Source organism: Enterococcus alcedinis (assembly GCF_014635985.1).
In the GTDB taxonomy this organism is placed as follows: Bacteria; Bacillota; Bacilli; order Lactobacillales; family Enterococcaceae; genus Enterococcus_I; species Enterococcus_I alcedinis.
Genome location: NZ_BMDT01000011.1, coordinates 1 through 109258 on the forward strand (window position 1 = coordinate 1; position 109258 = coordinate 109258).

A 109258-nucleotide genomic window follows, 5' to 3' on the forward strand; every position below is an offset into this window, starting at 1 on the left:
TGTTCAGTTTTCAAAGGTCTACGTTGTTGCTTCGTTAGCAACTCTTATATCTTATCAGGTTAACAAGTCATTGTCAACACTTTTTAAAACTTTATTTTAAGTTTATGATAAGAGTGTTTGCTGTAATGACAGCGACTTGAACATCTTACCAAACAAACGTTATGTTTGTCAATCGTTTTTTTAAAAATAAATTTAAAAAGTTTGTTGAGATAAATAACTGTTTTCGTAATCCCAATACATAACAATATACCAACTTTAAAGCGCCACGTCAACTAAAAAAAGGCTATTATATCAACGTTTTGATTTAAACCCCTTCTATCACTAGCTTACAGTATTTTTACCCCTTCACATAACTTAAAAACGGATTATATCATTTATATCTGTCTAAACGTTCGCCTAAAAACCATTAGCTATCGTTTAAACAACAAGTGATTTATCAATTTTCCTAAAGATTAGAGATTAATTTATCTATTTTTTGATTTTTTTGATAATATATAGAGAGATAAACTACTAGGAGGGTACACCATGAAAATTTTAGTTGCCGATGACGATAAAGAAATTGTTGAGTTACTAAGTATCTATCTTCAAAATGAAGGTTATGAACCTGTCAAAGTCTATGACGGTCAGGAGGCATTAAACGCTGTTCGATCAACCCCTGAATTGGGATTGCTTATTTTAGACATTATGATGCCTGAATTAGATGGAATGCAAGTCGTCAAAACTTTACGCAAAGAAGAGTCACAAATTCCAATCATTATGTTGACTGCTAAGACAACTGATATGGATAAAATTAAAGGATTAGTAGCTGGAGCTGATGATTATGTTACAAAACCATTCAACCCATTGGAAGTTATGGCACGGGTCAAATCTTTATTGCGCCGAACAAAAATGTCCTCTGACCAAAATCAAACCGAAATCTTAGAAGTCGGTTCATTAATTATTAATCGTGATTCACACGAAGTCACAACGATTGATGGTGTTGCTATTCAATTAACCGCTCTTGAATTTGGCATTTTATACTTACTCGCTTCACATACTAATCGTGTCTTTAGTGCAGATGAGATTTTTGAGCGTGTTTGGAAACAAGAAAGTGTTGTTTCTGCTAAAACAGTAATGGTTCATGTGAGCCATTTACGCGATAAGATTGAAGAAGCAACTGGTGGGGAAAAAATCATTCAAACAGTTTGGGGAGTTGGATACAAAATCGATGCCAAATAACAGCTTTGAAAATAAAAAACGAATTACACTTACCTCAAGAGAAATCAGTGAACTTTTCGCAGAGGCAATCGTTACAATTATTTTGCTACTATTAATTAACGTTTCAATCCTTGTCTTGTTTTCTTCTATTATAAACAATTCACCGTCGTTAAATGATGCCATCTTTGAATCACGCAATATTTTTGTTAAAAACTTTAACTCAACTATTTTTTTGAGCGGTAAAAATATCTTATTGCCTGTGTTTCTACTATTAGATGCCTTCATCCTCTCTTGGAGAATTATTCGACGCTATCGGCAAATGCAATTACGACATATTATTTCTGAACTGCATTATATTGCTGAAGGAAATTATGATCATCGAATCCCTTTTGAACTCCGTGGAGATTTAAACCGAATTATCACGAGTATTAACGGACTAGTGGATAGTACAGTTGCTGCGATTGAAGAAGAACGGCGCATTGAACAATCGAAGGATGAATTGATTACAAATGTCAGTCATGATATTCGAACACCACTTACTTCGATTATTGGTTATCTCGGTTTAATTGAAGATCGACAGTTCCATTCGAAAGAAGATTTATTGAAATATACCCATATTGCCTATATTAAAGCCAAACAGATGAAGTCCTTAGTGGAAGATCTCTTTGAATACACTAAAGTACGTCAACCAGATGCACCGATTAGTACAATAACCTTTGACATGGTCCAGCTCTTAGAACAATTAGCGATTGATTTTGAACTAGAAGCTTCTCGTAAAGATGTGGAGATTCAAATTCAATCAGAGGTCCCTCAAATTTTGATGACTGGTGATACAGATAAATTGGTGCGCGTTTTTAACAATTTAATTACCAATGCCCTGAAATATGGGAAAAACGCGACACTCATTGTAATTTCGATTGAAAAAATCGGAACGGAAGTCGTGATTGCTGTTAAAAATAACGGCAAGATGATTCCAAAACACTCGCTTGATGCACTTTTTAATCGTTTCTATCGAGTAGAAGAGTCTCGTTCTCAAGAAACTGGTGGATCCGGTTTAGGTTTAGCGATTGCCCAAAGTATTATTGCCCTACACGGCGGCTATATTTATGCGAAATCAAATCCTCAATGGACCTCTTTTATTATCCATTTACCACTTGGGGTCAAACAAGAGCGTAAAATTGCTGATAAATAGTTGACGAAAGAGTGCTTTTCCGCTATGCTAAAGCAAATTATATCTATTACGCAGAGAATCTAGTACATGTTTCTTCTATAGTAGAGAGCTGATGGTTGGTGAAAATCAGTATAGTCAAACATGGAATCCAATTCTTCGATTGCTTCTTTTGAAAGAAAGACCTACTCTTTGGTTACAAGAGATACAAGGGCGACAGTTTGTCGAACTTGGGTGGTACCGCGAATAATCTATTTCGTCCCAAGCAATTAGCGTGGGATGGAATAGTTTTTTTATTTTATTTACTATATATAGGAGGGTATAACATGTTAGATATGAAGATGATTCGTCAAAACTTTGATTTTGTCCAACAGAAATTACAGTCACGTGGTGTAAAGGCAGATGTTTTAGCGAAATTTGTTGAATTGGATGAACAACGTCGTGCGTTACTTGTTCAAACGGAAGAACAAAAAAAATACCGTAACGATGTTTCTGGTGAAATCGCACAGTTAAAGCGTGAAAAATTAGATGCGACAGAAAAAATTAATGAAATGAAAATGGTTGGCGAGAAGATCAAATCGATTGACCAACAAATTTTGGCAATTGACGAGCAACTAAAAGAAATTGCAACGACTTTACCAAATTTACCACATGATAGCGTACCACTAGGTGCCGATGAAGAGGATAACATTGAAGTCCGTCGTTGGAGCACACCAAAAACATTCGACTTTGAACCAAAACCACATTGGGAAGTAGCCGAAGACTTAGGTATTTTAGACTTCGAACGTGGCGCAAAAGTTTCAGGCAGTCGTTTTGTTTTCTATAAAGGTGCCGGTGCACGCTTAGAACGTGCGCTTTACAACTTCATGCTTGACCAACACGTTGATGAACATGGCTACACAGAAATGCTAACGCCTTATACGGTTAATAGTCAGTCAATGTTTGGAACTGGTCAATTCCCGAAATTTAAAGAAGATGTCTTCCAATTGGCAGATAGCGATTTAACACTCATTCCAACGGCTGAAGTGCCATTAACGAACTACCACAGTCAAGAAATTTTAGATGAGAAGGACTTACCTATTTACTTTACAGCACTAAGTCCAGCCTTTCGTTCAGAAGCAGGAAGTGCCGGTCGTGATACTCGTGGCTTAATTCGTTTACATCAATTCAACAAAGTAGAAATGGTTAAATTGAGCACAAGCGAAAATTCTTACGATGAATTAGAGAAAATGACCGCTGATGCTGAGAGCATTTTACAAAAACTCGATTTACCTTACCGTGTATTAACACTTTCAACAGGCGATATGGGATTCTCAGCTGCTAAAACGTATGATTTAGAAGTTTGGATTCCAGCACAAGATACTTACCGTGAAATCAGCTCTTGTTCAAACTGTGAAGATTTCCAAGCCCGTCGTGCAATGATTCGTTACCGTGACGCGGATGGAAAAATTCACTATGCCCACACATTAAACGGTTCTGGTCTTGCAGTCGGCCGTACAGTTGCTGCAATTTTAGAAAATTATCAAAATGCAGATGGCAGTATCACGATTCCTGAAGTGCTTGTTCCTTATATGGGTGGCATGACAAAAATCGAGAAATAATTAAGCTCTTCTTTTTTGAAACTTCTTTCAGATTAAAAATGAAAGAAGTTTTTTTGCTATTAATTGAGTTAATCACTTATAAATGTTAAGTTATTGACAACGAATTAAAAAATAGAGGTGTTAGAATGAATGATCAAGAACCAATTCAATTAAGAAGTGAACTTCGAGAACGACGAAAAAAAGAACAGAAACATTTTAAACTCTTAAAATGGGGGATTCCTCTTGTTTTACTATCCGTTTTATTGATTGGGGGTTTTTCAATTAAACAATTTTTTGACCAACGAGCATTGGATGCTCAAATCAAAGTTGAAAAACAAATAATTATTGAAAATAGTCAAAAAGCTCAGAAACAAAGCGGTTTTGAAACGATTAAAAATGTAAAAGAACGACGTAATATTACACAAATCATTTATTCTCCGAAAGAAAAAGATACGTTCCCTATTGCTGATTTTTCTGAAAAAAGCAAAAAAATGATGGATGACATTATGAAAAAACAAAAAACGAAAGAACCAATCGTTTTAGTCGCCGGTTTGGGAACCACAAGCTACACCGAACACCTAGGTGCCTATCATATTCAAGTCGACACCTATCAATGGCAAATCAACAAGAATAATTTTGAAAAAATTGCAACAAAAACAGACTCTCCTCTCTATATCAATCAAAAGACGGGAAAGCCAGTTACTAGTAAAGAGTTAATTGCGGAAGATGCCAACTTATTAGGAATTCATCAAGTTATCCAACAGCAAATTTTGGACGAAGCAGAAGATCCTAAAAAAATTATTGATGCTGTGTTAGACTTACCTGTACTCAACTGGGAGTCAAAAATAACCTATGCACCAGAAGAGCTAAAAATAACATTGCAAAAAAATGATACAGGTGTTTCAAAAATTTCTCTACCTTATCAAAAAATCCGACCTTTTATTCAGCAAAATTTAGTAAATCCGGCTGTTTTCACTGAGGATGTTCAAGCGCTGGATCCAAACAAAAAATATATTGCACTGACTTTTGATGATGGACCAAGTGCCGCAACCACTCCAAAAGTTCTTAAAGTACTTGCTGAGAAAAAGGTTAAATCGACCTTCTTCTTACTCGGTCAAAATGCAAAAGAATATCCTGAACTCGTCCAACAAATTCAAAAAGATGGACATGAAATTGCAAGCCACTCGTACTCACACCCGCAATTAACTGCGCTAACAGCGGACCAAGTCACGAAAGAAGTACGCGAAACAGATAAAGCAATTTTTAACGCGACTGGGATCTTACCTCGAACGTTTCGCCCACCTTATGGTGCCGTTAATCCTGAAGTCGCAAAAGCAATCGGCAAACCTGTGATTCAATGGGACATCGACTCTTTAGATTGGCAATCAAAAAATACTCACTCTGTCATCGAAGTTGTGAAACAAACGTCTCATCCTGGTGGTATTGTGTTAATGCACGACATTCAGCAATCGACTGCCGATGGGATTGCAACGATTATTGATAATTTAAAGAGTCACGGTTATGAATTTTTGACAATTGAAGAAATGTTCCAATTAAATGAACGCCCACTATATCAATATTTTGGTTTGGAAAATTACCGCAAAATTTAACTAAATGATAGCATCACGAACCGTAGGAACTACGGATATCACTTGGTTAGTAATAGTATTCACTTTGAGTAAAGAAGTATGCCCTATCCCTCGAAGCGTCCACTTAATTAATACTTTGAACTTACGAATCGCTTTTTAATAGCCGATTCGTAAGTTTTTTTCTTATCTATAGTTTTAAACTATAGCTAGTAGTTATTAATATGTATAAGCTCTTTTCGATTTTATTTGATATGCTATTCCTATCAATTTATTTCAGACATGGAGGCTATTTATATGACAGCAGAACGTTTTCAACTTGTAGGTTCTTTACTACGCCCAACTAACTTACTTGACTATAAGAATAAAATCGAAGCACGGGATGACATTCAATACCCTTTCTACAATGATTTTACGGGGTATCAAGAAACGGAAACCAATGAGATTCAAAAAGTGATTGAAAAACAAATCGACGCAAAGATCCCTGTCATTACAGACGGTGAATACTCTCGTTCGATGTGGCATCTTGATTTTGTTTGGGGTTTCGACGGAATTGAACGTTTTATTGCCGATAATGGGTACACCTTCCAAGATTTCGATGGTGGGGTTTATGAGACACGAAAAGATATTGGTATTCGTATTACAAAACCACTCTCTGGAAAAAATCATCACTTTATTACGTTGTACAAGCAATTAAGAGAACAAGCCGGTGATCATCCTGCCAAAATTACGGTTTGGGGAGCAGCCCACGCCTTTACTGAACTTGCTGTCATGAATCAAATTTATGGCGAAGATCAAGTTTATCCGACACAAGAGGCTTTAAAAGAAGGCTTAATTCAAGCCTATAAAGAATTTTTAGTCGAATACAAAGCCGCTGGTGGTGAAATTATTCAATTTGATGACTGCTTATGGGAATTGTTTTCTGAGGACAATGAACAAAGTTTCTTCACTGCTGGCAACAATGGTTTAGAAGATTTAGCAGATGCCTTTATCGCAATCAACAACAATGTGGCCGATTATGCCCATGAATTAGGTTTAAAGGTTTGGACACACAACTGCCGTGGAAATTATGAAAGTCGCCATGCCGCTGGTGGAAGTTACGAATCAATCGCTGAAAAATTCTTGCGTGATCAACGTTATGATCGCTTTTTCCTGGAATGGGACGATGAACGTGCGGGCGAGCTTTCCGCACTTGAAGTATTAAAGGAGCGTCCAAATGTTGATGTTGTACTTGGATTACTTTCGAGTAAAACATCTCATCTAGATGATGAAGAACGTGTTTATCAATTACTTGAAAAAGCCAGTGACATTTTACCAAAAGAACGATTATTCTTATCACACCAATGTGGCTTTGCTTCTTGTGATGGTGGAAATGAATTATCAATTGACCAACAATGGGCTAAGATTAACCAAGGACAAGCAATCGCAGAGAAATTCTGGAAATAAGAAAAAAGCATCCACCAAGACAAAGTATTCTTGGTGGATGCTTTTTTATGAATTATTTTTTGTGGTGTCGAGTAGACTGGAGCGGTGGAGCTAAGTTGGCTTAACTCTCATGCCTGAACGCTTAAAAAATAACCTCTTAGTGAAAAGGGCCGTTCTGGAAAAAAGTGAAGAACGCACTTTCTTTCCAGAAGCTTGCTTATTTTTCGCAGCTGAACGATTTATTTATAGCCTCTTATTGTACGGAGTAGTTTGGTGCTTCTTTTGTAATTTGGACGTCATGTGGATGTGATTCTTTTAGTCCATTGCCACTCATTTGGATGAATTGGGCATCGTCACGTAATTGTTGTAAGTTGGCTGCACCAACGTAACCCATACCTGATTTTAAGCCACCAATCATTTGGAATAAAATGTCTGCGGCACTACCTTTGTAAGCCACACGGCCTTCAATTCCTTCTGGAACTAATTTATTGGCTTCGTTTACGCCACCTTGGAAGTATCGATCACTTGAACCTTTTTCCATTGCGCCTAGAGAACCCATGCCACGGTAAGTTTTGAAACGACGGCCTTGATAAATTTCAAATTCACCTGGAGACTCATCGGTTCCAGCTAACATACTACCTAGCATTACGGCAAAGCCACCAGCCGCTAACGCTTTAACAATATCACCTGAGTATTTGATTCCGCCATCAGCGATAATTGTTTTTCCGTACTGACGAGCAACGGATCCAGCATCATAAATCGCTGTTAATTGAGGAACTCCGACTCCTGCAACAACACGTGTTGTACAAATGGAACCAGGACCAATTCCGACCTTAACCACATCAACACCTGCATCATAGAGTGCTTTTGTTCCTTCTGCTGTAGCGACGTTTCCGGCAATTAGAGTCGCATCTGGGAAAGCTGCACGAATTTCTTCAATTTTACGTAATACACCGGCACTATGACCATGTGCTGTATCAATAATAATCGCATCCGCACCAGCCTCTAATAATGCTCCAGCACGTTCAAAAGTATCACTTGTGACACCAACTGCTGCTGCAACGAGTAAACGACCATGCTCGTCTTTTGCTGCATTCGGGAATTCAATCACTTTTTCAATATCTTTAATCGTAATTAAACCACTTAAGCGACCTTCTTCGTCAACGATTGGTAATTTTTCGATTTTGTGTTTTTGCAATGTTTTTTCCGCATCTTTTAAAGACGTACCAATTGGTGCAGTGACTAAATTGTCTTTGGTCATCACTTCATTAATTTCAATATTGTAATCTGTCACAAAGCGGACATCACGGTTTGTAATGATTCCAACTAATTTACGATTTTCTAATGTATCGACAATTGGCACACCGCTAATTCGGTAAGTAGACATTAATTTTTCTGCATCTGCCACTAAATGAGTAGGGGTTAAGAAAAACGGATCAATAATAACGCCACTTTCTGAACGTTTTACTTTCAAGACTTCTTCGGCTTGTTGCTGGATATTCATGTTTTTATGAATAACACCTAGACCACCTTGGCGCGCCATTGCAATCGCCATTTTACTATCAGTTACGGTATCCATACTGGCACTAATGATTGGAATATTTAATTTGATATTTTTTGCTAATTGCACACTCATATCAACATCGTTTGGCAATACGTGACTTTCTGCTGGAATTAATAAGACATCATCAAACGTTAACCCTTTTTTTGCAAATTTCGTTTCCCAGTTGGACATTGCTGTAACCACTCCTCAAGTTTTGTTTTTTTGTATTGTTATTGAAAATAGCAAAAATCTAGTAGTCTGTCAACTATCCTTTTCCAAATATTAAAAAACCCTCATTCTATTCCTTCTTTTTCAGAGACAAAGACGAAGATTCAAAAAACAACCCGAACGATAGAACGAATATATATTTATTCGTTCGGTTATCATCCGAGTTGCGCTATTCTTTATTTTTTGGGTGCTTCGCCTCTAGGTAAAGCTAAACTTCCAACAATGTTGTATTTTTTCTTTAAGTAGTAACGGACACCAAAGGCTGCGGCACCAATTACGAGTAAACCAGCTGGCGGTAAAATCACGTTAATCGCTGCTGGAATGAGTGCAGAGAAACCAATTAAGGTAATCCATGCTAAGAAGGCTCCAGCTAAAATTAAAATAATTTTCCACATTTTCAGGCGTTCGCTTTTATCTGCCCCTGGTTTTTCAAAGCGGTACACGTATTTATACATTAAGTAAAATACCCAACCACCAATCCCAGCCATTAAGAAGAGCGTAATCACACCGTAAACTTGGACTGCGTCTTTCATAATTAAGCCCATTGAACCTAACATTAAGCCAAAGACGGCTAAAATTAGCAAGGCGTTATCAAGCCACATGAAGAATGGTGTTGTTTCTTTCTTTTCTTCTGGTTTATTTAAGATGGCATCGGTACGTTCTGAAACGGTCCCAAATAAGTGACGAGCCGTCTTTCCACTTTTTTGTTCTTGAACAAGTGTTGGTAAAATATCATGTAAAGCAACGGCCTTTTCTTCTTCAGACAAGTTCGCGGCATCTAATGATTTCTTTAAATCAAAAATATACTGTTGGTTTTTGTTCGTTAATTGTTTTTCTAATTCGCGGTTTTCTGAAACATAATTTCGAATTGTTTCTGTTTCCATCTTGCGATAGTCCCCCTTTTTAAATGACGTCCCTTGATAATAAAATAAGGAACGGTTTTACACGTTAAAACGAAACAGCATAACATCGCCATCTTGTACGATGTATTCTTTTCCTTCTAAACGAACACGACCAGCTTCTTTGGCTGCTTGCATCGAACCGTATTGGCTTAAATCATCATATGACACCGTTTCGGCACGAATAAAACCACGTTCAAAGTCGGTATGAATGATTCCTGCTGCTTGTGGCGCTTTAATCCCTTGTTTAAAGGTCCAAGCACGTACTTCTTGCTCACCGGCTGTAAAGTAGGTTGCTAAACCTAATAAATGATACGCTCGACGAATTAACTGATCCAGACCAGACTCTTCAATCCCCAATGCTTCTAAGAATTCTGCTTTGTCTTCTTCATCCAACTCCGCAATTTCTTCTTCAGCACGTGCGCTAACAATCACAACTTCCGCATGTTCACTGGCTGCAAACTCACGAACAAGTTTAACATATTCATTATTTTCCGCATCAGAAACTTCATCTTCACTCACGTTCGCGATATAAAGGACTGGTTTTGTCGTTAATAAGAACAGTGAACGGACAATTTTTTCTTCTTCTTCAGTGAACTCGATTGAACGAGCAGAAAGGCCTTCTTCTAAAACTGGCTTAATTTTATCTAACACCGCTAATTCTGCTACGGCTTCTTTATCTTTTGTACGAGCCATCTTAAAGACGCGTTGATGACGCTTTACAACCGAGTCTAAGTCGGCTAAAACAAGCTCTAAGTTAATTGTATCAATATCAGCTAACGGGTCAACGCGGCCTTCTACGTGAGTAATGTTATCGTCATCAAAACAACGAACCACGTGACAAATCGCATCCACTTGGCGAATGTGACTTAAGAATTGGTTTCCTAGTCCTTCCCCTTGGCTTGCACCTTTCACGATTCCTGCAATATCAGTAAATTCAAAAGTGGTTGGAACAGTTTTCTTTGGTTTAACAAGTTCTGTTAAACGTTGTAGACGATCGTCTGGTACTTCAACCATCCCTACGTTTGGATCGATTGTTGCGAATGGATAGTTTGCCGCTTCGACACCGGCTTTTGTAATTGCATTGAATAACGTTGATTTTCCAACGTTAGGCAATCCAACGATTCCTGCTGTTAATGCCATTTTTTATTCCTCTTTCTATACTTGATCATTTTTTTCTAAAATCTTTTTCATTTTTTTCTCAAATTCGCGTCGTGGCATCATCACCATTTGACCACAAGCCTCGCATTTGATTTTGATATCAGCACCCATTCGGATAATTTCCCAACGATTGGTTTGACAGGCATGGGGCTTTTTCATCTCAACAATATCTTTTAAATCATACATTGTAGTCCGCTCCTTTGGCTATTATGCTTCATCAAATGAAATATTTAATAAATCTAAAATACGGGTTAAATCACTTTGCGACAAATATTCAATCTCGATCTTCCCTTTACCTTTTTTCTCATGAATCTCAACGCTCGTACCGAACTTATCCATTAAACGGTCTTCACTTTCACGTAAGTAATAAGGCTTTTCTTGAATAATTCGCGAAACTTTTTTCTTCGTTTTGTCTTCATTCATCTCGGAAACCAGTTGCTCTAACTGACGCACGGTTAAATTCTCTTTGACACAACGGTTAGCTAATTTTAACATTTCTTCTTTGTTTTTCAAACCAAGTAATGTCCGTGCTTGTCCCATTGACAGACGCTCGTCTTGGAGCATTTCTTTGGCTAATTGCGGCAAAGTCAACAATCTTAAATAGTTTGCAATGTATGGACGACTTTTACCTAAGCGAGTCGCAACTTCTACCTGAGTTAATTTCAAATTATCCATTAACATTTTATAGGCTTCTGCTTCTTCTAATGGATTTAAATCTTCACGCTGCAAGTTCTCTAAAACAGCGACTTGCATCATCGCTTCTTCATCAAAATCGCGAATAATGGCTGGGATGGTTTCTTTTTTAGCTAATTTAGACGCTCGAAAACGACGCTCACCGGCAATAATTTCATAGCCTTTGACTGCTGATTTACGAACGATAATCGGTTGGAAAACACCTGAGTGCGCAATCGAACTTGCTAGTTCTTTTAATGATGTTTCATCAAAGGTTTTTCGTGGTTGATACGGATTTGGGCGCAATTCATTCAATGAAATATCAACGAGTGTTTCCGTTTTAACATCCACTTCTTCTAAACTGGCTAAATCTTGAAACAACGCATCAATGCCTTTACCTAAAATTTTTCCTTTATTTTTCACGCGCTAACACTTCCTTTGCTAGTGCTTGATACACTTCTGCTCCTTTTGAACGAATATCATAGTCGATAATCGACATGCCATGACTCGGTGCTTCTGATAAGCGTACATTACGCGGAATAATCGTTTCGTAGACTTTCTCTTGGAAATAACGACGAACTTCTTCAACAACTTCAGCCCCTAGATTCGTACGCGCATCATACATTGTTAGTAATACGCCTTCGATTTCTAGCTCTGGATTAAAGTGTTTTTGAACAAGACGCACGGTATTTAACAACTGGCTTAACCCCTCTAATGCATAGTACTCACATTGCACTGGAATTAAAATCGAATCACTGGCTGTGAAGGCATTAATCGTCAAATGTCCTAGTGACGGTGGGCAATCAATTAAAATATAGTCGTATTGATCTTTGACTTCATTTAGGGCTAATTTCAATCGTGATTCACGCGCCATCATTGAGGTCAATTCAATTTCTGCTCCAGCTAATTGTAACGTCGCAGGTACGATATCCAAGCCTTCTCTTGAACTTGGAACAATCGCATCTTGAATTGGTACTTCATTGACTAAAACATCATAAATATCTTGCGTGACATCTGGCTTACGAATCCCCATGCCACTTGTGGCATTGCCTTGTGCATCGATATCAACCAATAAAATCTTTTTTCCCATAAACGCTAAACTAGATCCTAAGTTAACGGTCGTAGTCGTCTTACCTACGCCACCTTTTTGATTTGCAACTGAAATAATGCGGGCCATGAATTGTCCTCCTATACTATCGGTTGTTTATTTGGTAACCCTGGTTTTCTCGGGTATTTTTTCGGTGTCTCTTTTTTCTTCTCAATGACTAATACATGACGTTCATCGCCAGTAATCGGTAAGAAGCTGACTTTGTCTTCAATAAATTTACCGCCTAGTAATCGAATCGCTGGTTGCGCTTCTTGTAACTCTTCATCACTTTTCGCCGCTTTCAAAGCTAAAAATGCGCCATTTTTCTTTACTAATGGTAAACACAACTCAGTTAAGACGTTCAAACGAGCCACTGCACGAGCCGTTACATAGTCATAACTTTCACGATGGTCTTTTGATTGCGCAAACGTTTCTGCACGATCATGGAACAATGAGACACCTTCTAGACCTAATTCTTTTACTAAATTTGTCAAGAAAGTAATGCGCTTGTTTAGTGAGTCAACAATTGAGACTTTTAACGTTGGGTAAATGATTTTCAGTGGGATACTCGGAAAACCCGCACCCGAACCAACATCACATAAAGAAGCATCTGGTTTCAAATCGACCACTAACGCCAACATAATCGAATCGTAAAAATGTTTTAAATAAACCTCACGTTTTTCAGTGATTGCGGTTAAGTTCATTTTCTCATTCCACGACACTAATAATTCAAAATATTTTTCGAATTGATCAAGCTGTTTTTCACTCAAATTAATGCCTTTTTCTTGTAATTTTTCTTTGAATTCTTCAGGTAACATCGCTTATTTCCTTTCTTCTACGTGAAACAGAAAAATGTTTCACAGATCCGTTATTACTGTAACGTAAATTCCACAATCATGCAAGGAAAAGTGGCTTTTTTCTAGAGAAATACAGAGAAAAATACATGTTTCACGTGAAACAATAAGAGGCTATTTCTGAAGCGTTTAATGACGAGTGAGAAGCAAAGAAGTGTTTGAAAGTGTTTTTTACTTTCAAACAGATTCTGGCTTATCATTGAGTCATTGCTTCAGAAATGCCGTTTTAGATAAGAGGCTATAAATAAATCGTTCTGCTGTGAAAAATAAGCAAGCTTCTGGAAAGAAAGTGCGTTCTTCACTTTTTCCAGAACGGCTTATTTCTGAGCAGTTGATTTAGTTATGCCGTTTGCAATAAGAGGTCATTTTTAAAGCGTTTAGGCATGAGAGGTACGAAGACTTTCGAAAAAATGGTTCTTTCATTTTTATCGAAAAGACAGCTTACCTCCGAATGCCTGCTTTAAAAATACCGTTTCAGATAAGAGGCTATAAATAAATCGTTCTGCTGTGAAAAATAAGCAAGCTTCTGGAAAGAAAGTGCGTTCTTCACTTTTTCCAGAACGGCTTATTTCTGAGCAGTTGATTTAGTTATGCCGTTTGCAATAAGATGTCTTAAAGTAGACGTCCTGAAGCAAAAGATAATCGAGCACTCCTGGAGTGTCTAATGACACGCACAAAAAGATTCAAAATATAAAAAGCGATGACTAACAACGTCATCGCCTACTTCTAAATTAATGTAATGTCGTTTCAACTAAATCGAAAATCGGTGCTTTTGTGAAACTGATAGTCTCACTGTGTACCCCTTCTGTTTCAAAGATAACGACTTCATTCGCTCCTTTGTTTAAGAAGCCTTTTGGAATATAAAGCGATTGGGTTGCACCTTTATTCCAAAATCTGCCAATATGATTGCCATTGACTAAGACAATCCCTTTACCAAAGGCTTGCAGATTAATAAATGTATCTTCTAATTGCTCAATCTCAAATTCAAATTGATAGAAAGCAGGTTGTCCTTCATGCCAATCTTTTGAGTAATCCATCGTTAATGGTTGGTCAAATGGCAATGAGTACTGCTCCCAATCCAGAATGAAATGTAAGTCGGTCATCACACCTTGGCGAATGCCTTTTCGTTGGGTATCGGCTAATAACTTGTGTCCGTAGTTCACACGTCCCATATTCTCAATCAAAATATCCATTTGATTGATGGCTTCTTTTGGCTCAAAGTAGATGCTCTCGCCAATTTTTTCTTGGTACTGTGTCGCAATCAGTTCACCGTTTATGTACATTTTGGCACGGTCACGTGCATCAATGATTCGGTAATGCTCTTTTTCAGCTTCACGACGAATCTTCGTCCGATAAAATAGATAGCCATAATTTTGCCCCACTTTTTCCATTGGTTGCGGGTATTTTGTGACTAATTTTTCACTAATATCATCTAAAACTTCGACCAAGCTCACTTTATTGGCTAATGGTACGTCCAATATTTCCATCGTCTCTTTGACAATTGGATCCATTTGCACCAAGTCTGGGAATAATTCATGCACCATTTCTTTGATAGCGTAATATTTTTCAGTTGGATTGCCTTGTTCATCTAGTGGCGCCCCGTAATCATATGAAGTAATTTGTGGTAAATCGAGTGTGCCGCGCGCTGAAGAGCCATTCATGAAGCCAAAGTTGGTCCCTCCATGGAACATGTATAAATTGACACTGCCTAACTCTAACACTTCACGTAAGGCGTCAACTAACTCATCGGTTTCGCGCGTAACAATTGGCTCTGCCCAACGGTTAAACCAACCATCCCAAAACTCCATACACATTAACGGCCATTTTTTACCATAAGATTGATGGAAATCTTTTAAAGCAGCAAAATTTTCTTTGCCACGTGAACCAAAATTGCCCGTTGGTAACACGCCTTCTTCTACCATACTACCGGCTGCTAGCGTGGCTAACCAAGAACCATCCGAAGTAAATAGGGGCACATCTACACCTAATTCTTCCATTAATTCCTTGATTGAGCGTAAATAATCTTTGTCTTCCCCATAGGATCCGTATTCATTTTCGATTTGCATCATAATGATTGGTCCACCGTTCGTAATTTGTAATGGCGTGACTTGCGCCATTAACACTTCATAATATTTACGTACATAGGCTAAAAACTTCGGATCGCTTGAACGAATACGCATGTCTTTATTTAATAACCAAGCTGGTAAGCCACCAAATTCCCATTCGGCACAAATATACGGTGTTGGACGTAAAATCACGTATAAACCGATTTTTTCGGCTTCTCTCATAAAGGAAACAAGATCACGAATACCATCGAAACGAAATTCTCCTTCGTTGGCTTCATGAATATTCCAAGGGACATACGTTTCAACCGTATTAAATCCGAGTGCTTTTAAATTGTGCAATGAGTGCGACCAATCCGACGGGTGCACACGGAAATAGTGAATCGCACCAGATAAAATCTTAAAAGGTTCACCATTTAACATAAATTCTTCTTTTATTTCAAAAGTAGCCATTTTATTTCTCCTTTTTAAGAAAATAAGGTGTGACAAAAGTCGTTTAGTCAAAAACGTTCATGTATGTCACACCTCTTTTTATTATACAAACATTTGATCGATAATCGGGTTAGATGACTTCCATCTTATCATGCCATGAGCTCGCTGTTTCAGCCACGACACGGTTCAAGGACTCAATATTCTCTTTTCCTTCGGTTTGTAACCACTCACGAGCGGCAGCTTCACCCGATTCAATAAATGGTGCAACACCGTTTTTCCAAGTGGCACGTCCACATAAGACACCGTTAAATGTTGAACCTGCTTCTTTGGCAAAAACTAACGTATCTTGGAACATTTGTGCTGAAACGCCGGCACTTAAAAAGATAAATGGTAAGTGTGTCGCTTCACTTTGTTCTTTGAAGAATTGTAATGCTTCTGCGCGTGTATGAACGACTTCACCATCTGTAAATCCTTCAACAAAGTTCATGTTAACTGGCACTTCAACTTTTAAGACGTCAACTTTGTATTTAGCTTTCGAAAATTCTTTCATCATTTCGTTGACCTTACGTGGTTTTACTTTGGCAAATTCCGCTGATGCATTGTCGGCATTCGTTGCATCATAAGATAACAACTCTAAGTAAAAGGGTAGGTCTTCTCCAATACACTCGCTACCAAGGCGTTCGATAAAGATGTGTTTCTTATGATTAATTGCAGGATCTTCATCGACATCATAGTAAAGCAAGAATTTAATGGCGTCTGCCCCTTGCTCTTTTAAAGCTAAAACAGACCATTCTTCTAATAAATCAGGCATGCGTCCAGGTGTTGAAGCGTCATATCCTGTTTTTTCATATGCTAAAAGTAAGCCAGCATCTGCATCGCGAACGTTTGCAGCGGGTAGGCCATATTCCGGATCTAATAAAATCGAAGAAGAAAAAGGGGTCAACTCTTCGGAAACAAGTGATTTAAACTCTTCAATTTGTGTTGCTGTCGCATCCACACCTAAAGCGGTCATCATTTTTTTCATTGCTCCACGTTGGTCAATCGCTAAGGCACCGATAATTCCATCTTTCGTTGATAAACGATCCATTGCTGCTTTTTTCCCTGCTGTTAGTTGTAACATGTTTGTCTCTCCTTTTCTTTTCTCAATTCAATCTTTTATTTTAATATTCGTGAATAATTACGCCTTTAACAACACGGTTAACCGTGCCTGTTGGTGATGGTGTATCAGGTGTATTTCCGACTTTAATCGAAGCGAGTAGGGAAATCGTTTGAGCAAAAATTCCCCCTGCTAATGCTAGATAACCATCTGGTAATAAGTTCGTGTCTTGTTTTAGAACAAAATTTTCACCTGAGAAATTAACTTCTCCTACTTGACCAATACCAATCACACCAGCTGCAATTTGATCGCCGTTGACTTCTTCTAAAATATCGACATCGTATTGACGCGTATAAGGATTGTTACTGATGAAATCAAATAACAATGTGCGCTCGTTAACGAACGATTTTGGCCCGTGACGGAAACCGAGTGACGAATCAAAAACAGTCGTTACTTTTCCGGCCGTCAATTCGAGCACTTTTAATTGTGCCTCACGGGTTAAACCAGATAAGCTACCTGAACCTAAGTAAACGATACGATCAAAGTCGCGGTCGATAATCGCTTGAATTTCAGCTTCACGACTTAAGACATCTTCTCCTAGTGCAATTAATGTTTGAACAATTGTTGCTTTGTTCTCCGTTTGATTGCTTGTATCAAAGACAAGTAAACCAGTCAATGTCATACAAGAAAAACTTCCTGTCATCGCAAATCCTACGTCATTCGAACGTTCTGGCATTAATAAGAGTAAATTACGCTCATCGCCATGTGCGGCTTTTGCTAATGCCCCTTCTTTGGCGCAAGTAATCGTCATATGGAATACATTTTTGATAATTTTATTTGCTAAATCAACGGTTGCCACACTCTCTGGACTATTCCCACTACGAGCAAAAGAAACCACAATCGTTGTTTCATCCGCTGAGAAATATTGTTCCGGCGATGCAACGATATCCGTTGTACCAACGCTTTGGAAAATAAATTGTTTATCACTGCATTGACTTAAATAAGGGACTAAAATATCGCCGACATATTGTGACGTGCCTGCACCGGTAAAAATAATCCGAATGCGTTCCGTTGTGCTAGCTTTAACGGTGGCCAAAAAGGCGGTAATTCTTTCTTCGGCACCTTGATAATTTTCAAAGGCTTCTGCCCATAATTCTGGTTGTTGGCGAATTTCACGGGTTGTGATTTCAGCGCCCATTTTTACAAGTTCTTCTACTGCTAATTGATACATCTTCTCTCCTCCATTTTCAATTGGGTTGATCAAATCTCAACCTCGCTAACTGGTTACTACCACGAACTAAGTCTACTATTAAAAAATCCAGTAGTCAACACAAAACACTGATTATTTAAGACTTTGTCAAATTTAAGCCAAGTTGAACAAGTATTAAAATAAAGAACCACTTAACAAAAGAAAACGCTTTTTGTCAAGTGGCTGTTTATTAATATTTACTCATCTTCATCGTCGTCAACTGCGGCTAAAAGGTCATTAATAAATGTAATGCCCTCTCTTGCATCAGCTACAAGATTTGCTTTTGAACCAATCATTTCACCGTTAATAAAACTAATGACCATTGGCATATTCATTCCTGAATACAACTCAAAAGATGCGCCTGTCATTAACATTTTTGCCGCCACATTACTTGGCGTGCCGCCTGCTAAATCACACAAGACAACATAATCATCGAGATTATCCAGCACTGCTTGGAGTTTCGTTTGAAACTCCGCAGGGCCTTCTTCTGGTAATAATGCAACCGTATGGATCGTTTCTTGCGGTCCCATAATCATTTCGGTACTTTGTTTTAAATGTTCGCAAAATGTTCCATGACTAATTAATACTAAATGACTCATTTAAGGTACGCTCCCTTATTATTTTGAAATAACGCCTAGTGCAGATAAGGCAATCGATACGATTAATACGATGAAAATCGCACGTGTTGATGTGATATTTTTCTTACCTAATAACCAGTACACAATACCAACGATTAATGCTGGGAATAAACGTGGTAAGATCATGTCTAAGTTATTTTGTAAGCTTAAAGTAACATCTCCAATTGCTGGTGCCCAAGCGATTTTAACGTTAACCATTGTTGCAACTAAGGCTCCAACCATGAATACTCCCATCAACGTTGCCGCATCGGTTAAGGCCGTTAAACGATGTTGCATCGTAGTAACTAAACTAACTCCTTCTTTATAGGAGAACTCTAGTTGTTTCCAACGTAGAACCATGACAGCAACTTGAGCCGCAATCCATAAGAAGACACCTACTGGGTTACCTTGGATCGCCATGTTTGCTGAAATTGCACCAAAGATTGTCGGAATTAAGGCTCCAAAAATGGAGTCACCAATCGCTGCGAATGGTCCCATCAAACCTGTCTTAATACCTGAAACCGTATTAATTCCGTCAATTCCTTCTTTTTCTTCAATCGCTAAATCAATCCCTGTTACGATTGTATTTAAAAAGTTCGACGTATTAAAGAATTGTACGTGGGCGGTCATTGCTGTCTTTAGCTCATCCGTATCATCACCATACATTTTACGTAATTGCGGTAAAATGGTGTATAAGTAACTTGAACCTTGCATACGCTCATAGTTCCAACCTAATTGGAACGTAAGAAGGTTTCTACGGTTAATTTGTTTAAAATCTTCTTTCGTTAATTTATAATTAGATTTCGTCATCGTCAATTTCCCCCTCCGCAGAAGCATTTGAAGTTCCTTGTGTTACTGGTACTGATTGGCTATTTTTGTAGCTAATGGCTGCTAAGGCAAAACCAATTACAGCGATTGCTAACATCGGTAAGCCATTTAAGACTGCTGAATATTCTTCCACAACACTTGCTACGTTGGCACCTAATAGTTGAATGTTGCCAAAAATTGTAGTAAATAGGGCTGTAATTACGAAGCCTAATAATAGATAAGGGAAGTGTTTTTTTACTGGTAAGTAACGTAATAGAATTGCAAAACCGACTGCTGGTAATACCGCTCCGGCAACTGATAATCCATCGCCTAACCATTTTAAGTCGCCATTTAAGATTGCGACAACGCTTTCAACCAATTCGCCACCAAATGCTAGCGCTAAGAAAACTGGAAGCATACGAGACAATGCCCACGGAATCGCTCCTGCTAAATAGCTACGTTCAATTGCTTTGTAGTTAAATGCTTCAATATGAGAATCGATACGATGTGCAAAGAACGTATTTGCAAAACGTCCTAAAATATCCATTTGAATCATTAATGCCGCTACTGGTACTGCGATTGTTGCAATCGCTTGTTCCGGATCCCAACCAAGTGCAATTGAGAATGCCGTTGCTAAAACCGTTCCTGAGTTGGCATCAATTCTTGAAGCCCCACCAAATGTTCCTACACCTAACACTGTTAATTGCATCGAACCACCGATTAGTAAACCTGTTTTAATATCTCCCATTACTAATCCTGCGAATAGCCCCGCAAAAACCGCCGAACTCATTGAAGAGTAAAGTGTTAATTCATCTAAAATTTGGTAACCTGCATATAAGGATAATAGTAATATTTGCCACCATTGAATTGCCATAAGTATTCCCTCCTATTTGTTTAATAAATTCATAAAGTCGTCTGCTCGATCACTTGGAACCATTTGTGAAACAAGACGAATGCCCTGTGCTTTTAACTCTTTAAAAGCTTCTACATCTGCGTCTACCACATTAATAGACTTTGTAATCGAACGTGTTTCTGGTGTTTGTGACATGTTTCCAACGTTAATTTCTTCTAGTTTTACTCCTGCTTGAACGAGTCTTAATAGACGGTCTGGGCGGCGCGCAACAATGAGTAGACGCTGAGAATCATACTTTCCGGCTAAAATGTTTGCAGCTGCTTTTTCAACAGGTAAAACGCTTAACTTCACGCCAGAAGGGGTTGCTAATTTCAAACCACTCTTTTCAATTGCGTTTTCTGCTACCTCATCATCCACGACCATGATTCGACTAATATTTAATTTTGTCGTCCATAGATTCGCTACTTGACCATGTATCAACCTTCCGTCAATTCGCACTCCAATAATACTCATTACTGTTTCCTCCTCAATGACTCCTTTCTTATAAGGAAGCCAACTATTTTAGGCATTACTCTCAAAAATGAAAGATAGCGTTTACAAACAATTGAGCTGTAACTAGAAAGAAGATAACAATAAAATAGATAATAACTTTCTTCTTTTTTCTTTCTAGTAATGAGTCACTCATTATTTATTCAAACCACATTTCAATCTGGTAGTAACCACAACATCAGTATAAATTATCTCATAAAATTGTCAAGTTCAAAATGATAAAAAAAACAGCAGGATAACGATGATCCGCTGTTTTTTTAGCTATTTACGTTCATGAAAACACTTTCATGTCGCTGTTTTCTGACGATTAAAAGTGTTTTTTTACTTTTTCATTATTTTAAAAAATAATTTTCATTTACTTTCTTGCAAACTGGTACTACTTTAAACTCCTGCTCGTTGATCCAACGATGTCAGCCAATTTTGATAAAATAATTGAGCATATGGCTCCCAGTTGTTTACGATTGGTTGATTGACATCATCTTTTTCAAAATAATTTTCAGGTAATTTAGGTGCCAACTTTCGGGCCACATCACGTTCGTATTCTCTTTTTAATGTATTCGTATCGTACTCTAAATGGCCTAAAACATAAATATTTTGATTGCTATTAGAGGTTAAAATCGTTGGTCCAAGGATTGGACTTTGTGCAATCACCTCAAAGTCTTTGCTATTTATTTTTGTTAAATCGATTCCCGTATGACGGGATTGCGGATACGAAAATGTTGCTGGAAAATCGGTCATGAGTGGATGCGTTACTTTTGCTGATTGTAAAAAGAGACCGGATAGTTTTTCTTGGTACAAAATTTTTTCAATCCCATGATGCACATAAAGTGCTGCTTGTGCTCCCCAACAAATATTCAATGTTGAAGTATCCGTTGCTTGACTCCAACGCATTACATCCGTCAACTCTTCCCAATAACTGACTTCCTCAAAAGGAATGGTTTCAATCGGTGCACCTGTAATAATCAAGCCATCGAAAGACTCATCTTTGATTTCAGACAAGGTATGATAATATTTTTCTAAATGAACTTTATCAGTGGTCGTGCTTTGGTAAGTCGCCATCTTTATCAATTTGACTTCAACAGGGTGACCACTACTTGATAATAGGCGGAAAAACTGTTCTTCTGTGACTTCTTTTTGTGGCATCAAATTAATTAATCCTATTTTTAATGATCGGGCTGACTCTTGTTGGTTAAATAAAATCGATTTTCCTAAGATTTGCTGCTTTTCAATCGCAAATCGGTTAATTTCATCACACAAACGCTACTCTCCTCCTATTTTCATTATAAATTCATTTTTCTAATCAATTTATAACAATAGTAGCGAATTGTCAACTTTTTAGCTAGTTATACAGGGATTCTTTTCATTAGTGAGAGATTTTGTTAGCGTTTCACGTGAAACATTTGATTCCTGCTTCACAATCAATGCCCGTTCCCAGTAAAATTAAAACAAAAAAAGAGCTGCAACAAAAGTTACAACTCCTAGATTTCATAGCTAAACGGGTTTTAAAGTCTGTACTTTCAAAAAAACATCAAACCGCTCGCTTATGATTTACTCTTTTACCTTCGCAATCTTACCTTGTTCGATGTAAACCATCAAAATACTAATATCAGCTGGATTGACACCGCTAATTCGGCTAGCTTGGGCGATTGTTTCGGGTTGGATTTTTTGTAATTTTTGGCGTGCTTCAGTTGCTAAGCCATTAATTGCCTCATAGTCAATTCGTTCTGGAATGCGTTTTGATTCCATGCGTTTTAACTTATCAACTTTTTCCATCGCTTTTTTGATGTAGCCTTCGTATTTAATTTGAATTTCAATTTGTTCAATTTCCTTATTGGTTAAGGCTTCACCCGGTTTTTCAGGTATGAAAGGGACAAGGTGAGCATAAGAAATCTCTGGTCGACGTAAAATTTCATAGGCTAAGATGCCATCTTTCAGTGTTGCTGAGTTGATCGACTCTAAGAAAGCTTGGAGCTCTGCGGTTGGTTTCAATCGAATGCCTTTCAAGCGCTCAATCTCTTCAGCAACAGCGGCTTTTTTCTTCTTATATGCGTTGTATTGCTCGTCTTTTACAAGTCCGATATCATAGCCCATTTGTGTTAGACGTAAATCAGCATTATCATGACGTAAAATTAAACGATATTCGGCGCGAGACGTTAGTAAACGATAGGGCTCTGTTGTCCCTTTTGTGACTAAATCATCAATCATTACACCGATATAACCATCACTGCGTTTTAAGACGAGTGGTTCTTTTCCTTGGATTTTTAAAGCCGCATTAATACCGGCAATTAGTCCTTGGCTAGCTGCTTCTTCATAGCCACTTGTCCCGTTTGTTTGACCTGCTGTATAGAGGTTTTCAATGTTTTTGGTTTCGAGTGTTGGACGTAATTGATGAGGGACGACCACATCATATTCAATCGCATAACCAGTACGCATCATTTGCGCGTTTTCTAATCCTACGACTGAATGTAACACGTCCATTTGAACATCTTCGGGTAAAGAAGAAGACAAACCTTGAACATAGACTTCTTCAGTATTTAAGCCTTCTGGTTCTAAGAAAATCTGATGGCGTTCTTTATCGGCAAAACGGACAATTTTATCTTCGATTGATGGGCAATAGCGCGCGCCAACCCCTTCAACAATTCCGGTAAACATTGGAGCACGGTGTAAATTATTTTGAATAATTTGATGGGTAGTTGGGTTAGTATAAGTTAACCAACATGGTACTTGATCTTGCAAATACTTACTATCTGGCGTTGCAAAACTGAAATGATTTGGCGTCTCATCCCCTGGTTGAATTTCTGTCACAGAGTAATCAATACTGCTCGCTTTGATTCGTGGTGGTGTTCCAGTTTTAAAGCGTTCAATTTCCAATCCTAGTTCTTTTAAGTTATCGGCTAGTGCAACTGCTGGTAATGAATTATTCGGACCGGAAGAATATTTTAACTCACCGATAATAATTTCACCACGTAAAGCCGTTCCCGCAGTAATCACAACCGCTTTGGCATAATGTTTTGTCCCAGCTGATGTAATTACTCCACGACAAACACCGTCTTCTACAATAATTTGATCCACGATACCTTGACGTAACGATAACAAATCTTCTTGTTCAATGACATGCTTCATTTCTGCTGCATAGGCTTGTTTATCTGCTTGTGCACGTAAAGCGCGAACAGCAGGACCTTTTCCTGTATTTAACATCCGCATTTGGATATAGGTTTTATCAATATTTTTCCCCATCTCGCCACCAAGGGCATCGATTTCGCGGACAACAACCCCTTTTGCGGGGCCTCCAACTGAGGGGTTACATGGCATAAATGCGACCATATCTAAATTTAATGTAATGAGCATTGTTTTTAAGCCCATGCGACTGCTTGCTAATGCTGCTTCTGAGCCGGCATGTCCGCCGCCGACAACGATAACATCAAATGATTCGCCTTCATAATATTGCATGAATTGTTCTTCCTTCCTTATTTCCCTAAACAAAATTGACTAAATAACTGTGTAATTAATTCATCTTGTACACTATCGCCGACCACTTCGCCTAAATAATCCCAACAACGCGTCATATCCATTTGCACTAAATCAACTGGCATGCCGATTTCAATGCCATGTAAGACTTCATCTAGCGCTTGAACAGCTTGTTCTAATAAACCAATATGGCGTGTATTTGAAAGGTAAGAGGCATCTTTTTCGCCCGTTTTCCCACCAAAGAATAGGTTTGCAATCGCTGTTTCTAATGAGTCAAATCCATCGTTTTCTAAGACTGAAATTGCATAAATCGGTGTCTCTCCTACCAATTTACGTAACATTTCTTGATCTAAACGAGGCGTTAAATCGGTTTTATTCAATAGGATAATTCGTTTGCTATCTTTCGTTGCTTCAATTAATTGCTGATCTTCGGCTGTCAGTTCTTCGTTTTGATTTAAAACGAGTAATACTAAGTCCGCTTCTGTTAATGCTTTGCGACTACGTTCCACACCAATTCGTTCAACGACATCCTCTGTCTCACGAATTCCTGCGGTATCGATGAGTTTCAATGGAACGCCCCGTAAATTGACGTATTCTTCAATCACATCACGCGTTGTTCCTGCAATATTGGTAACAATCGCTTTTTCTTCTTGTAAAAGATGATTCAGCAAGCTTGATTTTCCAACGTTTGGTCGACCAATAATTGCGGTACTTAAGCCTTCACGTAAGATTTTTCCTTGCTGTGCAGTTTGTAGCAATGCTTGAATTTGTGCTTTGACTTGATGGGCTTTTTCAACGAGTAATTGTGTCGTTAATTCTTCGACATCATCATATTCTGGATAATCAATATTAACTTCTACTTGAGCCAGTGTCATTAGGATTTCTTGGCGTAACGCACGAATTAACGTCGATAAGTTACCATCTAATTGGTTCAAGGCTAAATGCATCGCACGATCGGTCTTGGCGCGGATCAAATCCATCACGGCTTCAGCCTGTGATAAGTCCATACGACCATTTAAAAAGGCACGCTTGGTAAATTCTCCTGGTTCAGCTAAACGAGCACCCTGACGTAATAAGAGCTGTAAAATTTGATTAACGACAACAATCCCACCATGGCAATTGATCTCAACAATATCTTCACGCGTAAACGTCTTAGGTCCTTTCATAACAGAAACCATGACTTCATCAATTAATTGTTCATTTGCTGGATCATATAGGTGACCATAGTTAATCGTGTGACTTGCGACTTCTTGTAATTTTTTTGAACCGTTACGATAAATGCGATCCGCAATTTTAAAGGCGTCATCGCCACTCAAACGAACAATACTAATCGCACCTTCACCCGGTGGCGTTGAGATTGCTGCAATGGTATCGAACTCTTGCGTAAACTTTGCCAATGAAATTCCTCCTAATTTTTGACACAAAAAAAGCGCACACTCCACCCTTAGACGTTAAACGTTCGGGTAGACTTTGCACTTTGACTGCTTTGGTCTGATTGAATTCTTGTCATAGAGTAGCATATTTTTTTAAAGCTGACAAGTCTGACTCCTTTTAAGTTTTGCTTAAGTCACTAAAAAGGATTAATATAAAGAAGAAAGAGCGTTTTATTATTCGACTCCAGAAAGGATGCGTCAAATGAAGCAAGTTGATCCGCAACAAAGCATCGACAAAATCATGCTCGCTACAGGAAATATCAGTCGTCCCTACATTGTTCGGGACATCGTTTTTGCGATGAATACCATTGATTTTCCGACTTTTAACACAACAAAAGATCCAAATGACCTTTTTACTATCGTCATTCAACAATTAAAAGAAAAAGCACTCGAGTACAGCGCCGATGCCATTATTAATTGCCACTTTTCTTATGCACATGAACAAATGAATCCTGAAGAACCGATTGTCCGTATTTCAGCTTATGGGACGATTGTCCAATTTCGTAATTCAACAATTGGCGGTTAACAAAAAAAATCGACCAACACCTTCTCAATCATGGTGTTGGTCGATTTTTTAATAATATTTTTTTGCCGGTTCAACGACTAAGTAACGATACGGTTCTTCACCTTCAGAGTGCGTTTTTACGTAATCCTTCTTACTTAACGCTGCATGAATTTGTTTGCGTTCAAAAGCAGGCATCGGTTCTAAGAAGATTGGACGCCCGGTACGATCGACTTTTTCTGCCGTACGTTCCGCTAGGCGTTGTAGAATCGCTTGGCGTTTTTCACGATAGTTACCAACGTTGATTACAATTGAAATTTTATTTTGTGCTAGGCGATGAATAAAGACTTGCGATAGATATTGCAAAGCATTTAAGACTTTTCCGTGTTTCCCAATCAAAATCCCTTGTTTCTCTGTCTCTAGTTGGAAAACATATAAATGATCTTCACGTGTCATCTTAACAAGAGCAGGAGCATTCAGTGCTTTTGAAATATCGGTTAAATAAATCGCTAGCTGGGTCAATGCTTCTTCATCCGTAACACCTTCAGAAGTAGCGGACTTTTTGGCTTTTGGTGTTGCACTCACTGGTTTTTCGATGATTGCTGCGTTAACTGGTGATTCTTTAATCAGTTTTTCGGTACTGGAGCTTTTTTCCACTTCTTTTGAAACAATTGGTTCCACTGAAATTCGGAAATTTTTCTTACCAATCCCTAAAAAGCCTTTTTTTCCTTCTTCAACAATTCCAATTGATACTTGATCTCTTTCTAGATCAAGTGCCTTTAGTCCTTGAGCAATCGCCTCTTCAATCGTTGCTGCTTCAAAAATTGACATCTGTATAACTCCCCTCTATTCTTCTATGCTTTTCGTTTTTATTATTTCTTACGTTTTTTCTTTGGATTTTGTGCCTTTTGTAATGCTTTGATACGATCGCGTTCCGCTTTTGCAACGGCCTCACGTTCTTTAATAATCTTAAATGGATTGTTAATCAATAATGTTTGTCCCACTTGGAAGGCATTTGAAATCACCCAATATAGAGATAACGCACTTGGTAAGTTAATCGCCATCACTAAAATCATAATCGGCATCACATAATTCATCACTTTTAAGCTCGCATTGGCTTCAACTTGGCTCATACTTGATAAGTACGTACTACCAAAAGTAAAGATTGCCGCTAAAATTGGTAAAATAAAGTACGGATCAGGCTCGCCTAATACTTTAATCCATAAGAAACTTCCTTCTCTTAGTTCTGGTACTCGAGAAATCGCTTGGTAAACAGCCATTAAGATTGGCATTTGGACTAGTAATGGTAAACAGCCTGCATAAGGGTTAACACCATGTTCTGCGTAAAGCTTTTGTGTTTCCTCACGTAATTTTTGTTGTGTTTCAATATCTTTTGATGCATATTTTTTTTGTAATTGTTTGACTTTAGGTTGTACATCTTGCGTTTTACGCATGCTTTTTGTTTGGAAGTGCATTAATGGTAACAAGATGATTCGAGTTAAGATTGTAAATAAAATAATTCCTAAACCACGACTGCCTCCTATTGATAACCATTTGATAGCACGTGCAAAATTGTAAACAATGACTTCCCAAACACCTGTACTCGATGCTGAAATCTCACCTGTTCCACAAGCGGATAAAACAACAACAAAGACAAGCATCGTCATTAATAATCGTAGACGATTTCTTTTTTTCACTAGACTAATTCCTTCCTTCATTCAATTGAATTACTTTTTAATTACTTTCGCAAGTTTTAAGACATGCTGTAAATTTGAGTTTATTTCTTGAAAAGATAAAAGTGCGACAGAAGGTCTTGCAATGATTATAAAATCAACATCTGGCGATAACTGCTCCCTTAGTTCTTGCAGACTAGCGCGAATTTTGCGCTTAACCGCATTTCTTCGTACCGCATTCCCGACTTTTTTACCAACCGAGATTCCCACACGAAAATGATTTTGATCTTTCTTCGGTAAAACATACACGACGAAATTTCGATTAGCCGACGATTTCCCCGATACAAAAACCTTTTGAAATTCTTTCTCTTTCTTGACACGATAGGACTTTCTCATGCTTTTACATCATTTCCTTCTACTTATATTACTGCATTACTACTAATCAATCATACCATAATTAGCCGAAAAGGTATCACCCTTTCGGCTAAAAAAGTATAAAAAAAAACCACTGATTTGCAGTGGCTTATGCAGAAAGAACCTTTCTGCCTTTACGACGACGGCTAGCGATTACGCGGCGACCGTTTTTAGTACTCATACGTTTGCGGAAACCGTGAACTTTTGAATGTTTACGTTTACTTGGTTGATATGTTCTTTTCATTCTTTTCACCTCCAAAAAAGGAATTGCTATCGATACTTTTCGACATACCTTGATATTATAACGAATGGACTCCACTTTTGTCAATCAAAAAATGGATATTTTCTTTTATGCGTTGCTTCAAATCAAAACCAAGTTATCCACAAAATACTTTTTTTCACTAAAACTACCTGTGAATTCTTTACAATTTCAAAAAAACTGTCCCAAAGCTTGTCCCCGACTTTTCCACACATTCACAAGGCAATATAAGTTATGCACAACCCGGCTTTTTCCTGTGCACAACTTTACATAAACCCTTTTAAATCAATGTGTTTTATCCATAGTTGTCTGTGCATAACTTTTTAATAAACAAGTTATCAACAAGGGAGTTGTCTTTGTGGATAACTTTATTTTAGCCTTGTGGATTTCTTTTTTTACTCCTTGTTGAAACTGTGGATGAATTTCTTTTTTTTTATATTTTTCAGTGTTTCTGTGGAAAACTTTTTGATTTCATGCTAAATTGGTAATATCTATCTTTATCTATTCTTACAGGAGGATGAATTATGCCATCTCTTGAAACTATATGGAGAGAATTGCAGGACAGTTATCGTAAAGAAATGAATCCAGTTAGCTATAATACGTGGATTGAACCTGCAAAACCTCTATCCTTTCAAAATAAGCAATTAATTATTGAAGTACCAACAATGATTCAAAAGAATTATTGGGAAAAAAATCTAGCAAGTAAAATTTTAGAAACCTTTTATATGATGAGTGGCGAAGAAATCTTACCGATCTTTGTAACACCAGATGAGGCTGAAAGCCTGATCCAACAAGTAAGCGAACAAAAAAAAGAAGCATTTGAAGATACAAACAAGAGCAAGGCCCTTTTAAATTCGAAATATACATTCGACACTTTCGTTATTGGTAAAGGAAACCAAATGGCCCATGCAGCAGCCTTAGTTGTTGCTGAAGATCCTGGATCAATTTATAATCCACTATTTTTCTATGGTGGCGTTGGTCTTGGTAAAACCCATTTAATGCATGCTATTGGTCATCAAATGTTACTCAAGCGCCCACATGCTAAAATTAAATATGTCAGCAGTGAAAATTTTACGAATGATTTTATTACGTCGATTCAAAAAAATCGCATGGAAGAATTTCGTAATGAATATCGAACAGTTGATTTATTGCTCGTCGATGATATTCAGTTTTTAGTCAACAAAGAGGGGACACAAGAAGAGTTTTTCAACACATTTGAAGAACTTTATCGGAATAATAAGCAAATTGTTTTAACAAGTGATCGTTTGCCAAATGAAATTCCAACTTTACCGCAACGACTTGTTTCGCGCTTCGCCTGGGGCTTATCAGTTGATATTACTCCCCCAGATTTAGAAACTCGAACAGCGATTTTACGTAAGAAAGCAGAAGCTGAGAACCTTGAAATTCCAGATGATACCCTAAGTTATATTGCCGGCCAAATTGACTCAAACATTCGTGAATTAGAAGGCGCGCTTGTCCGAGTTCAAGCCTTTGCTGCGATTCAAAGTGCAGATATCACAACGAGTTTAGCAGCTGAAGCACTCAAAGCGTTAAAAGCTAGCCATCATTTAACTCAAGTTTCGATTCTACAAATTCAAGAAGAAGTCGCAAAGTACTATCATTTACAAATTAAAGATTTAAAAGGGAAAAAACGTGTCAAAAATATCGTTGTTCCTCGTCAAATCGCTATGTATTTATCAAGAGAATTAACTGATAACTCACTACCCAAAATTGGTGCCGAATTTGGTGGGAAAGATCATACAACTGTCATTCATGCGCATGAAAAAATTCAACAACTACTAAAACATGATGCAATTATTCAAAATGAGATTAAAGAAATTAAAGAAATCATTTATAACTAGTTGTGTATAAGTCTTTAAAAAATCATAAAGTTTTCCACAAGTTATTCACAGGTGGAAAACTTTATTTATCGAGGTTTATTAGTAGTTATCCACATTACTAACAGGCCTACTACTTCTACTACTTTTTTTTATTAATAATCAATCTAAAAGGAGCTGCCATTATGAAACTAACTTTAAATCGTAATGCTTTTATTCAAGAACTACAAAAAGTTCAAAGAGCCATAGCCACAAAAACAACAATCAATATTCTTACAGGGGTAAAAATTGACTTAACAAATCAAGGATTAACCCTTACAGGAAGTAACGCAGAAATCTCAATTGAATCTTTTTTAAGTGTTGAAGATGAAAATGCACAAATGAACATTGAAAGAACAGGATCCGTTGTTTTACAAGCCCGTTTCTTTAGTGAAATCATTCGTCGTTTGCCAGAAGAACATTTTACACTAGAAGTTTTAGAACAAAACCAAGTTAAGATTACTTCAGGGAAAGCTTATTTTACCGTTAATGGCTTGGATTCAGACAATTATCCACATTTACCAATTATCGACACACCAAATCAAATTCAAATACCGATTCAAGTTTTAAATAAACTCATTAGCGAAACAGTCTTTTCTGTTTCTCAACACGAAAGTCGTCCAATTTTGACAGGGGTCCATTTTGTTTTATCAAACGAAGTTTTACTCGCAGTTGCAACGGATTCCCATCGTTTAAGTCAACGTAAAATTCCATTAGCCGATACAGCTGAACAATTTGATATTGTGATTCCTGGGAAAAGCTTAATTGAATTATCGCGTTCATTATCAGATGAAGAAGGCGATGTTAGCATTCGCATGATGGATAACCAAGTGCTATTTGAAATCGAAGGCATGAAGTTTTACTCTCGTTTACTCGAAGGGGCGTATCCTGATACGAACCGTTTAATTCCAACAAGCTTCAATACAACGATTGAATTTGAAGGAAAAGCCTTTTTAGCAGCGATTGATCGTGCATCATTGTTATCACATGAAGGGCGCAATAATATTGTCCGCTTGCATATTGCCGATGATGGCGTGATTTTATATGGAAATTCACCAGAAATCGGAAAAGTAGAAGAAAGCCTTAATTACAATCAAGTTTCTGGCGAACCGTTAGATATTTCCTTTAATCCTGATTACATGAAAGCTGCTTTACGTGCTTTTGGCGATACGACGATTAAAATTCAATTTATTTCGGCAATTCGTCCATTTATTTTAGAACCGTCAGAAGGTCAAGGCGAATTTGTGCAATTAATTACTCCGGTTCGTACGAATTAATTATCCTTTTTCATTTATTTTTGAAAATAATGAAACTTCAAACAGAAAATAAGAAAAACGCCCTAAAATGACTTTTAAGGCGTTTTTTGCTTTTTTAAGGAAAATAACTAAAAGGCATCAACGTTGCTAAAATCCAAGAATAACTGGATAAATTTGTTTTTTTGCCCATAAAAGGGTATAATATTATGAGTGTACTCTTGATAGAATTGAGGGATAAAATGAAAACAACGATTTATTTACAAACTGAATATATGACGCTAACGCAAATGTTAAAAGAAGCCAATATTATTGGTAGCGGTGGTCAAGCAAAATGGTATTTAGCAGATAATACCGTTTTTGTCGACGGTGAACCTGAAAACCGTCGCGGTCGAAAATTGTATGCTGGCATGATGATTGAGATACCCGGGGAGGGTACTTTCTTTATGAAATCACAGGATCAATTAAATGAGACTGAATGAGCTTCAAATCAAGAATTTTCGTAATTATGACGAAGCCCATTTAACATTTGATAAAAATTTAGTTATTTTTTTAGGTGAAAATGCTCAGGGTAAAACGAATTTACTCGAAAGCATTTTTGTTTTATCTATGACTCGAAGCCATCGAACGGCGCAAGAACAAGAATTAATCGGCTGGGAACAAGAAAATGCTTATATCAAAGGCGTCATTCAAAAAAAACATGCGACTGTTCCTTTAGAAATTTTGCTAACCAAAAAAGGACGCAAAACGAAAGTGAATCATATCGAACAAAAAAAGTTAAGTAGCTATGTTGGACAAATGAATGTGATTTTATTTGCGCCGGAAGATCTTTCATTAGTCAAAGGCAGTCCGCAATTACGTCGTCGCTTCTTAGATATGGAAATTGGTCAAATCAATCCAATTTATTTGTATGATTTAGTCCAATACCAAAAAATCTTAAAGCAACGCAATCAATATTTAAAACAATTGTTTGAAAAAAAACAAACCGATGAACTTTATTTAGATGTTTTAACGGAGCAATTGGTTGAATTTGGCAGTAAAATTTTCTTGGCACGACAGTTTTTTGTTCGACGCTTAGAACACTGGGCCAATCAATTGCATCATCAAATTAGTCAAGGAAAAGAACAATTAGCCATCGAATATGTCGCGAGTTTGCCATTGGCGGATCACACGGATTTAGCAACGATTAAAACCGATTTTTTAGCGGCATTAACTAAAAATCGTGACAAAGAACGTTACCGTCAAATGACAACCGTCGGCCCGCACCGCGATGATTTAATTTTTTTGATTAATCAAAAAAATGTGCAGACGTTCGGCTCACAAGGACAGCAACGAACAACTGCGCTAAGTGTCCGCCTAGCTGAAATTGATTTAATTCAGGAAGAAACGGGTGAATACCCGATATTACTACTCGATGATGTGATGAGTGAATTGGATGACTCTCGTCAACTCCATTTACTAAAAACAATTGAAAATAAAGTACAAACATTTTTAACAACAACGACATTGGAACATTTGAAAAATAAAATGACCGTTGAACCAGAAATTTACTATGTTCAACAAGGATTAATTAAAGGAGAGAACGCACAGTGACCGAAGAAAAAAAAAATATAGCTGAATTAGCAAAAGAATATGATGCGAGTCAGATACAAGTTTTAGAAGGTTTAGAAGCGGTTAGAAAACGACCAGGTATGTATATTGGTTCGACAAGTTCTGAAGGCTTACACCACTTAGTTTGGGAAATTGTCGATAACTCAATCGATGAAGCGCTCGCTGGTTTTGCAACAACGATTGAAGTCATTATTGAAAAAGACAATAGTATTACCGTTGTTGATGATGGTCGAGGCATTCCAATTGGAATTCAAGCCAAAACAGGCCGTCCGGCAGTTGAAACCGTCTTTACCGTGCTTCATGCAGGTGGCAAATTTGGTGGCGGTGGATACAAAGTTTCTGGTGGTTTACATGGTGTTGGTTCTTCCGTTGTTAATGCTTTGTCTGAAAAATTAGATGTAAAAGTCTATAAAGATGGCCAAATCCATTATCAAGAATTTTTCCGAGGAAAAGTAGGTTCAGACTTAAAAGTTATTGGTGAAACCGATCGTCACGGAACAGAAGTCCACTTTATTCCCGACAGTGAAATTTTTACGGAAACAACCGAATTTGATTTTGAAAAATTAGGCAAGCGTGTCCGCGAATTGGCCTTTTTAAACCGTGGTTTGAATATCTCGATTGAAGATCGTCGTCCAGAAGAGCCGATTTTAAATAAATATTACTATGAGGGTGGAATTAAGAGTTACGTTGAGCATTTAAATGCCAATAAAACCGTTCTGTTCCCTGAACCGATTTTCCTTGAAGGTGAACAACAAGATATTATTGTTGAAGTATCGATGCAATACACGGATGGCTACCACACAAACTTATTAAGTTTTGCCAATAACATCCACACGTATGAAGGTGGGACGCATGAATCAGGTTTTAAAACAGCCTTAACACGTGTCATTAATGACTATGCTCGCCGTCAAAAAATTATGAAAGACAACGATGAAAACTTAACAGGTGAAGATGTACGTGAAGGCTTAACCGTTGTTATTTCGATTAAACATCCTGATCCGCAATTTGAGGGTCAAACAAAAACCAAATTAGGAAACTCTGAAGTCCGCACCGTAACGGATCGTCTTTTCTCGGAGCATTTCTTGAAATTCTTAATGGAAAATCCGACAGTTAGTCGTCAAATTGTTGAAAAAGGTTTGCTCGCTTCGCGTGCGCGTTTAGCAGCAAAGAGAGCGCGTGAAGTCACTCGTCGTAAAGGCGCGTTAGAAATTAGTAACTTGCCAGGTAAATTAGCCGATTGCTCTAGTCGTGATCCAGAAAAAACAGAATTGTTTATCGTCGAGGGAGACTCGGCCGGAGGTTCTGCGAAACAAGGACGTAGCCGTGAATTCCAAGCAATTTTACCGATTCGAGGAAAGATTTTAAACGTTGAAAAAGCATCAATGGATAAAATTTTAGCGAACGAAGAGATCCGTGCACTGTTTACCGCAATGGGAACCGGTTTTGGTTCAGATTTTGATGTGTCAAAAGCACGTTACCATAAATTAGTCATCATGACCGATGCCGATGTCGATGGTGCTCATATCCGTACGTTGTTATTAACACTGTTTTATCGTTATATGCGTCCAATTGTTGAAGCCGGTTATGTCTATATCGCGCAACCGCCATTGTATGGGGTAAAACAAGGGAAGAAAATCATTTATGTTCAACCTGGAAAAGAGGCTGAAACGCGTTTACAAGAAGTGATTGATTCGTTACCAGCAACACCAAAACCAAGTATTCAACGTTATAAAGGTTTAGGGGAGATGGATGACCATCAATTATGGGAAACGACGATGGACCCCGAGAATCGTTTAATGCTACAAGTGACGGTCGAAGATGCTGTTGAAGCGGATCAAGTTTTTGAAATGTTAATGGGTGATAAAGTCGAGCCGCGTCGTGCTTTTATTGAAGAAAATGCGCACTACGTGAAAAATTTAGATATTTAATTCGAAGAAGGAGGAAAAATTTTTGGAAGAGCAAAAAAAGAACGTTCAAGAGATTAATTTAATCAACGAAATGAAAGATTCCTTTATCGATTATGCGATGAGTGTGATTGTTTCCCGTGCGCTACCGGACGTTCGTGATGGTTTAAAGCCAGTTCACCGCCGTATTTTATATGGGATGCATGAACTAGGAGTCACGCCGGATAAAGCCCATAAAAAATCCGCTCGTATTGTTGGAGACGTGATGGGTAAATATCACCCCCATGGTGATAGTGCGATTTATGAATCAATGGTTCGGATGGCACAACCGTTTAGTTACCGCTACATGCTCGTTGACGGGCATGGAAACTTTGGTTCTGTCGATGGTGATGGGGCCGCTGCGATGCGTTATACCGAAGCGCGTATGAGTAAATTAGCTTTAGAAATGCTACGTGATATTAACAAAAAAACCGTTGATTTCAAGAGTAACTACGATGATTCAGAATCGGAACCGGTTGTGTTACCGGCCCGTTTCCCGAATCTTTTAGTCAACGGAACGACTGGTATTGCGGTTGGGATGGCAACAAATATTCCACCACATAATCTAAACGAAGTGATTGCAGCCATTGACGTTTTAATGGATAATCCTGATGCGACAACGGCTGATTTAATGGAAGTACTACCTGGACCTGATTTTCCAACAGGTGGCCTTGTGATGGGTAAATCTGGTATTCGTCGTGCGTATGAAACAGGACGCGGATCGATTATTATTCGAGCAAAAGTTGAAATTGTCGAAAAATCAAATGGTCGTGAACGAATTTTAGTTACAGAATTGCCTTATATGGTAAATAAAGCGAAATTAATTGAACGCATTTCAGAATTGCATCGTGATAAACGGATTGAAGGAATTACTGATTTACGTGATGAATCGTCACGTGAAGGCATGCGTATTGTCATTGATGTGCGTCGTGATGTCAGTGCATCCGTTATTTTAAATAACTTATACAAAATGACCTCTCTTCAAACATCCTTTGGTTTTAACATGTTAGCGATTGAAAATGGTGTGCCAAAAGTCTTAAGTGTGAAACGCATTTTAGAAAACTATATTGAGCACCAAAAAGAAGTCATCGTTCGTCGTACGCAATTTGATAAAAAGCGTGCAGAAGACAAAGCTCACATTTTAGAAGGATTACGAATTGCATTAGATCATATTGACGAGATTATTGCGATTATTCGTGGATCGAATAATGATGCAGCAGCGAAAGAAGCATTGATTACTCGTTTTGAATTTTCCGATCGTCAAGCACAAGCGATTTTAGACATGCGTTTGCGCCGTTTAACAGGCTTAGAACGTGATAAAATTGAAAATGAATACCAAGAGTTGCTTGTTTTAATTGCTGACTTGGCGGATATTTTAGCCAAACCAGAGCGCGTTCTTGAAATTATTCAAACGGAATTACATGAGATTGGACAACGCTTTGGCGATGCCCGTCGAACAGAACTACTGATTGGTGAAGTCTTAAACTTAGAAGACGAAGATTTGATTGAAGAAGAAGAAATCGTGATTACCTTAACGAATAATGGTTATATTAAACGTGTTGCAAACTCAGAATTTAGAGCGCAACGTCGTGGTGGACGAGGCGTTCAAGGAATGGGCGTTCATGATGAAGATTATGTGCAGACATTGATTTCATGTTCGACACATGACACGTTATTGTTCTTTACGAATGTCGGAAAAGTCTACCGTGCCAAAGGCTATGAGATTCCAGAATACGGACGAACAGCCAAAGGGATTCCGGTGATTAACTTACTAGGCGTCGATTCGAATGAGCAAATTCAAACGATTGTTTCTGTGAGTAACGAAGAAATTACAAGTAACGGTTACCTCTTCTTTACAACACGTTTAGGTGTTGTTAAACGGACTTCAGTGACGGCATTTGCGAATATTCGCAGCAATGGTCTGATTGCGATTGGCTTAAAAGAAGGCGATGAATTAGTCAATGTCTTGAAGACAACTGGTGAAGACGTAATGATTATCGGAACGCATAATGGTTACTCAGTGACTTTCTTAGAAGAAGCTGTTCGTGACATGGGACGTACTGCGGCTGGTGTACGTGGTGTTCGTTTACGAGAGGGCGATTACGTAATCGGAGCTTCGATTATTCGTGGCGAAGATGAAGTCTTAATTATTACTGAAAATGGTTATGGTAAACGAACAAAAGGTTCAGAATACCCAATTAAAGGCCGTGGCGGTAAAGGGATTAAGACAGCCAATGTAACAGCGAAAAATGGACCGTTAGCCGGCTTAACGACCGTTTCTGGCGAAGAAGATTTGTTATTAATTACGAACAAAGGCGTAATGATTCGCTTCCATACAGCGGATGTTTCACAAACGGGACGTGCGACACTTGGTGTTCGTTTAATCAAGATGGAAGAAGATGCAAAAGTTGTGACTATGACGACTGTTGAACCTGAAGAAATCGAAGAAGAAACAACCGAACAAGAATAATTTTACAGCAAAAGTTTTTCTGAAATTCAGAAAAACTTTTTGTTTTTAATGCGTAAATAACTGATAATGACAAGATTATGGGTAATATCGGGCAAAACACTTGCCAAAGGAGTTAGAAGTGTGTATAATTATTTTCCGTGAGTAGTCATTTATGACCACTTTCTCTGCTCCTTTATAAAGTAGGGGAGCCTAAGACCATAGGGAGGTGAAAAATCAATGGAAAATGCGAAATATGAAGTTTTATACATCATTCGTCCTAACATTGATGAAGAAGCAAAAACTGCTTTAGTCGAACGTTTCGATACAATCTTAAAAGATAACGGTGCAGAAGTCATCGAGTCTAAAGTTTGGGAAAAACGCCGTCTAGCGTATGAAATCAACGGATTCCGTGAGGGTATCTATCACATCGTTAAGATTTCTGCTCCTTCAGATGCAAATGCGATCAATGAATTTGACCGTTTAGCAAAAATCAATGACGATATTGTCCGTCATATGATTGTTAGAGAAGAAGCATAAATTGTTTCACGTGAAACAAAACGATGAGAGGATGATTTATTTTGATTAACAATGTTGTATTAGTAGGTCGATTAACAAAAGATCCTGATTTGCGTTATACTTCAAGTGGTACAGCAGTAGCAACTTTTACGCTAGCAGTAAATCGTAACTTTACAACCCAAAGCGGTGAACGAGAAGCGGATTTCATTAACTGTGTCATCTGGCGCAAGTCAGCAGAGACGTTAGCAAACTATGCGAAAAAGGGGTCACTAATTGGAGTGACAGGCCGTATTCAAACGAGAAATTATGACAATCAACAAGGTCAACGCGTTTATGTGACGGAAGTAGTAGCAGAAAACTTCCAATTACTTGAATCACGTACAGCAAATGAACAACGTCGTTCAGCGCCGAGTGATGATTTTAATTCGAATCAACCAAGCTTTGGTAACAACAATAACTTCAATCAAAACCAAAATCAATCTTCTCCAACAAACGGAATGCCTAATTTTGATCGAGACACATCGGATCCATTCGGTGGTTCATCAATTGACATTTCAGACGATGATTTACCATTCTAAGAAATTGATAGGAGGGAAATAGGATGGCACAACAAAGAAGAGGCGGACGCAAACGTCGTAAAGTAGACTATCTTGCAGCAAACCATATCGAACATGTCGATTATAAAGACATTGAACTTTTAAAAAGATTTATCTCAGAACGTGGAAAAATTTTGCCACGTCGTGTAACTGGTACAGGAGCGAAAAACCAACGCAAATTAACTGTAGCAATTAAACGTGCGCGTATCATGGGATTACTTCCATTCGTAGGCGAAGAGGGTTAATAATTAAGGATCTCACTTAGGTGAGGTCCTTTTTATTTTTAGGCAACGAAAAGTGTCAAACTATGCTAAAATAGAAGATAGAATCAAGCGACTTAGGGAAAACTTGAAAAGAAATAAAAAATAGTTTTTAATAAGAAGCACAAGAGTAGAAATTAAAGGAGCGATTATATGCGAGTTATTTTTTTAGAAGACGTTAAAGGTAAAGGTAAAAAAGGCGAGGTTAAAGAAGTACCATCTGGCTACGCGCAAAATTACTTAATCAAAAACAAATTAGCTAAAGAAGCAACGAAAGAAAGCCTAGCAGAAGTTGCTGGTAAGAAAAAAGCGAAGGCGAAACAAGATGCTGAAATCTTACAAGAATCCAAAGAACTAAAAGCACAGATTGAAGCAGAAGAAACCGTAGTTGAAATTAAAGCCAAAGCGGGTGAAGACGGTCGTCTATTTGGCTCAATTCCTTCAAAACAAATTACCGATGCTTTAGAAAAACAATACAAAATTAAAGTCGATAAACGTAAATTGGATTTAAAACAACCGATTCGTGGATTAGGAACGGTAGAAGTTTCTGCTAAACTTCATCAAGAAGTAACAGCAAAAATCAAAGTTAAAGTCGTTCAAGGGTAATTTTATAAAAGTAAGTGGATGTGACTGGTGTCACATCCCTATTTTTTAGATGGCCTGTTTTTACTTCGAGGTCTAATAGAATTAAGTGAGAGCTTAGGTTAGTCATTTGTTTAGAAGAAAAAATAAATGATTGTAGATGAACACTTTTTAAATACTTGCTTTTTTTATTCATCGGCGTTACCATAAAAGGGAAGAATTGGGTTGTTAGCTCAGTTGGTAGAGCAGATGACTCTTAATCATCGGGTCGCGGGTTCGAGCCCCTCACAGCCCATTCAAGCACACTAAAAGGGTAACGAGACGTTTGTTGCGTAGGCAGTCGACGTTTTGTTATCTTTTTTGATGGTAAGTTGTCAGCCAATTAGACTTAAGTAAATCTTATGCGCTTGTCAATTGTTGTTTACACGGATTTTTAGTAGAATGAGAAGAATGAATTGATTAGGAGCGAAAAGCATGAATGAAGTTTGGCAAGATAAGATACCGCCACAAGACATAGAAGCAGAACAGGCCGTATTAGGTGCGATTTTTCTTGATAGTGATACCTTAATTGATGCGATGGAAATTATTGAAGCGCGATCGTTTTATCGTCGATCTCATCAGATTATCTTTCAAAGTATGGTCCAATTGAATGACCGTAGTGAAGCAATCGATGTCATCACGCTAAAAGCTGAAATTGAGCGTAATAATTCGTTAGAAGATGTCGGTGGTATTAGTTATTTAACCGAATTGAGTCAGGCGACCCCTTCTTCTGCCAGCGTCGGTTATTATGCAAAAATTGTCGATGATAAGTTTGTTTTACGTCAGTTAATTCAAACGGCCAATCAAATTGTGACAAAAAGTTTTGAACAAGGCGATGATGTACAAAATATTGTCGATGAAGCAGAAAAAAGCATTTTAGAAGTATCGGAAAAACGCAATAGTACGGGTTTCCAATCGATTGCAGATGTCTTAAATAATACGATTGAAACGATCGATCGTTTAGCTCAAAATAATGAAGAAATTACCGGATTGCCGACTGGTTATCAAGCACTTGATAAAATGACAGCCGGATTACAAAAAGAAGAACTGATTATTTTAGCGGCGCGACCAGCCGTAGGTAAGACCGCATTTGCCTTAAATATCGCACAAAATGTTGGAACTAAAACCGATCAATCAGTGGCCATTTTTAGTCTAGAGATGGGTGCCGAATCCCTTGTAAACCGAATGCTGTGTGCGGAAGGTTCGATTGAGGCAAGTCATTTAAGAACGGGACAGCTGAACGAAGAAGAGTGGCGCAATTTAATTGTTGCGATGGGCAGTTTGTCGCGTGCGAATATTTTTATTGATGATACTGCCGGAATTAAAATTTCCGAAATTCGTGCACGATGTCGTAAATTGGCGCAAGAACGTGGTGGTTTAGGTCTGATTTTAATTGATTATTTACAATTAATCGAAGGAACTGGACGCGAAAACCGTCAACAAGAAGTTTCTGAAATTTCTCGTCAACTAAAAAAATTAGCCAAAGAATTAAAAGTTCCAGTAATCGCCTTATCACAGCTGTCACGTGGAGTGGAACAACGTCAAGATAAGCGACCAGTCCTAAGTGATATTCGTGAATCCGGTTCGATCGAGCAAGATGCCGATATCGTAGCTTTCTTGTATCGTGATGATTATTACGAACGTGAAGGTGGCGAAGATGGTGAGCAACGGGAAGAACCACAAAATGATAACGTGATTGAAGTCATCATTGAAAAAAACCGTAGTGGTGCCCGTGGAACCGTGGAATTATTATTTATCAAAGAATACAATAAATTTTCTTCACTTTCACCAAGAGAAGAATTTGGCTAAAAGAGGTTATAATAATGAACGTTCAGGTGCAAGAGATAAGAGGACATTAGAAAAAATCGTTTTTTGATTTTATTCTAGTGGACACTTATCTCCGCAGCACCTGTTCATTTTATACCGTTTAAAAGCGATCCAACGGCAAGGTATGAGTGGACAGTCAATCGTTCTTAGGGTGTTTTTCTCAAGTAGTTTTAAAATAAATACGAAAAAACGTTAGCCTGTAAAATAGGCTAACGTTTTTTTATATGAAATTATTTTGCGTACAATGCAGCAACACGTGCTTGTACGTCTTTATTTTCTAAGAATTCATCATAAGTTGTATCGGCACGGTCAACTACGCCATTATCTGAAACGGTAATGATGCGGTTAGCGATCGTTTGGATAAACTGGTGGTCATGTGAAGCGAACAGTAAGACACCGTTAAAGGCAATTAGCCCGTCGTTTAACGCGGTGATTGATTCTAAGTCTAAGTGGTTTGTAGGATCGTCTAAAACAAGGACATTCGCTTTTGAAAGCATGTTTTTAGAAAGCATACAACGAACTTTTTCTCCACCGGATAAGACTTTGACTTTTTTCATTACTTCATCGCCAGAAAATAACATGCGACCTAAGAAGCTACGTAAAAAAGTATTATCATTTTCTTCTTTGTCTGCGTATTGACGTAACCAATCAACAATCGTTAAGTCGTTATCAAACTCAGCGCTAGGGTCAATCGGCAAGTAAGATTGACTGGTTGTAACACCCCAACGTACCGTTCCTTCATCAGGTGTAATCTCACCCATAATCACTTTAAATAACGTTGTTGTAGTAATATCGTCGTTTGCTAAGAAGGCAACTTTATCTTCACGACCTAAAGTAAATGAAATCTTATCTAAGATTTTTTTACCATCGATTGTCACGCTTACGTTCTCAACTTGTAAGACATCATTTCCGATTTCACGTTCTGGTTTGAAACCAACGAATGGATAACGACGAGATGAAGGTTTAATATCATCCAATGTAATTTTATCTAACATTTTCTTACGAGACGTTGCTTGTTTGGATTTTGAAGCATTCGCACTGAAACGCGCGATAAAATCTTGTAACTCTTTAATTTGTTCTTCTTTTTTCGAGTTTTGTTGTGACTGTAGACGCGTAGCTAATTGACTTGATTCCAACCAGAAGTCGTAGTTTCCAACAAATAATTGAATTTTACCAAAATCTAAATCGGCCATATGTGTACATACTTTGTTTAAGAAGTGGCGGTCATGGGAAACCACGATAACCGTGTTTTCAAAGTTAATTAAAAACTCTTCTAACCAAGCGATCGATTGGATATCCAATCCGTTTGTCGGCTCATCAAGTAATAGAACGTCAGGTTTGCCAAACAATGCTTGAGCAAGTAAAACTTTGACTTTTTGACCTGCATTTAAATCACTCATTTGTAAGTCATGCAATTCATCAGGTAAGTTTAAACCTTGTAATAGCATTGCCGCTTGAGATTCTGCTTCCCAACCGTCTAACTCAGCGAATTCGCCTTCTAGTTCTGCTGCACGAATCCCATCTTCATCACTGAAGTCTTCTTTCATGTAGATGGCATCTTTTTGTTTCATAACGTCATATAGACGTTTGTGTCCCATCATAACTGTTTCAAGTACACCAAATTCTTCGAAATCAAAATGGTTTTGTTTTAAAATAGCTAAACGCTCATCTGGTCCTAAGGTTATATTTCCTGTTGAAGGCGAAATTTCACCAGATAGAATTTTCAAGAAAGTTGATTTACCAGCTCCATTTGCACCGATCAAACCATAACAATTTCCAGGGGTAAATTTAATATTTACATCATCAAAAAGTTTGCGATCTGAAAAATGCAAACTAACATCACTTACTGTAATCAAGTCTTTTCCTCACTTTAATTTTTATTGACAAAGGTCTCTATGCATTATAGTAGGAATATGTGAAATTTTCAAGTAAATCACTGTAAGACTACTTTTTTCATGAGAATTCGGCTTGCCTAAAAAAAATATACTATAACTAAAAAATGTGATATGCTACAAGTATTAAATACTGATTTTTTTTATTTAGGGAGGGAAGAAATCCAATGATCGATTGGTTCATGACGTTAGCTCCATGGCAACAGGCATTATTAGGAACAACTTTTACTTACTTGATGACCGCACTTGGTGCAGGATTAGTTTTTTTCTTTAAAAATATTAATCGAAATGTACTAAGCTTGATGTTAGGTTTTGCTTCAGGTGTGATGATTGCGGCCAGTTTTTGGTCATTACTTGATCCGGCGATTGCGCAAGCAGAAGAAAATGGGCATATTGCATGGCTGGTTGTCAGCATTGGCTTTGGATTAGGCGGACTATTCCTTTACGCAGCAGATAAAATTTTACCGCACATTCATTTTGGTGCGAATAAAAAAGAAGAAGGTATTCCAAGTCATTTAAAACGAACGGTCTTATTAGTTTTTTCAATTACGTTACACAATATTCCAGAAGGCTTAGCCGTTGGAGTGGCATTTGGAGCCGCAGCCAGCGCTGATGATCCACGTGCTGCAGTATTGGGTGCCTTATCGCTAGCCATTGGTATTGGAATTCAAAATTTTCCAGAAGGGGCGGCTGTTTCGATTCCGCTACAACAAGAAGGTCTCAGCCGATTTAAATCCTTTTTCCATGGACAAGCTTCGGGGTTAGTTGAACCGATTGCGGGTGTCGCGGGCGCTCTACTTGTCGTTAAGATGACGCCGATTTTACCTTATGCCTTAGCGTTTGCTGCCGGAGCGATGATTTATGTCGTAGTTGAAGAGCTGATTCCTGAAGCTCGAATTTCAACAGAAGGTCATCGCCACTTTGGTGTTTTTGGAACGATGCTTGGCTTTATTATTATGATGATACTAGACGTAGCTTTAGGGTAACAAAAAAAATCAGAGACAACCATCCTCTTCAGGATGATGTCTCTGATTTTTTATTTTTCTTTTTTTGTTCACTATTTAAGAAGAATATCAAAGTGAAAGCAAGTAAAATCAAAGTTGTAGGGGGATCAACTGTTTTAATCTGTTGTATTTGCGCCAAAATGCTAAGTATCGTAGTGCTTAAATAAAGCAAACTAAAATACAAATAGCGCGTATTAACTGGAATCGCCCGTATTTTACAAAAGAAAAACAAGGCAATACTTGCCGGGAAAATCACGGCACCTAAATTGACATTTTCTGATCCAGATAAGACAGCAAAAATCCCAAAAATCGCTAAGAATGCAAAGAATCGACTGAGATAAGAAAGGCTTTTGTTTATTTTAAACCACTCCTAACTAGAAAATTTATTTCCGAACTTGTCCGTTTCCGTAAACAATGTATTTCGTAGAAGTTAATTCCATTAATCCCATCGGGCCACGCGCATGGAGTTTTTGCGTTGAGATCCCAATTTCAGCACCAAAACCAAACATAAATCCATCGGTAAATCGCGTAGAGGCATTTACGTAAACTGCGGCAGCGTCAACTTCGTTCAAGAAGCGCTGAGTTGAAAAATAATTATTTGAAACGATCGCTTCAGAGTGACCGGTTCCATAATGATTAATGTGAGTCATCGCTTCGTCTAACGAATGAACGACTTTAATTGCTAGCATTAAATCTAAGTATTCTGTTTCCCAATCGTGCTCAGTTGCCAATTCAGCAGTTTGTAAGTAGGCTTTGGCTTGTTTATCAGCAAAAAGTTTTACGCCAGCTGGAGCGAGTAATTTTTCGAGTTCAGATAAGAAGACCGGTGCTACGGATTCATGGACTAAAATGGTTTCAATCGCATTACAAACGGAAGGACGTTGCACTTTGGCGTTGAATGTGATGTCTAATGCCATTTGTAGATCAATGTCTTCATCGATGTAAATATGGTTATTTCCCGTTCCTGTTTCAATGACTGGTACGGTTGCAGATTCTTTCACACGACGAATTAAACCAGCGCCACCACGTGGAATAAGCACGTCCAAATATTGATTTAGACGCATAAATTCATTTGCGACTTCATACGATTGATCGGTAATCAGTTGAATCGCATGGGGAGTGACATGATTAGCAATCAGTGTGTCTTGTAAAATCGTGACTAATTGTTGATTTGAATGACTGGCTTCTCTGCCACCACGTAAAATCACTGCATTCCCAGTTTTAAAACAAAGACTCGCTGCATCGACGGTCACATTTGGACGAGATTCATAAATAATCCCAATCACACCAAGAGGGACACGTTGGCGTCCAATCATTAACCCATCTTCGTTTTTGATCATTTTTTCAATTTCACCGATTGGATCTGTCAGCATAGCGACTTGACGTACCCCTTCTGCGATTTGTAAGATTCGTTCTTTGGTTAAACGTAAACGATCAAGCATCGTTTCTGCCATGCCATTTTCTTTGGCCAAAACTAGATCTTTCTCATTAGCGGATAAAATAAGTGCGATATTTTCTTCAAGGGCGGTCGCCATTTTTTCTAGTAATTGGTTTTTGTGGTTCGTATCTAAAAGGGCCAATTTTTGGCTCGCTGCTTTTGCTTGTTGTCCAAATAAAGTTAAATCCGTCATTTATTTTCCTCCTTTTTTAAAAAGCGTGCCAATTTCAGCACCATTTAAAATATCAAAAATAATTTTTGGTTGTTTCCCATTGGCTAAGACCATACTGCTATCAATTTCAAAAACGCGTTGAGCAGCTTTTAATTTGCTACTCATGCCGCCAGTTCCAAACGTACTGCCTGGACCGGTTGCTTGAGCCATCGTTTCTTCGGTAATTTCTTGAATATGGTTGTATAAAAGAGCTTCTGGATTATTCGCAGGGTTTTCCGAATAGAAACCATCAATATCTGACAACATAATCAATAATTCGGCCTTTGTCAGTTGTGCCACAATCGCTGAAAGTTGGTCATTGTCACCAAATTTGGTTGAATGTTCGAGTTCGTCAATGGCCACGGTGTCATTTTCATTGATAATCGGAATAATGCCCATATCAAGTAGTTGTTCTAACGTATTAATGACATTTTTACGGCTTTCAGGGTATTCGATGACATCACGAGTCAATAAGATTTGAGCGGTTTGTTGGCTGTAACTCATAAAACGTTGGGCATAAATATTCATCAAAGCAGCTTGACCAACAGCTGCGACAGCTTGTTGTTCGGGAATTGAGGTGGGTCGTTTCGTTAAATTCAACTGGTGCATACCAACACCAATGGCACCTGATGAAACTAAAATCACTTCTTTTCCTTTGTTTTTTAAATCAGTTAAAACAAAAGACAGTTCATCAATAGCCGATAAATTAATGGTCCCATTTGAATGGATAAGTGAGCTTGTTCCGACTTTGATAACTAAACGTTGTGTATTCTTTAACGATTGACGCATTTCTTCACCTCATAATAGTAGTAGATTTAAAGACTTTGTCCTATTGTACTAGTAAATTATGATTTCGTCATGTTTTATTCGTTTGTTGTTTGAATTATCTAAAAATTCATAAAGAATGCGACAATTTTAATTCAGATTCTAACTTTTAGGGAAGTTATGTTAAAATGGGAATAGCATTTTATTGGAGGATGAACATGAAAATACGTGGATTTGAAGTAGTAACAAGTTATGAAGGACAAGGAATTAATCTTCCGCAAAGAGCAACCCATCAAGCAGCAGGCTATGATTTTGAAGCAGCCGCAGATGTCACGATTCCAAGTATTTGGAAACAATGGTTCAGTCGCCGAGTTGGTGATGAAACACAATTACAAAAGAAAATTAAACCAGTACTCGTTCCTACGGGGATTAAGTCATATATGGGCGAAGATGAGTTTTTACAATTAGCGAATCGTTCAAGTAACCCACTGAAACGTTTCTTAGTGTTATCAAATGGTATCGGTGTAATTGATAGTGATTATTACAATAATCCAGGGAATGAAGGACACATTATGTTCCAATTTACGAACTTTGGGTTAACTGATTTAACAATTAAAAAAGGCGAGAAAATTGGACAAGGCATCTTTTTACCTTTCCTAAAAGCTGATCAAGATCAAAGTCTGAGTCAACGAACAGGTGGCTTTGGCTCGTCGGATGCTGTTTAAAAAGTAGGAGGAATACATTGGCAAAAAAAGCAAAAACACATTTTGAATGTCAACACTGTGGTTATATTTCGCCACGTTATTTGGGAAAATGCCCGAATTGTAATAGCTGGAATTCATTAGTGGAAGAAAAAATACAAGATACATCTGATCGCAGAAGTCGTACGACCTTAACAGGTAAGAAAATGCAGCCGATGCGTTTAAACGAGGTCGTTGCACGGAAAGAACCGCGTGTGAAAACCGACTTAGAGGAATTAAACCGCGTGTTAGGTGGAGGTGTTGTTCCAGGATCGATGGTGTTACTTGGAGGCGATCCGGGAATTGGAAAATCAACACTCTTATTACAAGTTTCGCAGCAATTAGCGGCAACTGGTGGTAAGGTGCTGTACGTTTCTGGTGAGGAAAGTGCTGAACAAATCAAGATGCGTGCGGAGCGTTTAGGAGCAACGCGTGATGAGTTTTATTTATACGCAGAAACCGATATGACTGACGTTCGTAAAGCGATTGAAACGTTAGAACCAAGCTATGTGATTATCGATTCGATACAAACGATGACGCAACCAGATATTAGTAGTGTTGCTGGGAGTGTGAGTCAAGTTCGTGAGACGACCGCAGAATTACTGAAAATCGCCAAAACAAATGGCATTGCAATTTTTATTGTCGGTCACGTGACGAAAGAAGGCTCGATTGCCGGGCCGCGTATGTTAGAGCACATGGTGGATACCGTTTTGTATTTTGAAGGCGAGCAACATCAAAGCTTCCGAATCTTACGAGCGGTCAAAAACCGTTTTGGTTCAACAAATGAAATTGGTATTTTTGAAATGCGTGAGGGTGGCTTGTATGAAGTCGCTAACCCCTCACAAGTCTTTTTAGAAGAACGTTTAGCAGGCGCGACAGGATCATCCATTGTCGTTGCGATGGAGGGAACTCGCCCGCTCTTAGTTGAAATCCAAGCATTAATTACACCAACCATGTTCGGTAATGCCAAACGAACAACGACAGGGCTTGATTTTAATCGAGTATCATTAATTATGGCCGTTTTAGAAAAACGAGCAGGATTACTCTTACAAAACCAAGATGCCTATTTAAAAGCCGCAGGTGGTGTAAAACTCAACGAACCGGCGATTGATTTGGCACTAGCCATCAGTATCGCATCTAGTTACAACGAAAAAGGGACGAGTCCTACGGAGTGTTTTATCGGTGAAATTGGTCTAACCGGTGAAATTCGTCGCGTTACATCAATTGAACAACGGGTTAAAGAAGTCCAAAAACTAGGATTCACGAAAGTCTATGTTCCGAAAAACAACCTAGTCAACTGGACCCCACCCAAGAATATCGAAGTCGTTCCAGTCGCAACACTAGAAGAAGCCCTAAGAAAAGTTTTTAAGTAAAAGAGGCTATTTTTGAAGCGTTTAGGGGGTGAGTAATAAGCAAGAAATCGTTTGAAAGTGCTCTTTACTTTCAAAAATATTTTGGCTTATTACCGAACCCCTACATCAAAAATGCCGTTTCAAATAAGAGGCTATAAAATGAGCGCTTAGCGACAAGAGATAGGAGGGCGTTAGAAAAAATCGTTCTTTGATTTTATTCTAGTGACCACCTATCTCCGCAGTCGCTGCACATTTTATGCCGTTTCAAAATAGAGGCTATTACTTGGGCGCTTTGGCTCGATAAATAAGTACAGCTTACGAAAAAATCGCTTTTTGATTTTATTCGAAAGCAGTCTTATTTCTGAGAGTCAGCCCAAGAAATGCCGTTTCAGTTAGAGGTTATTTTTAAAGCGTTTAGGCACGAAAGATAAGCAAACTCTCCGAAAAAATGGCACTTTCATTTTTATCGGAGAAGGCTTATCTCTGAGTGACTGCTTAAAAAATACCGTTTTAATCAGAGGCAACAAATGAAGCATTTAGTGTCGAGTCGTAAGGCAAGAATGATTTGAAAGTGTTCTTTACTTTCAAAAACATTCTAACTTATGACCGAGACACTGCCTCATTTATGCCGTTTCAAATCAGAGGCTATTATTTGGACGTTTTGGCTCGATAAATAAGTTTTGTTTTACAAAAAATAAAAATCAAATAGGAGGTTAAGTTATGCAAAAAAGAATTATTCGCGCACTATTAGTTTTAGCGGGTGCGAGTTTAGGGATTTCATTATTACCAACAACGTGGAAAGCATTAGGTTATGGAACAAACGATTGGCTGAACAATCCAGTAACAAACAGTTTATTAGGTGCACTTATTTTCTTCTTACTTTCATTATTAATTGTGAATTATCTTTCAGCTGGTCTTAAAAAACTTGAAAAAGCGATGAGTGAACTTAGTTTATCGTATATTTTATTCGGTTCCATCGGTTCGATTATTGGTTTATTAATCGGTGTGATTATTTCCATCCCATTTTTTGCTTGGAATTTACCATTTGTAAATAGCGTGGTGCCTGTCGTACTAATGTTATTATTTGGTTATCTTGGCTTCCAAATGGGCACGACTCGTGTGGAAGAATGGATGAAGGTGTTTAGCTCAAAAAATAAAAAACTAGAGCAACAAAACGAGCAGCAAGTTCTTGATCGCAAAGTCGATGACTATTTTCATAAATATAAAATATTGGATACGAGCGTTATTATTGATGGTCGCATTTATGACATCGCGAAAACCGGATTTTTAGAAGGAACGATTTTAATTCCGAATTTTGTCCTCTATGAATTACAATACATTGCCGATTCAGGCGATAATTTAAAACGAGTTCGTGGTCGTCGTGGCTTAGATATTTTAAATGCACTGCAAAAAGAAGAAGGCATTTCGGTTGAGATGTATGAAGGGGACTTTGAGGATATTGCCGAAGTCGATAGTAAGTTATTAAAATTAGCAAAATTATTAGATGGCGTGGTCGTGACAAATGACTATAATTTAAACAAAGTCGCTGAATTTCAAAATGTCCCTGTGCTAAACATCAATGCGTTAGCGAATGCCGTGAAGCCAGTCGTTATTCCTGGTGAAACAATGGAAGTGGTGGTTGTTAAAGCTGGAACCGAACGCCAACAAGGGGTCGCTTACTTAGATGATGGCACGATGATTGTGGTCGAAGATGGTCAACACTATATGAATGAAAAACTAACCGTCGTTGTCACAAGTGCGCTACAAACAGCTGCCGGTCGAATGATATTTGCCAGACCATCCCATTCAAGACGTGGCATTACAAAGGCTGAAGAAGAACTAAAAGGGAAATAAAACGATTTATGTAGGCCAGCCTTTACTAATCTTCTTATAAAATGTACAATTCTAGACAAGTGGTTGTCTGAAGTGATAGACGACTAAAATAGCCTATAAAAAAGGATGAACATTATGACAAAAATTCGTGTGCGTTATGCGCCAAGTCCAACAGGGCACCTACACATCGGGAATGCTCGAACTGCTTTATTTAATTATTTATTTGCTCGTCACCATGGCGGCGAGTTTATTATTCGAATTGAAGACACGGACCAAAAACGTAATATTGACCACGGTGAAGAGAGCCAATTAGAAAACCTTGCATGGTTAGGGATTGAGTGGGATGAATCGCCAGAAAAACCAGGCGCTTATGGTCCTTACCGTCAATCAGAAAGAAAAGAAATCTATTTACCATTAATCGATCAATTATTAGCGAGCAACCGTGCCTATAAGTGTTATTGTACGGAAGAAGAATTAGAAACTGAAAGAGAAGCGCAGCGTAGCCGTGGCGAAATTCCACGTTACAACGGTAAATGTGCCAACTTATCGGTGGAAGAACAAGCAGCAAAAGAAGCAACAGGCATCGAGCCAGTCGTTCGTTTCCGTGTACCACGTAATACAGAATACCGTTTTGACGACCTTGTAAAAGGCGAAATTGTCTTTGAATCAGACAATGTCGGTGGCGATTTTGTTATTTTAAAACGTGATGGTATGCCAACATACAACTTTGCAGTAACCGTTGATGACCATGAAATGAAAATTACCCACGTTTTACGAGGGGATGATCATATTGCGAATACACCAAAACAAATGATGATTTATGAAGCATTTGGTTGGAAATATCCAGCATTTGGTCACATGACATTAATTATTAACCCTGAAACAAGCAAAAAACTAAGCAAGCGCGATGAATCGATTTTACAATTTATCGAACAATACCGTGACTTAGGCTACTTACCAGAAGCGATGTTTAACTTCATTTCATTACTCGGTTGGTCACCAGTTGGCGAAGATGAAATTTTCTCTCAAGAAGAATTCATTAAAATGTTTGATACGGCTCGTTTGAGTAAATCACCGGCAGCTTTTGATACGAAAAAATTAGAGTGGATTAACAACCATTACATTAAACAAATGGACTTAGATGCGTTAACACAAATGTGTTTACCGTTTATCGTTAAAGCTGGTTTGTTAGAAGCAGAATTAACACCAGAAAAACAAGCCTGGTTTACACGTATCGTTGGTTTATATCAACCACAAATGAGTTTTGCAGCTGAAATTACGGAATTATCAAGTTTATTCTTCACCGAGCATCCTGTACTAGATGACGCAGCGAAAGAAGTTTTAGCTGGTGAGACCGTGCCGACAGTTCTAGCCACTTTTAAAGCAGAACTTGAAGCAATGGATGTCGTTGAAGCAGCAACGGTTAAAGCAGCGATTAAAGCTGTTCAAAAAGAAACAGGCGTGAAAGGCAAGAATTTATTCATGCCAATCCGTGTCGCTGTTTCTGGCCAAACACATGGTCCAGAATTACCAGAGACGGTTGAATTATTAGGCAAAGAAAAAGCATTAGCGCATTTAAATCAAGTTTTATAAAATAAACACGTTGAACAGACGAAGTACTGATTTCTTTTTTTTCAGAAAGGTTGCGGTCGCTGAGAGCAATCAAAAAGAAACAGGAAATGCACCTGGGAGTGGCTTTAGTGAAAACTAAAGACGAAAAAGCACGTTACGCGTTAAGGCAGAAGCATTTTTCTGTAAAAAAAAGTGGAACCACGCCAAACACGCGTCTTTTGAATAAGGGAACTTATTTAAAAGGCGCTTTTTCGTTGCAAATGAAATGAAAGGGGAATACAAATGATTCAAATTTATAACACCTTAACCCGTCAAAAAGAAGTATTTAAACCGATAGAAGCAGGCAAAGTCCGGATGTATGTTTGTGGACCAACTGTTTACAATTATATTCATATCGGAAATGGTCGTAGTGTCGTGGCGTTCGATACCGTTCGCCGTTACCTAGAGTATCGTGGCTACGAAGTGAATTACGTTTTAAACTTTACTGACGTCGATGATAAAATTATTCGAACAGCCAAAGAAGTTGGAAAAACAGCACCCGAAATTGCCCAAAAATTTATTGAAGCTTTCAATCAAGATACGCAATCTTTAGAGGTTAAGCCAGCTTGCTTAAATCCTAAAGTGATGGACCATATTCCAGATATTATTGCTTTTATTGAAGCGTTAATTGCCAAAGACTATGCTTATGTTGCACAAGGCGATGTTTATTACCGCACACGTAAATTCGAAAAATATGGTCAATTAAGCGATCAATCGATTGATGAGTTAGAAACAGGAGCGAGTCAAAGAACCGGTCAGGAGCAACAGATCAAAGAAGACCCACTCGATTTTGCTTTATGGAAGAGCGCCAAAGAAGACGAGATTTCATGGGAAGCGCCATGGGGAGCGGGACGTCCGGGTTGGCATATTGAGTGTTCCGTGATGGCTACGAAACACTTGGGCGAGACGATTGATATTCATGGTGGCGGACAAGATTTAGAGTTTCCGCATCACGAAAATGAAATCGCCCAAAGCGAAGCCAAAACTGGAAAAACATTTGCGAACTACTGGATGCACAATGGTTTTGTGACGATTGGTGAAGACGAAGAAAAAATGAGTAAGTCTCTAGGAAACTTTGTCACGGTTCATGAGATGGTCAAAGAAATCGATCCGCAAGTTTTACGCTTTTTCTTAGCAACGACGCATTACCGTCGCCCGCTACGTTATAGTGAAACGACCTTTAAAGAAGCAGAAACCAATTTGAATCGTTTACGAATTGCCTACGAAAATCTTGATTTCCGCTTAAAAGACAGTCAAAAGACAAGGGAACAAGATGCTGAACGACTTTCGCAGTGGACTCAATTAATGACACAATTTACGAAAGAAATGGACGACGACTTTAACGCAGCCAATGGTGTCACAGTCTTATACGAAATGGCGAAATGGTTAAATATTTATGCACAAGAAACGATTGTTTCGAGTGATGTGATTGCAAAAGTCCTTGAAGATTTCCGTGAATTACTCAGTATTTTTGGGATTTATTTCCAACAAGACTTAATTGATGATGAAGTCGAAGCGCTGATTGCGGAAAGAAACCAGGCTCGCGTCGATCGCAATTTTGCCCGCAGTGATGAAATTCGTGATTTATTTAAAGAACAGGGGATTATTTTGGAAGATACGCCACAAGGTACCCGTTGGAGAAGAGAAAAATGAAAGATTACCGTCAATTAAATGGTTTAGCTTTAGCTTACGTTGGCGATGCGATTTATGAAATTTATATTCGCCAACATTTAGTTGCAATTGGTCAAACACGACCGAATCAATTGCACCGTTTAGCAACCCATTATGTTTCAGCCAAAGCACAAGCGAGTTTTATTGAAAAAATGCTTGAGGAATCCATCTTAACAACTGAAGAAGAAGACTTTTATCGTCGTGGTCGTAACAGTAAAAGCCAAACCAGTGCCAAAAATACCGATATTAAGACGTACCGCATGTCGACAGGCTTTGAATCGCTGATGGGATACTTACACCTAACCGAACAAAAGGAACGCTTAGAAGAGCTAATAGACTGGTGTATTCAACAAGTCGATATTTAGCGAGAAAGGAAAGAGAACAATGAAAAAACAGACACCGAAATACGAGGGTAAAAAACATTCTTTTGACAAGAAAGAATCGTTTAATCGTAAAAATAAAAGCCGTGATTCCTATCAAGGGAATGATACAAAACATGAGAAAACAGCGGAAGAAATTGCCGAAAACTTTGTTTTTGGTCACCATGCTGTCGCGGAAGCAATCAAAGAAGGTCGCGGAAATAAATTATTTATTTTAGAAGATGCACGAGGCGACAAGATTAACGATTTAAAAGAATTGGCTCAAACCGCCGCAGTCCCAGTGAAATGGGTACCAAAACAAAAATTGGATAGCCTCTCACAAGATGCCGTGCATCAAGGCGTTGTTTTAGCGATTACGCCTTATGATTATTTATCATTATCCGAACTCCTAGCTCAGAAAAAAGAAAATCCTTTTTATCTAATCTTAGATCGATTATCCGATCCACACAACTTTGGTTCGATTTTGCGAACAGCAGATGCAAGTGGTGTCGATGGTATTATTATTCCGAAACACCGATCAGTTGGGATTACACCAGTTGTTGTGAAGACTTCAACGGGCGCTGTAGAACACGTGCCCGTTGCGCGTGTCACCAACTTAAGTCAAACAATCAAAGAATTAAAAGAGCAAGGTTTCTGGATTTTTGGGACAGACATGGAAGGAACTTCTTATAACAAGTGGAATGCCCAAGGTTCGATTGCCTTAATTATTGGTAATGAAGGCAGCGGCATGAGTGAAGGCTTGAAAAAAGAAGTCGATGAGATGTTAACCATTCCGATGACTGGTCACGTTCAAAGTTTAAATGCGTCTGTTGCAGCGAGTCTACTAATGTATGAGGTATTCCGTCAGAGAAATTTCGGTGACTTATGAAACAAGATTTATTAATCGTGGATGGTTACAATATGATTGGCTTTTGGCCAGAACTCGTTCGATTAAAAAATCAAGATCGTTTAGAAGAAGCACGTGAGCAACTATTAAAGCGATTATCAAGTTACGGAAAATATGAGGGCATTGAAATTATTGTTGTGTTCGATGCCCAACTCGTTCCAGGAATTACACAAAGTTATCGTCAACACCAACTAGAAGTCATTTTTACCGAAGAGGGCGTGACAGCGGATAGTTATATCGAAAAGTTAGCTGGTGAGCGCAACAATATTGTCACCCAAGTCAGCGTAGCAACCAGCGATTTAGCTGAACAATGGGTGATCTTTTCGCAAGGTGCCTTGCGGATATCTGCCCGTGAGTTGTATAAACTCGTTGAAAAAAATGATCAAAATATTGAGGTTCACCGAAAAGAAATCCACTTTAGTCATTTTCGTCGCAATTCGCCTTGGAATACAGAACAGTTGGAACGTTTAAGTGGAAAACTAAATGAATTAAGTCATAAGAAAAGAAAATGACAAAAAGTGACCCATTGAATGAGAATATTTAAGTGAATAAGATGATACGCTCCTTTTAGTAAAATGAAAAGGGGCGTTTTTGATGCAGAAAAAATTAATTTTGACAGCGAAACAAGGAGATGAACAAGCATTAGAGGAGCTATACCATCAGTATCGACCACTTGTTTATGCCTTACGTAAGAAATATTATTTACGCGATTTAGACGAACAAGATTGGTTACAAGAAGGCTTTATTGTTTTCTACGATTGTTTGTGTGCCTTTGAATCAAGTCATGGTGCCTCACTTGGTTCGTTTTTTAAACGGGCGTTTGAAAATCGTGTCCGTAGCTTGATCCGTCGGGAGTTTGCTTACAAACGTCAATCGAATATCGGGGCGGTTTCCTTTGAACAAACAATTACGGATGGTTTTGAGGATTTATGCGAATATACGAATGATTTTCAAGATCCTTTACAACAAATTTTAGTGCAGGAAGCGTTTGAAGAAAGTAAAGCAAGCCTCTCAAATCTAGAATTGGAAGCGTTATCTTTGTGTTTGGAAAAACCAATAGAAACACTCGATCCGAGTCTGTTTAGTGCTTATAATCGCTCAAGACGAAAAATTATTGCTTCTTTTAACGATAAATAAGAGAAAAATGAAGAAAATGAGCGAATTCTAATTGTAATCGAAATTAGTTTGTGATAAACTTGTAATTTTCTATAAAATATGTTATGATAACACCCGTGAGGTGAACGCAATGCCAACAACGTTAGCAACGATTAAGAAAGATTTAGAAGGACGTATTGGGAGCGAGATTATGTTAGTTGCCCAGACCGGACGTAAACGTCAGACTGAGCGTCGAGGAATTTTAACCGAGACTTACCCGTCTGTCTTCGTGGTGGATTTAGATCCAAATGAAAACTCTTTTGAACGTGTTTCTTATAGTTACTCGGATGTTTTAACAAAAACAGTTGAGATTGAGTTTTTCGGTAAAGAAGTACTGTAAATAATAAAAATGGAAGCAAAGGATATCCTTTGGCTTCTTTTTTTATTATCTTAAAACTGTTAAAGCATGCTTTCAGGTGTTAAAATAAATAGCAATAGAAAAGACGCAAACAGATAGCGTTTTTGAAGCAGGAGCGAATCAAATGACGAAAAAAAAGGTGACAATTAAAGATGTAGCCAAACAATCAGGTGTCTCGATTGCAACGGTTTCACAAATTTTAAATAATAACCAAGATAAATTTAGTCCAAAAACGGTCGAAAAAGTTTTGGAAGCGAAAGCGTCACTTAATTATGAACCGGATTATTTTGCGAGACGGATGATTATGAAAAAAAGTAAGACGATTGGCGTTTTGGTACCCGATATTACGAATCCTTTTTTTGGTACGTTGTTAAGTGGGATTGAAAATGTTTTGTATCGCGAAAAATTTATTCCGATGTTGTGTAATGCCGATTTAGATGAAATAAAAGAAAGTCAGCACTTAGAAGAATTGAGTCGTCGAGGCGTGGATGGTTTTATTATTGCCAGTTCAGCGATTTCAAATCAAGCAATCAATGAAACACTACGTAAGAAAAATCTACCCTTTATTGTCCTTGATCAAAAGAAGGCGGAAGGGTTTAGTGATGCGATTTTAACGGAAGATTATCGTGGAGGGCAGTTAGCCGCGGAGCATTTGTTTGCTCTAGGTCACCGAAAAGTTGCAGTCGTGATGCCGGAGAATGCCTCAGCAAATATTCGCACGAGATTGGCGGGGTTTCAATCGATTTACCCAGAGGCTCAAATGATCCATAGTGAATTGTCAAAAGCTGCTGGACGCAAAGCGGCTGTTGAAATTAGCCAATCTGAATTAACGGGATTGTTTGCGATAAATGACGAGATTGCTTTTGGTCTTTATTTAGGTTTAAAAGAAGCAGGGAAAAAAATTCCTGAAGATTACAGCGTTGTTGGTTATGATAACGTTGAAATGAGTGAGTTTGTGACGCCACAGTTAACGACAATCGCTCAACCAATCTTTGAATTGGGGCAACAATCGGCGGAACTCTTACTCGATCGAATTAAACATCCAGAAAAAGAATGGGAAGAAAAAACCTTAGCTGTTGAGCTGATTCAACGATTTTCAACGGCACCCTTGAAATAGCTTTCAAGGTGTGCTATATTTTTGTCACAGAATTAAAACGTTTTAATAAAACGTTTTAAAAAATAATTATACAAGAATAAAAAAATCAAGAGAAGGTAGCGTGAATGAAATGAATACGATTACAATCGTTGGCAGTATTAATCTTGATCGGACAATCCGAGTGGAAAAAATGCCTAAACCAGGCGAGACGATGCATACAAAAGAAATATTTTCATCAGGTGGAGGAAAAGGCGCCAATCAAGCAGTCGCAGCGAAACGTTCAGAAGCCAAAACGCAATTTATTGGAGCAATCGGACAAGATGATGCCGGACAAGTCATGTTTGAATTATTAACGCAAGAAGGGATTGATTTGACTGGTGTGGTAACGCTTGAAAATCAAGCAACCGGACAAGCGTACATCACCGTCGACAGTCAAGGTGAAAATAGTATCATGATTCATGCAGGAGCCAACAATGCCTTCACACCCGCTCACGTGCGAGCGCACCAACAGACAATTGAGCAAAGCGATTTTTTAATTGCCCAATTTGAAAGTACTCTAGCAAGCACAATCGAAGCGTTCACGATTGCCAGAGCAGCCGATGTAGTGACAATTTTAAATCCTGCGCCCGCTTTTACTAAAGTACCAGAAGCATTATTAAAAGTGACAGACATGATTGTACCAAATGAAACAGAGACAGAGATTTTAACAGGGATTAAAATCACAGATGAAGCGAGTATGCAGGAAGCAGCAACCGTATTACATGATTGGGGAATCCAAGCGGTGATTATTACGGTAGGTAGTAAAGGTGCTTTTTATAGCGTAGATGGACGCAGCGGTATGGTTCCGGCGTTCAAAGTCGAAGCGGTTGATACAACTGCCGCTGGAGATACGTTTATCGGTAGTTTAAGCAGTGTCTTGAAAAAAGATTTTAGTAATTTAGAAGAAGCGATTCGTTATGGCAACAAGGCGTCTTCACTAACGGTCCAACGTTTTGGCGCACAGCCTTCGATTCCTTATAAAAATGAATTAAGCGAGGAGATTTAACCAATGAAAAAAAGTCTAGTTATCAATTCAGATATTTCAAGAGTGATTGCTCAAATGGGGCACTTCGATAAACTAAGTATTGGAGATGCGGGGATGCCTGTGCCAGCAACAACGGAAAAAATCGATTTAGCTGTCACCAATGGTGTACCAAGTTTTATGGCTGTTTTAAATAATATCTTAGAAGAATTAGCAGTTCAACGTATTTTTTTGGCAGAAGAAATTAAAACGGAAAATCCGCAAATTTTAAAAGAAATTCAACAACGTCTTGGCGATACGCCAATTACGTTTATTCCACATAGTGAGATGAAACAAGAATTAAACAATTGTCATGCCTTTATTCGTACAGGGGAAATGACACCTTATGCCAATATTTTATTAGAAAGTGGCGTTGTTTTTTAAAGAACGGGAGGATTTTTTAAATGAATACGATGGCATTATTAATTGGACTGGGTCCATTACTCGGTTGGGGGCTGTTCCCAACCGTTGCTTCAAAAATTGGTGGCCGTCCGGTCAATCAAATTGTCGGGACAACACTTGGAACATTTATTTTTGCATTGGTTTTTGCCATGGTTAAAGGGATCGGATTACCAGGCGGAATGGATTTACTCTTTTCAATCTTGTCGGGTGTGGGATGGGCAAGTGCTCAAATTATTACGTTTAAATCCTTTGCCTTGGTTGGTTCTTCAAGAGCGATGCCAATTACAACCGCTTTTCAACTATTGGGCGCGTCTTTATGGGGCGTTTTAGCCTTAGGAAATTGGCCAGGAACGACCGCAAGAATCTTCGGTAGTCTCGCTTTACTCTTAATTATATTGGGTGCTTGGATGACCGTTTGGACGGAGAAAAAGACACAGGAAAGCAGTCAATTACTACGAAAAGCGGTATTGATGCTAGCAGTTGGTGAAATTGGTTATTGGGCTTATTCAGCCGCACCACAAGCAACTTCAATTGATGGCATGCAATCCTTTTTACCTCAATCAATCGGCATGCTTCTTGTGGCTGTGATTTACGCTGTCGTTTTACGTGTCAAAGACAAAGAACCTTTGGCTTTGTTAGAAGTCGTTTCCTATCAGCAAATTTTATCTGGTTTCTTCTTTGCTTTTGCCGCATTAACGTATTTAATTTCGGCACAACCGAATATGAATGGTTTAGCAACTGGTTTTATTTTATCGCAAACGTCGGTGGTATTAGCGACATTGACGGGAATCTTTGTTTTAAAACAAAAGAAAACCAAAAAAGAAATGATAGTAACCATGGTTGGTTTAGGGTTAATTTTACTTGCAGCCACGATGACGATTATGATTTAATCAAAAAAAAGAACGGTAACTTTCGCTAATTTAGGAAAGTTATCGTTCTTTTTAATGTTATTTATTTTTATCAGCGTTGGCTTGTAATAAATCGCGAATTTCTTTTAAGTAATCTTCGCTTGTATAAGTGATTTCTTCTTCTTCCTCTACTTTTTTGGCGGTCAAAGCTTTCGCATGGTTCACAGATTTGACTACAAGGAATAAGACAAAGCCGGTAATCAGGAATGTAATAATTGCACTAACAATGACACTAAATTCGAACTTCACGCCATTTACGCTAAACGTTAACACGCTTAAAGCATCATTCATGTCGCCTTTGATAAACAATGAAATAAATAATTCAATCAATGGCGTAATTAAATTATCAACAATGGCAGTCACAATTCCCGTGAATGCTGCTCCAATAACAACCCCAATCGCAAGATTCAATGCATCGCCTTTAATAATAAATTCTTTAAACTCGCTTCCTAACTTTTTCATTATAAAACCCCTTTCGTATAGAATAAATTAAGTATAAACTTCTTTAAAAAAAATTACCAACAAGAAGGCGTATCTTTAGCGCTTTTAAGACCAAGTTGAATTTTTCCTGTGCTATAATATTATAGAATAACTTTATTAGGAAAAGGAGCTTTTTAATGACGATTCAAATCCAACCAGGTGTTACTTTAACAGTCATTCCAACTGAAAAATATAAAACGATTCGTTTATTTGCACGCTTCTCAGCTAAGCATACGCAAAAAGATGCCGCAAGCCGGACGTTACTAACAAGTATTTTAGAAACAAATAGTTTAAACTATCCAACCCAAACAGCTCTTAGCGCTAAATTAGCCGATTTATATGGTGCCAGCTTTGGCTTAAATGTTGGCAAACGTGGTAATTTGCATCAAGTTAATCTTTCAATGACGGTAGTAAATGGAAAATACATTGAGCAAGCGAGTGTCTTTTCGGAAGCCGTTGCTTTTTTGAAAGAAATTTTATTTTACCCAAATATCCAAGACGGCCAGTTTGAGCAACAAACATTTGATTTAGAAAAAAACAACTTGATTGCTTATATCGAAAGTATCCAAGAAGATAAACAGAGCTTAGCCTCTTTGAAGCTACAAGAGCTCTTTTTTAACGACGATGAAGATCAAAAAACTCCAAGTTTTGGTCGAGTGGAAGAGTTAAAAGACGTAACGACGCAAAGTTTAGTTCAGACGTATCAAAAAATGTTAGAAGAAGATCAAATTGATCTTTTTGTCGTAGGAGACGTCACAGAAGCGGCGGTATTAAAAGAAATCGAGCAATTACCTTTTGCACGTACGCAACGAGTAGCGCCTTCAATGTTCTATCGTCAGCTATCTAAGTCAACGATTCAAGAAGAAACAATGACAGAAAATGTCTTACAAGGAAAATTAAACTTAGGTTATGCAACGAACATTTATTATGATGATCCAAAGCGCTATGCGTTAATGGTTTTTAACGGCTTATTTGGTGGCTTTCCTCATTCAAAACTCTTTATGAACGTCCGTGAAAAAGAGAGCTTAGCTTATTATGCATCAAGTAGTGCCGATACTTTCCGTGGTTTTTTATCAGTACAAACTGGGATTGATGGGAAGAATCGTGAAGCAGCGATGGCCTTGATTCGTGAACAACTAGCAGCGTTGGGTCGTGGAGAAGTCACAGAAGAAGAATTAGCCAAAACGAAAGCGATGCTAAAAAATCAGTACTTATTGTCTTTAGATAATCCGCAAGCGTTGATTGAGACGGCTTATTTAGATACGTGGTTACCTGAAACGAAACAAAATCAAGAAGAGTTGATTGAAAAAATCATGCGTGTCACGAAAGAAGAAGTTCAAGCCGTGGCACAACAAATTCAATTAGAGTCAATCTTCTTTTTAAATGGAGAGCAAAATGATGAATAAAAAAAATTATGCCAAGATTAATGAGACGTTGTATGAAGAAGTATTAGAAAATGGCTTAAAAGTCTATCTTCTACCTAAAAAAGATTTCCAAAAAACATATGGTTTATTTAGCACGAACTATGGTTCGATTGACAATGTTTTTGGCTATGCGAACGAAGAATTACAAAGTGTGCCAGACGGAATCGCTCACTTTTTAGAACACAAATTGTTTGAAAAAGAAGACGGCGATGTTTTCCAAAAATTCGGTGATCAAGGGGCTTCTGCCAATGCATTTACGAGCTTTACCCGTACAAGTTATTTATTTTCGGCAAGCGATCGGATAAAAGAAAATTTATTAACGTTACTCGACTTCGTACAAGAGCCTTATTTTACGCCAGAAACGGTTGAAAAAGAAAAAGGCATTATTGGTCAAGAGATTCAAATGTATCAAGACGATCCCAATTGGCGCCAATTTTTTGGTATTTTAAATAACCTGTATCCGAAACATCCTCTACATATCGATATTGCAGGTACAATCGAGAGCATCGCAGAAATTACAGCGGACGATTTGTACCGTTGTTATGAAACGTTCTATCATCCAAGTAATATGACGCTATTTATTGTCGGTGATATGGATCCACTTGAAGTGATGCAGTGGATTAAGGACAATCAATCACCCAAAACATTTAGCCCGATTAAAGAAATTGTTCGTCAATTCCCAGAAGAAACATCTGCTGATATTATTCCATTTGCTTCGATTCAAATGCCCGTTAATCGAACAAAAGCTGTGGTCGGTATTCGTGGATTTGAAGCGGATTTACCAGAAACAGCGAAGGAACAATTGGTTTTTCGTACGGCGATTCAATTGTATTTCCAAATGCTTTTAGGCAATACGAGCGCTAATTATTTATCTCTTTATCAAGAAGGCATCATTGATGATACGTTTGGCTTTGATTTTTCATTTGATCGTGGCTTTCACTTTGCTGATTTTGCGACCGACACAACGAACCCTGATTTGTTTGCAGAAACAATCGAGCAGATTTTGCTAAATGGCAAAGAAGATTCAGGCGTGACGGAAGAAAACTTGACTTTGTTAAAGAAAAAGATGTTAGGGAAATATTTCCAATCACTGAATTCATTGGAATACATAGCGAATCAATTTACCCAAGATTTATTTGAAGATCTGACATTATTCGATTTGCCAGAAATCATTCAAAGCATTGAATTAACCGATTGTTTACGTGCCGGTGAACAATTTATTAAAAAAGAGAACTTTAGTCGCTTCTACTTAGAACCTCTAACAAAAGAAGATTAAAATTTTTTTGAGGTTCAAGAAAAAGAGGATTTTGACAGGTTTTTTATGGTATTCTAAGGAAAGTAAAATTTATGATATAGACTGGAGAAGATGGACGAGTGGGCAACGAGCTTTTAATAGGAGACAAACTTCGGCAAGCCCGATTAAGTAAAAACATTAGCTTGGACGAATTACAGCAAAAGACAAAAATTCAAAAACGCTATCTAGAGGCAATTGAAAAAGGCGCTTTTGATTTATTACCAGGCGATTATTATGTGCGAACTTTTTTAAAACAATATGCTGCAGCTGTTGGAGAAGATGGCGACCATTTAGTTGCGGTATTTAATGGTGAGACAGAACTAGATGCAACGACTCCTGCGAAGGAGCGTCCAGCGATTAAAACGGTTGAAGGGTCACGAATGACGACACATCAGCCAGGCAAAAATCGGACGTGGATGGATTATTTACCGACGATTTTGATTGCTTTAATTGCACTGACCATTCTAATTATTGTCGGCTACTTATCGATCCAAGATAAAAAAGCCAATCCAATGATTGCAACCCCTTCGACAGTCGAAGTGCAAAATGAAGTGACTTCAGAATCAAGTGTCGCAGAGTCAATCAAAGAGACGACCACTTCATCTGAAGTGATGGAATCAAGCAGTTCAAGTGAAGAGCTAAAAATGGCGATGACAATTGAACATGTGGCACCACGTGTAGCTGAAGTCAAAGTAGAAAATGTCGAAAAACCTGTTCAACTCGATTTTACGGGATTAGATGATCGTTGTTGGGTTGGCGTCCAAGTCGATGGTGCTTATATTTTACAATACACTTTAGCGCCAAAAGAAAAACAAAGCATTACCTTGCCTGAAGGTGCGACGAATGTAAAGATTACTTTCGGTGCAAGTAGTAACGTTCAGATGCACTTAAATCAAGAATTGGTTGATTTTACGAAAGATGCACCTGAACTGTTACAAAAAGAGTTAAATGTCACACTAACGTATGCCTAAGCATCATTAGTGGTTTAAAAAGAGAGGAGAGCGACAATTGAATTTACCAAATCAATTAACGGTCTTAAGAATATTAATGATTCCTGTATTTATTGTTATTTTAGTTTTACCCCTAGATTGGGGTGTGTTAGCGATCTCTGGAGTGCAATTACCTGTAACGCACTTAGTCGCAGCGATTATCTTTGCGGTGGCGAGTTTTACCGATTGGTTAGATGGTTATATCGCACGTGCGAAAGGCTTAGTAACGAACTTTGGTAAGTTTGCTGATCCTTTAGCTGATAAAATGTTAGTCATGACGGCTTTCATTATGTTAGTTGAGTTGGGCTATGCCCCCGCTTGGATCGTGGCAGTGATTATTTGTCGTGAGCTAGCGGTTACCGGCTTACGCTTACTACTCGTTGAAGACGGGGAAGTTATGGCAGCTGCATGGCCTGGAAAAGTAAAAACAGCAACACAAATGTTAGCGATTATTTTACTATTAATCCAAAACGTCCCATTTTCAAGTATCGGTTTTCCACTAGATCAAATCATGTTATATGTGTGTTTAGCGGCAACGGTTTATTCTGGCGTTGATTATTTCGCAAAAAATACACAAGTTTTTAAAGGCTCAATGTAATTAGAAGCAGAAAGAGTACGCTATCGTATTTTTTCTGCTTTTGTTTTAAAAAGAATTGCAGAAAAAAACGTATGTTAATGATAGGAGAGTCGCTCATGCAAGCAGAAATTATCGCCGTTGGTACAGAACTATTATTAGGACAAATCGTTAATACGAATGCTACTTTTTTAGCGCAAGAATTAGCCAACCTAGGGATTGATGTCTATTATCAAAGCGTGGTAGGAGACAATCGTGAACGATTGCGCGCGCAATTACAGTTAGCAGATCAAAGAAGTGATTTGATTGTCTTATGTGGAGGCTTAGGACCGACAGAAGATGACTTAACCAAACAAATTGTGGCTGAACACGTCGGTGAAACGCTGATTCAAGATCCTTTAGGTTATCAAAAACTACTCGATTATGAAAAAGCACAAAACCAGAAACTCACCCAAAATAATTTCTTACAAACACTGATTTTAACCAATAGCCAAGCATTACAAAATCCGACAGGTTTAGCAGTGGGCATTTTTTATACCACTAAAGACAGTCAAAAATCGTACTTACTCTTACCTGGACCACCGAAAGAACTCAAACCAATGTTTCGACAAGTGGCCCGTCCGATTTTAAAGCAACAATTTCCTGAAGCCAATCAATTATATTCGCGTGTCTTACGTTTTTACGGTATTGGTGAATCGCGTTTAGTGACGGATTTAGCTGATTTGATTGCGACACAAGAAAATCCAACCTTAGCCCCTTATGCTAAAGAAAATGAAGTAACATTGCGTTTAACGGTTAAAACCACGGATGAAAGTCTTGCAAAAACATTACTAGATGAGTTAGAACAAAAGATTCAATTGCGTGTCGGTCAATATTTCTATGGTTATGGTGAAGAGAATACACTTGTCAAAGTCGTGGTCGAATTATTAAAAGAAAAAGGTCAACGAGTAACTGCGGCAGAAAGTTTAACTGCCGGTGCTTTTCAACGAAGTTTAGGTGAATTACCAGGCGTTTCAAGTGTTTTTCCAGGTGGTTTTGTGACTTACTCTGCTCAAACTAAAATTGATTTTCTACAGATCGATCCGTCTTTAATTGCTGAACATGGAACCGTGAGTCAAGCATGTGTTGAAGCGATGGCTAGCCAAAGTCTTAAATTGGCTAAAACCGATTATGCACTCGCGTTTACGGGGGTTGCAGGACCAGATGAATTGGAAGGCCAAGCCGTAGGGAGTTTTTGGATTGGATTAGCCACAAAAGAAGAGGTAACCAGTCAATTTTATCGAGTAGCAGGGCAGCGAGAAAAAATTCAAAGTCGAGCCGTTATGGCAGGTTTAGATTTGCTAAGGAAAGAATTAATTAAATAAAGGCGAATGTTTGTTCGTTTTTTCTTGCTTTTTGAAAAATAAAAAGCTATGATAGGGATACAAATAAATGAATAAATACTATTGAATATAAATGAAAAGATTCAACATGAGGAGGAAATTTAAGTGGCAGATGATCGTAAAGCAGCCTTAGATGCAGCACTTAAGAAAATTGAAAAGAGTTTTGGTAAAGGTTCTATTATGAAACTCGGAGAAAAAGCAGATCAACGGATTTCAACTATCCCAAGTGGTTCGCTTGCATTGGATGTGGCATTAGGAGTCGGTGGTTATCCACGTGGACGAATTGTTGAAGTCTATGGACCTGAAAGTTCGGGTAAGACAACCGTTGCTTTACATGCGGTCGCTGAAGTCCAAAAAAATGGTGGTACAGCAGCATTTATCGATGCTGAACATGCGTTGGATCCATTATATGCTGAAAATCTCGGCGTGAATATTGATGAATTATTATTATCACAACCAGACACAGGGGAGCAAGGCCTAGAAATTGCGGATGCCTTAGTTTCAAGTGGCGCAGTTGATATCATTGTCATTGACTCGGTAGCAGCCTTAGTGCCACGAGCTGAGATTGATGGTGAAATGGGAGCTTCACACGTTGGTTTACAAGCCCGTTTGATGTCTCAAGCTTTACGTAAATTATCAGGGACGATTAACAAAACTAAAACAATTGCCATTTTCATTAACCAAATTCGTGAAAAAGTCGGCGTGATGTTTGGAAACCCAGAAATCACACCGGGGGGACGTGCCTTGAAATTCTATGCAACGGTTCGTTTAGAAGTTCGTCGTTCAGAGCAATTGAAATCAGGTACAGATATTGTTGGTAACCGTACAAAAATTAAAGTCGTAAAAAATAAAGTGGCGCCACCATTTAAGATTGCCGAAGTCGATATTATGTATGGAGAAGGTATTTCACAAGTGGGAGAACTGCTTGATATGGCAGCAGACAAAGATATTATCGATAAGAGTGGTGCATGGTATTCTTATAAAGAAGATCGTATCGGTCAAGGTCGCGAAAATGTGAAGAATTACATGAAGGCTCACCCAGAGATGGTCGCAGAAGTGTCAGCTCGTGTTCGTGATGCCTATGGTATTGGAACAGGTGAAACATTAGTTGAAGAAGATGTTCAAGAAGAGCAGGCTTTAGAAGACGATAAATAACAGAATTTGTAAAGAGTCGTGAAGAAATAGTCACGGCTCTTTCTTTCATCTTTTATCACGTAAGGGGTTTCCATTGGCTAAAAGACAAGGATTCTCTTTTTTTTAAGTTGACACTTACTAGGATAAACATTAGAATAAAATTGTGTCACACACACATATGCAAGTAGGCATATTGATAATTGTTTAATTTTTTTGTTTATCAAAAAACTACAAGAAAAGTTTGAAAAATAAAAGAAGATAGTATGGAGGTGAATCACCAATGGGATTGAATATTCTCCTCGCTATCATCGGTTTAGTTGTCGGTCTTGGTTTAGGGTTAATGTATGCAAACAAAGAAAGAGCACGTCGAGAACAAGAGTTATTAGTTGCTAATAAAACAGCTGAAGCTATTGTCCTTACGGCCGAAAAAGATGCAGAAACTTTAAGAAAAGAAGCGTTACTAGAAGCTAAAGAAGAAAATCATAAGTATCGTTCAGAAATTGAAAGTGAGTTGAAGGAAAGTCGAATTGAATTAAAGGCACAAGAAAATCGCTTACTACAAAAAGAACAAATACTAGATCGAAAAGATGATTCTTTAGATAAACGTGAACAAACACTAGTTGGAAAAGAAGCCAAATTAGGTGACCAACAGCAATTAATTGATGAGCGAGAAAAAGAAGTAGCCATCTTAATTGAAGAACAAGCAAATGAACTAGCAAGAATTGCCGCTTTATCCAAAGATGAAGCCAAAGAAATCATCATGCAAGAAACTGAAGAAGAGCTTAGTCATGAGTTAACACTCATGGTGAAAGAATCAGAAAGAAAAGCCAAAGAAGAAGCAGATCGTAAAGCAAAAGACTTACTTTCATTAGCTATTCAACGTAGTGCGGCAGATCAAGTCTCTGAAACAACTGTTTCGGTGGTCACTTTACCAAATGATGAGATGAAAGGTCGAATCATTGGTAGAGAAGGCCGGAACATTCGTACATTAGAAACATTAACAGGTATTGATTTAATTATTGATGATACACCAGAAGCAGTTGTTTTATCAGGATTTGATCCAATTCGTCGTGAGATTGCTCGTATGACTTTGGAAAAACTAATCCAAGATGGCCGGATTCACCCGGCTCGTATTGAGGAGACCGTTGAGAAATCTCGTAAAGAAATGGATGAACGAATCCGTGAATACGGTGAGGAAGCCGCTTTTGAAATCGGTGCGCACACTTTACACCCTGATTTAATTAAGATTATTGGTCGTTTACGTTTTAGAACAAGTTATGGTCAAAACGTCTTAAAGCACTCACTTGAAGTGGCACGCTTAACGGGCGTTTTAGCAGCAGAACTTGGTGAAGACATTGCGTTAGCTAAACGTGCAGGTCTACTACATGATATTGGTAAAGCACTCGATCATGAAGTTGAAGGTTCACACGTTCAAATTGGAGCTGAACTTGCAGCGAAATACAAAGAAAATAAAACGGTTATTAATGCAATCGCATCCCACCATGGTGATACGGAAGCAACGTCGATTATCTCTGTACTCGTGGCAGCAGCAGATGCCTTATCGGCCGCTCGTCCAGGTGCTCGTAGTGAATCACTTGAAAACTATATCAAACGCCTACAAAACTTAGAGAGTATTTCAAATAGTTTTGCTGGAGTTGATTACAGTTTTGCGGTACAAGCCGGGCGTGAAGTACGCGTCATGGTTAAACCGACAGAAATCACCGATTTAGATGCGGTTCGTTTAGTCCGAGATATTCGTAAGAAAATTGAAGATGAACTTGATTACCCAGGAAACATTAAAGTAACCGTTATTCGTGAAACAAGAGCAACGGATTACGCAAAATAAACGTCAAAAAAGAAGCCCCTAGAGGCTTCTTTTTTTTATATATCAAAGAATTATACTTTTTTACGACGGGCAAAATCCACAAAACGGAATTTATCGAGTCGATGAATCGATTCGGAGTATTCAAAACAGCGTGTATCTTCTAAGTAGACTAAGCTGCGAACAACAACGACGTGCGTATCAGTGGCTGTTAAAGACATGAGTTCACGAAGATCACTTGTAATCGGCTCAACGACAATTTCCTTCCGTGCGTAAGCAATCGTTAAGCCTAAATCCTTTTCAAAATAGGCATAAATGGAGTCTTGCGCTTTTTCAACGGGCAATTCTGGAATAATTTCCGTTAAGAGGTAGTCCTTGTCGATTAAAACAACTTCTCCATCAATGCGTCGTTGTCGTACGAGATGCCAAACTTCCGTATCGATTGGCCAATCTGTAATCGATTGTAATTTGTCATTGACAGTCGTTTTTTCAAGCGTCACAACGGTTGTTTCGTTGGAAATATTTTGTGTTTCTTGTAATTCTCGGAAACTGGTTAGACCAGAAATAGGAAAATCAAACCGATTGACATCCAATACAATCGAACCTTTACCTTGCTTCTTTTGAATATAGCCTGCGTTACGTAATAAATTCAATGCTTTACGAACTGTTTCACGTGAAACACCGTAAATTTGAATGAGTTGCTTTTCACTAGGCAAGAGACTATGGGAAGGGTAATCACCCGTTAAGATTTTTTGTTCTAAATCCAGAAATATTTCTTTAAATTTATTCATATGATCCCTCTTTATCTGGTTGTTTTTGCAATGATAAAAGGATTAGGTTGCTAAAAGTGTCTCGATAGATAACTCGTCTAAACGATGAACAAGGATATCTGCGCCATGCAGTGCTTCACCCGATAACACACCGACAGCATACATTCCAGCGGCTTTAATCGCATCCAGACCGGCTTGAGCATCTTCAAAAGCGACTGCTTCTTCAGGTGTAATGTGAAGCATTTCAGCTGCTTTCAAAAAGATTTCTGGATCAGGTTTTCCTTTTTTTAACGTGTCTGGATTGACAATAATCTGGAAATCATCCGCAACTTCTAATTTCTCCAAAATAAAAGGCGCATTTTTTGAAGCAGAAGCAATCCCGCAAGGAATCTGCTTTTGCTTTGCTTCCGTTAAAAATTCATGAACACCAGGAAGCAAATCAGCGGGTGATAATTGTTGTAAAAGTTCAACATAATGCGTGTTTTTTTGATGAGCCAACGCTTCTTTTTCACTTAAGGTAAAAGCGTCACTTTTATTTCCATGCGCTAAAATTCGCTCTAATGAATCCATACGACTAATCCCTTTTAATTGTTCATTAAAAACGATATCAATCTCAATGTCAATTGTTTCCGCTAAATATTTCCATGCTAAGTAGTGGTATTTGGCAGTATCAGTAATTACGCCATCTAGATCAAAAATAAATCCTTTTTTCATGTTCAGGCTCCTTCATACGTTTGAGTAGTTTTTTGGTTTTTGGTTAATGAAATTTTTTGCTCACCCAAATAGATGAAACAATCGTGTGAGGCAGTAATCGTTAAATCTTGCTTTGTAACAATAACGGAAAAATCAATTTGTTTCCAAGTAAATGAAAATTGAATTTGCTGCCAATGTGCGGGTAATTTTGGTTGAAAGAGAACGCGATTTTGTCTTAAATCTAGCCCGGCAAAGGTACTGAGAGGAATCCACAGTGTTGCTGCCATGACACCGGCATGAATCCCTTCAGCCGTAGTGCCGCCTTGAATGTCTCGATAATCCGAGGCTAAGGCTTCTTTAAATAATTGCCATGCAAAGTCTTCTTGTTCAACCATTGAAGCTAGCTGGGCATGGACAATTCGAGACAAGGTTGAACCATGAGATGTGCGTTTTAAGTAATAATCAAGGTTCTTTTTCACGTAGTCTTCAGGTAAAGTGTATTCCAAATCCGTTAAGATTTGATCAACTTGGTTTTTGGCGAAGTTATAAAAAATCATCAATGTATCGGCTTGTTTGGCTACTTTGTAATCATCGGCCGATTTTCCTTCAGCATTTAAGATGCGGTCCATACGATAAATGTTGCCATATTTTTGGCGATAGGCGTCCCAATCCAATTCTTTCAAATCAAAATACCCTGAAAATTGGGCAATCACGCCATCGGAATTGATTTCAAGGTGTAAACGATGCTTCATCTGATCGAGTTGTGCAAGAAAATCTTTTGGTGCCTCGATTTTTTGTAGCAATGCTTGAAAAGTAGTTGCTTCAAAAGATGCTTGCAAGGTTTGGATCGTTTCAAAGAGCCAAACGACCATCATATTGGTGTATGCATTGTCGGTCAGTCCACCTTGTTCAGCACCTGGATAGCTTTCATGGAACTCATCAGGGCCCATCACACCAGGAATCGAGTAACGTTTGGTCTCCGCGTTATAGACAGCCGCACTTTGCCAAAAGTGAGCGATTTCAAGTAACATCTCCAAGCCATACGTGCGCATAAAATCATCATCGTCCGTTTGATTGTAGTACTGCCATACATTGTAAGCGACGGCTAATGAGACATGTCGTTGTAGACGGCTATGGTCTTCTTTCCATTGGCCGCTTATTGGATTTAGATGCACCTTTTGCGACTGCTCGGTTCCATCAAGACCCGATTGCCAAGGGAACATACTACCTTTATAACCGGCTTCTTGGGCGTTTCGTTTGGCTTGTGGCAAACGGTGATAGCGATAGAGTAAGAGTTGCTTCGCCGTTTCTGGAAAATGGGCTAAATAAAAGGGTAAGATAAACAGTTCGTCCCAAAAAATATGTCCACGGTAGGCTTCTCCATGTAAACCACGAGCTGTTACGCTCGCATCTAATTGCTGATTGCCATTTGGTGAGGCAGAAGCGAGTAAATGATAGGTGTGGAGATTGAGTAATTTTTGAGACATTAAATCACCCTCGACGACAATAGCCGCTCGTTTCCACAACTTCTCCCAAGCTTGCTGAGAGGCTTGATAGGCGACTTCAAAGCTCGGATAAGCGATGTTTACATCATTCGAGGCAGTTGGTACGGACTGCTCTTTACGGTATTGTTGTGTGGTCGTTACGCGTTCAAAAGTATAGCTCTGGTTTCGTTCAGCATAAAAATCAACTTTTTGGATGAAATGATTTTCGTGTTTTTCCAGTGCTAAATCCGCCAAGGAGACGTCAGGACTACGTAACGTTCCTTGTTGGACCACCGTGATGTGTGATTCTTTCGTTCGAGTCGTCAATACAAAGTTCGTCTCTTGATGCTCATAGGAAACGACGTCTAAGTGGTGTCGATTTAAGTCACGATAACGCGCAACGTTATAGTTATAAACAGCGCCATCAATTTCAGCCAGTAAAGTAATGTTTCCAGAAAAATTTAATGGCGTGATCGTATAAGCGACATAGGTGTCATGCACGTCAGCCATACTGACAAAACGTTTTGTATGCAGGGCAATTTGTTTGTTTTCCCCCAATTCAATCGTTACCCAGCTTTGGAAGAGGCCGGTTTTTAAATTTAATTCACGGGTGATGGATTGTAGTTGGTCATTTGAAAAATCAAACGATTCACCATCCACACAAACAGTCATTTTTTGCACATTTGGCGCATTGACAAAGTCCTCATTGGCAATGATTTGTTCGCCGACTTTGGAATAAGCGGTATTATATAAGCTAGCAAGATAGGTCGCAGGGTACGTCGCGTCACTGATTGCCATTTCTGGCGTTGTCCCACGAATCCCCAGATACCCATTTCCCACGGTTAGTAGTGATTCAACAGAGTATTCATCTTTACCAGGTGAATAACCCTCATAAGTCACTTTCCAAGGAATCGACATAGCTTTTTCTTGCCACTCGTCAGCTTGACCAATGACAAACGGCAAATTAAGTTTTTCTGTTAAATAGTCTGCAAGTTCCGTTAATTGTGCTTGTTCATTAAAAAAAAGAATTTTTTCTGCGAGGGTCCCACCAATGACTTGGTGTGAGGCAAGCCAGTCAATCAATTGCTGAACCGTTTCGGCGTTCCATTGTGTCACACTCATGGATTGTTTATTCGTTAAAAGAGCAGTCCAATGGTCGTTTGTTTTTGAAAGATGTAAAATCGTCATCCTAAGAGACTCCTTTCTGATACTTGTCTATACATGTATAGTATATGAAAATGAAAAGGATTACAAGCGAGATTCTTTTTTTGCTCGAAAAGAATCCTATCTTCCTCTTATTTTTTTAGACGAGGTATTCTAGTGGGAAATTGATTGAATATAAAACGCTTGCAAAAAGAAAAGCGAACGGTTATGATAAAAGCGTAACGAACATGTATATACAATTTAAGGAGGAAAGAAGATGGGAAAGTACGAAGAAGATGTAGTTAAGTTGCTTGAGTATGTTGGTGGTAAAGAAAACATTGCAGCTGTTACACATTGTGTGACTCGTATGCGTTTTGTTTTAAATGATCCGAGCTTAGCCGATGAGAAAAAAATTGAAACGTTGCCGAGTGTGAAAGGAATGTTCACCAATGCTGGACAGTTTCAAGTCATTATTGGGAATGATGTCGGAACATTTTACAATGAATTTTCAGCAGTTTCAGGAATTGAAGGCGTATCCAAAGAGCAGGGAAAACAAATAGCGAAGAAAAATCAAAACCCGTTGCAACGAGCAATTGCTGTCTTAGCTGAGATTTTCACACCAATTATTCCAGCGATTATTGTTGGGGGGCTGATTTTAGGTTTTCGTAACGTTCTAGGTGAAATCAACTTTAACGATGCGACCATCGTTTCACGTTCCGTTTTCTGGAATGGGGTTAATGATTTCTTATGGTTACCAGGGGAAGCGATTTTCCATTTCTTACCCGTTGGCATTACTTGGAGTATCACACGTAAGATGGGTACGACACAAATTTTAGGGATTATTTTAGGGATTACGTTAGTTTCCCCGCAATTATTAAATGCTTATGCGGTTCCTGGAACCGCCGCTGCAGATATTCCGTTTTGGGATTTTGGTCTCTTTCAATTAGATAAAATCGGTTATCAAGCGCAAGTGATTCCAGCGATGCTTGCTGGTTTCTTACTCGCTTATTTAGAAATCTTTTTTAGAAAGCGCATACCAGAAGCGATATCGATGATTTTTGTGCCACTATTTGCCTTGTTACCAACGATTTTTGTCGCTCATGCGGTTTTAGGGCCAATTGGTTGGTGGTTAGGTGATATTATTTCAAATGTTGTCAATTCAGGATTGACCTCATCCTTTAGTTGGTTATTCAGCTTCATATTTGGTGCGCTCTACTCACCACTCGTGATTACGGGGCTTCATCATATGAGTAACGCAATCGATATGCAGTTAATTTCAACGTATGGTACGACGAATTTATGGCCGATGATTGCCTTATCAAACATCGCCCAAGGTTCAGCGGTATTAGCGATTATTTTTTTACATCGCGGCAATAAAAGAGAAGAGCAAATTTCGATTCCATCTACGATTTCAGCTTACTTAGGCGTAACAGAACCGGCGATGTTTGGGATCAACTTGAAATATGTGTATCCATTTGTTGCAGCAATGATTGGTTCAGGTTTTGCCGGCATGTTCAGTAATATTATGGGTGTTCGCGCCAATGCGATTGGAGTAGGTGGTTTACCAGGTCTTCTAGCGATTAATGGAACAGAAGGTGGTGGTTGGTTAGCATTTGGAGGCGCGATGGCAATTGCAGTTGTTGTCCCTGTTGCCTTAACGATTTTATTTGAGAAAAATGGCCTGTTCGGTAAAAAAGAAGAGGTCGCTGTCGAAACAGCAACGATAGCACCACAAGCAGCCAACACCAATACAAATCAACAGACAACGACAGAGACACATAGTGAACGTCTTTACTCACCAGGAGAAGGACGAATCGTATCGTTAGATGTGGTGAATGATCCAGTCTTTTCAACGAATATTATGGGTGAAGGTTTTGCTTTACGACCAACAACCAATCAAGTCTATTCACCGGTAAATGGTGAAATTGTCAGTATATTCGAAACCAAACATGCCATCGGAATTTTAACGAAAACCGGTGCAGAAGTCCTCGTTCATATGGGGTTAGATACGGTGGAGCTCAAAGGAGAACCATTCACGGTTCATGTAAAAGTCGGACAAATCGTCACACCGCAAACGCTGCTAGCTGAGATGGATATTGCAAAAGTCAAAGCAGCCGGTAAAGAAACCGATATTGTTGTCGTGATGACAAATAATGAAAAAATGGCTGATTATATTTTAAATCATAAAGGCGAATCCACCCCCGGACTAGCCATTGGCGAATATAAAGTCAGAGGTCATTGATGAAGCGTTTAGATGTTAGAGATAAGGCAGTTTTCAGGGAAATCGACTTTTGATTTTACCTGAAAAACCTTATCTTCGGAGCATCTGCTTCAGCAATACCGTTTAGTCAGAGGTCATTGATGAGACGTTTAGCTGTTAAGGCATAGATAAAACCTAAGTACGTTGTTCTTTTGATAGAAGACGTTCTTAGGTTTTCTTTTGAGCTGATTAAGAAATAGTGAAGCAAATTCTTATCTAAGTTATTAATTAATCATGGAAACTATACAGTTTTTTCTAGCTATGATAGAATAAATCAAATGATTGAATTGATAGGTGATGAGATGGAGATAATAGAAAAAGCACCGGCAAAAATCAATTTAGGTTTAGATGTTTTATATAGGCGCGAGTCGGATGGTTATCATGAGTTAGAAATGGTGATGTCGAGTGTCGATTTATCTGATCGATTGACGATTGAAGAGTTAGAAGAAAACCAAATTGTGATTGAAACAGATAAAGCTTTTTTGCCAATCGATAAACGCAACAATGTCTACCAAGCAGCGGCACTTCTAAAAGAACGGTATCATATTTCTAAAGGGGTTAAAATTTCAATTGAAAAAAAAATCCCGGTTGCAGCCGGTCTAGGTGGCGGTAGTACGGACTGTGCAGCAGCTCTAAGAGGGATGAATCGTCTTTGGAATTTAAACTTATCGATGGATGAACTGATTGAGATTGGTGTTGAAGTAGGTACAGATGTTCCCTATTGTCTCCATGGTACGACTTCCTTTATTGCTGGAAAAGGAGAAATTGTTCGCCCACTAAAACCGATGCCTCAATGTTGGGTAGTATTAGTGAAGCCACGATTAAGTGTTTCAACTCGTAAAATTTTTCAAAGAGTCCAAGATACCAATCAGTTGAATCACCCAAATATGCGACAATTATCGCAAGCGATTTTGGATGAGGATTATGAAGCGATGTTGCAATATATGGGAAATAGTTTGGAAGACATTACGATTCCTAAATACCCGATTGTGCAACAAATTAAGGACCGAATGATTAATTATGGTGCAGATATTGCCTTAATGAGTGGTAGTGGCCCGACTGTTTTTGCCTTATGTCGTCAGCATTCTCGTGCGCAACGAATCTATAACGGCCTAAAAGGTTTTTGCGATGAAGTGTACTTAGTTCGAACATTAAAATGATGAAAAAAGAAGTTGTTTGATAAATGTTTTGCACGAATCGCAAAAAACATTTGAAAAACAGCTTCTTTTTCTTGACGAATACGTATGATTTTGATAAATTAATCTTCGTGGAACTAAATCGGAATGGTTACGATTTAGAAAAAGGAACAAAAAAATAATAAATAACATAGTCTAACGAGGTGACGTATGAAAAAACGAATAATTATCGGGACGCTAGTTTTACTAGGTCTATTTTTAATGGCTTGTAGCCCAGAAAAAACAACGGAAACAAAAGAAGATAAAATTAAGGTCATTGCGACATTTTACCCAATGTACGAATTTACGAAAGCAGTATTGGGTGATGAAGGCGAAGTAGAGCTACTTATCCCAGCTGGTACCGAAGCACACGATTATGAACCAAGTGCAAAAAGTGTTGCAAAAATGAGTGATGCAGATGCAATTATTTATAACAGCCATGCGTTTGAAACGTGGATGGATGGGATTTTATCGAACCTTGATAGTCGTCAAATAGCGATTATTGAAGCGAGTCGTAACATTCCTTTACTTTCATTAGAAGAGGAGGAAGAAGCCGAACACGAAGAGGTTGGACACTCACATGAGCATAGTGAAGACCCACATGTCTGGCTAGATCCTGTGATGGCGATGAAACAAGTCGAGCAAATTCGCGATGATTTGAGTTTAAAATACCCAGAAAAAGAAGCCATTTTTACCGAAAATGCGCAAAAATATTTAACTGAATTGTCACGCTTGGATCAAGAATACCAAGAAGCGTTCAAAAATGCGACTCAAAGAACGTTTGTGACACAACATTTAGCTTTTTCTTATTTAGCGAAACAATATAATTTAACCCAAGACTCGATGGCCGGTTTGTCCTCAGAGGAAGAACCTTCGCCAAAACGTTTAGCAGAACTAAAGAAATTTATTCTTGAAAACCAAATTGAATATATTTATTTTGAAGACAATACGGCAGCAAAAACCGCAAGAACGCTAGCAGAAGAAACAGGTGTGGAATTAGCTGCGCTATCAACAATTGAAAGCATCACGAACGAGCAACAAGAACAAGGTGAGACGTATCTTTCATTGATGGAAAAGAATTTAAAATCATTACAATTGAGTTTGCGATAGGAGGATGAAAATGCGTTATATTGACGTGAAAGATTTAACTTTTTTTTATGATGAAGAACCGGTCTTGATGGATGTGAATTACCATGTAGACGAAGGCGAATTTGTCATTTTAACAGGTGAAAATGGTGCAGCGAAATCAACGTTGATTCGTTCGACATTGGGGCTTTTAACACCTGCTAAAGGAACGATTGAGTTAGCGAAAACCAACTCAAAAGGAGAAAAACTAAGCATTGGTTACATTCCTCAGCAAATTGCGTCTTTTAACGCGGGCTTTCCTAGTACGGTATTGGAACTCGTTTGTTCAGGGCGTTATCCTCGGAGTGGATGGTTTAAAAAACTACAAAAAAGAGATCACGAGCATGTTCAAAAAGCATTAGAATCCGTTGGGATGTGGGAAATGCGCCATAAACGAATCGGGGACTTGTCAGGCGGTCAAAAACAGCGCATTAGCTTAGCAAGAATGTTTGCGACAGATCCAGATTTACTGGTGTTAGACGAGCCAACAACCGGTATGGACGAAGAATCACGTAAAAATTTCTATCGTCTCTTACGTCACAGTGCCCACCAACATCAAAAAGCTATTTTAATGATTACGCATGACCACGAAGATATTAAAGAATTTTCGGACCGTGAAATCCGTTTAGTTAGAAGGGAGGATACCCCATGGCGTTGCTTTCATATGAATTCATGAGAAGAGCTTTAATGGCAGCTGTTTTAATTGCCGGCATTGCACCAGTTTTAGGTGTATTTCTAGTCATCCGTCGCCAGTCATTAATGGCGGATACCTTATCGCACGTTTCATTGGCCGGAGTTGCTTTAGGTTTCTTTTTACATATTAATCCGACACTAACGACGGTGATTGTCGTTGTCATTGCAGCAGTTGTATTAGAATATTTACGGAGCATTTATAAGACCTATACAGAAATTGCGACGGCGATTTTAATGTCTGGCGGCTTAGCGTTAGCCTTGATTTTAATGAAACTGAGCGAAGGCTCCTCGACCTTGAGTATGCAATCTTATTTATTTGGTTCGATTATTACCATTACAAAAGAACAAGTCTTGCTATTGGCTATTTTATTTGTCATTTCATTCATCGCCTTGCTTTTATTTAAAAAACCGATGTATGTTTTAACCTTTGATGAAGAGACTGCTCATGTCGATGGTTTACCAACCCGCTTCATGTCAATTGTTTTTAACGCCTTAACAGGTGTTGCAATTGCGGTGATGATTCCAATTGCCGGCGCGCTACTTATTTCGGCAATTATGGTGTTACCAGCGGCGATCAGTATGCGATTGGGAAAAAGCTTTAACCTTGTGATTTTAATTAGTGTCTTTATTGGATTAATCGGGATGATAGGTGGTTTAACTACCTCATTTTATATGGACACTCCTCCCGGTGCGACAATAACCTTGATATTCATTGTATTATTTTTAATTGTAAGTCTCTTGCGTCGATTATTTTTCCATTATAAGAAGAAGCAAAGAGTTTGATGAGAAAGAGAATGCTTAAAAACGAAGGTTTCTAAGTGTTCTCTTTTTGTTGTTCATAATTTACGAACATTTTTTCGGAAAAAAGGATATAATACTCGAAATAAGTTGCAAAACACGATATAATAAAAAAGAAGAAAAAATAGAGGAGTTGAATTTTTTGAAAATCCGTCGTAGTGAACGTTTAATAGACATGACCCATTACTTATTAGAAAATCCGCATAAGTTAATTTCATTAACTTATTTTGCCAAGCGATATGAATCAGCTAAATCATCAATCAGTGAAGACTTAGCAATTGTGAAAAAAACCTTTCAAGAAAGAGGAACGGGGATTTTAAATACCATTCCTGGAGCAGCAGGAGGCGTTATTTTTATTCCGATGATTACCAAAGAGGCAGCGAAAGAATATATTGAAAAGTTGTCTGAACGTTTGTCTGAACAAGATCGTCTACTACCTGGTGGCTATGTCTATTTATCGGATCTATTAGGAGATCCAGAACTATTACGTCAAATTGGTCGCATCATTGCGTCGAATTATTTAGACAAAAAAATTGATGCAGTCATGACAATTGCGACAAAAGGTGTGCCAATTGCCCAAGCAGTATCATACTATTTAAACGTCCCATTTGTGATTGTTCGACGTGATTCAAAAATCACAGAAGGCTCAACAGTCAGCGTTAATTATGTATCGGGCTCATCTGAACGAATTGAAAAAATGGAATTATCAAAACGCAGTTTAAAACGAGGCTCACGTGTTCTTGTGGTTGATGACTTCATGAAAGGCGGCGGTACGATTAACGGTATGCAAAGCTTAATTGAAGAATTCGAAGCAGAACTTGTTGGTGTAACCGTCCTAGCTGAAGGAAACTTCAAAGGCAAACGTGCGATTGCTGATTACAATTCTTTATTATTCGTCGAATCCGTTGACACCCAAACAAAAACAATCGAAGTCGTTCCAGGCAACTACTTTAACGATTAGAGGTTATTTCTGTGACGTTAAGATGTAAGAGATAAGACAGTTTAGAGAGAAAATCGCTTTTTGATTTATTTTCTAAACAACTTATCTTCGTAGCATCTGCCACAGAAATACCGTTTAAGATTAGAGGTTATTTTTTGAGCGCTTTGACTCGAGAGATAAGTCCAGCTTACGAAAAAATTGTTTTTTTGATTTTATTCGAAAGCAGTCTTATCTTTCGAGAGTCAGCTCAAACAATACCGTTTCCCGACCAGAGGGTATAAAAAAAACGTTCAGAAGTGAGCGGTCGTAAAGCATAAGAAAAAATGGATTTTTGATTTTCTTCGCGTGCTGAACGATCGTTGCGCTTCTGTTTTTTTATACTTTTAATTTAAGTAAGTGAGCAATCTTATTGAGACGTTAGCTCTCTAAGATTGTTGCCTTTAAGACGTTGTGTGAATCTTTTATTGAAAATAAAAGAAAATTAGGCTACACTTAGACGAGAAAAAGACGAAAAAGGAGTGGTTCTCGTGGAAACACGTTACGCGATTATTTTAGCGGCCGGAAAAGGCACACGAATGAAATCCAAATTATATAAAGTACTACATCCAGTGTGTGGACAGCCAATGGTTGAACACATTTTACAAAGAGTGACAGATACCAACCCTTCAGAGATTATTACGATTGTCGGTCATGGAGCAGATAAAGTTCAGGCACAATTAGGGGAACGTAGTGTGTATGCCTTGCAAGAAGCACAATTAGGAACGGGTCATGCGGTAATGCAAGCAGCGAAGTTTTTAGAAGGTAAAAAAGGCACGACTTTAGTAATTAGTGGCGATACGCCATTACTAACGAGTCAAACGTTGAATCACTTATTTGAGTATCACCAAGGAAAAAATGCTTCTGCAACCATTTTAACGGCGCAAGCAGACGATCCAACGGGGTATGGTCGAATTATTCGCGACCATGTTGGAATTGTCGATCGTATTGTTGAGCAAAAAGACGCGACGATTGAAGAAGCACGCGTGAAAGAAATCAATACAGGGACTTATTGTTTTGACAATGAGTTACTTTTTAGTGCCTTATCGAATTTAAATACGGACAATTCTCAAGGCGAGTACTATTTAACGGATATTATTGAAATTCTAAAAACGCAAGGACATAGTGTTGCAGCCTATCAGACAGAGGACTTCAACGAATCATTAGGTGTAAACGATCGTGTTGCTTTGGCAAATGCCAATCAATTCATGCGTGAGCGAATCAATCACCAACATATGTTAAATGGTGTCACATTAGTCGACCCATCGACAACATACATCGATGCGGGCGTTGTAATCGGTAGTGATACCGTTATTGAAGGCAACGTAACGATTAAAGGTCAAACGGTTATTGGTGAAGATTGTGTGATTACCAATGGTTCACGCATTGTTGATAGTCAATTAGGTGACTGCGTCGAAATTCGTTCATCAGTGGTTGAAGAAACAACGATTGAAAAAGGAACGGATGTCGGACCGTATGCGCATTTACGTCCACAAACGGTTTTAGGTGAAGGCGTGCATATTGGGAACTTTGTCGAAACGAAAAAGGCAACGATCGGAAGAGGAACGAAAGTCGGCCATTTAACCTATGTTGGCGATGCGACTTTAGGTGAAGACATTAACGTCGGTTGTGGCGTTGTATTTGTCAATTATGATGGTAAAAGCAAATACCAAACAACGGTTGGAAATCAAAGTTTTATTGGTTCAAATGTCAATCTAATTGCCCCTGTAACCATTGATGCCAATACAGTTGTTGCAGCTGGTTCAACCATCACGAAAGACATTCCTGAGTTTGCGATGGGAATTGCCCGAGCAAAACAAGAGAACAAAGAAGAATTTGCTAAGAAATTACCGTATTTCAAAGAATTCCAGTAAAATTACTTGATTTATTATAAAAAAATGACTACTATTTATGAGGAAGATGATTCAAGTCTGATACATAAATTAGTGGTCATTTTTTAGTGGAAGGGAAAAGAAAGTGGAGGTTCTCATGTCAAATCATTATTTCGATCCAAGATTAAAAATTTTCGCGTTAAACTCAAATCGACCGTTAGCCGAAAAAATCGCAGCAGCTGTTGGAGTAGAACTAGGAGAATGCACGGTTAAGCAATTTAGCGACGGTGAAATTCAAGTCAATATTGAAGAAAGTATTCGTGGTGCACACGTTTATATTATTCAATCAACAAGTAGTCCAGTAAATGATAATTTAATGGAGTTACTCATTATGATTGATGCGCTAAAACGTGCAAGTGCGAAAACAATTAACGTCGTAATGCCTTATTATGGTTATGCTCGTCAAGACCGTAAAGCACGTTCACGTGAGCCAATCACTGCAAAATTAGTTGCAAATATGCTTGAAATTGCTGGAGCAGACCGTATGGTAACATTGGATCTACATGCCGCTCAAATTCAAGGATTCTTTGATATTCCAGTGGATCATTTAATGGGTGCACCATTAATTGCTAACTATTTCTTAGAAAAAGGAATTGAAGGCGATGATGTTGTTGTTGTTTCACCAGACCACGGTGGCGTAACCCGTGCTCGTAAATTAGCACAGTTCTTAAAAACACCAATTGCCATTATTGACAAACGTCGTCCAAAAGCCAACGTTGCCGAAGTAATGAATATTATTGGTCATGTTGAAGGAAAAACATGTGTCTTAATCGATGACATGATTGATACAGCTGGAACAATTACCTTAGCAGCGAATGCGCTAAAAGCAGCTGGTGCAAAAGCCGTTTATGCTTCTTGTACGCACCCTGTTTTATCAGGTCCGGCACTACAACGTATTCAAGATTCAGCGATTGAGCGTTTAGTTGTAACAGACTCAATTAACTTACCAGCAGACCGTCGCATCGACAAAATCGATGAGATTAGTGTCGGTAAATTAATGGGTGAAGCAATCAAACGTATTCATGAGAATAAACCAGTTAGTCCATTATTTGAATCGATCGCTAATATCGAAAAATAAATCCAATCAAAAAAGACAAAATCTTAACGGTTTTGTCTTTTTTATTGTCTTTAATTGAATTGAAGGGGTAAAATCGTTACATTAAGATAAACAAAAGGTGGTCGAAAGAGGATGTATAAAAAATGGATCGAGTTTACGGAACAAAAGCCCTATGCGACGATTGTAATCATCGCAATTATTGGAAGTGTGATTGGGATTACAATAGAATACCTTTTAAATAAAAATTTTAATGGTAACGGATTTTACGTGACCTTGATTTTCGTATTCGGTCAAATCATCCTTATAAAAAGAAAACAAAAAAGACAAAAAAACAGCAAGCCGCGAAAGTAAGTGGCTTGCTGTTTTTGTTTATATGAACATTTGGTTGATAAACGGGTAACAAAAGTCTGCTCTTTTGAAACTTCACTAAATTCGAGCAATTGAAAGCCCCAATTGTTCGAATTTACCTCTAGTTTCTCAGAGCAAAACGACTTTTGTGACACCTCCTTGTTAATCTAGTTCCAACTGGCCAGTTGCCAATTGATAATACGTGCCTTTTCGTGCAAGTAATTCGTCGTGGTCACCACGTTCGATGATTTCACCTTGATCTAAAACGATAATCGCATCGGAGTTTTGAATGGTTGATAAACGGTGGGCGATAACAAAAACCGTCCGACCTTTCATCAAGGCATCCATTCCTTCTTGTACGATACGTTCCGTACGGGTATCGATACTTGAAGTGGCTTCATCTAAAATCATTACCGGTGGATCGACAATCGCAGCACGCGCAATCGAAAGTAATTGGCGTTGTCCTTGCGATAAGCCATCACCATCACCTGTAATCACGGTGTCATAGCCTTGTGGTAAGTGAGAGATAAAGTAATCGGCATTGGCTAATTTCGCCGCAGCGACGACTTCTTCATCGGTTGCATCAAGCTTGCTGTAGCGAATGTTTTCTTTAATCGTTCCAGTAAAGAGATGCGTTTCTTGTAACACAATGCCGAGTGAACGACGTAGTGAATCTTTTTCGATGTCTTGAATATTGATGCCATCGTATAAAATTTCACCTTTTGTAATATCGTAAAAGCGATTGATTAAGTTAATAATCGTTGTTTTACCCGCACCTGTTGCGCCGACGAAAGCAATTTTTTGCCCCGGTTTAGCGAATAAGGTAATGTCTTTTAAGATTTTCTTTTCAGGAGTATAAGAGAAATCCACTTGGTTAAATCGTACATCACCTGTTAATGGCACATAAGTGAACGTCCCATCGGCTTCTGGTTTTTTCCAAGCCCAATGTTGCGTTTGTTGTTCACATTCGACAAGTTGACCGTCGATGTATTCAACGTTGGCAAGTGTGACCGTGCCGTTATCGACTTCAGATGGTTCATCCATCAAGTTGAAGATCCGTTCCGCACCGGCCAATGCCATAATAATAAAGTTAATTTGTTGTGAGATTTGGCTAATTGGCATATTTAATGAACGACTTAATTGTAAGAAAGCGGCAATGCCCCCAATGGTTAAGGCGCCCACACCGTTAATACTTAATAGACCACCAATAATGGCAATTAAGACATATTGGATATTGAGTAAGTTCATCATCACAGGCATTAAAATATTTGCGTAACGATTGGCTTTTGTGACATTTTCAGCCAATTCATCATTTAATTTTGTGAAATGTTCAATGGCGTTTTGTTCATGGTTAAAGACTTTCACGACTTTTTGTCCATTCATCATCTCTTCGATGTAGCCATTGACTTCACCGAGTGATTTTTGTTGTCCGGCAAAATAGCGGCCACTTAGTCCACTTAATTTTCGAATCGTGAATCCCATCAAGGTAATCGAAATTAATGAGAACAACGTCAGTGGTAAACTGACCGATAACATCGCGATAAAAACACTGAACAACGTGACAATCGCTTGTAACAATTGTGGTGCACTTTGCGAAAGCATTTGGCGTAACGTGTCAATATCATTCGTATAGTGACTCATCACATCGCCTTTTGGATTCGTATCAAAGTAAGAAAGCGGCAAGGTTTCCATATGTTCAAAAAGTTCATCACGAATTTTCTTTTGCGAACCTTGCGAAATGGTTACCATTAATTGGTTAAAAATAATTGAGGTAATCACACCAGCTAAATAAATGAATCCCATGGTGATAACGGCTTTTAATAAGCCTGAAAAATCTTTTTCGCCAGGTGTATTCAGTAAGGGTGTCACATGATCGTCAATCACGATTTGTAAAAAGAGTGACCCTTTAACGGTTGCAAAAGCCGTCACAAAAATCGCAGCAGCCACGATGAATAATTGGATTGGATAATCTTTAATTAAATAATTTAAAAGTCGCATTAACGTTTGGACTTGGTTGGTGGCTTTTCTAGATTTAGGCTGTTTCATTTGCTGTACCAAATCCTTTCTGTTGCGATTGATAAACTTCTTGGTAAATCGCATTATTTGCTAATAATTCAGCCGGTGTCCCGACACCATTAATTTTTCCTTCGTCCATTACAATCACAACGTCAGCTTTTTCAACCGAGGCGATGCGTTGGGCGATAATAATTTTGGTTGTATTCGGAATCGTTTCATAGAAGGCTTCTTGGATTAACGCATCGGTTTTCGTATCGACGGCACTCGTTGAATCATCTAAAATTAAAATTTTTGGATTTTTCAGGAGTGCACGAGCAATCGTCAATCGTTGCTTTTGTCCACCAGAAACGTTGCTACCACCTTGTTCAATATACGTGTCGTAGCCATCAGGGAAACTTTGGATAAAACTATCGGCTTGGGCTAAACGACAAGCTTCGATTAATTGTTCGTCGGTTGCATGTTCATTACCCCAACGTAAATTTTCTTTAATCGTACCTGAAAATAGGACGTTTTGTTGTAAAACGACAGCAACGGCATCACGTAAAGCATGTAAGCTATAGGATTTGACGTCATGCCCACCAACTTTGACAACACCACTGGTTGCATCATAAAGACGGGGAATTAATTGAATCAAGCTGGTTTTTCCGCTACCAGTTCCACCTAGAATCCCGACGGTTTGACCGGACTGAATGTTGAAGTTGAGATTTGACAATACCAATTTATTTTGATCATCGGTGTAACTAAAATCAACATTTTCAAACGAAACGGAACCATCAGCAATCATTTCGATTGGTGTCGCAGGATCGGTTAAATCACTTTGTTCATCAAGCACTTCAATCATTCGTTCGGCTGAAGGGCGTGAAATAATTAAGATAACAAAAACCATCGACATCATATTTAAGGCAACTAAAATTTGCATGACGTACATGAACATACTCATTAATTCACCGGTTGTCATTGAACCAACAACAATTAAGTTCGCACCAATCCAAGAAATTAATAATAAGGCCGTATAAATGGCGATTTGCATAACCGGTTGGTTGAGCGCAACAATTCGTTCCGCTTTTGAGAAGGCTTGGTAAATGTTTTCCGAAACGTCGGTAAATTTTTTGACCTCATGTTCTTCTCTCACGTAAGATTTAACAATGCGAATGCCTTGTAGATTTTCTTGTACGACTTGGTTTAAACGGTCATAAATACGAAAGACGTGTTTAAATGCGGGATGGGCAAATTTAATAATTAAGAAGAGTCCTAATGCTAGAAAAGGTACGACAATTAAAAAGACCACTGCCAGCTCGCTGTTTAAACGAAAAGCCATAATAAGAGAGAAAATAAAAAGTAATGGACTACGTACTAAAATACGAATCGTCATTTGAAAGGCATTTTGGACGTTGGTCACGTCAGTTGTTAGTCGTGTGACTAAACTAGGGGTAGAGAAGCGATCGATGTTAGAAAATGAAAATTGTTGGATATTTTCAAAGATTTTTTGTCGCAAATTTTTAGCAAAACCGGCAGACGCGGTAGCCGCATAGCGAGCCGACAACATACCAAAAATTAAGGCGAAAATCGCGCTAACAATCAGTGCGGCACCAATCCACAAAATATCTTTTTCACTTTGACCGTTAATCCCACGGTCAACAATCATTGCCATCAAAAGTGGAATGAAAATGTCTAAAATCACTTCGAGTGTCACAAAAAAAGGCGTGAGTAGCGTCGCTTTTTTGTATTCTCCGACATGATTTAGCAATTTTTTAATCATAAAATACAAAACTCCTTATAGTTAAATTAAATCAGTGCTGGGCAATTCATCAATAGACCAAACACATTTCCTCTTGTTATTGTCGTTAATTTTAGGGGAATTGTCAATTAATGAAATTGACAAATTTTTGTTGCAATCAAAAATCTTTCAATCAAGTGAAACTATGCTAGAATAGAGCAGTAACACAAAATAAAATAGAATCTAATCACAAAGGGGAGCCTTCGAGCTGAGAATGAGTATTACTCTAAACCCTTCGTACCTGTTTCGGTTATGCGAACGTAGGAATTGTGACGAGTTGAAGTATAATATTATGCTTCTCCTTTGTGAATTGTGATGATTCTGCAAGGAGGAGTTTTTTTATATGCAAGGAAGAACAAGAGTCATGATGGAAGGGACCATCATTGCGGCACTGGCGATTACATTGTCGATGTTGCCAACGGGGATTGGATCGAGTTTCTCGATTTCACTGGGGCAAATACCGATTACTATTTTTGCGTTGCGTCGCGGCTTAAAACCCGGCTTAATGGCCGGATTGATTTGGGGAATCATTCATTTTCCTTTAGGGCAGATTTATTTTCTGAGTGTGCCCCAAGTTTTAATTGAGTATTTACTGGCCTTTTTATTTGCTGGTTTTGCGGGTCTGTATGCAAAACCGTTGCAACAAGCCATCGCGGAATCCAATCAAGGAAAAGCCATTCGTGCGATTATTCTAGGTGGTTTGGTCGGTGCACTAGCACGTTACTTCTGGCATTTTGTTGCTGGCTGGGTTTTCTGGGGCTCTTATGCACTGTGGGGCATGTCACCAGTGATTTTCTCGCTAGTTATGAACGGGGCCAGTGCTTTGGCCACGGGCGCAGTGGCAATCATTGCGACGGTCACATTGTATAAGATGGTTCCTAAACTATTCACACCCACCGATGCTTTAGCGATTACAACTGATAGCTAATCAAACACCAAAAAAAATAGAACGAGGTCGGAGTTGATTCGATCTCGTTCTATTTTTTTGAATGATTAGTAAATACCCAAAAGTTCATCTTCAACATCCAAAGTCCAAGAAGCAAGATCTTTGTGATAAATTAAATGACCCAATAAGTAATCGGAATTATAATTAATTTTTTTGACAGAAAGGGGACTATCTTCTGCATAAATCAGTGGAATTTGTAGTTCGTTTTTCATCAATTTTGATTGATCAATCGCAATCAACACGCCTTCTTTAAAGGCTTCTTTTAATGTTTTTAGTAATTCAATATTTATTTTTTCAACGGGTTGCGCTTTACGGAAAAAAGTCGACCGTGAATTCAATAATTCCAATGATAGATGATTGATTTTGAGTGCCAAAATACGATAAAATTCATCTAAGTAACGATAGTATGTCCGATTGACGCCACCTTCAAGTTCAAAGAAAACAAAGTTATTTTGTAATTTATAGAAAAAAGGCGAATATAAATGGGTTTTCATATGACCGAAGTATAGCAATTCGGAGATCTCCAGGGGTGTTAACTCTCTTAATAGATCCAATTCAGTGAAATCAATCCAACGCTTATCGAGTAATGATTGATTTTTATGTAGACTATCAAAATAGTGAGTGATGGCAGCATAACCACGAATGATTTTCATCGTTGTGTGTTTTTCAAACTCACCCTGATCACTACTAGCATTTAATAATAAAATGTTTTTTGGTTGATGGGTAATACCATGGTAAAAATCACGTGGCGTAAAGCCTTGCGTTACAACGGTATTACTTGTCGTGTCCAAATGAACATAAAGTGATGCTGTCATTTTCTCCCCTCCTATTTTTAAACTCTCTATATTCTATTTTACAATAGAATGAATAAAATAGCTTATGTCTTTTCGATTAAATTCAGATTACAAGGCAACGTATATCTTCAATATTAAGAGCACTAAGATAAGAAACGCCTAAAAACAAAACGTGTGTTAAAATAGAAGAAAGTATTTTGGAGAAGAACAAAAGGATGTGAAACAAATGAGACGTAAAAAATGGAAAAATCGTTTGATTAATAGTTTATTATTTCTATTATTTATAGTCGGGATAGCCTTAATTTTTAATCAACCAATCAAAAACTTCCTATTAGGTCGTTCAAAAGAACACTATCAAGTCGCAACCATTAGCCGTGAACAAGTGGAAGAAGGGCTTGCGCAAAAGGCAACGTTTGATTTTGACCAAGTCCAACCTGTCGATTTAGATGCGGTGATTCGCGCGCAGTTAAGTGGAAAAATCTTACCGGTCATCGGGGGTGTGGCGATTCCAAGTATTGAAGTCCAGTTACCAATTTTTAAAGGACTGGATAATGACGCCTTATTGTTTGGTGCAGGCACTTTTGATCCTGAGCAAAAAATGGGTGAAGGAAATTACGCATTGGCGAGTCATCGAATCGAAGAAACAACGATTTTATTTACCCGTTTAGATGAAGTACAATTAGATGAGACCGTTTATTTAACGGATATGGAAAATATTTATACTTATAACGTGACGGTTTCTAAGCGAATCGAACCAACCGAAGTTGAAGTGTTGGACGAGGTGGAAGGTAAGAAGATGGTGACTTTGATTACATGTGGTGAACGTGCCGGCGTGACTCGTTGGTTAGTGCAAGGTGAGTTAACGGATGTGACTTCGGTTAAAACGGCAGACAAAGAGATGTTAGCGGCATTTTCAATGGAACAAAAAACATTTTAAGTGAGGGATACGAATGAAGAGTGAATTTTCATATGAAATATTAGAAGAGATTGGTGTTTTATCAGAAAATGCTAAAGGTTGGCGCAAAGAGTTGAATTTAGTCAGTTGGAACGGCAATCCTGCAAAATTCGATTTAAGGGATTGGGCACCCAATCATGAAAAAATGGGTAAAGGTGTTACGTTAAGTAATGAAGAATTTGCGCTTTTAAAGCAACTAATTGAAAAGATGTAGGAGAGAAATAGGCATATGAAAAGTATGACAGGTTTTGGTAAAGCATTAAAGGTAACAGAGAATTATCAAGTTGATGTTGAAATTAAAAGCGTCAATCATCGTTTTTTAGATTTCCAACTGCGGATGCCACGTCAATTGAATGCTTTTGAAAATCAAATTCGTCAAACCATTAAAGAACAACTCAATCGTGGTCGTATCGAAGTCTTTATTACTTTGACTGAAAAAAATGACTCACGCAAAGAAGCCGTTGTACATTGGGATTTAATTGAGGGACTGGTGCAATCAATCGAAGCGCAGATGCAAGAACGGTTTCAGACAACATTAGCAGTTGAGCATTTAATTGAAGGGTTTTTAGAAAATCCAGCGTTTATGGAAATTCAAGAAAAGCCAATGAATGATGATTCATTAGAACGGCTTGTCTTAGAAGCCGTGCGTGAAGCAGCGCTAGCTAATTTAGCTTCGCGCGCAGTAGAAGGACAAGGCATTCAGCAAGTCTTAGTTGATAATCAAAACATTTTTGCCGCACATTTAACTGCGTTGGCCGATTTTGTTGCAGTTTTTGAAGTTGAGTACCAAGCTCGTTTTCAGAAAAAACTAGAAGAATATCTAGGGGCTTCCGTTGAACAAGAGCGCGTATTAACAGAAATGGTGATTTTAATTGAAAAAAGTGATGTGCATGAAGAGCTGGATCGTCTCAAGATTCATTTAAAAACTTTTGAGGAATTACTATTTAAAAATGAGCCAGTCGGACGTGAGCTAGACTTTTTAGTACAAGAAATGAACCGCGAAGTGAATACCATTGGTTCAAAATCAACAACTATTGAAGTAAAGAACCATGTCGTTCAAATGAAGACAACATTGGAAAAAATTCGTGAACAAATTCAAAATATTGAATAATTGCTGGATTTATGAGAGAATGCATCAAAAAGATTAAGAAAAATACGTTATATTAAAGTAAATCTTGAAAATTGCTGAAAAAAAGTGCACAATAGGGAATAGTGAATCTTTAAAACGAAAGGACTTCAACATGACAGAGCGTGGATTATTAATAGTATTATCTGGCCCTTCCGGTGTCGGAAAAGGCACGGTTCGTAAAGCCATTTTTGAAAGCGAAGGGAACCAATTCGAGTACTCGATTTCAATGACAACAAGAAAAAAACGCATTGGGGAAATTGAAGGCGTGGATTATTTCTTTCGTAGTCGCGAAGAATTTGAAGAATTAATCGCAGCTGGTGAGATGCTAGAGTATGCCGAATATGTCGGTAATTACTATGGTACGCCGTTGTCTTATGTTCAAAAAACACTCGATCAAGGAAAAGATGTGTTTCTAGAAATCGAAGTTCAAGGTGCAAAACAAGTGAAAGAAAAAGTGCCAGATGGCGTTTTTATTTTTCTAACCCCACCAGATTTAGTTGAATTACGTTCACGTATTACGGGACGTGGTACAGATGCACCGGATGTAATTGATGAACGGATGCGTGTAGCACGCGAAGAGATAGAAATGATGGCGTTGTATGATTATGCCGTAGTGAATGATCAAGTACCATTGGCTGTCACTCGTATCAAAGATATTATTGTCAGTGAACATTTTCGAGTAGAACGTGTGATTGGAAAATATAGAAAAATGTTAGAGGAGTTGTAGAAAACTATGATGTTAAAACCGTCGATTGACGCATTATTGGATCGTGTGAACTCAAAATATTCTCTAGTAATCTTAGCAAGTAAACGTGCACATGAATTAGAAGCAGGGGCGCAAGCAACGATTGAGAATTTTGATTCCGTAAAAACTGTTGGACAAGCATTGGAAGAAATCGAAGCAGAAACAATTGTGAACGATCCACATCCAGAAGTAAAACGCGCACGTTTACAACGTGAAGAAGAAGAGCGTCAAGCAGCAAAAGAACAAGAGCAAAAAGATATGGAAGCAAAAGTTCGCCAAAACCAATAAGAGTCGTTAAAGTCTGGAGGATATCGTCCAGACTTTTTTACATTTAAAAACCACCGATGTTTGTTGAGACTTTCAGGACAAACGGTTGAAACTTTAGTAAAATAAGAAGGAAGGAGAGGGAGCGATTGTCATATTATGCAGCAGTGATTGTTGATGTTCCAACGATGCAAACCGATCAGCCTTATACGTATCGTGTACCAAAACAGTGGCAAGAAATCATTGCGCCAGGTATGCGTGTCGAAGTGCCGTTTGGCGAAGGCAATCGTCATATCCAAGGATTTGTCATGGCTTTGTCTGAAGAAGAACCGTCAAATCCAGAAATTGTCTTAAAAGACTTAATTCGAGTCATTGATTTAGCACCCGTCGTCAATCCAGAGTTATTGCAGTTAGCAGATTATATGAAAGATGTCACTTTTTCATTTAAAATTACTTGTCTACAAACGATGTTGCCAGCTGCGATGAAAGCAGCCTATGAAAAAAAATTCGTTTTGATTGATGAAACGCATGAAATCAAAGCACAGTATTTTAAACAGCAAACAGAAGTTGATTGGCAAGTGATTGAAGATGCCGGTGAATTGCCTCGTTTTCAACGTTTGCGTACGGCAGGTGTTGTAGATATTCGTTATGTCGTGAAAGAAAAAACGAAGAAAAAAATGGTTCGTTATGTCAACAGTCAGATTACTGAAGCGAATTTTGCTGAAATCAAAGCGTCTTTACGGGCGAATGCCTTGCGTCAGCATCAATTGATTGAAACTTTAAAAGTGACGCCACGAGAAACGACTGCTTTTTATACGAAACAAGGACTGTCTGCGGCGAATTTAAACCAAGGGGAAGAACAGGGATGGCTCACGATTGAAGAAGTCGAGACCTACCGTGACCCGTTTAAAGATCATGATTTTCCGATGACACAACCTTTTGCGTTAAATGACGAGCAAGCGCATGCGGTCGAGCGCATTGTAGCTGCTGAAACCAATCGTGACGCGACGACTTTCTTATTAGAAGGTATTACAGGTAGTGGTAAAACCGAAGTTTACTTGCAATCCATTGCTCAAATTTTAGCGAAAGGCAAGACGGCGATGATGCTCGTGCCAGAAATTGCCTTAACGCCCCAAATGGTTCAACGTTTTAAAAGTCGTTTTGGCAAAGCCGTTGCGGTGCTTCATAGTGGCTTATCGCAAGGGGAGAAGTATGATGAGTGGCGCAAAATTGAACGGGGCGAATCACAAGTCGTTGTCGGTGCCCGCTCCGCCGTTTTTGCCCCACTCGAAAATATCGGTCTGATTATTATTGACGAAGAGCACGAAGCGACGTATAAACAAGACGAAGCCCCTCGTTATCATGCACGTGATTTGGCGATTTGGCGTAGTCAGTACCATCATTGCCCAGTCGTTCTCGGCAGTGCCACCCCATCGTTAGAATCTCGGGCTCGGGGCCAAAAAAATCGTTATGAGCTCTTGTTCTTGACGAAACGAGCACATGAGGCCGCAAAGTTACCTGACGTGACGATTGTCGATTTAAAAGACGAATACACGCAAAAAAATACGGGGACATTCTCGCGTTTATTACAAGAAAAAATTGCAGATCGCCTCGTTAAAAAAGAACAAATTGTCCTATTACTAAACCGTCGTGGCTATTCATCCTTTATGATGTGTCGTGATTGTGGTTATGTTCAAGAATGTCCGAATTGTGATATTTCTTTGACGCTTCATATGGACGTAAGAAAAATGGCTTGTCACTATTGTGGACACCAAGAAGCAATTCCGAATAAGTGCCCCGACTGCCAAAGTCCTAAAATTCGCTATTACGGTACGGGTACGCAAAAAGTCGAAGAAGAACTCCAGACGCTCTACCCGAGTGCCCGTATTTTACGAATGGACGTGGATACGACACGTAAAAAAGGCGCGCATGAGCGGATTTTAAAAACATTTGAAGATCAAAAAGCCGATATTTTATTAGGCACACAAATGATTGCTAAAGGGCTGGATTTTCCTAATATTACGTTAGTTGGCGTCTTAAATGCCGATACGGCTTTAAATTTACCCGACTTTCGTTCAAGTGAGCGAACGTTTCAACTGTTAACGCAAGTCAGTGGACGTGCGGGTCGTGGTGAGAAGTCAGGTGAAGTGATTGTTCAAACATTTAACCCAGATCATCATAGTATTGTCTTAGCTCAAGCACAAGATTACGAAACGTTTTATCGTCATGAAATGCGTTTAAGGCACCAAAGTGGTTATCCGCCTTATTATTTTACCGTTAAGATCTCAGCTAGCCATCCGTCAGAAGAAGTGGCGGCTAAAAAAATGTATCAAATTGCTGAGAAATTAAAAAACGGTCTAAGTCCGAATAGTCAAATACTAGGCCCTATTCCAAGTGGAGTTGCTCGGATTAAAAATCGTTACCATTATCAATTAATTTTAAAATACAAACAAGAACCGCAATTGCATCAAATGTTGCGTGAAATTTTAGAAACAAGTCAAGTTGATCAACGTCAAAACTTATTTGTCGCGATTGACTATGAACCATTAAACTTTATTTAGAGGAAGAAGGGCTCCTATGCGCTATCCAGTGATTATCCACCCGAACGACAAATTAATGAAAAAAAACCGCGAAGTGACTGAAATTACCGAAGAATTATGGGCACTTTTAGATGATATGCATGAGACAATGGTTGCTCATGATGGTGTTGGGATTGCCGCACCGCAAATCGGGAAAAACATTCAAGTTGCGATTGTTGAAGTTGAAGAAGGTGACCTTTTTGAACTGATTAATCCAACGATTATCTCTGCCAAAGGCGAAGACATTGACGTGGAAGGTTGTCTAAGTATTCCCCATGTTTTCGGGACGGTCAAACGTCCAGATGAAATTGTTGTGCGTTACTACGATCGTGAGGGTGATGAAATCGAAGTTGAAGCGTACGGTTATTTAGCTCGAGCGTTACAACACGAAATCGATCACCTAAATGGCGAACTTTTTATCGATAAAATCATCGAACGCATCCCAGAAGAAGAACTAGAAGCATACATGGAGGAACATCAAAATGACTAAAATTGTTTTTATGGGAACCCCGCAATTTTCGGTCCCAATTTTAGAAAGCCTTGTTGAAAAAGGCTATGAAGTCGTGGCGGTTGTCACGCAACCCGACCGTCCAGTTGGTCGTAAAAAAACGGTTTTACCAACACCGGTTAAAGAAGCAGCTTTACGCTTGGGCTTGAAAGTGTTACAACCTGAAAAAATTAGTCAGTCACCTGAAATGGCTGAAATTATTGCGCTAGCACCAGATTTAATTGTGACAGCAGCCTTTGGTCAATTTTTACCAGAAAAGCTCTTACAAGTACCAAAACACGGAGCAATTAATGTGCATGCGTCCTTGCTACCGAAATATCGTGGTGGCGCGCCGGTTCACTATTCGATTATGAAAGGTGAAAAAGAAACAGGCGTAACGATCATGGAAATGATCAAGAAAATGGATGCAGGTGGCATCTATGCGCAACGGGCGATTCCGATTACAAAAACCGATGATGTAGGTATTTTATTTGATAAATTAAGCGTCGTTGGTGAAGCGTTATTAATCGAAACATTACCAGGAATTTTATCGGGCGAAATCACACCGACACCACAAGATGAGTCATTGGTCACTTTTTCTCCAAACATTACCCGTGAAGAAGAAATCATTGATTGGACAAAAACAGCTGAAGAAATTGATTGGCAAGTGCGTGGCATGCGCCCATGGCCTGTGGCATACACGACTTATGAAGGCGCTCGTTGGAAAATTTCAGCCGTAACACCACTTGAAGAAACAACGACTGCAACGCCAGGAACGATTATTTTTAGAGATAAAAAACAATTGAAAATCGCTTGTGGTCAAGGGACTGTCTTAACAATTGATCAGTTACAACCTGCGGGCAAAGGGCTACAAGAAATGAGTGTCTTTTTAAATGGTAGTGGTCAAAAAGTAGCAGTTGACCAAAAGGTGGGGGATCATGAAACCAAATAAAACAAAAAAAACCGTCCGTTTTGTAGCACTCGAAGCACTTGAGCGCGTCAACAAAGGCGGCGCATATTCAAATTTATTATTAAGAGAATTGATTACAACTCGAGGACTAAATGAAAAAGATGGTCGTCTATTGACCGAACTTGTCTACGGTACGATTGCACGTCAACAATTACTGGATTATTATTTACAACCTTTTGTCACAAAAGCGAAAAAAGTCGAAGATTGGGTGCGTTTGTTGCTCCAATTATCGATTTATCAATTATTGTATTTAGATAAAGTCCCTAGTCATGCGATTTTAAATGAGGCAGTCGAAATTGCTAAAGTTCGAGGCAATATCGGAACAAGTAAGTTTGTGAATGGCGTCTTACGTAATGTGCAGCGCCAAGGCGTACCTGATTTAGCGGAAATCAAAGATCCGATTGAACATTTGGCGACGGAAATTAGTATGCCACGTTGGTTAGTTGAAAAGTTTATCAAAGCGATTGGGCTAGAAGAAACAAGAACGCTTGGGCTATCTTTATTTGAACCGAGTCAAGTCAGCGGTCGCATTGATCGCCGTAAAATTACACCTGAAGCGGCGATCGAGCAACTACAAGCAGAAGGGATTGACGCCAAGGCGAGCTTAATTAGTCCCGATGGCATTGTGGCGGAACGAGGATTTTTAGCAGGAAGCCAACTGTTTAAAGAAGGGTTATTGACGATTCAAGATGAAAGTTCAATGCTCGTTGCGCCAACGCTTCAACTCGAAGCTTGGCATCAAGTATTAGATGCTTGTGCAGCACCTGGTGGGAAAACAACCCATATCGGCATGTATTTGGATGCCGAACAAGGCGGTAAGGTCACAGCTTTGGACATTCATACACACAAAGTTCGTTTAATTAACGAAAACGCCAAAAGATTACACGTCAGCGATGTCGTTGAAACAAAAGTCATGGATGCTCGTGCAACCGATGAGGCTTTTGCAGCAGAATCGTTTGATCGTATTTTAGTTGATGCTCCCTGTTCTGGTCTAGGCTTAATGCGACGCAAGCCAGATATTAAATACAACAAAAAAGCGAGTGATTTCGCTCAATTACCGGCGATTCAATTAGCCATTTTAAATCATGCAGCCCCAACGTTAAAATCAGGTGGTATACTAGTATATAGTACATGTACGATTGTTTCAGATGAAAACCAAGAGGTCGTCGATCAATTTTTAGCGACCCATTCAGAGTTTGAAAAAGTGCCACTGGCAGTTTCATCTGTTTTAAATCAAAGTATTCAAGAGGATATGTTAACACTTTATCCGCAGACCTTTATGACCGATGGCTTCTTTATTAGCTGTTTACGCAAAAAGTAACGAGGTGGAAAGAAGATGGAATTTTATTTTCAAAGTGATCAAGGCAAAAAACGTCAAAACAATCAAGATTATGCGCAAGTTTTTACCAATCAGGCCGGTAGAGTCCTAGCTTTATTAGCAGATGGGATGGGTGGGCATCAAGCAGGTGACCTAGCGAGTCAACTAACGGTCAATGAAATTGGCCGTTGTTGGGAGTCAGAAACGATTACCGCAAGCGAAGAAGTGGTCAAATGGTTGATTCAAAAAATCCAAACAGAAAACACACGTATTTATGAAAAAGGGCAAGAAGACCCTGCTTTAACAGGAATGGGGACGACATTGGAAGCTGTCTCGATCTTAGACGATCAATTGACATTGGCACATGTTGGCGATAGTCGAATTTATGTTTTAAGAGACGAACAGCTATTGCCACTTACGGAAGACCATTCGCTCGTGCATGCTTTAGTTAAATCAGGTGAAATTACACCTGAAATGGCGGCAGTCCATCCACGAAAAAATATTATTACACGTTCTGTTGGTATGCCGGGCACCATTGAAGTCGATGTTGCGATTCATAATGTACGAACCGATGACCGGGTATTGATTTGTTCCGATGGGTTAACGAATATGGTTTCAGAGGAGAAAATTTCGGCAATTATTCGCCAAAATACCTCATTAAAAGATACCGCACAAGCATTAATTGATGCGGCAAATGAACAAGGCGGTACAGATAACATCACCGTCGTATTAATTGACTTAGGAGGGGGCAGCCATGATTGAAGTCGGTAAGAAGTTAAATGGACGCTATTTGATCTTAGGCACCATTGGCAGTGGTGGTATGGCAAATGTTTATTTAGCGAAAGACTTAATTTTAGATCGTGAAGTAGCTGTTAAAGTGTTACGCTTTGACTTTCAAAATGATCAAAATGCGATACGAAGATTTCAACGAGAAGCCCTAGCGGCGACAGAACTCGTTCATCCTCATATTGTCTCGGTTTATGATGTTGGTGAAGAAGATGGCATGCAATATTTAGTGATGGAATATGTCCGTGGGATGGATTTAAAACGTTATATCCAAACACGTTATCCAATGCCTTTTCAAACAATCGTCAGTATCATGCAACAAATCTTATCAGCAATTTCATTAGCTCATCAACACCGTATCATTCATCGTGATTTAAAACCACAAAACGTTTTAATGGATGAAGATGGAACGGTTAAAATTGCTGACTTTGGGATTGCGATTGCTCTATCAGAAACATCGATTACCCAAACCAATACAATGCTCGGTTCGGTCCATTATTTATCACCGGAACAAGCACGTGGAAGTATGGCAACGAATCAATCGGATATTTATGCCTTAGGAATTATCTTCTTTGAAATGCTAACAGGGCAAGTGCCGTTTGATGGTGAATCAGCAGTTACCATCGCTCTCAAGCATTTCCAAGAAGACGTGCCTTCTCTACACTTATTTGAACCCAATATTCCACAGTCGTTAGAGAATGTCGTTTTAAAAGCGACGGCTAAAGAAACGGCTGACCGCTACCAAAGCGCGGATGAGATGTTGGATGATTTAGAGACGGTCTTATCACCCGAACGTCTAGACGAACCGCGTTGGGAACCGACAGCAACTTTAGCTGAAACAAAAGTGTTAACACCAATTACACCAGACACACCTATGCCAGAATCGTTTGCTCAAATGGAGACACCAGAAACGGTGGTAACATCTGATCCGATCGAAGAAGTACCAGCTAAAAAAGGTAAAAAAAGATGGTTGTGGTTATTATTACTACCTATAATTGGGGCCATTGCGTTTGCTAGTTTCTATTTACTTAATGGTAACGGTCAAGTCGAAGTACCGGATGTTAGTAAGATGACTGAAATTGCTGCACGAGAAGAATTACGTGCGAAAGGTTTAACCATTGCACCAGAGACGAAAGAAATTGCCGATGATGAAATTGAAGCTGGCCGAGTCGTTAAAACGAATCCTGAAGCTGGAGCCATAATTAAAGAAAAACGTGAAGTTACTTTATATTTAAGTAGCGGCAGTAAAAAAATTAAAATGCCTGATGTGACAGGACAAAGTGAAACCGCGGCAAAACGTGATTTACGTAATGCCGATTTTCTAGAGGCGAATATTTCCATTAAAGAAGCTTATAGTGATGACGTACCGGCTGGAGAAGTTATGGAACAAACACCAGAATCCGGCCAATCAGTCAATCCCAAAGAAACGGAAGTCGAATTAACGGTTAGTCAAGGACCACGTCCAATTACGATGATTGATTACATTGGTAGCACAGAAGATACTGCTCGTAGTAGTCTTAATGACCTTAATTTAGGTGATAATCCAATTACCGTGACAGAAAAGAATAGTTCCGAACCTGCGGGCAGTATTATTGAACAAACGCCAACTGCGGGATCAGAAGTTATTCCTGGAAAAACAGCGATTTCTTTCGTAGTGAGTAAAGGAATCGAAAAAGTTACCGTGCCTAATTTAGATAATTTAACCGAGGACCGAGCACTAAAAGCGCTAGAGGATGCCGGTTTAACGGTTGGTGAGCGTAGTGAGGCCTTCAATGAAGACATTGCAGAAGGTCGTGTTATCAGCTACAGTCCAGCAGCTGGTGAAGAAGTTGAAAAAGGTGCATCGGTTGATTTAACCATTTCAAAAGGTGCAGAACCAAAAGAGTCGAGCACACCAGACGTTACCAAAACATTTACCGTTAATGTCCGAGCCAACTTTAAAGAAGATGGACCTGCGACACAGACTGTGACGATATGGGTGACAGATAACAATGGTGAGCATTGGCAAGCACAACAATTAGAATTAACAGCAGATTCAACCCCACAAACGGTCGGAATTTCAATTACGGTCAACGAAGGTGAAAATGCCACGGTTTTTGTTAGTCGTGATGGTGGAGAAGAAGTTAGTCAAACAGTCAGCAGCGCGACAACTGTGCAAGTCCCTTAATTCAAACAACACTGAGATTAAGAAAAAATTAAGCCCTCTAACCGCTCAAATAATCGGTTGGGGGCTTGTTTTTTTACTGTTTTGTTTGTTTTAAACCTTAGAAATAGTCCTTCTCCTTTCCAAGTCCCATAAAATTCAGTATAATGAAGGTCAAGATTAGTCAAGGGAGGGTATGAGTGATGAATCCGCGGAATACATCTGATTTAATTGAGGCTTATTTGAAAAAGATTTTAGAAGAGCGATCGATGATTGAAATTAGGCGAACTGAAATGGCAGATTTATTTAATTGTGTCCCTTCGCAAATTAACTACGTCATTAACACGCGTTTTACCATTCAACGCGGTTATGCGGTGGAAAGTAAACGAGGCGGTGGCGGCTATATTCGCATCGAAAAAGTACAAGTTTCGAACCGGCACCAATTTTTAACGCAAGTCAATCAGTTGTTTGAAGGCGAATTAGACGAAAGAGATGGTCATGCGATTATCCATCGTTTATTTGATGAAGAATTATTAACCAAACGTGAAGGAAATTTATTATTAACCGTTTTAAGTAAATCAGTGTTAGGCGCATCAAAAGATGAGCAAAAAGTTCGTGCTGCCATTTTACACGGAATTTTAGAACGTTTAAGTTATGAAGAAAAGGAGTGAATCTTATGGATGAATTATTTACAGCACGAGCGAAAGCGGTCTTAGCGATTGCTCAAGAAGAAGCCAAATTTTTTAAACACCAGTCTGTAGGTTCGGAACATCTGTTGCTCGCTTTAGTGATTGAGCAAGATGGGATTGCTGGTAAGACATTACGTGAAATGAGTGTCCAAGAAACCGATATTCGTGAAGAAATTGAACATATTACAGGTTACGGTTTAATGAAGGATTACCCAGTCGGTGGCTTTTTACCGTATTCTCCACGTGGACGTCAAATTTTTGCCTACGCAGGCGATGAAGCGAAACGCTTAGGTAGTCAACAAATTGGAACAGAGCATTTGCTTTTAGGCATGCTTCGTGATGAGGAAATTTTAGCGGCACGTATTTTACTTAACTTAGGTTTTAGCTTAGCCAAAATGCGTCAACTATTAAATAAAAAAATGGGGATGAGTGAACCTCGAGGCATGGCGGGTCGTCGTCAAGGTCAAAAGAGTCCTCGTCAAACACCACAACAACCACAAGCTGAAGGGACGCCGGTTTTAGATTCATTAGCTCGTGATTTAACGAAACTCGCTTATGATAAACGTCTCGATCCCGTGGTTGGTCGTAGTAATGAAGTCCGTCGTTTAATTCAAATTTTAAGTCGTCGAACGAAAAATAACCCGGTCTTAGTTGGAGAACCTGGTGTGGGTAAAACAGCAATCGTTGAAGGGTTAGCGCAAAAGATTATTGCTGGTGAAGTCCCACGAGATATGCAAAACAAACGATTAATGATGCTTGATATGGGAGGCCTCGTTGCGGGTACCAAATACCGTGGTGAATTCGAAGACCGTATGAAGAAGATCATTGATGAAATTTATCATGATGGAAACGTCATTTTATTTATTGATGAATTGCATACGCTAATTGGTGCTGGTGGCGCAGAAGGTGCAATCGATGCAGCCAACATTTTAAAACCAGCCTTGGCACGTGGTGAACTCCAAACGATTGGTGCTACAACACTTGATGAGTACCAAAAATACATTGAAAAAGATTCTGCGTTAGAACGTCGCTTTGCCCGTGTGCAAGTTGATCAACCAACGGCGGCAGAAGCGGAAGAAATTCTCAAAGGCTTACGTCCAAGATATGAAGAGCATCATGGCGTGAAAATTTTAGATGAAGCATTGCATGCAGCTGTTCAACTTTCTGAGCGCTATATCAATTCGCGTCAATTGCCAGATAAAGCGATTGATTTAATGGACGAAGCAGCAGCTAAAGTCCGTTTAGATAAATCGGATGATGTACCAGATACGATTCGTATTCAAGCTGAGTTGATGACCTTAACAGAAGCAAAAGAAGCAGCCATTCGTGACCAAGATTTTGCCAAGGCGGCGCAAATTCGCATTAAAGAAAAAGCATTAGCCAAGCAATTAACGGAAGCTACCTTGCTAGAAATGAAAGAAGATAATGGCTATAAAGACACGGTAACAGAAGAAGATGTCGCAGCAGTGGTTTCTCAGTGGACCGGTGTCCCACTCCAACAAATGGAGAAAAAAGAAAGCGAACGCCTACTAGCTTTAGAAGATGTTCTACATCAACGAGTAGTCGGCCAAGACGAAGCGGTTCAAGCGATCTCTCGTGCGATTCGTCGCGCAAGAAGTGGATTAAAAGATCCCAATCGCCCAATTGGTTCGTTCATGTTCTTAGGACCAACAGGAGTCGGTAAAACAGAACTCGCAAAAGCACTAGCTGAAGCAATGTTTGGAAGTGAAAATGCTTTAATTCGAGTAGATATGTCTGAATTCATGGAAAAATATAGTACAAGTCGTTTGATTGGCTCGCCCCCAGGTTACGTGGGGTATGAGGAAGGTGGACAACTAACCGAAAAAGTTCGTTCAAAACCTTATTCCGTTATTTTGCTAGATGAAGTTGAAAAAGCCCATCCAGATATTTTTAATATCTTATTGCAAGTTCTAGATGATGGACATTTAACCGATGCAAAAGGCCGTAAAGTCGATTTTAGAAATACGATTCTAATTATGACATCAAACATTGGTGCGACACAACTACGTGAAGAAAAAAATGTTGGATTTAACGTGGTTGAAACGTCGAAAGACCATTCAGCGATGCAAAAACGTATTTTAGAAGAATTGAAAAAAGCTTATCGACCAGAATTTTTAAACCGAATTGATGAAACGATCGTCTTCCGTTCATTAGAGCAAAAAGAAATTCATCAAATCGTGAAAATTATGAGTCGTTCAATCATTAAGCGTCTAGAAGAGCAAGACATTCAATTGAAAATTACTTCAGCGGCACTCGATGTGATTGGTAAAGCAGGCTTTGATCCTGAATATGGTGCTCGTCCGATTCGTCGAGCGCTCCAAAAAGAAGTCGAAGACCGTCTAAGTGAAGCGTTGTTAATGGGGCAAATTCATTTAGGTGATCAAGTGACAATTGGAGCCTCAAAAGGAACAATCACTCTGAATGTTAAAGAGAAAAAAGTCGATAATAAGCAACAAACACTCCAAAAAGTATAGAGAAATCAAGCATCGAGTCACCCGCTAAAGGGCAGACTTGGTGCTTTTTTTTGAAATTTAAAAGAGGGTGTTATGGACGTAAAATATCAGGTGATTGGACACGAATGTTCAAGTGATAAAAAATAGCCAGAGAAGCGTGCGTATTTATTACTATATAATGATTCGTGCACAATCAGTCAGTTTTTAACCAAGTGCTAACAAATAAAGAATCACAAAGAATAAGAGATGAACCGAAATAAGTTGATATTACCAATCATTTCGATTGTTTTTTGTTTTATTTCATTGAAATAAATTGAGCATGAATGAATGAAAAAATAGTGAAAAAAAGCACGAACATGCTTGGAAACAGGCGTCGCATATGATACGATAAGTTCGTTGCAAGGAGGATAATAATTATGATTGAAATAGTCGCAACCGTTGAATCACTGGAACAGGCAAAAGCGTTGTTACCAGTCGTTGACACCATTTACTTTGGGGAAGAAACCTTTGCTTTACGTTTACCCCATTCCTTTACAAGAGAAGAACAACGTGAATTAGTCCAGCTTGCTCACCAAGCAGGAAAAAAAACAATGGCAGCTACAAATGCTTTAATGCACCCAGAACAAATGAAGTTAGTTCCCGAATATTTAGCTTTTTTAAAAGAAATTGAAGTCGATCAGATAACGATTGGTGAACCAGGTATTATTTTTGTGATGGAGCAAAACAAAGACTTGGCCATTCCCTTTGTTTATGCGGCAGAAACCCTGGTCACAAGTGCGCGTCAAATTAATTTTTGGTGTAAAAAAGGAGCAATCGGTGCTGTGTTAGCTCGCGAGGTACCTTTTGAAGAGTTAAAACTCATTGAACCTCAGTTAGAAATCCCGGCAGAAGTGTTGGTTTATGGCGGTACGTGTATTCATCATTCCAAACGTCCGTTGCTTGAAAATTACTATAATTTCACGAAACAAACCGAAGGCACTTCAAAGAAACATGATTTATTTATTTCTGAACCGAAAAAAGATGAAACGCATTATTCCATTTTTGAAGACAATCATGGCACTCATATTTATGCCAATAATGATTTGAGCTTAATCAAAGAATTACACGAACTTGCAGAAACCAATTTAACGACATGGAAACTGGATGGGATGTTTACACCTGGTGAAGATTTCGTAGCAATCGCAAAACTGTTTAATCAAGCACGTCAAGCAATTGAAAACGACCAATGGACAGCGGAGCTTGCTGAAGAATTAAGTCAAAAAGTCATCGAGCGACATCCTAAAAATCGTGGATTAGATACCGGTTTTTACTACGTTGATCCAAAGAAAATTAAGTAAGGAAGTGAACCAATGGCAACGAAAAGAAAATTAAAACGTCCAGAAGTATTAGCACCAGCTGGGACATTAGAAAAATTAAAAGTCGCGATTCATTATGGCGCAGATGCTGTTTACATTGGTGGTAACGCCTATGGTTTAAGAAGCCGAGCGGGGAATTTCACCTATGAACAAATGGCTGAAGGCGTGGCTTTTGCCAAGGAACATAACGCTAAGGTCTACGTTGCAGCAAACATGGTAACACACGAGGGTAACCAAGAAGGAGCAGGCGAGTTTTTCCGAGAACTACGTGATGTCGGTATTTCAGCTGTCATCGTATCAGACCCTGCACTAATTGAAATTTGTATTACAGAAGCGCCAGGGTTACCCGTTCATCTTTCAACACAAGCTTCTGCTACGAACTACGAAACACTTGAATTTTGGAAAAATGAAGGCCTTGAGCGTGTTGTTTTAGGACGCGAAGTTTCGATGGAAGAAGTTGCGGAGATTCGTCGCAATACCGATGTTGAAATCGAAGCCTTTATCCATGGAGCGATGTGTATTTCTTACTCTGGTCGCTGTACGTTATCGAATCACATGTCGATGCGCGACGCCAATCGTGGCGGTTGTTCGCAATCGTGTCGTTGGAAGTATGATTTATATGATTTACCTTTTGGAGAAGAGCGCCGTAGCTTGACCAAAAATGGTGCCGTTTCTGAAGATTTTTCAATGAGCGCCGTGGATATGTCGATGATTGAACACATTCCAGATATTATTGAAAATGGGATTGATTCCTTAAAAATTGAAGGACGGATGAAATCAATTCATTATGTTTCAACTGTTTCTAATGTCTATAAAGCAGCCGTCGATAGTTACATGGAAGACCCTGAAAATTACGTCTGCAAACAAGAGTGGATTGATGAATTATGGAAAGTGGCGCAACGTGAGCTAGCAACTGGTTTTTATTACGGAAAACCAACAGAAAACGAACAACTTTTTGGTGCTCGTCGTAAAATCCCTGAATACAAATTCATCGGTGAAGTCTTAAGCTACGATGAAAAAACAAAAATTGCTACAATTCGCCAACGCAATCTTTTTGAAGTCGGCGATGAAATTGAATTTTACGGACCAGGCTTCCATCATTTTGAACAAACAATTGAAGTCATGTATAATGAAGACGGTGAGATGATTGATCGTGCACCGAATGCGATGATGATTGTCACCATGCCAGTGGCTGAAAAAGTCTCTCCAGGAGATATGATTCGTAAACGTAAATAAAAACAGATTAGGGGACTCTTTTTTCGTTATAAGAAAGAGTCTCTTTTTTGATAGAAGGAGTGGATAAGCGTGCAATTTAACTGGCGTCAAACAGTCAGTCCAGAAGATTGGCCGTTATTATTAGAAGCAGACCCATCCAAATCAATGATTGAAACGTACTTAAAGCAAAGTGAGCTATTAGAAGTTCGTCAAGAGGGTCACTTAATCGGTCTTTTGGTACTAAAACAAATTGAGGCAGGTATCAGTGAAATAATGAATCTTTCGGTTACCCCTTTATTTCAAACAAGAGGAATTGGTCGTCAATTAATTGAACAAGCAATTGCTCATAGCAAGGAGCGGAACGATCAAAAAATCATCGTTGCGACAGGTACAACAAGCGTGGGTCCATTGTTGTTATATCAAAAATGTGGTTTTCGAGTGGAAGCAGTGGAACGTGATTATTTCACTAAATATTATCGTGAAAAAATCATTGAAAATGATGTTTATCTACAAGATCGCTTGCTATTAAGTCAAGAATTTAAAAATTGACAGCGGATTTTTTGCGTGTTAGCGTGTAAGAAGAAATAAAATAAAAATTGGAGGCGACTCTGTTTGTTAAAATATGATTATATCGTGATTGGTGGCGGTAGTGGTGGAATTGGATCAGCCAACCGTGCAGCGATGCGAGGAGCAAAAGTATTATTAATTGAGGGAAACGAACTGGGAGGTACATGTGTCAACGTCGGTTGTGTGCCTAAAAAAGTGATGTGGCAAGCCAGTGAATTGCTTGAAGGAATGAACCGTGATGCAAAAGGTTATGGTATTTATCCACAGGGGGTAACGTTTGATTTCAAACAACTTGTGGATAACCGCCAAGAATATATTGAACGTTTACATGGTGCGTATCAGCGAGGCCTTGATGGTAATGGGGTTGAGGTTGTAAAAGGTTATGCACAGTTTGTGGATAACCATACAGTGGAGGCTAATGGTGTAAAATATCAAGCGCCACATATTTTGATTGCAACGGGCGGGCGTCCAGTACCACTTGAAATTCCAGGTGGGAAATACGCACAAGATTCGGATCAATTTTTCGAGCTGACTACTTTACCGAAAAATCCAATTGTGATTGGTGGCGGATACATCGCTGCTGAGATTGCAGGTGTGATGAACGGCTTAGGAAGTCAAGTTTCATGGGCTTTTCGTAACCATCGACCGCTTCGTCACTTCGAAGAGATGTTGTCTTATCAACTATTAAAATTATATGAAGAAGATGGAATTGCAACTCATCCGAACCATGTACCTACAGCGATTGATAAAGAAGGCGACACTTATATCGTCCACTTTGCCAATGGAAAAAGCTTAAAAGGGGATTATGTTTTCTTTGCTGGTGGTCGCGCACCGAATGTGGATAATATCGGTTTAGAAAAGACAGATGTCGAGTTATCCCCAGAAGGAATCGTAATTGTGGATAAGTTCCAAAATACAACAGCAGAAGGAATTTATGCTGTTGGGGATATCATTGGTAAAATTGATTTAACTCCAGTTGCGATTGCAGCAGGTCGTCGTCTTTCAGAACGATTATTCAACGGACAAACTGAGAATTTCTTAGATTATGATTTGGTTCCGACCGTTGTCTTTACGCACCCGACAATTGGAACAATCGGTCTTTCTGAAAAAGAAGCGATTGAAAAATATGGCAAAGAAACAGTGAAAACGTATGAGTCTTCATTTGCCTCCATGTATTTTGCTTTAGACACGTACCGTCCACAAACAAGTATGAAATTGGTGTGTGTTGGACCGGAAGAAAAAATCGTCGGCCTACACGGCATTGGACGAGGAATGGATGAAATCTTACAAGGGTTTGCTGTCGCAATTAAAATGGGTGCAACGAAAGCCGATTTTGATAACACCGTAGCCATTCACCCCACAGCCGCCGAAGAATTCGTTACAATGAGATAAGAGGCTATTTTTTGAGTGTTGAGACACGAAAGATAAGAATAGCCTCCGAAAAAATGGCTCTTTCATTTTTATCGGAAGTGTCTTATCTCTGAGAGTCTGCACAAAAAATGCCGTTTGAATAAGAGGCTATAATTGAAGCGTTCATTGACGAGCGATAAGCAATGAATCGTTTGAAAGTGTTCTTTACTTTCAAAAAGATTCAGGCTTATCGTCGAGTCATTGCTTCCATTATGCCGTTTTGTATAAGAGGCTATAATTGAAGCGTTCATTGACGAGCGATAAGCAATGAATCGTTTGAAAGTGTTCTTTACTTTCAAAAAGATTCAGGCTTATCGTCGAGTCATTGCTTCCATTATGCCGTTTTGTATAAGAGGCTGTAAATAAATCGTTTAGCTGCGATAAATAAGCAAGCTTCTGGAAAGAAAGTGCGTTATTCACTTTTTTTCAGAACGGCTTATTTCTGAGCAGCAGATTTATTTATGCCGTTTCAGATTAAGTGGTTGTAAGCAAGTTATCGACGTAAAAACCCGATTAGAGGATGGAATCTGATATGCTCCCCTCATAGTAGACACTAGAAAAAACAAAAATTCTAGTCTACTATGAGAGGAGTTTTT

At 38.7% G+C, this 109258-nt stretch carries 97 protein-coding genes, 1 tRNA gene, 1 riboswitch and 2 other annotated features; of the genes, 67 read left to right on the forward strand and 31 right to left on the reverse strand.

Annotation, left to right across the window (positions count from 1 at the left end; genetic code table 11):
* Positions 1-525 precede the first annotated feature (525 nt).
* From croR to IEV09_RS10370, 5 genes are all read left to right on the forward strand, one after another.
* On the forward strand, positions 526-1218 hold the full coding sequence (gene croR / locus IEV09_RS10350; RefSeq protein ID WP_188368233.1) for a response regulator transcription factor CroR: 693 nt from the start codon (positions 526-528) through the stop codon (positions 1216-1218).
* Positions 1208-2389, forward strand: a complete 1182-nt coding sequence (locus IEV09_RS10355; RefSeq protein ID WP_188368324.1) for a sensor histidine kinase — start codon at positions 1208-1210, stop codon at positions 2387-2389. Before croR ends, IEV09_RS10355 begins: the two co-directional genes overlap by 11 nt.
* 39 nt (positions 2390-2428) lie before the next feature.
* Positions 2429-2632 (forward strand) — a binding site (T-box leader).
* A gap of 59 nt (positions 2633-2691) precedes the next feature.
* Entirely contained in the window at positions 2692-3966 is a 1275-nt protein-coding gene (gene serS, locus IEV09_RS10360) for a serine--tRNA ligase (RefSeq protein ID WP_188368234.1), read from the forward strand.
* Between the two features lie 125 nt (positions 3967-4091).
* Positions 4092-5555: a polysaccharide deacetylase family protein gene (locus IEV09_RS10365; RefSeq protein WP_188368235.1), complete on the forward strand. Its 1464-nt coding sequence runs from the start codon at positions 4092-4094 to the stop codon at positions 5553-5555.
* A 273-nt stretch (positions 5556-5828) separates the two neighbouring features.
* Positions 5829-6977, forward strand: coding sequence for a cobalamin-independent methionine synthase II family protein (locus IEV09_RS10370; protein ID WP_188368236.1), 1149 nt, complete (start codon positions 5829-5831; stop codon positions 6975-6977).
* 232 nt (positions 6978-7209) lie between these two features.
* Here IEV09_RS10370 and guaB read toward each other — a convergent pair whose 3' ends face one another.
* From guaB to mnmE, 17 genes are all read right to left on the reverse strand, one after another.
* Positions 7210-8691 carry an IMP dehydrogenase gene (gene guaB, locus IEV09_RS10375; RefSeq protein WP_188368237.1) on the reverse strand — a complete coding sequence of 494 codons (1482 nt, stop codon included), beginning with the start codon at positions 8689-8691 and terminating at the stop codon, positions 7210-7212.
* A 212-nt stretch (positions 8692-8903) separates the two neighbouring features.
* A complete protein-coding gene (locus tag IEV09_RS10380; RefSeq protein WP_188368238.1) occupies positions 8904-9611 on the reverse strand; it encodes a DUF1129 domain-containing protein in 708 nt (235 codons plus the stop codon).
* 57 nt (positions 9612-9668) lie between these two features.
* Positions 9669-10769, reverse strand: coding sequence for a redox-regulated ATPase YchF (gene ychF, locus IEV09_RS10385; RefSeq protein ID WP_209651434.1), 1101 nt, complete (start codon positions 10767-10769; stop codon positions 9669-9671).
* Between the two features lie 15 nt (positions 10770-10784).
* Positions 10785-10973, reverse strand: a complete 189-nt coding sequence (locus IEV09_RS12775; protein WP_209651433.1) for a DUF951 domain-containing protein — start codon at positions 10971-10973, stop codon at positions 10785-10787.
* A gap of 21 nt (positions 10974-10994) precedes the next feature.
* On the reverse strand, positions 10995-11882 hold the full coding sequence (locus IEV09_RS10390) for a ParB/RepB/Spo0J family partition protein (protein WP_188368239.1): 888 nt from the start codon (positions 11880-11882) through the stop codon (positions 10995-10997).
* A complete protein-coding gene (locus IEV09_RS10395; RefSeq protein ID WP_188368240.1) occupies positions 11872-12636 on the reverse strand; it encodes a ParA family protein in 765 nt (254 codons plus the stop codon). The genes IEV09_RS10390 and IEV09_RS10395 overlap by 11 nt, the downstream gene beginning before the upstream one ends.
* Positions 12637-12647: 11 nt before the next feature.
* A complete protein-coding gene (rsmG, locus tag IEV09_RS10400; RefSeq protein WP_188368241.1) occupies positions 12648-13364 on the reverse strand; it encodes a 16S rRNA (guanine(527)-N(7))-methyltransferase RsmG in 717 nt (238 codons plus the stop codon).
* A gap of 767 nt (positions 13365-14131) precedes the next feature.
* Complete coding sequence (locus IEV09_RS10405; RefSeq protein WP_188368242.1) at positions 14132-15916, reverse strand: glycoside hydrolase family 35 protein; 1785 nt, start codon at positions 15914-15916, stop codon at positions 14132-14134.
* 109 nt (positions 15917-16025) lie between these two features.
* Positions 16026-17015, reverse strand: coding sequence for a tagatose-bisphosphate aldolase (gene lacD, locus IEV09_RS10410; protein ID WP_188368243.1), 990 nt, complete (start codon positions 17013-17015; stop codon positions 16026-16028).
* A gap of 40 nt (positions 17016-17055) precedes the next feature.
* Positions 17056-18222 (reverse strand): SIS domain-containing protein, encoded by a 1167-nt coding sequence (locus IEV09_RS10415; RefSeq protein WP_188368244.1) that lies wholly within the window; start codon positions 18220-18222, stop codon positions 17056-17058.
* Between the two features lie 215 nt (positions 18223-18437).
* On the reverse strand, positions 18438-18839 hold the full coding sequence (locus tag IEV09_RS10420; protein WP_188368245.1) for a PTS sugar transporter subunit IIA: 402 nt from the start codon (positions 18837-18839) through the stop codon (positions 18438-18440).
* A gap of 18 nt (positions 18840-18857) precedes the next feature.
* Positions 18858-19667, reverse strand: a complete 810-nt coding sequence (locus tag IEV09_RS10425) for a PTS system mannose/fructose/sorbose family transporter subunit IID (protein ID WP_188368246.1) — start codon at positions 19665-19667, stop codon at positions 18858-18860.
* Positions 19654-20538 (reverse strand): PTS mannose/fructose/sorbose/N-acetylgalactosamine transporter subunit IIC, encoded by an 885-nt coding sequence (locus IEV09_RS10430; protein WP_188368247.1) that lies wholly within the window; start codon positions 20536-20538, stop codon positions 19654-19656. Before IEV09_RS10430 ends, IEV09_RS10425 begins: the two co-directional genes overlap by 14 nt.
* A gap of 12 nt (positions 20539-20550) precedes the next feature.
* Positions 20551-21030, reverse strand: coding sequence for a PTS sugar transporter subunit IIB (locus IEV09_RS10435; RefSeq protein WP_188368248.1), 480 nt, complete (start codon positions 21028-21030; stop codon positions 20551-20553).
* Positions 21031-21447: 417 nt separating this feature from the next.
* Complete coding sequence (locus IEV09_RS10440) at positions 21448-22323, reverse strand: homoserine O-succinyltransferase (protein WP_188368249.1); 876 nt, start codon at positions 22321-22323, stop codon at positions 21448-21450.
* A 291-nt stretch (positions 22324-22614) separates the two neighbouring features.
* Positions 22615-24516 carry a tRNA uridine-5-carboxymethylaminomethyl(34) synthesis enzyme MnmG gene (mnmG, locus tag IEV09_RS10445; protein WP_188368250.1) on the reverse strand — a complete coding sequence of 634 codons (1902 nt, stop codon included), beginning with the start codon at positions 24514-24516 and terminating at the stop codon, positions 22615-22617.
* Between the two features lie 17 nt (positions 24517-24533).
* A complete protein-coding gene (mnmE, locus tag IEV09_RS10450) occupies positions 24534-25931 on the reverse strand; it encodes a tRNA uridine-5-carboxymethylaminomethyl(34) synthesis GTPase MnmE (protein ID WP_188368251.1) in 1398 nt (465 codons plus the stop codon).
* 238 nt (positions 25932-26169) lie between these two features.
* On the opposite strand from mnmE, the gene IEV09_RS10455 reads away from it, so the two are divergent.
* Positions 26170-26493, forward strand: a complete 324-nt coding sequence (locus IEV09_RS10455) for a heavy metal-binding domain-containing protein (protein WP_229731707.1) — start codon at positions 26170-26172, stop codon at positions 26491-26493.
* A gap of 48 nt (positions 26494-26541) precedes the next feature.
* Here the strand turns inward: IEV09_RS10455 and jag are convergent, their stop codons facing one another.
* The 4 genes from jag to rpmH all read right to left on the reverse strand — a co-directional run bounded on the left by jag (position 26542) and on the right by rpmH (position 28800).
* Positions 26542-27300 (reverse strand): RNA-binding cell elongation regulator Jag/EloR, encoded by a 759-nt coding sequence (gene jag, locus IEV09_RS10460; protein ID WP_188368253.1) that lies wholly within the window; start codon positions 27298-27300, stop codon positions 26542-26544.
* A 41-nt stretch (positions 27301-27341) separates the two neighbouring features.
* Positions 27342-28166 carry a YidC/Oxa1 family membrane protein insertase gene (locus IEV09_RS10465; RefSeq protein WP_188368254.1) on the reverse strand — a complete coding sequence of 275 codons (825 nt, stop codon included), beginning with the start codon at positions 28164-28166 and terminating at the stop codon, positions 27342-27344.
* A gap of 30 nt (positions 28167-28196) precedes the next feature.
* Positions 28197-28538 (reverse strand): ribonuclease P protein component, encoded by a 342-nt coding sequence (gene rnpA / locus IEV09_RS10470; protein WP_188368255.1) that lies wholly within the window; start codon positions 28536-28538, stop codon positions 28197-28199.
* 127 nt (positions 28539-28665) lie between these two features.
* Positions 28666-28800 (reverse strand): 50S ribosomal protein L34, encoded by a 135-nt coding sequence (gene rpmH, locus IEV09_RS10475; protein ID WP_071874528.1) that lies wholly within the window; start codon positions 28798-28800, stop codon positions 28666-28668.
* Between the two features lie 539 nt (positions 28801-29339).
* On the opposite strand from rpmH, the gene dnaA reads away from it, so the two are divergent.
* The 12 genes from dnaA (at position 29340) to dnaB (ending at position 41750) form a co-directional block, all read left to right on the forward strand.
* Positions 29340-30677: a chromosomal replication initiator protein DnaA gene (gene dnaA, locus IEV09_RS10480; protein WP_188368256.1), complete on the forward strand. Its 1338-nt coding sequence runs from the start codon at positions 29340-29342 to the stop codon at positions 30675-30677.
* 161 nt (positions 30678-30838) lie between these two features.
* Positions 30839-31969 (forward strand): DNA polymerase III subunit beta, encoded by a 1131-nt coding sequence (gene dnaN / locus IEV09_RS10485; protein ID WP_188368257.1) that lies wholly within the window; start codon positions 30839-30841, stop codon positions 31967-31969.
* A 218-nt stretch (positions 31970-32187) separates the two neighbouring features.
* Positions 32188-32427 carry a S4 domain-containing protein YaaA gene (gene yaaA / locus IEV09_RS10490; RefSeq protein WP_188368258.1) on the forward strand — a complete coding sequence of 80 codons (240 nt, stop codon included), beginning with the start codon at positions 32188-32190 and terminating at the stop codon, positions 32425-32427.
* Positions 32414-33538 carry a DNA replication/repair protein RecF gene (recF, locus tag IEV09_RS10495; protein WP_188368259.1) on the forward strand — a complete coding sequence of 375 codons (1125 nt, stop codon included), beginning with the start codon at positions 32414-32416 and terminating at the stop codon, positions 33536-33538. The genes yaaA and recF overlap by 14 nt, the downstream gene beginning before the upstream one ends.
* Positions 33535-35484, forward strand: a complete 1950-nt coding sequence (gene gyrB, locus IEV09_RS10500) for a DNA topoisomerase (ATP-hydrolyzing) subunit B (RefSeq protein ID WP_188368260.1) — start codon at positions 33535-33537, stop codon at positions 35482-35484. Before recF ends, gyrB begins: the two co-directional genes overlap by 4 nt.
* Positions 35485-35506: 22 nt before the next feature.
* On the forward strand, positions 35507-37969 hold the full coding sequence (gene gyrA, locus IEV09_RS10505; protein ID WP_188368261.1) for a DNA gyrase subunit A: 2463 nt from the start codon (positions 35507-35509) through the stop codon (positions 37967-37969).
* Between the two features lie 216 nt (positions 37970-38185).
* Positions 38186-38485: a 30S ribosomal protein S6 gene (rpsF, locus tag IEV09_RS10510; RefSeq protein ID WP_188368262.1), complete on the forward strand. Its 300-nt coding sequence runs from the start codon at positions 38186-38188 to the stop codon at positions 38483-38485.
* Between the two features lie 41 nt (positions 38486-38526).
* Positions 38527-39042 carry a single-stranded DNA-binding protein gene (ssb, locus tag IEV09_RS10515; RefSeq protein ID WP_188368263.1) on the forward strand — a complete coding sequence of 172 codons (516 nt, stop codon included), beginning with the start codon at positions 38527-38529 and terminating at the stop codon, positions 39040-39042.
* Between the two features lie 23 nt (positions 39043-39065).
* On the forward strand, positions 39066-39305 hold the full coding sequence (gene rpsR, locus IEV09_RS10520) for a 30S ribosomal protein S18 (protein WP_188368264.1): 240 nt from the start codon (positions 39066-39068) through the stop codon (positions 39303-39305).
* A gap of 168 nt (positions 39306-39473) precedes the next feature.
* The gene (gene rplI, locus IEV09_RS10525; RefSeq protein WP_188368265.1) at positions 39474-39926 is read left to right on the forward strand and encodes a 50S ribosomal protein L9; all 453 of its coding nucleotides are present in this window, start codon (positions 39474-39476) and stop codon (positions 39924-39926) included.
* 198 nt (positions 39927-40124) lie between these two features.
* Positions 40125-40197, forward strand: a tRNA-Lys gene (locus IEV09_RS10530).
* 179 nt (positions 40198-40376) lie between these two features.
* A complete protein-coding gene (gene dnaB / locus IEV09_RS10535) occupies positions 40377-41750 on the forward strand; it encodes a replicative DNA helicase (RefSeq protein WP_188368266.1) in 1374 nt (457 codons plus the stop codon).
* A gap of 248 nt (positions 41751-41998) precedes the next feature.
* Here the strand turns inward: dnaB and IEV09_RS10540 are convergent, their stop codons facing one another.
* Complete coding sequence (locus IEV09_RS10540; protein WP_188368267.1) at positions 41999-43624, reverse strand: ABC-F family ATP-binding cassette domain-containing protein; 1626 nt, start codon at positions 43622-43624, stop codon at positions 41999-42001.
* Between the two features lie 203 nt (positions 43625-43827).
* Here IEV09_RS10540 and IEV09_RS10545 point away from each other — a divergent pair, with 203 nt between their 5' ends.
* On the forward strand, positions 43828-44646 hold the full coding sequence (locus IEV09_RS10545; protein ID WP_188368268.1) for a ZIP family metal transporter: 819 nt from the start codon (positions 43828-43830) through the stop codon (positions 44644-44646).
* A 401-nt stretch (positions 44647-45047) separates the two neighbouring features.
* Here IEV09_RS10545 and IEV09_RS10550 read toward each other — a convergent pair whose 3' ends face one another.
* Both IEV09_RS10550 and proB read right to left on the reverse strand, forming a co-directional pair.
* Positions 45048-46295, reverse strand: coding sequence for a glutamate-5-semialdehyde dehydrogenase (locus tag IEV09_RS10550; RefSeq protein ID WP_188368269.1), 1248 nt, complete (start codon positions 46293-46295; stop codon positions 45048-45050).
* The gene (gene proB, locus IEV09_RS10555) at positions 46296-47102 is read right to left on the reverse strand and encodes a glutamate 5-kinase (RefSeq protein ID WP_188368270.1); all 807 of its coding nucleotides are present in this window, start codon (positions 47100-47102) and stop codon (positions 46296-46298) included.
* A gap of 194 nt (positions 47103-47296) precedes the next feature.
* Here proB and IEV09_RS10560 point away from each other — a divergent pair, with 194 nt between their 5' ends.
* The 14 genes from IEV09_RS10560 (at position 47297) to rbsU (ending at position 60512) form a co-directional block, all read left to right on the forward strand.
* The gene (locus IEV09_RS10560; protein ID WP_188368271.1) at positions 47297-47803 is read left to right on the forward strand and encodes a dCTP deaminase/dUTPase family protein; all 507 of its coding nucleotides are present in this window, start codon (positions 47297-47299) and stop codon (positions 47801-47803) included.
* Between the two features lie 17 nt (positions 47804-47820).
* Positions 47821-49191, forward strand: a complete 1371-nt coding sequence (gene radA / locus IEV09_RS10565) for a DNA repair protein RadA (protein ID WP_188368272.1) — start codon at positions 47821-47823, stop codon at positions 49189-49191.
* Positions 49192-49890: 699 nt separating this feature from the next.
* Positions 49891-51024 (forward strand): PIN/TRAM domain-containing protein, encoded by a 1134-nt coding sequence (locus IEV09_RS10570; RefSeq protein WP_188368273.1) that lies wholly within the window; start codon positions 49891-49893, stop codon positions 51022-51024.
* A gap of 114 nt (positions 51025-51138) precedes the next feature.
* Positions 51139-52596 (forward strand): glutamate--tRNA ligase, encoded by a 1458-nt coding sequence (gene gltX, locus IEV09_RS10575; protein ID WP_188368274.1) that lies wholly within the window; start codon positions 51139-51141, stop codon positions 52594-52596.
* A gap of 1 nt (position 52597) precedes the next feature.
* Positions 52598-52797: a binding site (T-box leader), on the forward strand.
* 60 nt (positions 52798-52857) lie between these two features.
* Positions 52858-54267: a cysteine--tRNA ligase gene (gene cysS, locus IEV09_RS10580; RefSeq protein ID WP_188368275.1), complete on the forward strand. Its 1410-nt coding sequence runs from the start codon at positions 52858-52860 to the stop codon at positions 54265-54267.
* Positions 54264-54650: a Mini-ribonuclease 3 gene (locus tag IEV09_RS10585; RefSeq protein ID WP_188368276.1), complete on the forward strand. Its 387-nt coding sequence runs from the start codon at positions 54264-54266 to the stop codon at positions 54648-54650. The genes cysS and IEV09_RS10585 overlap by 4 nt, the downstream gene beginning before the upstream one ends.
* A gap of 19 nt (positions 54651-54669) precedes the next feature.
* Positions 54670-55533, forward strand: a complete 864-nt coding sequence (rlmB, locus tag IEV09_RS10590) for a 23S rRNA (guanosine(2251)-2'-O)-methyltransferase RlmB (RefSeq protein ID WP_188368277.1) — start codon at positions 54670-54672, stop codon at positions 55531-55533.
* Positions 55530-56063 carry an NYN domain-containing protein gene (locus IEV09_RS10595; RefSeq protein WP_188368278.1) on the forward strand — a complete coding sequence of 178 codons (534 nt, stop codon included), beginning with the start codon at positions 55530-55532 and terminating at the stop codon, positions 56061-56063. Before rlmB ends, IEV09_RS10595 begins: the two co-directional genes overlap by 4 nt.
* An 82-nt stretch (positions 56064-56145) precedes the next feature.
* Positions 56146-56688, forward strand: coding sequence for a sigma factor (locus IEV09_RS10600; protein WP_188368279.1), 543 nt, complete (start codon positions 56146-56148; stop codon positions 56686-56688).
* A gap of 109 nt (positions 56689-56797) precedes the next feature.
* The gene (locus IEV09_RS10605) at positions 56798-57046 is read left to right on the forward strand and encodes a Veg family protein (RefSeq protein ID WP_188368280.1); all 249 of its coding nucleotides are present in this window, start codon (positions 56798-56800) and stop codon (positions 57044-57046) included.
* A gap of 142 nt (positions 57047-57188) precedes the next feature.
* A complete protein-coding gene (gene rbsR, locus IEV09_RS10610; RefSeq protein WP_188368281.1) occupies positions 57189-58181 on the forward strand; it encodes a ribose utilization transcriptional repressor RbsR in 993 nt (330 codons plus the stop codon).
* A 109-nt stretch (positions 58182-58290) separates the two neighbouring features.
* On the forward strand, positions 58291-59205 hold the full coding sequence (gene rbsK, locus IEV09_RS10615) for a ribokinase (protein ID WP_188368325.1): 915 nt from the start codon (positions 58291-58293) through the stop codon (positions 59203-59205).
* A gap of 3 nt (positions 59206-59208) precedes the next feature.
* Positions 59209-59604 (forward strand): D-ribose pyranase, encoded by a 396-nt coding sequence (gene rbsD, locus IEV09_RS10620; RefSeq protein WP_188368282.1) that lies wholly within the window; start codon positions 59209-59211, stop codon positions 59602-59604.
* A 20-nt stretch (positions 59605-59624) separates the two neighbouring features.
* Positions 59625-60512, forward strand: a complete 888-nt coding sequence (rbsU, locus tag IEV09_RS10625) for a ribose/proton symporter RbsU (protein ID WP_188368283.1) — start codon at positions 59625-59627, stop codon at positions 60510-60512.
* A 57-nt stretch (positions 60513-60569) separates the two neighbouring features.
* On the opposite strand, the gene mscL is transcribed toward rbsU, so the two are convergent.
* Complete coding sequence (gene mscL, locus IEV09_RS10630; protein WP_188368284.1) at positions 60570-60992, reverse strand: large conductance mechanosensitive channel protein MscL; 423 nt, start codon at positions 60990-60992, stop codon at positions 60570-60572.
* A 155-nt stretch (positions 60993-61147) separates the two neighbouring features.
* Here mscL and yfmF point away from each other — a divergent pair, with 155 nt between their 5' ends.
* The 7 genes from yfmF to rny all read left to right on the forward strand — a co-directional run bounded on the left by yfmF (position 61148) and on the right by rny (position 69653).
* Positions 61148-62416 (forward strand): EF-P 5-aminopentanol modification-associated protein YfmF, encoded by a 1269-nt coding sequence (gene yfmF, locus IEV09_RS10635; RefSeq protein ID WP_188368285.1) that lies wholly within the window; start codon positions 61148-61150, stop codon positions 62414-62416.
* Complete coding sequence (gene yfmH / locus IEV09_RS10640) at positions 62409-63710, forward strand: EF-P 5-aminopentanol modification-associated protein YfmH (RefSeq protein WP_188368286.1); 1302 nt, start codon at positions 62409-62411, stop codon at positions 63708-63710. Before yfmF ends, yfmH begins: the two co-directional genes overlap by 8 nt.
* A 98-nt stretch (positions 63711-63808) precedes the next feature.
* Positions 63809-64699, forward strand: a complete 891-nt coding sequence (locus IEV09_RS10645) for a helix-turn-helix domain-containing protein (RefSeq protein WP_188368287.1) — start codon at positions 63809-63811, stop codon at positions 64697-64699.
* Between the two features lie 37 nt (positions 64700-64736).
* Positions 64737-65315 (forward strand): CDP-diacylglycerol--glycerol-3-phosphate 3-phosphatidyltransferase, encoded by a 579-nt coding sequence (gene pgsA / locus IEV09_RS10650; RefSeq protein WP_188368288.1) that lies wholly within the window; start codon positions 64737-64739, stop codon positions 65313-65315.
* A gap of 95 nt (positions 65316-65410) precedes the next feature.
* A complete protein-coding gene (locus tag IEV09_RS10655) occupies positions 65411-66655 on the forward strand; it encodes a competence/damage-inducible protein A (protein ID WP_188368289.1) in 1245 nt (414 codons plus the stop codon).
* 123 nt (positions 66656-66778) lie between these two features.
* Entirely contained in the window at positions 66779-67828 is a 1050-nt protein-coding gene (gene recA, locus IEV09_RS10660) for a recombinase RecA (protein WP_188368290.1), read from the forward strand.
* 259 nt (positions 67829-68087) lie between these two features.
* Entirely contained in the window at positions 68088-69653 is a 1566-nt protein-coding gene (rny, locus tag IEV09_RS10665) for a ribonuclease Y (protein WP_188368291.1), read from the forward strand.
* Between the two features lie 50 nt (positions 69654-69703).
* On the opposite strand, the gene treR is transcribed toward rny, so the two are convergent.
* From treR to IEV09_RS10680, 3 genes are read right to left on the reverse strand one after another with little or no spacing between them, the layout of a single operon-like run.
* A complete protein-coding gene (gene treR, locus IEV09_RS10670; RefSeq protein ID WP_188368292.1) occupies positions 69704-70420 on the reverse strand; it encodes a trehalose operon repressor in 717 nt (238 codons plus the stop codon).
* A gap of 42 nt (positions 70421-70462) precedes the next feature.
* Entirely contained in the window at positions 70463-71113 is a 651-nt protein-coding gene (gene pgmB, locus IEV09_RS10675; RefSeq protein ID WP_188368293.1) for a beta-phosphoglucomutase, read from the reverse strand.
* Positions 71114-71115: 2 nt separating this feature from the next.
* Positions 71116-73764 carry a glycoside hydrolase family 65 protein gene (locus IEV09_RS10680; protein ID WP_188368294.1) on the reverse strand — a complete coding sequence of 883 codons (2649 nt, stop codon included), beginning with the start codon at positions 73762-73764 and terminating at the stop codon, positions 71116-71118.
* Between the two features lie 232 nt (positions 73765-73996).
* Here IEV09_RS10680 and treP point away from each other — a divergent pair, with 232 nt between their 5' ends.
* The 9 genes from treP to IEV09_RS10725 all read left to right on the forward strand — a co-directional run bounded on the left by treP (position 73997) and on the right by IEV09_RS10725 (position 84046).
* Positions 73997-75961 (forward strand): PTS system trehalose-specific EIIBC component, encoded by a 1965-nt coding sequence (treP, locus tag IEV09_RS10685; protein WP_188368295.1) that lies wholly within the window; start codon positions 73997-73999, stop codon positions 75959-75961.
* A 320-nt stretch (positions 75962-76281) separates the two neighbouring features.
* Positions 76282-77139 carry a 4-(cytidine 5'-diphospho)-2-C-methyl-D-erythritol kinase gene (gene ispE / locus IEV09_RS10690; protein ID WP_188368326.1) on the forward strand — a complete coding sequence of 286 codons (858 nt, stop codon included), beginning with the start codon at positions 76282-76284 and terminating at the stop codon, positions 77137-77139.
* A gap of 186 nt (positions 77140-77325) precedes the next feature.
* The gene (locus IEV09_RS10695; protein ID WP_188368296.1) at positions 77326-78264 is read left to right on the forward strand and encodes a metal ABC transporter substrate-binding protein; all 939 of its coding nucleotides are present in this window, start codon (positions 77326-77328) and stop codon (positions 78262-78264) included.
* A 10-nt stretch (positions 78265-78274) separates the two neighbouring features.
* Positions 78275-78955, forward strand: a complete 681-nt coding sequence (locus IEV09_RS10700; protein ID WP_188368297.1) for a metal ABC transporter ATP-binding protein — start codon at positions 78275-78277, stop codon at positions 78953-78955.
* Positions 78928-79755: a metal ABC transporter permease gene (locus tag IEV09_RS10705; RefSeq protein ID WP_188368298.1), complete on the forward strand. Its 828-nt coding sequence runs from the start codon at positions 78928-78930 to the stop codon at positions 79753-79755. The genes IEV09_RS10700 and IEV09_RS10705 overlap by 28 nt, the downstream gene beginning before the upstream one ends.
* A gap of 157 nt (positions 79756-79912) precedes the next feature.
* Positions 79913-80731 carry a pur operon repressor gene (gene purR, locus IEV09_RS10710; RefSeq protein WP_188368299.1) on the forward strand — a complete coding sequence of 273 codons (819 nt, stop codon included), beginning with the start codon at positions 79913-79915 and terminating at the stop codon, positions 80729-80731.
* Positions 80732-81237: 506 nt separating this feature from the next.
* Entirely contained in the window at positions 81238-82620 is a 1383-nt protein-coding gene (glmU, locus tag IEV09_RS10715) for a bifunctional UDP-N-acetylglucosamine diphosphorylase/glucosamine-1-phosphate N-acetyltransferase GlmU (RefSeq protein ID WP_188368300.1), read from the forward strand.
* Between the two features lie 115 nt (positions 82621-82735).
* Complete coding sequence (locus IEV09_RS10720; RefSeq protein WP_188368301.1) at positions 82736-83716, forward strand: ribose-phosphate diphosphokinase; 981 nt, start codon at positions 82736-82738, stop codon at positions 83714-83716.
* Between the two features lie 111 nt (positions 83717-83827).
* Positions 83828-84046 (forward strand): hypothetical protein, encoded by a 219-nt coding sequence (locus tag IEV09_RS10725; RefSeq protein WP_188368302.1) that lies wholly within the window; start codon positions 83828-83830, stop codon positions 84044-84046.
* A gap of 159 nt (positions 84047-84205) precedes the next feature.
* Here IEV09_RS10725 and IEV09_RS10730 read toward each other — a convergent pair whose 3' ends face one another.
* Positions 84206-86089 carry an ABC transporter ATP-binding protein gene (locus IEV09_RS10730; RefSeq protein WP_229731708.1) on the reverse strand — a complete coding sequence of 628 codons (1884 nt, stop codon included), beginning with the start codon at positions 86087-86089 and terminating at the stop codon, positions 84206-84208.
* Positions 86076-87818 (reverse strand): ABC transporter ATP-binding protein, encoded by a 1743-nt coding sequence (locus tag IEV09_RS10735; RefSeq protein ID WP_188368304.1) that lies wholly within the window; start codon positions 87816-87818, stop codon positions 86076-86078. The genes IEV09_RS10730 and IEV09_RS10735 overlap by 14 nt, the downstream gene beginning before the upstream one ends.
* A gap of 201 nt (positions 87819-88019) precedes the next feature.
* Positions 88020-88120, forward strand: a riboswitch (TPP riboswitch).
* Between the two features lie 59 nt (positions 88121-88179).
* Between IEV09_RS10735 and thiT the strand changes: the two genes are divergently transcribed.
* Positions 88180-88764, forward strand: coding sequence for an energy-coupled thiamine transporter ThiT (gene thiT, locus IEV09_RS10740; RefSeq protein WP_188368305.1), 585 nt, complete (start codon positions 88180-88182; stop codon positions 88762-88764).
* A 65-nt stretch (positions 88765-88829) separates the two neighbouring features.
* On the opposite strand, the gene IEV09_RS10745 is transcribed toward thiT, so the two are convergent.
* The gene (locus IEV09_RS10745; RefSeq protein WP_188368306.1) at positions 88830-89597 is read right to left on the reverse strand and encodes a hypothetical protein; all 768 of its coding nucleotides are present in this window, start codon (positions 89595-89597) and stop codon (positions 88830-88832) included.
* Between the two features lie 205 nt (positions 89598-89802).
* Between IEV09_RS10745 and IEV09_RS10750 the strand changes: the two genes are divergently transcribed.
* From IEV09_RS10750 to gor, 17 genes are all read left to right on the forward strand, one after another.
* Positions 89803-90513 (forward strand): class A sortase, encoded by a 711-nt coding sequence (locus IEV09_RS10750; RefSeq protein ID WP_188368307.1) that lies wholly within the window; start codon positions 89803-89805, stop codon positions 90511-90513.
* 13 nt (positions 90514-90526) lie between these two features.
* Positions 90527-90745, forward strand: a complete 219-nt coding sequence (locus IEV09_RS10755; protein WP_188368308.1) for a YdbC family protein — start codon at positions 90527-90529, stop codon at positions 90743-90745.
* A gap of 15 nt (positions 90746-90760) precedes the next feature.
* The gene (locus tag IEV09_RS10760) at positions 90761-91642 is read left to right on the forward strand and encodes a YicC/YloC family endoribonuclease (protein WP_188368309.1); all 882 of its coding nucleotides are present in this window, start codon (positions 90761-90763) and stop codon (positions 91640-91642) included.
* Positions 91643-91772: 130 nt separating this feature from the next.
* A complete protein-coding gene (gene gmk / locus IEV09_RS10765) occupies positions 91773-92387 on the forward strand; it encodes a guanylate kinase (protein WP_188368310.1) in 615 nt (204 codons plus the stop codon).
* A 6-nt stretch (positions 92388-92393) separates the two neighbouring features.
* The gene (gene rpoZ / locus IEV09_RS10770) at positions 92394-92693 is read left to right on the forward strand and encodes a DNA-directed RNA polymerase subunit omega (RefSeq protein WP_188368311.1); all 300 of its coding nucleotides are present in this window, start codon (positions 92394-92396) and stop codon (positions 92691-92693) included.
* Positions 92694-92818: 125 nt separating this feature from the next.
* Positions 92819-95230 carry a primosomal protein N' gene (gene priA / locus IEV09_RS10775; RefSeq protein ID WP_188368312.1) on the forward strand — a complete coding sequence of 804 codons (2412 nt, stop codon included), beginning with the start codon at positions 92819-92821 and terminating at the stop codon, positions 95228-95230.
* A 16-nt stretch (positions 95231-95246) separates the two neighbouring features.
* Complete coding sequence (gene def / locus IEV09_RS10780; protein ID WP_188368313.1) at positions 95247-95738, forward strand: peptide deformylase; 492 nt, start codon at positions 95247-95249, stop codon at positions 95736-95738.
* Positions 95731-96687: a methionyl-tRNA formyltransferase gene (gene fmt / locus IEV09_RS10785; RefSeq protein ID WP_188368314.1), complete on the forward strand. Its 957-nt coding sequence runs from the start codon at positions 95731-95733 to the stop codon at positions 96685-96687. The genes def and fmt overlap by 8 nt, the downstream gene beginning before the upstream one ends.
* Positions 96674-98026 carry a 16S rRNA (cytosine(967)-C(5))-methyltransferase RsmB gene (gene rsmB, locus IEV09_RS10790; protein ID WP_188368315.1) on the forward strand — a complete coding sequence of 451 codons (1353 nt, stop codon included), beginning with the start codon at positions 96674-96676 and terminating at the stop codon, positions 98024-98026. Before fmt ends, rsmB begins: the two co-directional genes overlap by 14 nt.
* A gap of 15 nt (positions 98027-98041) precedes the next feature.
* A complete protein-coding gene (locus IEV09_RS10795) occupies positions 98042-98785 on the forward strand; it encodes a Stp1/IreP family PP2C-type Ser/Thr phosphatase (protein WP_188368316.1) in 744 nt (247 codons plus the stop codon).
* Positions 98778-100976: a Stk1 family PASTA domain-containing Ser/Thr kinase gene (gene pknB / locus IEV09_RS10800; RefSeq protein ID WP_188368317.1), complete on the forward strand. Its 2199-nt coding sequence runs from the start codon at positions 98778-98780 to the stop codon at positions 100974-100976. The genes IEV09_RS10795 and pknB overlap by 8 nt, the downstream gene beginning before the upstream one ends.
* Positions 100977-101155: 179 nt before the next feature.
* Complete coding sequence (locus tag IEV09_RS10805; protein WP_188368318.1) at positions 101156-101623, forward strand: CtsR family transcriptional regulator; 468 nt, start codon at positions 101156-101158, stop codon at positions 101621-101623.
* A gap of 5 nt (positions 101624-101628) precedes the next feature.
* Positions 101629-104136, forward strand: a complete 2508-nt coding sequence (locus tag IEV09_RS10810) for an ATP-dependent Clp protease ATP-binding subunit (protein WP_188368319.1) — start codon at positions 101629-101631, stop codon at positions 104134-104136.
* A gap of 395 nt (positions 104137-104531) precedes the next feature.
* Positions 104532-105452, forward strand: coding sequence for a peptidase U32 family protein (locus IEV09_RS10815; protein WP_188368320.1), 921 nt, complete (start codon positions 104532-104534; stop codon positions 105450-105452).
* Positions 105453-105464: 12 nt separating this feature from the next.
* Positions 105465-106706 carry a peptidase U32 family protein gene (locus IEV09_RS10820; protein WP_188368321.1) on the forward strand — a complete coding sequence of 414 codons (1242 nt, stop codon included), beginning with the start codon at positions 105465-105467 and terminating at the stop codon, positions 106704-106706.
* Positions 106707-106775: 69 nt separating this feature from the next.
* Positions 106776-107234 (forward strand): GNAT family N-acetyltransferase, encoded by a 459-nt coding sequence (locus IEV09_RS10825; protein ID WP_188368322.1) that lies wholly within the window; start codon positions 106776-106778, stop codon positions 107232-107234.
* A 63-nt stretch (positions 107235-107297) separates the two neighbouring features.
* Positions 107298-108644, forward strand: coding sequence for a glutathione-disulfide reductase (gene gor, locus IEV09_RS10830; RefSeq protein ID WP_188368323.1), 1347 nt, complete (start codon positions 107298-107300; stop codon positions 108642-108644).
* Positions 108645-109258: the final 614 nt, after the last annotated feature.

Excerpts from the sequence above, each read along its gene's own strand:
- croR (WP_188368233.1), top strand. The coding sequence starts at position 526 with ATGAAAATTTTAGTTGCCGATGACGATAAAGAAATTGTTGAGTTACTA.
- cysS (WP_188368275.1), top strand. The coding sequence starts at position 52,858 with ATGATTCAAATTTATAACACCTTAACCCGTCAAAAAGAAGTATTTAAA.
- IEV09_RS10755 (WP_188368308.1), top strand. The coding sequence starts at position 90,527 with ATGAAGAGTGAATTTTCATATGAAATATTAGAAGAGATTGGTGTTTTA.
- def (WP_188368313.1), top strand. The coding sequence starts at position 95,247 with ATGCGCTATCCAGTGATTATCCACCCGAACGACAAATTAATGAAAAAA.
- yfmF (WP_188368285.1), top strand. The coding sequence starts at position 61,148 with ATGACGATTCAAATCCAACCAGGTGTTACTTTAACAGTCATTCCAACT.
- rbsD (WP_188368282.1), top strand. The coding sequence starts at position 59,209 with ATGAAAAAAAGTCTAGTTATCAATTCAGATATTTCAAGAGTGATTGCT.
- IEV09_RS10760 (WP_188368309.1), top strand. The coding sequence starts at position 90,761 with ATGAAAAGTATGACAGGTTTTGGTAAAGCATTAAAGGTAACAGAGAAT.
- IEV09_RS10395 (WP_188368240.1), bottom strand. The coding sequence starts at position 12,636 with ATGGCCCGCATTATTTCAGTTGCAAATCAAAAAGGTGGCGTAGGTAAG.
- IEV09_RS10415 (WP_188368244.1), bottom strand. The coding sequence starts at position 18,222 with ATGTATCAATTAGCAGTAGAAGAACTTGTAAAAATGGGCGCTGAAATC.
- IEV09_RS10370 (WP_188368236.1), top strand. The coding sequence starts at position 5,829 with ATGACAGCAGAACGTTTTCAACTTGTAGGTTCTTTACTACGCCCAACT.
- IEV09_RS10795 (WP_188368316.1), top strand. The coding sequence starts at position 98,042 with ATGGAATTTTATTTTCAAAGTGATCAAGGCAAAAAACGTCAAAACAAT.
- IEV09_RS10595 (WP_188368278.1), top strand. The coding sequence starts at position 55,530 with ATGAAACAAGATTTATTAATCGTGGATGGTTACAATATGATTGGCTTT.
- mscL (WP_188368284.1), bottom strand. The coding sequence starts at position 60,992 with ATGAAAAAGTTAGGAAGCGAGTTTAAAGAATTTATTATTAAAGGCGAT.
- rpsR (WP_188368264.1), top strand. The coding sequence starts at position 39,066 with ATGGCACAACAAAGAAGAGGCGGACGCAAACGTCGTAAAGTAGACTAT.
- IEV09_RS10455 (WP_229731707.1), top strand. The coding sequence starts at position 26,170 with ATGAAGCAAGTTGATCCGCAACAAAGCATCGACAAAATCATGCTCGCT.
- IEV09_RS10435 (WP_188368248.1), bottom strand. The coding sequence starts at position 21,030 with ATGAGTATTATTGGAGTGCGAATTGACGGAAGGTTGATACATGGTCAA.
- IEV09_RS10720 (WP_188368301.1), top strand. The coding sequence starts at position 82,736 with ATGTCAAATCATTATTTCGATCCAAGATTAAAAATTTTCGCGTTAAAC.
- rsmG (WP_188368241.1), bottom strand. The coding sequence starts at position 13,364 with ATGTTACCTGAAGAATTCAAAGAAAAATTACAAGAAAAAGGCATTAAT.
- rnpA (WP_188368255.1), bottom strand. The coding sequence starts at position 28,538 with ATGAGAAAGTCCTATCGTGTCAAGAAAGAGAAAGAATTTCAAAAGGTT.
- treP (WP_188368295.1), top strand. The coding sequence starts at position 73,997 with ATGGGAAAGTACGAAGAAGATGTAGTTAAGTTGCTTGAGTATGTTGGT.
- gltX (WP_188368274.1), top strand. The coding sequence starts at position 51,139 with ATGACAAAAATTCGTGTGCGTTATGCGCCAAGTCCAACAGGGCACCTA.
- IEV09_RS10655 (WP_188368289.1), top strand. The coding sequence starts at position 65,411 with ATGCAAGCAGAAATTATCGCCGTTGGTACAGAACTATTATTAGGACAA.
- yaaA (WP_188368258.1), top strand. The coding sequence starts at position 32,188 with ATGAAAACAACGATTTATTTACAAACTGAATATATGACGCTAACGCAA.
- IEV09_RS10545 (WP_188368268.1), top strand. The coding sequence starts at position 43,828 with ATGATCGATTGGTTCATGACGTTAGCTCCATGGCAACAGGCATTATTA.
- lacD (WP_188368243.1), bottom strand. The coding sequence starts at position 17,015 with ATGTTACAACTAACAGCAGGGAAAAAAGCAGCAATGGATCGTTTATCA.
- IEV09_RS10750 (WP_188368307.1), top strand. The coding sequence starts at position 89,803 with ATGAGACGTAAAAAATGGAAAAATCGTTTGATTAATAGTTTATTATTT.
- IEV09_RS10695 (WP_188368296.1), top strand. The coding sequence starts at position 77,326 with ATGAAAAAACGAATAATTATCGGGACGCTAGTTTTACTAGGTCTATTT.
- rlmB (WP_188368277.1), top strand. The coding sequence starts at position 54,670 with ATGAAAAAACAGACACCGAAATACGAGGGTAAAAAACATTCTTTTGAC.
- IEV09_RS10810 (WP_188368319.1), top strand. The coding sequence starts at position 101,629 with ATGGATGAATTATTTACAGCACGAGCGAAAGCGGTCTTAGCGATTGCT.
- rbsK (WP_188368325.1), top strand. The coding sequence starts at position 58,291 with ATGAATACGATTACAATCGTTGGCAGTATTAATCTTGATCGGACAATC.
- IEV09_RS10735 (WP_188368304.1), bottom strand. The coding sequence starts at position 87,818 with ATGATTAAAAAATTGCTAAATCATGTCGGAGAATACAAAAAAGCGACG.
- dnaB (WP_188368266.1), top strand. The coding sequence starts at position 40,377 with ATGAATGAAGTTTGGCAAGATAAGATACCGCCACAAGACATAGAAGCA.
- thiT (WP_188368305.1), top strand. The coding sequence starts at position 88,180 with ATGCAAGGAAGAACAAGAGTCATGATGGAAGGGACCATCATTGCGGCA.
- gmk (WP_188368310.1), top strand. The coding sequence starts at position 91,773 with ATGACAGAGCGTGGATTATTAATAGTATTATCTGGCCCTTCCGGTGTC.
- rplI (WP_188368265.1), top strand. The coding sequence starts at position 39,474 with ATGCGAGTTATTTTTTTAGAAGACGTTAAAGGTAAAGGTAAAAAAGGC.
- IEV09_RS10425 (WP_188368246.1), bottom strand. The coding sequence starts at position 19,667 with ATGACGAAATCTAATTATAAATTAACGAAAGAAGATTTTAAACAAATT.
- IEV09_RS10380 (WP_188368238.1), bottom strand. The coding sequence starts at position 9,611 with ATGGAAACAGAAACAATTCGAAATTATGTTTCAGAAAACCGCGAATTA.
- treR (WP_188368292.1), bottom strand. The coding sequence starts at position 70,420 with ATGAATAAATTTAAAGAAATATTTCTGGATTTAGAACAAAAAATCTTA.
- serS (WP_188368234.1), top strand. The coding sequence starts at position 2,692 with ATGTTAGATATGAAGATGATTCGTCAAAACTTTGATTTTGTCCAACAG.
- IEV09_RS10420 (WP_188368245.1), bottom strand. The coding sequence starts at position 18,839 with ATGAGTCATTTAGTATTAATTAGTCATGGAACATTTTGCGAACATTTA.
- ispE (WP_188368326.1), top strand. The coding sequence starts at position 76,282 with ATGGAGATAATAGAAAAAGCACCGGCAAAAATCAATTTAGGTTTAGAT.
- IEV09_RS10820 (WP_188368321.1), top strand. The coding sequence starts at position 105,465 with ATGGCAACGAAAAGAAAATTAAAACGTCCAGAAGTATTAGCACCAGCT.
- rpoZ (WP_188368311.1), top strand. The coding sequence starts at position 92,394 with ATGATGTTAAAACCGTCGATTGACGCATTATTGGATCGTGTGAACTCA.
- IEV09_RS10745 (WP_188368306.1), bottom strand. The coding sequence starts at position 89,597 with ATGACAGCATCACTTTATGTTCATTTGGACACGACAAGTAATACCGTT.
- IEV09_RS10570 (WP_188368273.1), top strand. The coding sequence starts at position 49,891 with ATGCAAAAAAGAATTATTCGCGCACTATTAGTTTTAGCGGGTGCGAGT.
- IEV09_RS10680 (WP_188368294.1), bottom strand. The coding sequence starts at position 73,764 with ATGACGATTTTACATCTTTCAAAAACAAACGACCATTGGACTGCTCTT.
- jag (WP_188368253.1), bottom strand. The coding sequence starts at position 27,300 with ATGTCAATTTTTGAAGCAGCAACGATTGAAGAGGCGATTGCTCAAGGA.
- rbsU (WP_188368283.1), top strand. The coding sequence starts at position 59,625 with ATGAATACGATGGCATTATTAATTGGACTGGGTCCATTACTCGGTTGG.
- IEV09_RS10430 (WP_188368247.1), bottom strand. The coding sequence starts at position 20,538 with ATGGCAATTCAATGGTGGCAAATATTACTATTATCCTTATATGCAGGT.
- guaB (WP_188368237.1), bottom strand. The coding sequence starts at position 8,691 with ATGTCCAACTGGGAAACGAAATTTGCAAAAAAAGGGTTAACGTTTGAT.
- IEV09_RS12775 (WP_209651433.1), bottom strand. The coding sequence starts at position 10,973 with ATGTATGATTTAAAAGATATTGTTGAGATGAAAAAGCCCCATGCCTGT.
- rpsF (WP_188368262.1), top strand. The coding sequence starts at position 38,186 with ATGGAAAATGCGAAATATGAAGTTTTATACATCATTCGTCCTAACATT.
- IEV09_RS10605 (WP_188368280.1), top strand. The coding sequence starts at position 56,798 with ATGCCAACAACGTTAGCAACGATTAAGAAAGATTTAGAAGGACGTATT.
- IEV09_RS10730 (WP_229731708.1), bottom strand. The coding sequence starts at position 86,089 with ATGAAACAGCCTAAATCTAGAAAAGCCACCAACCAAGTCCAAACGTTA.
- rbsR (WP_188368281.1), top strand. The coding sequence starts at position 57,189 with ATGACGAAAAAAAAGGTGACAATTAAAGATGTAGCCAAACAATCAGGT.
- dnaA (WP_188368256.1), top strand. The coding sequence starts at position 29,340 with ATGCCATCTCTTGAAACTATATGGAGAGAATTGCAGGACAGTTATCGT.
- IEV09_RS10700 (WP_188368297.1), top strand. The coding sequence starts at position 78,275 with ATGCGTTATATTGACGTGAAAGATTTAACTTTTTTTTATGATGAAGAA.
- IEV09_RS10600 (WP_188368279.1), top strand. The coding sequence starts at position 56,146 with ATGCAGAAAAAATTAATTTTGACAGCGAAACAAGGAGATGAACAAGCA.
- rpmH (WP_071874528.1), bottom strand. The coding sequence starts at position 28,800 with ATGAAAAGAACATATCAACCAAGTAAACGTAAACATTCAAAAGTTCAC.
- recF (WP_188368259.1), top strand. The coding sequence starts at position 32,414 with ATGAGACTGAATGAGCTTCAAATCAAGAATTTTCGTAATTATGACGAA.
- IEV09_RS10365 (WP_188368235.1), top strand. The coding sequence starts at position 4,092 with ATGAATGATCAAGAACCAATTCAATTAAGAAGTGAACTTCGAGAACGA.
- IEV09_RS10815 (WP_188368320.1), top strand. The coding sequence starts at position 104,532 with ATGATTGAAATAGTCGCAACCGTTGAATCACTGGAACAGGCAAAAGCG.
- IEV09_RS10585 (WP_188368276.1), top strand. The coding sequence starts at position 54,264 with ATGAAAGATTACCGTCAATTAAATGGTTTAGCTTTAGCTTACGTTGGC.
- rsmB (WP_188368315.1), top strand. The coding sequence starts at position 96,674 with ATGAAACCAAATAAAACAAAAAAAACCGTCCGTTTTGTAGCACTCGAA.
- dnaN (WP_188368257.1), top strand. The coding sequence starts at position 30,839 with ATGAAACTAACTTTAAATCGTAATGCTTTTATTCAAGAACTACAAAAA.
- IEV09_RS10705 (WP_188368298.1), top strand. The coding sequence starts at position 78,928 with ATGGCGTTGCTTTCATATGAATTCATGAGAAGAGCTTTAATGGCAGCT.
- mnmG (WP_188368250.1), bottom strand. The coding sequence starts at position 24,516 with ATGCAATATTATGAAGGCGAATCATTTGATGTTATCGTTGTCGGCGGC.
- yfmH (WP_188368286.1), top strand. The coding sequence starts at position 62,409 with ATGAATAAAAAAAATTATGCCAAGATTAATGAGACGTTGTATGAAGAA.
- IEV09_RS10355 (WP_188368324.1), top strand. The coding sequence starts at position 1,208 with ATGCCAAATAACAGCTTTGAAAATAAAAAACGAATTACACTTACCTCA.
- IEV09_RS10405 (WP_188368242.1), bottom strand. The coding sequence starts at position 15,916 with ATGGCTACTTTTGAAATAAAAGAAGAATTTATGTTAAATGGTGAACCT.
- fmt (WP_188368314.1), top strand. The coding sequence starts at position 95,731 with ATGACTAAAATTGTTTTTATGGGAACCCCGCAATTTTCGGTCCCAATT.
- pgmB (WP_188368293.1), bottom strand. The coding sequence starts at position 71,113 with ATGAAAAAAGGATTTATTTTTGATCTAGATGGCGTAATTACTGATACT.
- IEV09_RS10725 (WP_188368302.1), top strand. The coding sequence starts at position 83,828 with ATGTATAAAAAATGGATCGAGTTTACGGAACAAAAGCCCTATGCGACG.
- ychF (WP_209651434.1), bottom strand. The coding sequence starts at position 10,769 with ATGGCATTAACAGCAGGAATCGTTGGATTGCCTAACGTTGGAAAATCA.
- proB (WP_188368270.1), bottom strand. The coding sequence starts at position 47,102 with ATGCGTCAATCGTTAAAGAATACACAACGTTTAGTTATCAAAGTCGGA.
- IEV09_RS10550 (WP_188368269.1), bottom strand. The coding sequence starts at position 46,295 with ATGACGGATTTAACTTTATTTGGACAACAAGCAAAAGCAGCGAGCCAA.
- rny (WP_188368291.1), top strand. The coding sequence starts at position 68,088 with ATGGGATTGAATATTCTCCTCGCTATCATCGGTTTAGTTGTCGGTCTT.
- IEV09_RS10560 (WP_188368271.1), top strand. The coding sequence starts at position 47,297 with ATGAAAATACGTGGATTTGAAGTAGTAACAAGTTATGAAGGACAAGGA.
- IEV09_RS10805 (WP_188368318.1), top strand. The coding sequence starts at position 101,156 with ATGAATCCGCGGAATACATCTGATTTAATTGAGGCTTATTTGAAAAAG.
- pknB (WP_188368317.1), top strand. The coding sequence starts at position 98,778 with ATGATTGAAGTCGGTAAGAAGTTAAATGGACGCTATTTGATCTTAGGC.